This window comes from Rhizobium sp. 10PS4 (genome assembly GCF_032464805.1).
Lineage (GTDB): Bacteria > Pseudomonadota > Alphaproteobacteria > Rhizobiales > Rhizobiaceae > Rhizobium > Rhizobium laguerreae.
The window spans coordinates 1-111,811 of record NZ_JAWDIW010000011.1 but is presented as its reverse complement, the minus strand read 5'-3'; the positions used below and the strand labels follow the sequence as shown (position 1 = coordinate 111,811).

General features: G+C 61.5%; 110 protein-coding genes (1 of these 110 cut by a window edge). 37 read left to right on the top strand and 73 right to left on the bottom strand.

What is annotated here, in order from left to right; translation table 11 throughout:
- A protein-coding gene (locus RWJ89_RS21390) for a LacI family DNA-binding transcriptional regulator (protein WP_222062126.1) crosses the window boundary here: on the top strand, window positions 1–879 show its 3' portion. It extends 192 nt beyond the left edge of the window; only the last 879 of its 1,071 coding nucleotides appear in the window; its start codon lies beyond the left edge, outside the window; it ends in the stop codon at window positions 877–879.
- 86 nt (window positions 880–965) lie between these two features.
- Here RWJ89_RS21390 and RWJ89_RS21385 read toward each other — a convergent pair whose 3' ends face one another.
- Both RWJ89_RS21385 and RWJ89_RS21380 read right to left on the bottom strand, forming a co-directional pair.
- Window positions 966–1,397, bottom strand: a complete 432-nt coding sequence (locus tag RWJ89_RS21385; protein ID WP_025398252.1) for a type II toxin-antitoxin system VapC family toxin — start codon at window positions 1,395–1,397, stop codon at window positions 966–968.
- Window positions 1,394–1,648 carry a type II toxin-antitoxin system Phd/YefM family antitoxin gene (locus RWJ89_RS21380; protein WP_025398253.1) on the bottom strand — a complete coding sequence of 85 codons (255 nt, stop codon included), beginning with the start codon at window positions 1,646–1,648 and terminating at the stop codon, window positions 1,394–1,396. The genes RWJ89_RS21385 and RWJ89_RS21380 overlap by 4 nt, the downstream gene beginning before the upstream one ends.
- Before the next feature lie 269 nt (window positions 1,649–1,917).
- On the opposite strand from RWJ89_RS21380, the gene RWJ89_RS21375 reads away from it, so the two are divergent.
- From RWJ89_RS21375 to RWJ89_RS21345, 7 genes are all read left to right on the top strand, one after another.
- Complete coding sequence (locus RWJ89_RS21375) at window positions 1,918–2,358, top strand: acetyl-CoA carboxylase biotin carboxyl carrier protein (protein ID WP_221946580.1); 441 nt, start codon at window positions 1,918–1,920, stop codon at window positions 2,356–2,358.
- Window positions 2,358–3,743, top strand: coding sequence for an acetyl-CoA carboxylase biotin carboxylase subunit (gene accC / locus RWJ89_RS21370; RefSeq protein WP_316031403.1), 1,386 nt, complete (start codon window positions 2,358–2,360; stop codon window positions 3,741–3,743). Before RWJ89_RS21375 ends, accC begins: the two co-directional genes overlap by 1 nt.
- Complete coding sequence (locus RWJ89_RS21365) at window positions 3,740–4,174, top strand: acetyl-CoA carboxylase biotin carboxyl carrier protein (RefSeq protein WP_316031402.1); 435 nt, start codon at window positions 3,740–3,742, stop codon at window positions 4,172–4,174. The genes accC and RWJ89_RS21365 overlap by 4 nt, the downstream gene beginning before the upstream one ends.
- Window positions 4,171–4,878: a 5-oxoprolinase subunit PxpB gene (gene pxpB / locus RWJ89_RS21360; RefSeq protein ID WP_316031401.1), complete on the top strand. Its 708-nt coding sequence runs from the start codon at window positions 4,171–4,173 to the stop codon at window positions 4,876–4,878. The genes RWJ89_RS21365 and pxpB overlap by 4 nt, the downstream gene beginning before the upstream one ends.
- Window positions 4,875–5,870 (top strand): biotin-dependent carboxyltransferase family protein, encoded by a 996-nt coding sequence (locus RWJ89_RS21355; protein ID WP_316031400.1) that lies wholly within the window; start codon window positions 4,875–4,877, stop codon window positions 5,868–5,870. The genes pxpB and RWJ89_RS21355 overlap by 4 nt, the downstream gene beginning before the upstream one ends.
- Window positions 5,871–5,922: 52 nt before the next feature.
- Window positions 5,923–6,690: a 5-oxoprolinase subunit PxpA gene (locus RWJ89_RS21350; RefSeq protein ID WP_131664859.1), complete on the top strand. Its 768-nt coding sequence runs from the start codon at window positions 5,923–5,925 to the stop codon at window positions 6,688–6,690.
- 62 nt (window positions 6,691–6,752) lie between these two features.
- Window positions 6,753–7,955, top strand: coding sequence for a pyridoxal phosphate-dependent aminotransferase (locus tag RWJ89_RS21345; RefSeq protein WP_168282359.1), 1,203 nt, complete (start codon window positions 6,753–6,755; stop codon window positions 7,953–7,955).
- Window positions 7,956–7,968: 13 nt separating this feature from the next.
- On the opposite strand, the gene nac is transcribed toward RWJ89_RS21345, so the two are convergent.
- The gene (nac, locus tag RWJ89_RS21340; RefSeq protein WP_077980969.1) at window positions 7,969–8,874 is read right to left on the bottom strand and encodes a nitrogen assimilation transcriptional regulator NAC; all 906 of its coding nucleotides are present in this window, start codon (window positions 8,872–8,874) and stop codon (window positions 7,969–7,971) included.
- A 248-nt stretch (window positions 8,875–9,122) separates the two neighbouring features.
- Between nac and RWJ89_RS21335 the strand changes: the two genes are divergently transcribed.
- The 7 genes from RWJ89_RS21335 (at window position 9,123) to RWJ89_RS21305 (ending at window position 15,019) form a co-directional block, all read left to right on the top strand.
- Window positions 9,123–9,902, top strand: coding sequence for an SDR family oxidoreductase (locus RWJ89_RS21335; protein ID WP_221999830.1), 780 nt, complete (start codon window positions 9,123–9,125; stop codon window positions 9,900–9,902).
- Window positions 9,899–10,606 carry an amino acid ABC transporter permease gene (locus RWJ89_RS21330; protein ID WP_003538411.1) on the top strand — a complete coding sequence of 236 codons (708 nt, stop codon included), beginning with the start codon at window positions 9,899–9,901 and terminating at the stop codon, window positions 10,604–10,606. Before RWJ89_RS21335 ends, RWJ89_RS21330 begins: the two co-directional genes overlap by 4 nt.
- Entirely contained in the window at window positions 10,603–11,361 is a 759-nt protein-coding gene (locus RWJ89_RS21325; protein WP_020047824.1) for an amino acid ABC transporter permease, read from the top strand. Before RWJ89_RS21330 ends, RWJ89_RS21325 begins: the two co-directional genes overlap by 4 nt.
- Complete coding sequence (locus RWJ89_RS21320) at window positions 11,358–12,122, top strand: amino acid ABC transporter ATP-binding protein (protein ID WP_131664854.1); 765 nt, start codon at window positions 11,358–11,360, stop codon at window positions 12,120–12,122. Before RWJ89_RS21325 ends, RWJ89_RS21320 begins: the two co-directional genes overlap by 4 nt.
- A gap of 31 nt (window positions 12,123–12,153) precedes the next feature.
- Window positions 12,154–12,990, top strand: a complete 837-nt coding sequence (locus RWJ89_RS21315; RefSeq protein WP_020047826.1) for an ABC transporter substrate-binding protein — start codon at window positions 12,154–12,156, stop codon at window positions 12,988–12,990.
- A gap of 84 nt (window positions 12,991–13,074) precedes the next feature.
- A complete protein-coding gene (locus tag RWJ89_RS21310) occupies window positions 13,075–13,749 on the top strand; it encodes a 4-carboxy-4-hydroxy-2-oxoadipate aldolase/oxaloacetate decarboxylase (RefSeq protein ID WP_131664852.1) in 675 nt (224 codons plus the stop codon).
- 85 nt (window positions 13,750–13,834) lie between these two features.
- The gene (locus RWJ89_RS21305) at window positions 13,835–15,019 is read left to right on the top strand and encodes a hypothetical protein (RefSeq protein ID WP_316031399.1); all 1,185 of its coding nucleotides are present in this window, start codon (window positions 13,835–13,837) and stop codon (window positions 15,017–15,019) included.
- Window positions 15,020–15,034: 15 nt separating this feature from the next.
- On the opposite strand, the gene RWJ89_RS21300 is transcribed toward RWJ89_RS21305, so the two are convergent.
- The 8 genes from RWJ89_RS21300 to RWJ89_RS21265 are packed head-to-tail and all read right to left on the bottom strand — an operon-like array spanning window position 15,035 to window position 23,234.
- Entirely contained in the window at window positions 15,035–16,048 is a 1,014-nt protein-coding gene (locus tag RWJ89_RS21300; RefSeq protein WP_221985357.1) for a succinylglutamate desuccinylase/aspartoacylase family protein, read from the bottom strand.
- 31 nt (window positions 16,049–16,079) lie between these two features.
- Window positions 16,080–16,424, bottom strand: coding sequence for a RidA family protein (locus tag RWJ89_RS21295; protein WP_168259189.1), 345 nt, complete (start codon window positions 16,422–16,424; stop codon window positions 16,080–16,082).
- A gap of 36 nt (window positions 16,425–16,460) precedes the next feature.
- Window positions 16,461–17,771: an alanine racemase gene (locus RWJ89_RS21290; RefSeq protein ID WP_316031398.1), complete on the bottom strand. Its 1,311-nt coding sequence runs from the start codon at window positions 17,769–17,771 to the stop codon at window positions 16,461–16,463.
- Window positions 17,764–18,720 (bottom strand): amidohydrolase family protein, encoded by a 957-nt coding sequence (locus tag RWJ89_RS21285; protein ID WP_221972768.1) that lies wholly within the window; start codon window positions 18,718–18,720, stop codon window positions 17,764–17,766. The genes RWJ89_RS21290 and RWJ89_RS21285 overlap by 8 nt, the downstream gene beginning before the upstream one ends.
- Window positions 18,717–19,658 (bottom strand): ABC transporter permease, encoded by a 942-nt coding sequence (locus RWJ89_RS21280; protein ID WP_316031397.1) that lies wholly within the window; start codon window positions 19,656–19,658, stop codon window positions 18,717–18,719. Before RWJ89_RS21280 ends, RWJ89_RS21285 begins: the two co-directional genes overlap by 4 nt.
- Window positions 19,655–20,617 carry an ABC transporter permease gene (locus RWJ89_RS21275; RefSeq protein ID WP_316031396.1) on the bottom strand — a complete coding sequence of 321 codons (963 nt, stop codon included), beginning with the start codon at window positions 20,615–20,617 and terminating at the stop codon, window positions 19,655–19,657. Before RWJ89_RS21275 ends, RWJ89_RS21280 begins: the two co-directional genes overlap by 4 nt.
- Window positions 20,614–22,128 (bottom strand): sugar ABC transporter ATP-binding protein, encoded by a 1,515-nt coding sequence (locus RWJ89_RS21270; protein WP_316031395.1) that lies wholly within the window; start codon window positions 22,126–22,128, stop codon window positions 20,614–20,616. Before RWJ89_RS21270 ends, RWJ89_RS21275 begins: the two co-directional genes overlap by 4 nt.
- Window positions 22,129–22,163: 35 nt before the next feature.
- Window positions 22,164–23,234, bottom strand: coding sequence for an ABC transporter substrate-binding protein (locus RWJ89_RS21265; protein WP_131641945.1), 1,071 nt, complete (start codon window positions 23,232–23,234; stop codon window positions 22,164–22,166).
- Window positions 23,235–23,452: 218 nt separating this feature from the next.
- On the opposite strand from RWJ89_RS21265, the gene RWJ89_RS21260 reads away from it, so the two are divergent.
- Window positions 23,453–24,238: an IclR family transcriptional regulator gene (locus RWJ89_RS21260; RefSeq protein WP_316031394.1), complete on the top strand. Its 786-nt coding sequence runs from the start codon at window positions 23,453–23,455 to the stop codon at window positions 24,236–24,238.
- Between the two features lie 173 nt (window positions 24,239–24,411).
- On the opposite strand, the gene RWJ89_RS21255 is transcribed toward RWJ89_RS21260, so the two are convergent.
- From RWJ89_RS21255 to RWJ89_RS21235, 5 genes are all read right to left on the bottom strand, one after another.
- Window positions 24,412–25,320 carry a homocysteine S-methyltransferase family protein gene (locus RWJ89_RS21255; RefSeq protein ID WP_132612658.1) on the bottom strand — a complete coding sequence of 303 codons (909 nt, stop codon included), beginning with the start codon at window positions 25,318–25,320 and terminating at the stop codon, window positions 24,412–24,414.
- 75 nt (window positions 25,321–25,395) lie between these two features.
- Window positions 25,396–26,085, bottom strand: a complete 690-nt coding sequence (locus RWJ89_RS21250; protein ID WP_316031393.1) for an ABC transporter permease — start codon at window positions 26,083–26,085, stop codon at window positions 25,396–25,398.
- Window positions 26,086–26,097: 12 nt separating this feature from the next.
- Window positions 26,098–26,823, bottom strand: a complete 726-nt coding sequence (locus RWJ89_RS21245; protein ID WP_131664840.1) for an ABC transporter permease — start codon at window positions 26,821–26,823, stop codon at window positions 26,098–26,100.
- A 12-nt stretch (window positions 26,824–26,835) separates the two neighbouring features.
- The gene (locus RWJ89_RS21240) at window positions 26,836–27,609 is read right to left on the bottom strand and encodes a transporter substrate-binding domain-containing protein (RefSeq protein WP_131664839.1); all 774 of its coding nucleotides are present in this window, start codon (window positions 27,607–27,609) and stop codon (window positions 26,836–26,838) included.
- A 47-nt stretch (window positions 27,610–27,656) separates the two neighbouring features.
- Window positions 27,657–28,436 (bottom strand): ABC transporter ATP-binding protein, encoded by a 780-nt coding sequence (locus RWJ89_RS21235; protein ID WP_168282335.1) that lies wholly within the window; start codon window positions 28,434–28,436, stop codon window positions 27,657–27,659.
- Window positions 28,437–28,599: 163 nt separating this feature from the next.
- Here RWJ89_RS21235 and RWJ89_RS21230 point away from each other — a divergent pair, with 163 nt between their 5' ends.
- Window positions 28,600–29,064: an Lrp/AsnC family transcriptional regulator gene (locus RWJ89_RS21230; RefSeq protein ID WP_003555489.1), complete on the top strand. Its 465-nt coding sequence runs from the start codon at window positions 28,600–28,602 to the stop codon at window positions 29,062–29,064.
- Between the two features lie 148 nt (window positions 29,065–29,212).
- Here RWJ89_RS21230 and RWJ89_RS21225 read toward each other — a convergent pair whose 3' ends face one another.
- The 13 genes from RWJ89_RS21225 to RWJ89_RS21165 all read right to left on the bottom strand — a co-directional run bounded on the left by RWJ89_RS21225 (window position 29,213) and on the right by RWJ89_RS21165 (window position 43,669).
- Complete coding sequence (locus RWJ89_RS21225) at window positions 29,213–31,174, bottom strand: HAMP domain-containing methyl-accepting chemotaxis protein (protein ID WP_168282333.1); 1,962 nt, start codon at window positions 31,172–31,174, stop codon at window positions 29,213–29,215.
- Between the two features lie 496 nt (window positions 31,175–31,670).
- On the bottom strand, window positions 31,671–32,741 hold the full coding sequence (locus RWJ89_RS21220) for an LLM class flavin-dependent oxidoreductase (RefSeq protein WP_316031392.1): 1,071 nt from the start codon (window positions 32,739–32,741) through the stop codon (window positions 31,671–31,673).
- A 61-nt stretch (window positions 32,742–32,802) separates the two neighbouring features.
- Window positions 32,803–34,176, bottom strand: a complete 1,374-nt coding sequence (locus tag RWJ89_RS21215) for an LLM class flavin-dependent oxidoreductase (RefSeq protein WP_316031391.1) — start codon at window positions 34,174–34,176, stop codon at window positions 32,803–32,805.
- Between the two features lie 37 nt (window positions 34,177–34,213).
- On the bottom strand, window positions 34,214–34,963 hold the full coding sequence (locus RWJ89_RS21210; protein ID WP_221946560.1) for an ABC transporter ATP-binding protein: 750 nt from the start codon (window positions 34,961–34,963) through the stop codon (window positions 34,214–34,216).
- Window positions 34,939–35,829: an ABC transporter permease gene (locus RWJ89_RS21205; RefSeq protein ID WP_168282327.1), complete on the bottom strand. Its 891-nt coding sequence runs from the start codon at window positions 35,827–35,829 to the stop codon at window positions 34,939–34,941. Before RWJ89_RS21205 ends, RWJ89_RS21210 begins: the two co-directional genes overlap by 25 nt.
- Window positions 35,830–35,863: 34 nt before the next feature.
- Window positions 35,864–36,889 (bottom strand): ABC transporter substrate-binding protein, encoded by a 1,026-nt coding sequence (locus RWJ89_RS21200; RefSeq protein ID WP_168282325.1) that lies wholly within the window; start codon window positions 36,887–36,889, stop codon window positions 35,864–35,866.
- A 315-nt stretch (window positions 36,890–37,204) separates the two neighbouring features.
- A complete protein-coding gene (locus tag RWJ89_RS21195; RefSeq protein ID WP_168282323.1) occupies window positions 37,205–37,543 on the bottom strand; it encodes a hypothetical protein in 339 nt (112 codons plus the stop codon).
- Window positions 37,544–37,638: 95 nt separating this feature from the next.
- Entirely contained in the window at window positions 37,639–38,736 is a 1,098-nt protein-coding gene (locus tag RWJ89_RS21190) for an ABC transporter substrate-binding protein (RefSeq protein ID WP_168282321.1), read from the bottom strand.
- A 51-nt stretch (window positions 38,737–38,787) separates the two neighbouring features.
- Window positions 38,788–39,828 (bottom strand): ABC transporter permease, encoded by a 1,041-nt coding sequence (locus RWJ89_RS21185; protein ID WP_003538468.1) that lies wholly within the window; start codon window positions 39,826–39,828, stop codon window positions 38,788–38,790.
- An 18-nt stretch (window positions 39,829–39,846) separates the two neighbouring features.
- Window positions 39,847–41,343, bottom strand: a complete 1,497-nt coding sequence (locus RWJ89_RS21180; RefSeq protein WP_168282319.1) for a sugar ABC transporter ATP-binding protein — start codon at window positions 41,341–41,343, stop codon at window positions 39,847–39,849.
- 107 nt (window positions 41,344–41,450) lie between these two features.
- Window positions 41,451–42,344: an NAD(P)-dependent oxidoreductase gene (locus tag RWJ89_RS21175; protein ID WP_168282317.1), complete on the bottom strand. Its 894-nt coding sequence runs from the start codon at window positions 42,342–42,344 to the stop codon at window positions 41,451–41,453.
- Entirely contained in the window at window positions 42,334–42,891 is a 558-nt protein-coding gene (locus RWJ89_RS21170; RefSeq protein ID WP_316031390.1) for a gluconokinase, read from the bottom strand. The genes RWJ89_RS21175 and RWJ89_RS21170 overlap by 11 nt, the downstream gene beginning before the upstream one ends.
- 13 nt (window positions 42,892–42,904) lie before the next feature.
- A complete protein-coding gene (locus RWJ89_RS21165; protein ID WP_316031389.1) occupies window positions 42,905–43,669 on the bottom strand; it encodes an SDR family oxidoreductase in 765 nt (254 codons plus the stop codon).
- A 135-nt stretch (window positions 43,670–43,804) separates the two neighbouring features.
- On the opposite strand from RWJ89_RS21165, the gene RWJ89_RS21160 reads away from it, so the two are divergent.
- Together RWJ89_RS21160 and RWJ89_RS21155 are read left to right on the top strand one after the other, a co-directional pair.
- Window positions 43,805–44,746 carry a 2-hydroxyacid dehydrogenase gene (locus RWJ89_RS21160; RefSeq protein WP_221999813.1) on the top strand — a complete coding sequence of 314 codons (942 nt, stop codon included), beginning with the start codon at window positions 43,805–43,807 and terminating at the stop codon, window positions 44,744–44,746.
- 10 nt (window positions 44,747–44,756) lie between these two features.
- Window positions 44,757–45,788, top strand: a complete 1,032-nt coding sequence (locus tag RWJ89_RS21155; protein ID WP_221999812.1) for an L-idonate 5-dehydrogenase — start codon at window positions 44,757–44,759, stop codon at window positions 45,786–45,788.
- A gap of 108 nt (window positions 45,789–45,896) precedes the next feature.
- On the opposite strand, the gene RWJ89_RS21150 is transcribed toward RWJ89_RS21155, so the two are convergent.
- Window positions 45,897–46,973: a LacI family DNA-binding transcriptional regulator gene (locus RWJ89_RS21150; RefSeq protein WP_131641928.1), complete on the bottom strand. Its 1,077-nt coding sequence runs from the start codon at window positions 46,971–46,973 to the stop codon at window positions 45,897–45,899.
- Between the two features lie 225 nt (window positions 46,974–47,198).
- On the opposite strand from RWJ89_RS21150, the gene RWJ89_RS21145 reads away from it, so the two are divergent.
- Window positions 47,199–48,125 carry an SMP-30/gluconolactonase/LRE family protein gene (locus tag RWJ89_RS21145; protein WP_316031388.1) on the top strand — a complete coding sequence of 309 codons (927 nt, stop codon included), beginning with the start codon at window positions 47,199–47,201 and terminating at the stop codon, window positions 48,123–48,125.
- Window positions 48,126–48,189: 64 nt separating this feature from the next.
- Here the strand turns inward: RWJ89_RS21145 and RWJ89_RS21140 are convergent, their stop codons facing one another.
- Window positions 48,190–50,337, bottom strand: a complete 2,148-nt coding sequence (locus RWJ89_RS21140) for a vWA domain-containing protein (RefSeq protein ID WP_316031387.1) — start codon at window positions 50,335–50,337, stop codon at window positions 48,190–48,192.
- Entirely contained in the window at window positions 50,334–50,858 is a 525-nt protein-coding gene (locus tag RWJ89_RS21135; protein ID WP_132612683.1) for an RNA polymerase sigma factor, read from the bottom strand. The genes RWJ89_RS21140 and RWJ89_RS21135 overlap by 4 nt, the downstream gene beginning before the upstream one ends.
- 224 nt (window positions 50,859–51,082) lie before the next feature.
- Between RWJ89_RS21135 and RWJ89_RS21130 the strand changes: the two genes are divergently transcribed.
- Window positions 51,083–51,997, top strand: a complete 915-nt coding sequence (locus RWJ89_RS21130) for an alpha/beta hydrolase (RefSeq protein WP_316031386.1) — start codon at window positions 51,083–51,085, stop codon at window positions 51,995–51,997.
- Between the two features lie 3 nt (window positions 51,998–52,000).
- Here RWJ89_RS21130 and RWJ89_RS21125 read toward each other — a convergent pair whose 3' ends face one another.
- From RWJ89_RS21125 to RWJ89_RS21080, 10 genes are all read right to left on the bottom strand, one after another.
- Complete coding sequence (locus tag RWJ89_RS21125) at window positions 52,001–54,004, bottom strand: CocE/NonD family hydrolase (RefSeq protein WP_132612687.1); 2,004 nt, start codon at window positions 54,002–54,004, stop codon at window positions 52,001–52,003.
- 50 nt (window positions 54,005–54,054) lie between these two features.
- Window positions 54,055–55,686, bottom strand: a complete 1,632-nt coding sequence (locus RWJ89_RS21120; RefSeq protein ID WP_222062184.1) for an ABC transporter ATP-binding protein — start codon at window positions 55,684–55,686, stop codon at window positions 54,055–54,057.
- Window positions 55,679–56,506, bottom strand: coding sequence for an ABC transporter permease (locus tag RWJ89_RS21115; RefSeq protein WP_020047866.1), 828 nt, complete (start codon window positions 56,504–56,506; stop codon window positions 55,679–55,681). Before RWJ89_RS21115 ends, RWJ89_RS21120 begins: the two co-directional genes overlap by 8 nt.
- Complete coding sequence (locus RWJ89_RS21110) at window positions 56,503–57,510, bottom strand: ABC transporter permease (RefSeq protein WP_017958186.1); 1,008 nt, start codon at window positions 57,508–57,510, stop codon at window positions 56,503–56,505. The genes RWJ89_RS21115 and RWJ89_RS21110 overlap by 4 nt, the downstream gene beginning before the upstream one ends.
- 97 nt (window positions 57,511–57,607) lie before the next feature.
- A complete protein-coding gene (locus tag RWJ89_RS21105) occupies window positions 57,608–59,197 on the bottom strand; it encodes an ABC transporter substrate-binding protein (RefSeq protein ID WP_168282292.1) in 1,590 nt (529 codons plus the stop codon).
- A 118-nt stretch (window positions 59,198–59,315) separates the two neighbouring features.
- Window positions 59,316–60,098 (bottom strand): carnitinyl-CoA dehydratase, encoded by a 783-nt coding sequence (locus RWJ89_RS21100; RefSeq protein ID WP_131664821.1) that lies wholly within the window; start codon window positions 60,096–60,098, stop codon window positions 59,316–59,318.
- A gap of 6 nt (window positions 60,099–60,104) precedes the next feature.
- The gene (locus RWJ89_RS21095; RefSeq protein WP_025398304.1) at window positions 60,105–62,159 is read right to left on the bottom strand and encodes an acetate--CoA ligase family protein; all 2,055 of its coding nucleotides are present in this window, start codon (window positions 62,157–62,159) and stop codon (window positions 60,105–60,107) included.
- A gap of 4 nt (window positions 62,160–62,163) precedes the next feature.
- Window positions 62,164–63,333, bottom strand: a complete 1,170-nt coding sequence (locus tag RWJ89_RS21090; protein ID WP_025398305.1) for an acyl-CoA dehydrogenase family protein — start codon at window positions 63,331–63,333, stop codon at window positions 62,164–62,166.
- 10 nt (window positions 63,334–63,343) lie between these two features.
- A complete protein-coding gene (locus RWJ89_RS21085; protein WP_316031385.1) occupies window positions 63,344–64,834 on the bottom strand; it encodes a carnitine 3-dehydrogenase in 1,491 nt (496 codons plus the stop codon).
- Between the two features lie 7 nt (window positions 64,835–64,841).
- Window positions 64,842–65,744 carry a 3-keto-5-aminohexanoate cleavage protein gene (locus RWJ89_RS21080; RefSeq protein ID WP_168282285.1) on the bottom strand — a complete coding sequence of 301 codons (903 nt, stop codon included), beginning with the start codon at window positions 65,742–65,744 and terminating at the stop codon, window positions 64,842–64,844.
- Between the two features lie 40 nt (window positions 65,745–65,784).
- Here RWJ89_RS21080 and RWJ89_RS21075 point away from each other — a divergent pair, with 40 nt between their 5' ends.
- A complete protein-coding gene (locus tag RWJ89_RS21075; protein WP_316031449.1) occupies window positions 65,785–66,843 on the top strand; it encodes a GlxA family transcriptional regulator in 1,059 nt (352 codons plus the stop codon).
- On the opposite strand, the gene RWJ89_RS21070 is transcribed toward RWJ89_RS21075, so the two are convergent.
- Entirely contained in the window at window positions 66,818–67,693 is an 876-nt protein-coding gene (locus tag RWJ89_RS21070; RefSeq protein WP_316031384.1) for a LysR substrate-binding domain-containing protein, read from the bottom strand. The genes RWJ89_RS21075 and RWJ89_RS21070 overlap by 26 nt on opposite strands.
- Before the next feature lie 113 nt (window positions 67,694–67,806).
- Here RWJ89_RS21070 and RWJ89_RS21065 point away from each other — a divergent pair, with 113 nt between their 5' ends.
- Both RWJ89_RS21065 and fdhA read left to right on the top strand, forming a co-directional pair.
- On the top strand, window positions 67,807–68,712 hold the full coding sequence (locus RWJ89_RS21065) for a DMT family transporter (protein ID WP_026158411.1): 906 nt from the start codon (window positions 67,807–67,809) through the stop codon (window positions 68,710–68,712).
- 599 nt (window positions 68,713–69,311) lie between these two features.
- Window positions 69,312–70,502 carry a formaldehyde dehydrogenase, glutathione-independent gene (fdhA, locus tag RWJ89_RS21060; RefSeq protein ID WP_072642246.1) on the top strand — a complete coding sequence of 397 codons (1,191 nt, stop codon included), beginning with the start codon at window positions 69,312–69,314 and terminating at the stop codon, window positions 70,500–70,502.
- A gap of 131 nt (window positions 70,503–70,633) precedes the next feature.
- On the opposite strand, the gene RWJ89_RS21055 is transcribed toward fdhA, so the two are convergent.
- A complete protein-coding gene (locus tag RWJ89_RS21055) occupies window positions 70,634–71,440 on the bottom strand; it encodes a transporter substrate-binding domain-containing protein (RefSeq protein ID WP_017958175.1) in 807 nt (268 codons plus the stop codon).
- Between the two features lie 103 nt (window positions 71,441–71,543).
- Between RWJ89_RS21055 and RWJ89_RS21050 the strand changes: the two genes are divergently transcribed.
- Both RWJ89_RS21050 and RWJ89_RS21045 read left to right on the top strand, forming a co-directional pair.
- Entirely contained in the window at window positions 71,544–73,937 is a 2,394-nt protein-coding gene (locus tag RWJ89_RS21050; RefSeq protein ID WP_316031448.1) for a putative bifunctional diguanylate cyclase/phosphodiesterase, read from the top strand.
- Between the two features lie 81 nt (window positions 73,938–74,018).
- The gene (locus RWJ89_RS21045) at window positions 74,019–74,603 is read left to right on the top strand and encodes a cysteine hydrolase family protein (RefSeq protein ID WP_094088906.1); all 585 of its coding nucleotides are present in this window, start codon (window positions 74,019–74,021) and stop codon (window positions 74,601–74,603) included.
- A 92-nt stretch (window positions 74,604–74,695) separates the two neighbouring features.
- Here RWJ89_RS21045 and speB read toward each other — a convergent pair whose 3' ends face one another.
- Window positions 74,696–75,751, bottom strand: a complete 1,056-nt coding sequence (speB, locus tag RWJ89_RS21040) for an agmatinase (protein WP_131664817.1) — start codon at window positions 75,749–75,751, stop codon at window positions 74,696–74,698.
- A gap of 96 nt (window positions 75,752–75,847) precedes the next feature.
- On the opposite strand from speB, the gene RWJ89_RS21035 reads away from it, so the two are divergent.
- Window positions 75,848–77,011 carry an aminotransferase gene (locus RWJ89_RS21035; protein ID WP_316031383.1) on the top strand — a complete coding sequence of 388 codons (1,164 nt, stop codon included), beginning with the start codon at window positions 75,848–75,850 and terminating at the stop codon, window positions 77,009–77,011.
- Here the strand turns inward: RWJ89_RS21035 and RWJ89_RS21030 are convergent.
- The 4 genes from RWJ89_RS21030 to hutC form a co-directional block, all read right to left on the bottom strand.
- Window positions 76,988–77,527, bottom strand: a complete 540-nt coding sequence (locus RWJ89_RS21030) for a flavin reductase family protein (protein WP_131664815.1) — start codon at window positions 77,525–77,527, stop codon at window positions 76,988–76,990. The two genes, RWJ89_RS21035 and RWJ89_RS21030, sit on opposite strands and share 24 nt — an antisense overlap.
- Window positions 77,524–78,879 carry an LLM class flavin-dependent oxidoreductase gene (locus RWJ89_RS21025; protein ID WP_316031382.1) on the bottom strand — a complete coding sequence of 452 codons (1,356 nt, stop codon included), beginning with the start codon at window positions 78,877–78,879 and terminating at the stop codon, window positions 77,524–77,526. Before RWJ89_RS21025 ends, RWJ89_RS21030 begins: the two co-directional genes overlap by 4 nt.
- 113 nt (window positions 78,880–78,992) lie before the next feature.
- Window positions 78,993–79,925: a LysR family transcriptional regulator gene (locus tag RWJ89_RS21020; RefSeq protein ID WP_168282277.1), complete on the bottom strand. Its 933-nt coding sequence runs from the start codon at window positions 79,923–79,925 to the stop codon at window positions 78,993–78,995.
- Window positions 79,926–79,954: 29 nt separating this feature from the next.
- Window positions 79,955–80,662 (bottom strand): histidine utilization repressor, encoded by a 708-nt coding sequence (gene hutC, locus RWJ89_RS21015; RefSeq protein ID WP_017958167.1) that lies wholly within the window; start codon window positions 80,660–80,662, stop codon window positions 79,955–79,957.
- 226 nt (window positions 80,663–80,888) lie between these two features.
- On the opposite strand from hutC, the gene RWJ89_RS21010 reads away from it, so the two are divergent.
- The 4 genes from RWJ89_RS21010 to RWJ89_RS20995 all read left to right on the top strand — a co-directional run bounded on the left by RWJ89_RS21010 (window position 80,889) and on the right by RWJ89_RS20995 (window position 83,909).
- A complete protein-coding gene (locus RWJ89_RS21010) occupies window positions 80,889–81,716 on the top strand; it encodes a transporter substrate-binding domain-containing protein (protein WP_026158408.1) in 828 nt (275 codons plus the stop codon).
- 98 nt (window positions 81,717–81,814) lie between these two features.
- Window positions 81,815–82,456: an amino acid ABC transporter permease gene (locus tag RWJ89_RS21005; protein WP_131664811.1), complete on the top strand. Its 642-nt coding sequence runs from the start codon at window positions 81,815–81,817 to the stop codon at window positions 82,454–82,456.
- Complete coding sequence (locus RWJ89_RS21000; protein ID WP_065284647.1) at window positions 82,453–83,121, top strand: amino acid ABC transporter permease; 669 nt, start codon at window positions 82,453–82,455, stop codon at window positions 83,119–83,121. Before RWJ89_RS21005 ends, RWJ89_RS21000 begins: the two co-directional genes overlap by 4 nt.
- A complete protein-coding gene (locus RWJ89_RS20995) occupies window positions 83,118–83,909 on the top strand; it encodes an amino acid ABC transporter ATP-binding protein (RefSeq protein WP_131664810.1) in 792 nt (263 codons plus the stop codon). Before RWJ89_RS21000 ends, RWJ89_RS20995 begins: the two co-directional genes overlap by 4 nt.
- Window positions 83,910–83,960: 51 nt before the next feature.
- Here the strand turns inward: RWJ89_RS20995 and RWJ89_RS20990 are convergent, their stop codons facing one another.
- The 9 genes from RWJ89_RS20990 to RWJ89_RS20950 are packed head-to-tail and all read right to left on the bottom strand — an operon-like array spanning window position 83,961 to window position 92,525.
- Complete coding sequence (locus RWJ89_RS20990; RefSeq protein ID WP_131664809.1) at window positions 83,961–84,314, bottom strand: cupin domain-containing protein; 354 nt, start codon at window positions 84,312–84,314, stop codon at window positions 83,961–83,963.
- On the bottom strand, window positions 84,307–84,975 hold the full coding sequence (locus tag RWJ89_RS20985; RefSeq protein ID WP_077980813.1) for a cysteine hydrolase family protein: 669 nt from the start codon (window positions 84,973–84,975) through the stop codon (window positions 84,307–84,309). The genes RWJ89_RS20990 and RWJ89_RS20985 overlap by 8 nt, the downstream gene beginning before the upstream one ends.
- Window positions 84,975–86,525, bottom strand: a complete 1,551-nt coding sequence (locus tag RWJ89_RS20980) for an ABC transporter ATP-binding protein (protein ID WP_316029200.1) — start codon at window positions 86,523–86,525, stop codon at window positions 84,975–84,977. The genes RWJ89_RS20985 and RWJ89_RS20980 overlap by 1 nt, the downstream gene beginning before the upstream one ends.
- A gap of 1 nt (window position 86,526) precedes the next feature.
- Complete coding sequence (atzD, locus tag RWJ89_RS20975; RefSeq protein WP_316029201.1) at window positions 86,527–87,582, bottom strand: cyanuric acid amidohydrolase; 1,056 nt, start codon at window positions 87,580–87,582, stop codon at window positions 86,527–86,529.
- Window positions 87,582–88,283, bottom strand: coding sequence for a biuret amidohydrolase (gene biuH / locus RWJ89_RS20970; protein ID WP_020047895.1), 702 nt, complete (start codon window positions 88,281–88,283; stop codon window positions 87,582–87,584). The genes atzD and biuH overlap by 1 nt, the downstream gene beginning before the upstream one ends.
- Before the next feature lie 11 nt (window positions 88,284–88,294).
- Window positions 88,295–89,311 (bottom strand): formamidase, encoded by a 1,017-nt coding sequence (locus RWJ89_RS20965; protein ID WP_316031381.1) that lies wholly within the window; start codon window positions 89,309–89,311, stop codon window positions 88,295–88,297.
- A gap of 12 nt (window positions 89,312–89,323) precedes the next feature.
- The gene (locus RWJ89_RS20960; protein ID WP_316031380.1) at window positions 89,324–90,250 is read right to left on the bottom strand and encodes an ABC transporter permease; all 927 of its coding nucleotides are present in this window, start codon (window positions 90,248–90,250) and stop codon (window positions 89,324–89,326) included.
- A complete protein-coding gene (locus RWJ89_RS20955; RefSeq protein WP_316031379.1) occupies window positions 90,250–91,377 on the bottom strand; it encodes an ABC transporter permease in 1,128 nt (375 codons plus the stop codon). Before RWJ89_RS20955 ends, RWJ89_RS20960 begins: the two co-directional genes overlap by 1 nt.
- 20 nt (window positions 91,378–91,397) lie before the next feature.
- The gene (locus tag RWJ89_RS20950; protein WP_222062197.1) at window positions 91,398–92,525 is read right to left on the bottom strand and encodes a BMP family ABC transporter substrate-binding protein; all 1,128 of its coding nucleotides are present in this window, start codon (window positions 92,523–92,525) and stop codon (window positions 91,398–91,400) included.
- A 340-nt stretch (window positions 92,526–92,865) separates the two neighbouring features.
- Here RWJ89_RS20950 and RWJ89_RS20945 point away from each other — a divergent pair, with 340 nt between their 5' ends.
- Window positions 92,866–93,540 (top strand): GntR family transcriptional regulator, encoded by a 675-nt coding sequence (locus RWJ89_RS20945; RefSeq protein WP_316031378.1) that lies wholly within the window; start codon window positions 92,866–92,868, stop codon window positions 93,538–93,540.
- An 83-nt stretch (window positions 93,541–93,623) separates the two neighbouring features.
- On the opposite strand, the gene RWJ89_RS20940 is transcribed toward RWJ89_RS20945, so the two are convergent.
- The 5 genes from RWJ89_RS20940 to RWJ89_RS20920 form a co-directional block, all read right to left on the bottom strand.
- Window positions 93,624–94,421, bottom strand: coding sequence for an ABC transporter ATP-binding protein (locus RWJ89_RS20940; protein WP_316031377.1), 798 nt, complete (start codon window positions 94,419–94,421; stop codon window positions 93,624–93,626).
- An 11-nt stretch (window positions 94,422–94,432) separates the two neighbouring features.
- On the bottom strand, window positions 94,433–95,326 hold the full coding sequence (ntrB, locus tag RWJ89_RS20935; protein WP_316029204.1) for a nitrate ABC transporter permease: 894 nt from the start codon (window positions 95,324–95,326) through the stop codon (window positions 94,433–94,435).
- A gap of 55 nt (window positions 95,327–95,381) precedes the next feature.
- Window positions 95,382–96,695, bottom strand: coding sequence for a CmpA/NrtA family ABC transporter substrate-binding protein (locus RWJ89_RS20930; RefSeq protein WP_131664801.1), 1,314 nt, complete (start codon window positions 96,693–96,695; stop codon window positions 95,382–95,384).
- 481 nt (window positions 96,696–97,176) lie between these two features.
- A complete protein-coding gene (locus tag RWJ89_RS20925) occupies window positions 97,177–98,181 on the bottom strand; it encodes an inorganic phosphate transporter (protein ID WP_316031376.1) in 1,005 nt (334 codons plus the stop codon).
- A complete protein-coding gene (locus RWJ89_RS20920; RefSeq protein ID WP_131664799.1) occupies window positions 98,181–98,825 on the bottom strand; it encodes a DUF47 domain-containing protein in 645 nt (214 codons plus the stop codon). The genes RWJ89_RS20925 and RWJ89_RS20920 overlap by 1 nt, the downstream gene beginning before the upstream one ends.
- A 96-nt stretch (window positions 98,826–98,921) precedes the next feature.
- On the opposite strand from RWJ89_RS20920, the gene RWJ89_RS20915 reads away from it, so the two are divergent.
- Window positions 98,922–99,455: an NUDIX hydrolase gene (locus RWJ89_RS20915; protein ID WP_168282263.1), complete on the top strand. Its 534-nt coding sequence runs from the start codon at window positions 98,922–98,924 to the stop codon at window positions 99,453–99,455.
- A gap of 41 nt (window positions 99,456–99,496) precedes the next feature.
- On the opposite strand, the gene RWJ89_RS20910 is transcribed toward RWJ89_RS20915, so the two are convergent.
- The 10 genes from RWJ89_RS20910 to RWJ89_RS20865 all read right to left on the bottom strand — a co-directional run bounded on the left by RWJ89_RS20910 (window position 99,497) and on the right by RWJ89_RS20865 (window position 109,175).
- A complete protein-coding gene (locus RWJ89_RS20910; RefSeq protein ID WP_168282261.1) occupies window positions 99,497–100,408 on the bottom strand; it encodes an ABC transporter permease in 912 nt (303 codons plus the stop codon).
- Complete coding sequence (locus RWJ89_RS20905; protein ID WP_221946529.1) at window positions 100,405–101,505, bottom strand: ABC transporter permease; 1,101 nt, start codon at window positions 101,503–101,505, stop codon at window positions 100,405–100,407. Before RWJ89_RS20905 ends, RWJ89_RS20910 begins: the two co-directional genes overlap by 4 nt.
- The gene (locus RWJ89_RS20900; protein ID WP_131664795.1) at window positions 101,502–103,025 is read right to left on the bottom strand and encodes an ABC transporter ATP-binding protein; all 1,524 of its coding nucleotides are present in this window, start codon (window positions 103,023–103,025) and stop codon (window positions 101,502–101,504) included. The genes RWJ89_RS20905 and RWJ89_RS20900 overlap by 4 nt, the downstream gene beginning before the upstream one ends.
- Before the next feature lie 3 nt (window positions 103,026–103,028).
- On the bottom strand, window positions 103,029–104,126 hold the full coding sequence (locus tag RWJ89_RS20895) for a BMP family ABC transporter substrate-binding protein (RefSeq protein ID WP_017958144.1): 1,098 nt from the start codon (window positions 104,124–104,126) through the stop codon (window positions 103,029–103,031).
- A gap of 26 nt (window positions 104,127–104,152) precedes the next feature.
- Window positions 104,153–105,532 carry an amidohydrolase gene (locus RWJ89_RS20890; RefSeq protein WP_131664793.1) on the bottom strand — a complete coding sequence of 460 codons (1,380 nt, stop codon included), beginning with the start codon at window positions 105,530–105,532 and terminating at the stop codon, window positions 104,153–104,155.
- A gap of 1 nt (window position 105,533) precedes the next feature.
- Window positions 105,534–106,193 carry a glutathione S-transferase family protein gene (locus tag RWJ89_RS20885; RefSeq protein ID WP_131664792.1) on the bottom strand — a complete coding sequence of 220 codons (660 nt, stop codon included), beginning with the start codon at window positions 106,191–106,193 and terminating at the stop codon, window positions 105,534–105,536.
- The gene (locus RWJ89_RS20880) at window positions 106,190–107,038 is read right to left on the bottom strand and encodes an aromatic ring-hydroxylating oxygenase subunit alpha (RefSeq protein ID WP_131664791.1); all 849 of its coding nucleotides are present in this window, start codon (window positions 107,036–107,038) and stop codon (window positions 106,190–106,192) included. Before RWJ89_RS20880 ends, RWJ89_RS20885 begins: the two co-directional genes overlap by 4 nt.
- The gene (locus RWJ89_RS20875) at window positions 107,035–107,688 is read right to left on the bottom strand and encodes a Rieske 2Fe-2S domain-containing protein (RefSeq protein ID WP_168282257.1); all 654 of its coding nucleotides are present in this window, start codon (window positions 107,686–107,688) and stop codon (window positions 107,035–107,037) included. Before RWJ89_RS20875 ends, RWJ89_RS20880 begins: the two co-directional genes overlap by 4 nt.
- Before the next feature lie 155 nt (window positions 107,689–107,843).
- Entirely contained in the window at window positions 107,844–108,110 is a 267-nt protein-coding gene (locus RWJ89_RS20870; protein WP_131664789.1) for an acylphosphatase, read from the bottom strand.
- Window positions 108,111–108,281: 171 nt separating this feature from the next.
- On the bottom strand, window positions 108,282–109,175 hold the full coding sequence (locus RWJ89_RS20865) for a LysR family transcriptional regulator (RefSeq protein ID WP_131664788.1): 894 nt from the start codon (window positions 109,173–109,175) through the stop codon (window positions 108,282–108,284).
- Between the two features lie 114 nt (window positions 109,176–109,289).
- Between RWJ89_RS20865 and RWJ89_RS20860 the strand changes: the two genes are divergently transcribed.
- The 4 genes from RWJ89_RS20860 (at window position 109,290) to RWJ89_RS20845 (ending at window position 111,617) form a co-directional block, all read left to right on the top strand.
- Window positions 109,290–109,916 carry a DsbA family protein gene (locus RWJ89_RS20860; RefSeq protein ID WP_131664787.1) on the top strand — a complete coding sequence of 209 codons (627 nt, stop codon included), beginning with the start codon at window positions 109,290–109,292 and terminating at the stop codon, window positions 109,914–109,916.
- Window positions 109,917–110,019: 103 nt separating this feature from the next.
- On the top strand, window positions 110,020–110,922 hold the full coding sequence (locus tag RWJ89_RS20855) for an MBL fold metallo-hydrolase (RefSeq protein ID WP_316031447.1): 903 nt from the start codon (window positions 110,020–110,022) through the stop codon (window positions 110,920–110,922).
- Window positions 110,923–111,087: 165 nt separating this feature from the next.
- Complete coding sequence (locus RWJ89_RS20850; RefSeq protein ID WP_222062223.1) at window positions 111,088–111,330, top strand: type II toxin-antitoxin system ParD family antitoxin; 243 nt, start codon at window positions 111,088–111,090, stop codon at window positions 111,328–111,330.
- On the top strand, window positions 111,327–111,617 hold the full coding sequence (locus RWJ89_RS20845; protein ID WP_316031375.1) for a type II toxin-antitoxin system RelE/ParE family toxin: 291 nt from the start codon (window positions 111,327–111,329) through the stop codon (window positions 111,615–111,617). The genes RWJ89_RS20850 and RWJ89_RS20845 overlap by 4 nt, the downstream gene beginning before the upstream one ends.
- Window positions 111,618–111,811: the final 194 nt, after the last annotated feature.

Genomic DNA, 111,811 nt, shown 5'->3' with positions numbered 1-111,811 from the left:
CGCGGCCTCAGGGTCGGCAAGTCCAACATCATCATGATCATCCTGCCGGGATCGCTCTATTACGGCGCTTCCCAGATCATCCCGCAGGTGCTGCAGAGCATCAACAAATCGCTGATCCAGGGCGGTTACAACCTGATGATCGCCAACCTCGATCGCGACGAAATTTCAGAACGGCATATTCTCGACCTCGCCTTCGGCGGCAGCGTGCGCGGAGCCATCATCCTGTCGTCGAAGCTTCCGGAGGTCGACGGGCGCTCGCTGGCCAATTCCGGCCTGCCGATCGTGTCGATGCTGCTCGACATGAGTGATGCCGGCCTGCAGAGCGTGATTACCAACGACCGCGAAGCCGTGCGCGACGTCACGGCCGAACTGATCCGATTGGGTCATCGACAGTTCTTCTATCTTGCGGGGCCTGAAGGCAATTACCACGATGTCGAGCGTTATGGCGGCGTGCTCGAGGCGCTCGAGGCGGCAGGACTGTCAGAGGGTTCGGTGCGCCGCTCGGGCGGTCATCTCGATTATCAGCACGGCTTCGACATCGGCGTCCAGGCGGCAGACGATTTCGCCAAACTGACCGAAAAGCCAACGGCCGTCATCGCGACCAGCGACGACATGGCCATTTCATTTGTAAGCCGTATCCAGCGCACGGGCCTGAGCATCCCCGGTGATGTATCCGTCGTCTCCTTCGACGGTTCCCCCGTCTGCGAATTCTGCTCTCCACCGCTCTCGACGATCAAGCAGCCGGTGGAAGAGATGGGGCGCGCGGCGGTGGGTCTGTTGCTCGGCGCCATTGACCAGAGAGAGACTACGGCGGCGGTTCGCACCGTCATCCACAGCGAGCTTATTCTGCGGGAGAGCATCGGCCCCACGAAGAACTGACGATGAGGGAACAACCGGCTGCGCATCCCATGCATAAACGCTAACGTTGTCAATTTTGACACGCAACTTGCATCCGTCTAAGGCGGCTACATTGCTTGACCCTTCCAAGGATCGACAATGACGACACCGGTGCCGTCGAAATCTCTCACGTTTCGGGTGACCACTGTAAGATTGTGCACCAGTGCAGTGGCAGCAATCAACGCATCCGCCTCGTTGCGCCGGTCGGGAATATGCAGATGCGCGCAACGCGTTGCGATAGCATCATCGATCGGCAGTATCCGGCCGGCGAACTGCGGACGCACGTGATCATCAAGCCATGTACGCAGGCGTGAACCTTGCCGGGCATCGCGTCGTTGGACCGCAAGCACGCCCCGTTCCAATTCAAGAATGGTAATTGCAGAGAGATAGAAGTCAGAAGCGTTTGCCATCTGAATCCATGCCACGACTTCCGGATCAGCCTTCCCGTCACCGACCTTGCGCAGTTCGGAAATGACATTCGTATCCAGCAGATAGCTCAAGACAGGTCAACTTCGCGGGTTTTGATCTCGACCCGCGGTGGCATGAAATCGATTTCCGACAGGCCCGGCATGGAAAGCCCATCGACCAGGCTTTGGCGCCTGCCGGAAAGACGCTGAAATTCCTCATATGTCAGAAGGACGTGGGAAGGTTTGCCGCGGTCAGTGATGATGACTGGTCCTTTTCTGGCAGCTTTCTTCGCATTGCTGACGTCGTGATTGAGTTCACGGCTGGAAAGTGTCGTAATGGTCATGGCTGCCTCATGTAGGTATTTACCTACATATAGCACTGTTAGCCGTCAGAACAAGCATTGTCCCTTCATTGAATCCATTGCGGGGTTTCTGCCGCTTCCGGCTGCCGGTCGCTGACGTTCGGCGACATGTCCTATAAGGCGCCAATTGCACTCCATCAAAACTTCGTCTGACCCCATCAGTCGACGCGTCGTGCTACGAAAAATCACAACACCGAGCGACTTGAAACTTCGGGTCAGCGCGGTGGAAGTTTGAAATTCCGAGCACGCATATGGACCTCTCGAAGATCAAGACGCTGATCGACTTTGTCGGACGATCGCACATTACCGAGCTGACCGTGACGGAAAAAGACGTGACGGTTCGGATCTTCCGCACGTCGCCGGGTCGGAAGGCTGCTGCCGAGCGCGAGCAAGAGGCAGGATCGACGACAAGCTCTGCCCGGGATGCCGGCGCCGATACGCCTTTGAGGCCTGAGAAAACCTATGCGGTGAAGGCGCCGGTCTTCGGCGTTCTGCACCGGACCCCGGCGCCCGGGGAACCGCCATTCGTCGCGATCGGTGACGAGGTGGAAGAGGGGCAGACCCTTTTCATCGTCGAGGCAATGAAGGTCTTCAACACGATCGCCGCGCCGCGGGCAGGGCGCATTACACACCTCACCGAAACCGACGACGGCGAGGTCGAGACCGGCGACCTGCTGGCGGAGATTGGCTGATGCCGGAAACGCCCGAACAATCCGCGGCCGGCCGCTTCGACACCGTTCTGATCGCCAATCGCGGCGAGATCGCAGTCCGGATCCAGCGCGCCTGCCGCGAGCTCGGCCTGAAGACGGTCGCCATCTGCTCCGAGGCGGACAGGGAAGTGCCCTACGGCAGCACAGCCGACAACTTTCTCTGCATCGGCCCGTCGACTGCCGCCAAGAGCTACCTCAATCAGGATGCCATCCTTCTGGCGGCGCGTCTCGCCGGTGCGGGCGCCATCCACCCAGGTTACGGTTTTCTGTCGGAAAACGCCACCTTCGCCGACGCCGTCGAAAAGGCTGGCCTAGTCTTCATTGGTCCGACCGCGTCGTCGATTGCCATTATGGGCGACAAGATCTCGGCAAAACGCGCGATGATGGCCGCCGGCGTCCCCTGCGTTCCCGGTCCGGACACCGCGCTGCCCGATGACCCCGGCGCGATCGAGCGCATAGCGCTCGAAATCGGGTATCCCGTCATCATCAAGGCAGCCGGCGGTGGCGGCGGGCGCGGCATGCGCGTCGTGCCAAAGGCCGATGTGCTCCATGAAGCAATCGCGCTGACGCGGGAAGAGGCCCGCAAGGCTTTCGGTTCACCTTCGCTCTACATGGAGAAATTCTTAGAGCATCCGCGCCACATCGAGATCCAGGTTATTTGCGACGATCACGGCAATGCCGTGTGGCTGGGCCAGCGGGATTGCTCGATGCAGCGCCGCCATCAGAAAGTTGTGGAGGAGGCGCCGGCGCCTGGAATTGCGCCCGACATCATCCAGCCGGTCGGCCTGGCCTGCGTACAGGCCTGCCTCCAGATCGGCTACCGGGGCGTCGGAACCTTCGAATTCCTCTATGAGGACGATGCTTTCTATTTCATCGAGATGAACACCCGCCTTCAGGTCGAGCATCCCGTCACCGAGATGACGAGCGGCGTCGGTATCGTCCAGGCGCAGATAAGGGTGGCGCAGGGTTACGTTCTCGATCTCACCCAAAGCGATGTGACATGCGAGGGCCACTCCTTCGAATGCCGCATCAACGCCGAGGATCCGGAAACCTTCCTGCCGTCGGCGGGTGTCGTCACCCATCTGGCGTTGCCTGCGGGACCGGGCATCCGCGTCGATACGCATATTCATGCCGGCTACAAGGTCTCGCCCTATTACGATTCTCTGATCGCCAAGCTGATCGTCCATGCGCCGACGCGGGCCGAAGCGATGGCAAGAATGCGCGAGGCGCTTGCCGGCACTGAGGTCGAGGGGATTTCCACCAATATCCCCTTCCTGCGCGCCCTGTTCGAGGATGGCGCATTCGCGCGCGGCGAGACGGATATCCATTATCTTGAACAATGGCTGAAGCTGCGGAGGGCGGCATGAGCGCGATCGATTTCAGCGATCCGGCGACCGTCGCATTGCTCACCGAGGCGCTGACGGCCGCCGGTGTGGACGGTCTTGAAATCTCCCGGCCGGGCGGACAGCTTCGCATCGTCGTCGCTGGAAAAAACGGCGCCCGGATCAGCTCGACCGAAGCGACGCCTCCTGCTCCCGGTTTCGCTCCCGGCTTCGCATCCGCAATCGTGAAGGCGCCGATGGCCGGCCACTTCTGTGTCGAGCATCCCGCCTTCGCCACGCCGCAAGATCTGCCACGCTCCGTATCCGATGCGGATATCGTTGGCTTTGTCGGGGTAGGGCATATCCTGCTTCCCCTTCGCGCCGGCCGTTCCGGTGTTTTGACCAGGCTGCTCGCCGAGCCCGGCGCGCTGGTCGGCTTCGGCGATCCTCTGTTCGAAATCGAGCTCCCATCATGATCGCCACGACGAACAGACATGCATCGCAACGCGAAATCGTTCCGGCCACCAAAAGCCAGGCGCGGGTTTCCTCGATCGGCGCCAGATCCTTGCTGCTCGAGGCGCCAGGCGACTTCGATCTCGTCGCGCAGCGGCGGATCTGGGCTCTGTCCCAGACCGTGAAAGACTGGCCGGACCTTGCGGAAAACATTCCGGGCATGACCAATCTGCTGGTGATCTTCAAGGAGACGCCCGAGGATCCTGATGCGGTGGTCGCCCGGCTGCTGGAGGCATGGGAGAATGCCCGCAGCATCGATCTCAAGGGCAAGACCATCGAGATTCCCGTCCATTATGGCGGCGAATATGCGACGGATCTGCCGGCCCTTTGCGATCTCTCGGGCTTGAGCGATCGCGAAGTCGTCCGCATCCATCATGAAGCGACCTACCGTGTCTTCGCCTTGGGCAGCGCTCCCGGTTTCGGTTATCTGCATGGTCTCGATCCGCGCATCTACATGCCGCGAAAGACAGTGCCCTCGCTGAAGATGCCGAAGGGCTGCGTGACCATCGGCGGCATGCAGACCGGCGTCGCCATGCTCACAGGCCCCAACGGCTGGAACTCCATCGGCTTCGCGGCACTGCAGATGTTCGACCCCGCCTCATCGAACCCGGCCATGATGGCGCCGGGAGATACGGTGCGGTTCCTGCCAGCAGGGATTGAGCTATGATCGAGATCTTGGAAAGCGGTCCGTTCAATACGGCGCAGGATCTTGGCCGCCCCGGCTATCGCGACATCGGCGTATCGGCGAGCGGCGCGATGGATCCGCTTGCGGTCAGGATCGGCAACATTCTCGTCGGCAATGACGAAAGTGCCGCCGCGATAGAGGTGCAGACCTTCCCGTTCAGCCTGCGTTTCGAGCAGCGCGTGGTCTTTGCCGTGACCGGTGCCGACGGCAATCCTCATCTCGACGGATCGGAACTGCTTTCCTGGTGCGCCCATGTCGCGGAGCCCGGACAGGTTCTCGAACTGAAACAGCCGCCGCGGTTGGCGCGCTCCTATATTTCGCTCGGAGGCGGGCTGGATATCCCCGTTGTCATGGGTTCACGAAGTACGTCGCTCCGCGGCGGTTTCGGGGGCAATGCCGGCCGGCCTCTGGCGAAGGGCGATCGAATCGCGGTCGGCGAGGATACCGAGATCGCCATGCTGCCGGCCTCTGGGCTCGCCGTCGTCGAACCATCCGTCGCGCTGCGCGATGTCTTCCCGGCGGCGGTCGACGGCACGCTGCCGATCCGCGCCCTACCGGCCGGCGAGCACGATCTTTTCGCAGGCGATGGCGAAGCTTTCTGGAGCCAGACCTGGAGGATTTCCTCCCGAAGCGACCGGACCGGCTACCGGCTGTCAGGCGAGCCGATCAAGCCGACGGCGTCCATCGAGATGCGCTCCCACGGCGTCGTGCCCGGCGTGATCCAGGTTCCGCCCGGCGGCGAGCCGATCGTGCAGATGAGCGATGCCAACACTGCCGGCGGATATCCGAAGATCGCCGGCGTGATCGAATGCGACCTCTGGCGGCTCGGGCAAGCCCGCATCGGCACCCGCCTGAAATTCGTTCGCTCGACGCATGCGGAGGCGCGCAGGGTGGAACAGGCTGTCGCCCGCTATGTCGAGGACGTCAGGCAAACATCCCGGATGGTCAAGCGCGCCCTGAAGGCGATGGCCTGATACGGGCGGCATGCGTGAAACAAGAGATACCGGCCTTCAAAAGGAGGAGCTGATGAAGATCGATCTGAATTCCGACATGGGCGAAGGATTTGGTCCCTACCGGCTGTGCGACGACGAAGCGATGATGAAACTCGTCTCGTCGGCCAACATCGCCTGCGGTTTCCATGGCGGCGACCCCGAGATAATGGGGCGCATGGTCCGGCTTGCGAAGCTGAACGCTGTCGGCATCGGAGCGCATCCTGGCCTGCCCGATCGGCTGGGCTTCGGCCGGCGCGAAATAGCGTTTCCAGCAGATGCGCTTCGCCAGCAGATGCTTTATCAGCTGGGGGCCCTGATGGCGATCGCCAAAGCCGAGGGTGTCACTGTCTCCCATATCAGCTTCCACGCGGCCATGGGCAATATGGTCAATCGTGATCCTGTGCTGGCCGACCTGATGATGGATGCGATCACCACGGTCGATGCCGGTCTCGTCGTCTTCGTCACTTCAGGCAGCGAGATCCAGCAGGCAGCCAGACGCGCGCGTTTGAAGACCCTGGCGCTTTTCCTTGCCGACCGGGCCTATGATGCCGAGGGCAGACTTGTCGCGCGCGGGCTCGCCGGCGCCGTCATCAAGGACGAAGCCTCGGTGCGTGCACGCGTACGGCAATTCCTGCTCGAAGGAACCGTCGAGACGGTCGACGGAGCGGCGATCGCGATGCCGGCCCGCTCCATTCTCGTCCATAGCGACACACCCGGCGCCTTGGAGCTTGCCGGCATCGTGCGCGGCGAGATCGAAGCCACGGGTGCTGCGCTCGCGCCTGCCGCCGAACTCGCCGACTGACGCAATCCCGATCGCCTGCGGGCGGTCTCCCCGTTCCCATCTCTCATCGAAGGACCATCTTGATGTCCGCCATATCAGACCGCCTGAAAAACGTCTCCATATCCGCATCCGCCGCCATGACCCAGCGCGCCAGGGAACTGGCCGCCAACGGGATCAAGGTCGTCAGCCTCTCGTCCGGCGAACCGGATTTCCCCACCCCGGCGCACGCGATCGAGGCGGCTCACGCGGCAGCTCTTGCGGGCGATACGAAATATCCTCCGATGGACGGTACGCCGGCACTGAAGGCCGCCATCATCAGAAAGTTCAAACGGGACAATAATCTCGACTATGATGCCAGCCAGATCGTCGTCTCGGGCGGCGGCAAGCAGGTGATCTTCAATGCCATGCTGGCAACCTGCAATCCCGGCGACGAGGTCGTCATCCCCACGCCCTCCTGGGTCAGCTATGCGGATATCGTCAAGTTCGCCGGCGGTGTCCCGGTCGCCGTCCCCTGCCACGAGCAGACCGGCTTCAAGCTGCGTCCCGAGGATCTGGAGGCGGCGATCACGCCGCGCACCAAGTGGCTCTTCCTGAATTTCCCGAACAATCCGACCGGAGCCGCCTGCTCTCGGGCGGAGATGGCTGCGATCGCCGAGGTTATGCTGCGTCATCCCGATGTCTGGATCATGACCGACGATATCTACGAACACCTGGTCTATGACGACTTCCAGTTCTGCACGATCGCCGAAGTCGAGCCCAGGCTCTATGAGCGCGTCCTGACGATGAATGGCGTCTCCAAGGCTTACGCGATGACAGGCTGGCGGCTCGGCTTCTGCGCCGGGCCGAAAGAGCTGATCTCCGCCGTCAGCAACGTCAACGGCCAGAATGGCGGCGGCATCGCGACGCTGACTCAGGCTGCGGCGACCGCGGCGCTCGACGGGTCTCAGGATCTCTTGAAGGAGCGCGCCGCAATCTACAAGGAAAGACGCGATTTCGTCCTCGACAGATTGTCGGAAGTGGAAGGGTTGCGCTGCCATCGGCCCGAAGGCGCCTTCTACCTCTATCCCAACATTTCCGGGCTGATCGGCAAGACCAGCAAGGGCGGGCGAAAGATCGGGACCGATGTCGATTTTGTCATGGCGCTCGTTGACGAACATCATGTCGCGACCGTGCAAGGGGCGGCTTACGGAATGAGCCCCTTCTTTCGCATTTCCTACGCCACGAGCATCGAGAAACTCGGCGAAGGCTGCGCGCGCATAGCTCAATTCTGCAGGGATATGTGCTGATCGACAACGCGTTTCAGCCTTTCAGCCCCGCCGTCAGCTCGAGAAGGATGTCTCGGACGGCGAGGGCCGGCTCTGTTAGAGGATTCTGGTCGGAAACGCACAGCGACAGGGTTTCTTCGATTCGCGGCGAGACGAGCCGGCAGATCAGCGGCTCGCTCGATTCCGATACGATACGGTCGGCGATGGCTTTCGGCATGATCGTCGCGCCGAGGCCGCTGCCCACGGCGCGGGCCAGCGTGCGGACAATTTCGACTTCCGCCACGACTTTCAAATTGGTGCGGGTGCGCGTGAAGGCGGTGTCGACCGCGCGGCGAACGAAATTATAGGCCGGCGGCAACAGCAGCGGTATCCCGTCGAGAGTATTGACCGAAACGGGTTTCGCATCCGCCTCGATCGCAAAGTCACGATGCGCAACAAGGAAAAACTCTTCGCTCAGGATCGGCTCGAACCGGACACCCTTGATCGGTCCGGTTCCATGGAGAAGCGCCATCTCCAGCCGGCCGTTCATGATCATCTGGCTATAGGTTTGGCCGACGCTTTCGGTCAGGTGCAGCAGAATACCGGGATGCCGTTTGCGGGTCTCCGCCAGGAGGTCGACCGACAGCGTGGCCGCACTGCTGAAGGGCACGAGACCGACGGACACACGCCCGGCAAGCGAATTGCCGGCTGCGGAGGCATCCGCTTGCGCCTGCTCCATCTGCCGAAGAATAATCTGCGCATGGCGGTACACTGCGTGTCCCGCATCGGTCATGCTGACGCCCTGCTGGCTGCGGATCAGCAGCTTGTGGCCGAAATGCTCCTCCAGTGCGGCAAGCTGCTGGCTGAGCGCCGGCTGGGCGATATGCAAAAGGTCCGCCGCTCGCGTGATGCTGCCGCTGTCGACGATCACGATGAAAGATTTGAGGCGTCTGATGTCCATGAGGATCGGGGTACCGTTCTGATGTGCGCGGCTTACATGTTTGCAGACACGCAGTGCTTTTGCAACGCGACGCCGTCACTGCTTTCCTCAGGCCCGGACGCCGCAAGCTGATGCCCGGCATCAGCTCTTTCTCTTCTTCAGCAGCCTGCGCCGGCTCCATAACCGTTGCTTATTGCTCCAGAGATAATCGGTCTTAGGCAAGGGGTTTAAGCTTCGCTACTGTCTCGATCAACAACAAGGGAACGACAATGCCATTCTCCGACTACAAGACCGCACTGGTGACCGGCGCATCCTCCGGTATCGGCGCAGCCGTGGTGGAGCGGTTCCGCCGGGAGAACATCGAGGTCCATGCCGTTGCCCGCAGCGCCGAAGCGTTGCAGCAGCTGGCCGCGCGGACGGGCTGCGTCGCCCACGTCATCGATGTGACCGACCGTCAGGCCATGGCCGAGCTCACCCGTCGTGTGGAGTTCGATATTCTCGTCAACAATGCCGGCGTCGACCGGCCGAAGAAATTCCTGGAAGCCGACGAGGGCGATATCGATCTCATCGTCGACGTCAATCTCCGGGCGGTCCTGCATATCTGCCGCATGGTCGTGCCCGGCATGGTGGCGCGGGACCGCGGGCATGTCATCAACATCTCGTCGATCGCCGGCGCCTACAATTTCGGCGGCAACTCATCCTATCACGCCACCAAGGCCGGGGTGAGCATGCTGTCCAACCAGCTGCGCATCGACGCTTTCGGCAAGCGGGTACGGGTCACGGAAATCTGCCCCGGTCGGGTCGCCACTGACATTTTCAATCACGTCCATGGCGATGACCCCAGCATTAGGGAACGGTTCATCGACGGCTTCGAACTGCCACAGGCGGCCGATATCGCCGACGCGATTGCCTTCGCCATAGCAGCCCCCGTCGCCGTCAACATCGGACATATGGAGATTACGCCGACGCTGCAGGTCATGGGCGGCCTGCAGACGGCAAAGCCCCAGCCTGCGGCGAAGACGGATCAATCCGGGGAGCCAAAGCCGTGAGCGGTTTCGACCTTTCGGCAATCCTCGGAAATCCGGAATATACCGCCATGCTGCTGCATGGCATCGAGATGACATTCATCATCTATGCCGGCTCGTGGTCTATGGCGATGGCGCTGGCACTTCTGCTGCTGGCTTTGCGTTTGTCGCCCTTTCGCTTCGGCGATCCGTTAGTTGCCGCTTACGTCTCCTACCACCGGAACGTCCCCACCCTGGTTCAGCTGATGCTGTGGTACTTTGGGATTTTCACCCTGATGCCGAGCGGAGTAGCCGAATGGCTGGCAGTCCACAATGCCGAAGCCATCTTCGCGGTGATCGGGCTCGGGCTTTGCCAGGCGGCCTATTTCAGCGAAGACCTTCGGTCGGGCGTGCGCTCGGTCAGCCCCGGCCAAATGCAGGCAGCCCGCGCGCTTGGCCACGGCTATGTCTCGGCGATGCGTTTCGTCATCATGCCGCAAGGCGTGCGCAACGCGCTGCCGCCGCTCATCAATCACAGCGTTTCCCTGTTCAAGAACAGCAGTCTCGCCGTCGTCATCGGAGCCTCGGAATTGACGCATGCCGTCAAGGAGATCGAAAACCTCAGCTTCCGGACCTTCGAGATCTACCTGATCGGCACGGTTCTCTACCTCTTCTTCTCGCTCGTGATCATGAGCATCGGCGCCTATCTGTCGATGCGCGCCGATCCTGCCAGGAGTGCGCGCGCATGATCCACGATATGATCGCCATCGTCCGAGACTACTGGCTGCTGCTGCTGATCGGCCAATATCCGAACGGGCCGCTTGGCGGGCTCGCCAACACGCTGATCCTTTCTGCACTCAGCATCGCTCTCGCCTTTCCGGTCAGCATCCTCTTCGCGTTGGCGCGGCTCTCCAGGTCGCCGCTGCTGCGCTGGCCGGTCACGGCACTCGTCTATTTCACCAGGGGCGTGCCGCTCTTGATGCTCATCCTGTGGAGCTATTTCCTCGTTCCGCTGCTGACCGGCGCCGATGTGCCTAGCTTCGTCACGATGCTGACGACACTCGTGGTCTATCAGAGCGCGTTCCTGAGCGAAGTCGTGCGTGCCGGCATCGTCGCGCTTGGACCGGGTCAGATGGACGCGGGGCGTGCGCTTGGTCACGGTTATTTAGGTGCGATGCGCTTCATCATCCTGCCGCAGGCACTCTACAACATGATCCCGAGCATCATCTCCACCTTCGTCTCGACGATCAAGGACACGACGCTCGGCTACGTGATCAACGTGCCGGACCTGACCTTTGCCGCAAGCCAGGTCAACAACCAGCTCCTGACGCAGCCTTTCCAGGTCTTCCTCATCCTGGCGATCGTCTACTTCGCCATCTGCTGGACGCTCACCTACTTCGCAAATCGCCTCGAGCGGAGCATCACGCGGCGGCGTGCGGGACTTTCCAACCTTCCTGCCGCCGCCTTGGTCGCGCCATCGAAAATCATATCGGAGCAGCTATGACCATGTCAGTTTCAGCACAGGAATTGCAGACGATCCGGCTTTCGCAAGTCTGCAAGAGCTACGGCGACTATCCGGTCCTGAAGGACATCGATGCGCAGGTGACACGCGGCGAAGTCGTGGTCATCTGCGGGCCGTCCGGTTCGGGAAAATCGACGCTGATCCGCACGATCAATCGCCTCGAGGAGATCAACAGCGGATCGATCACGCTCGACGGGCAAAACATTCACGCCGCCATGCGGGCAAAGGAACTCAATGCGCTGCGCAGCAGGATCGGCTTCGTATTTCAGAACTTCAACCTGTTTCCGCATCTTTCGGTGGTCGAAAACGTCTCGATGTCGCCGATCCGGGTGAAAGGCGTGGCGCCTGATGTTGCCGAGGACAAGGCCCTCAAGCTTCTCGATCGGGTCGGTCTTGCCGACAAGGCGCGGGCCTATCCCGGTCAACTCTCGGGCGGCCAGCAGCAGCGGGTGGCAATCGCCCGCGCCCTTGCCATGGAACCGCCGGTGATGCTGTTCGACGAACCGACCAGCGCGCTCGATCCCGAAATGGTCGGTGAAGTGCTGGCCGTCATGAAGAGCCTGGCGTCGGAAGGCATGACCATGCTCTGCGTCACCCACGAAATGGGTTTCGCGCGCGACGTCGCCGATCGGATCTGGTTCATCGATGCCGGCCAGATCCTCGAAATGGCGACCCCCGAGGAATTCTTCAACAATCCAAGCCATCCCCGGGCGCAGCGTTTCCTCGCTGATCTCAGGCATTGATACCAACCACCAAAAACAAAGGAGAACAGCAATGAACTGGAAATGCCTAACTCTCACCGCCGCATTTGCCGGCATGGCGGCCGCCTTGCCCGCACAAGCCGATCAGCTCGACAACATCATGTCGGCGAAAACCCTGCGCTGCGCGACTTTCGCCGACGTTCCTCCCTTCGCTTCACCCGATCTGAAGACCCGCGAAATGGCCGGTTTCGACGTCGATCTCTGCGGCGCCATCGCCAAGGAACTGGGCGTCAAGGCTGAGATCAAGCCGGTTTCGGTCGAGGCGCGCGTGCCCGAGGTCAAGCTCGGCCGCGTCGACATCACCGTTGCCAACCTCGCCTATACTCTGAGCCGCGCCGAGCAGATCCAGTTCAGCGATCCCTACTATCTCGCCAAGGAAATGCTGATCGTGCCGGCCGACGATGCCGGCAAGACGAAGGCCGATTACGCAGGCCAGCGCATCGCTTCGACCAAGGGTTCGACCTCCGAGATGTCGATCAAGCTCAACAAGTCCGACCCACTGACCTTCCAGGATACCGCCTCGGCCTATCTCGCCGTCCAGCAGGGCAAGGCGCGCGGCATGGTGGCCAACACCATGACGACGACCAAGTTCGTCAATGAATCGAAGAGCAAGGGCAAGGCAATGCGGATGATCGAGGAGCCGATGCTGTATCAGCCGATCGGCATCGGCATGGCCAAGGATCAGCCGGCGCTGACCGCCAAGATCAACGAGATCCTTCGCAAGCTCGACACATCGGGCGAGATCAACAAGATCTGGGACAAGTGGCTCGGCCCGGATACCGAATACAAGATGACGCGCACCGACAAGGTCGTATCGCTCTCGGAGCTGAAGTTCGACCCGATCCCTTAAGACCTCGGCGTCGTCCGATGACGATATCCAAACGAAATCAGACGGCGGGACATGCCCGCCGTCAGCCAAAAATGGGAGGCATCCATGATCCATATTAAAGATATTGCCGAACGGCCAAGCAAAGCCGATATCGACGCCGTTTCCAAATTTTCGCCAGCGACGATCCACGAGGCTCAAGGGCGCCGCGGAGCCCTTTCCTCCCGCCTCAAGCCCGTCGACTACCGCATGAAACTGTGCGGTCCGGCCTTTACGGTGAAGTGCGCGCCGCGTGACAACATCATGCTGCAGCTTGCCATCAACTACGCAAAGCCGGGCGATATCATCGTCGTATCGGCGGGCGAATACGAAGAGGCCGGATCCTTCGGCGATGTACTTGCCAATGCCTGCCTGGCAAAGGGCATCGGCGGTCTCGTGACCGACACCGGCGTGCGCGACACGCTGCAACTGAGGGAGCTTGGCTTCCCGGTCTTCTCGCTCAGCGTCTGCATCAAGGGGACGGTGAAGGAAACCATTGCGGCGGTGAACGACACGATCATCGTCGGCGGCGAAATCATCCATCCCGGCGACATCATCGCCGGTGATGCCGACGGCCTGGTGGTCGTGCGTCGCCAGGAAGCGCAGGAAGTCGCCAGGCTGTCACAGACCCGCGAAGATGCCGAGGCCGGTTATATCGCGGCATATAAGCAGGGCAAATCGGTCATCGAGGTCAGCAATCTCGAACCGGTGCTGAAAGCCAAGGGCCTCGTCGCCGACATCTGAGATGGCCGCCCGCGCCGAAAGATCAGTCTGGACACTATTATGGACACATGTTCTATAAAATGGACAGATTCAGCGGGAGCACGCCATGCATCTTTCCATGTGGACTTACCCCTGGGATATCCAGGACCAGGGGCTCGACCCCTTTGCCGTCGAGCTTCGCGGCCGTGCGGGCCTGACGACGGTCAGTCTGGCGACCTCCTATCACGCCGGCCGGTTCCTGCAGCCGCGCAGCCCGCGACAGAAGGCCTATTTCCCCGAAGACGGGACCGTCTACTTCCGGCCGGACGCAAGCTTGTGGCAGGACAAAGTGATCCGGCCGCTGATGGCTGGGAATGTCACTGAGCGCGGCGACATGCTGGAAGCGCTCGTCAAGGGACGCGAGGCGACGGGTCTCAAAGTCTCCTGCTGGACGGTCTGCCTACACAATACCCGTCTCGGCATGCTGCATCCCGATCACGTGACGCGGAACGCCTTCGGCAATCCCAACTATTACAATCTTTGCCCCTCCAGCCCGGCGGCGCGGGACTACGCCGTTACCCTTGTTCGCGACATCACGACGAACTACCGGCCCGATATGGTGGAGCTCGAGAGCCCGAACTTCATGGGATTCGCGCATGAATACCATCACGAGAAGGACGGCGTCGGCCTGAACGCCGAAGACGATTTCCTGCTGTCGCTCTGCTTCTGCGACCATTGCACGGCACGCGCCGAAAAGGCCGGCGTGCCGGTCGAAGGTGCACGCCGGTCGGTCGCGCGCTTCATCGCCGAACTCTGCGAACGCGCTGTCCCGGAACGACAATTCCCGGACTTCCCGGCAGCCGGCACCGATGCCTTTCGAGGCCATCCCGATCTTCATGCCTATCTCAACTGGCGCAGCGAACCAGTGACCAGCCTGATCGGCGAGATCAAGGCGGCCGCCGATCCGGCAACACGCATCGTGCTCATCGACTTGAAGGACGGCTGGCTCGGCGGCGTCGATCTGACAGCGGTCGGCAAGCTCTGCGACGGCGCGATCCTCTGCTGTTACGACATGGAACCGGATGCCGTCGGCGATGTCATCCGGACCGGCCGGGCGGCAATCGGACCGGGAAAGTTTCTGGGCATTGGTCTGCGCGTTTTCTATCCCGAAGTCAGCGGGCCGGCGGTGCTCGCCGCACGCGCCAAGGCTGCCGTCGACGCCGGCGCTGACGGCGTGAACTTCTACAATTACGGCCTGATACCGGCAAAGCGCCTCGACTGGGTCAAGGCAGCGGTCGACGCAATCATTTGAGCGGATCAGCGCTCCTCAGGATGCGATGGGTTCGGCGATCTGGATCAGGCAGTCGCCGGCCTGGCTGTCGCAATGCAGTCTGTGGGAAATGACAATACCGCTCTCGGCAAAGCGCAGTTCTTCCTCCGGCTGCTCCAAGCGTTCCAAGTCATGATACCATCCGGCAAGGTCACCGGCGGAAACGGTAGCGCCGAGGGCAACGGCCGGCTCGAACCAGCCTCTGCGGTTCGCATAGATGCCCTGGCTGTGCCGGGATAGCGACAGCAGCTGTAACGGTCCGGGCTCGGCGAGCGGCACGCGCGACAGGACCGGACGCTCGACGATGCCGAGTGTCACCAGCAGCCGGTCGATCGCCGCCGCCGTGAAGGCCATTGTCTCAGGCGTCACGGTGCCGCCACCGCCGAACTCGCCGGAAAGACCGACGATTCCGGCCCTTGCCGCAGCACCCATCGATGTCGGTGCGGTCGGCCCGTTATCGGCGATGAAGGCATGCGCCGAACCCATCGCGCGCATCAGCGAAACCGACCGTTCGAAGCGGGCGGCATCGGCCTGCCGCTCGATCAGCGTGCAGGGCAGGTGGGCCATGGAGGTGCCGCCCGAATGCAGATCGAGCACGACATCATGGCACGGAAAGAGTTCCTGTTCGAGGAAATGCGCCATCCGCGCCGTCGGCGAGCCGCTGGGATCACCGGGAAACGCCCGATTGAGATTGCCGCCGTCGAAGGGCGAGCAGCGCTTGGCCGCCATCACCGCCGGCAGGTTCGCCATCGGCAGGATGGTGACGGCGCCGCGAATTTCGGCGACATCAAGCAGCCGCATTAGCCGGCCGAGCTGGAGTTCGCCCTCATACTCGTCGCCATGATTGCCAGCCATCAGCAGCAAAGACGGCCCCTCGCCATTCTTCAGTCGAAGGATCGGAATACGGATCTGATAATAGGGCGAACGGTCGATCGAATAGGGAATGGCGAGGTGGCCGGCCTGCCGGCCCTCGCGCGAAAAGTCGATCGGATTGACGAGGCCGCTGTGCATGATGTCTCCAGTGCGGTCAGTTGCTATGCCGTCAAAGGGCGGCGACCGCGGTCATTTCTACGCGCAGGTCAGGATCGGCCAGGCGTGCCTCGACACAGGCGCGAGCCGGCGGGTTTTCAACGTCGATCCAGTCATCATAGACGCTGTTCATCGCATCGAAATCGACGATCGCCGGCAGGAAGACGTTGACGGCGATGAGGCGCGAGCGATCGATACCGGCTTCTTGCAAAAGGGCGTCGATCTTGCCGAGCACGTCGCGGGTCTGCTCCTCGATATCAGCCTTGCGATTTTCCGCGACCTGGCCGGCAATATAGACGAGACCGCCGTAGCTGACGGCTTGGCTCATACGCGAACCTTTCTGATAACGCTGGATCATGGCGGGTTTTCCTTTTCTTGCTTTTGGAGGGAGAGTTCAGCCGAAGCTGGTCAGATAGGCCGCGGTCACCGAATGATCCGGGTCGAGGCCGTAGAGGATGGCATGCCGGTCAAGGCAGGTGCAGGGATGCGAGATGCCGTACTCGATGACGTCGCCGACCATGACGTCGCTGCCGTCGGCAAGGGCCACGAAGGCGTGCTGATCGTTGAGGCGAAACACTTCGGCGCCTTCGAGCTCGGCAAAATAGGCCCCATTGCGATAGAGCGCCAGCGGCCGCGGCAGGCCCTGGTCCATCGCCACGTCGCGCATGCCCATGCCTGAGATCGCCAGCCGTAGCTCCGGCCGGGAGAGGACCTCGGCCCAAACCCGCAGCGCCGGACGGAAACCTGCGGCCGCTGAGATCGTCTCACCGCCGATGCGGAAACCACCGCGTGCATCGAGGCCGGCAAGGCCGCGCTGGTAGATGCCGTGATCGTGGAAGAAGATCGCGCCACTGCGCAGCACCATCCGGCAGGCGGGATCGCCCGCGACGGCGGCTGCAAGCCTGGCAATCACAAGGTCGAAAAAAACCGAGCCGCCTGATGTGACGAGGAGCGGCCGCTCCTTGCCTATGCGGGCGCGCACCTTCGGCAGGAAATCTGATGTCACCGCCATCAGCGCCTCGATCCGAAGCATCGTCTCTTCCCCATCGGCGGTCGCGGCCGCACCCTCATAGGCGGCGATGCCGGTCAGCCGCAGGGTCGGCGTCTCCACGGCAAGGATCGCCTCGAGAATGGCCTCGGCGGCGTCCATGCTGCGGGCACCGGCGCGGCCGGCGCCGAACTCCACCAGCAGGCCGAGGGGCGGCAGATCTGTGTGCTCCTGCCAGACGGAGCGAAGAGCCTCGACCAGCGCGGTCGAATCCACGAAGATATGGAGTTCCGCATCGGGATAGCGATCAAGCAGGGCCGCGAGCCGGCGAGCTGCGGCGGCCCCGCCGATCTCGTTGGCGAGAATCAGCCGGCGTTGTCCCGCCTTGAGCAGGACGGCGGCCTGGCGGATGTCGGCGACCGTCGTGCCCCAGGCGCCTGCCGCCAGAAGTGCCTCCGCCAGCGCCGTCGACATCGGTGTCTTGGCATGTGGGGCGATTTCGGCGCCGTGGCTCTTCACATAGGCCATCATCAGTTCGACATTGCCGGAGAAAGCCTGCCGGTCGAGCGAGATCAGCGGCAGGGCCATCCTGCCGTCATAGGGTTTCCATCCCTGCTTGCCGATTGCATCAAGCGGAAGCGGCGGATTGCCTGGCGGAAAGCCGCGCACCCGATCGTCGATCAGCACGTTTTCCGTCGCGCTATGAAGGTCAGACATGGCAGCCACTCCTGATCTCGGCCGGATCGGCGATACCGAGGCGATAGGTGTCGTTGGCGCTGGCAAAGAACAGAGCGCGCTGCTCGTCGTAAGAGAGCTGCGAGGCGACCGTGCGGAAAACCTGGTAGACCTCATCGAAAGAGGCATGCAGGCCCGCAACCGGAAAGTCGCTCGCGAACATGGCGCGCGCCGGACCGAAACAATCGAGGCAATGCTCGATCACCGGCCGCAGGCTTTCGAGCGTCCACTTATTGTCATAGGCGACCAGGTCGGAGATCTTCAGTCGCGTGTTCTGCTCATTGCCAAGCGCCCGCAGACCACGACGCCAGAGCGCCATGCCGTCCTCCGTCCGATCCGCCGGGCTGCCGCCGTGGTTGAGCACAAAAAGCGTTTCCGGAAAAGCGCGCACCAGTTCGAGCGCCTCGCTCATCTGCCAGGGATAGAGCATCAGATCGAAGACCAATCCGAGCCGCGTGGCCTCGGCAAGCCCCGCCCGCCAGGCGGGATCGGCCATACGGTTCGGGCGCGGCGCAAAACTCTTCGCCGCGTCCGGATGCCAGCTCAGAATATCACGGATGCCGACGACATTCGGGTTCGCCGCCTCCGCCTCGAGCAGGCGCATGGCGTCCGGCCCGTCGAGGGGCACGCGCGCGATATAACGATGCGCCACACCGGAGCTGCGGTCGAGGCCATCCAGCCAGCGGCTCTCTTCCAGCGGATGCGCATCGGACCAGCCGGCCTCCACATGCACGGTTGCAATCACGTTCTGGCGGGCAGCACCGGCGCGATAATCGTCGATGCCATAGTCGCGCAGAATCGGTGCGAGGCTTCCGAAAACCATCTCCTCGCCGGATGCGCGCGCCTTCTGCAGCCAGGGATGGCGTTCTAGGCTTAGGTCCCAGAGGTGGTGATGCGGGTCGATCACAGGCCCGTCGTAGCGCTCCGTCATCGGCGCGCCTCGCGGCCGGAAACGAGCAGAAGGGCAAGGATCAAGGTGCCGAACATGATCGAGCGCCAGCCGGGCGAGGCATTGACGACAGTAATCAGCGCCGTCGTCGTGACGAGCAGGATTGCCCCGGGAATGGTTCCGGCATAGGTGCCGCGGCCGCCGAGGATGGAGGTGCCGCCGAGCACGACGGCGGCGATCGAGGTCAGCAGATAGGGATCGCCGATGCCGACATAACCTTGCCGGTTCATGCCGAGCACGAGAATGCCGGCGAGCCCTGCGAAAAAACCCGACAGAGAGTGGACGATCAGCGTGTTGCGCGTGACGCTGACGCCGGAAAGCCGGGCTGCCAGAGGGTTTGCCCCAAGCGCCAGGAAACGCGCGCCGATCGGCATGCGGTGGACGAGCAGCAGGACGATAATCGAGACGACGAGCCACAGAATGATGCCTGAGGGAATGCCGAGCGGCCGCGCCTGCCCGAGCAGAATGACCGCGGGATTGCTGACGGTGACCGCGCTGCCGCCGGCGACGATGACGAGCAGCCCCTGCAGGAAGGTCGCCATCGCAAGTGTCATGATGATCGGCGGCACGCGAAGATAGGCGGCCCCGGCGCCGTTCAGCAGGCCGATGCCGGTGGCGATGGCAAGGGCCGCCGCAATGCCGGCGAGGCCGGTCGGGTCCCAGGCGGGCGAGATCAGCGGCAGCAGGATCGCCGTGACTGTTATGACCGCACCGACGGAAAGATCGATGCCGCCGATCAGGATGACGAGCGTCTGGCCGGCGGCGGCAATGCCGATCACCGCGGCGAGTTCGAGCAGGTAGCGCAGGTGGCCATAGGCGCCGAAACCACGCAGCGAGACGCTGGCGACGATCCAGACGAGCGCGACCAGAAGGAAGGTCAGCAGCGGCGGATTGCGGAACGCGGACCTGATCATGTTCATCGCCTTGCTCTCCAAGTCCCAAGAAGTTCCGGCACGGCGACCGCGCCGACGATGATCAGGCCTTGCGCGACATATTGCGCGACCGGCGGAAAACCCAGGAAGAACATGACGTTGATCATCACCGAGAGCAGCAGGCTGCCGCAGATCGCGCCGCGCATCGTGCCCTTGCCGCCGAGGAAGCCCACGCCGCCGAGCACGGCGGCGGCGATCGAGTTCAGCGTGAAGGGCGTGCCGATAACAGGATCACCCGAGCCGGTCTGCGCGGCGACGAAGAGACCGGTCAGGGCGGCGAGAAGGCCGGACAGGGCGAAGGCGACAACCTTCACCCGTTCGACCGGGACACCGGAGCGGAACGCGCCGACCGGATTGTCGCCGGCTGCGTAGATGCCGAGGCCGAGCGGCGTTGCCAGAAAGATCTTCCAGAGCGCCAGGATCACGACGAGCAGCAGGAAGGCGACGGGCGTGTGGCCGGCCAGCACCGTCGACAGCCAATCGGGAATGAACCCGCCCGGCCGCGGCAGCAGGATGAGCGCGACCCCGCCGATGATGAAGGAGCCGGCGAGCGTAACGATGATTGCGGGAAGCCTCAGATATGTGACGATGGCGCCCATGGCGGCGCCGATCGAAAGACCAGTAATCGAGACAGCAAGAATGCCGCCTGGTACGCCGAGCGCCCCACCCATCGTCGTCGCGGCGATCACCGCTCCAAGACTGACGAGCGGGCCGATCGCCAACGTGATGCCGCCGTTCAGCATGAGCAGCGCCTGCGCCATGGTGACGAGCGCGAGCGGGAACCAGTTCTGCGTGAATTTGGAGAAGCCGCCGATCGAAAGAATGCCGGGAAAGAGCAGCGCATAGAGGATGAGAAAGGCAGCGACAACCAGATAGAGGCCGGCAAGGCCGCGGTTGCGGCGGAGCTGGATCGAGCCATAGAGCCGGGATGACGAACTTGTGCTCATGCCGCCTCTCCCTGCGTCGTGGTGGTGATGCCCATGGCCGCGCCGACGATCGCTCCTTCGCTGATTGCATCTTGCGACAGCACCGCCGCGACACACCCCTCGCGCAGAACCACGACGCGGTCGCAGAGATGCACGAGCTCCGGCGTATCGGAACTGGCCAGAATGACGAGCCGCCCCTCGTCGGCGAAGGCGCGGAGCATGAGATAGATTTCCCGCTTGGTCTCGATGTCGACGCCGCGCGTCGGATCGTTGAGGAGCAGAACGGAGGGATCGAGCGGCAGCCATTTGGCGAGCGCCACCTTCTGCTGATTACCGCCGGAAAGCGCCTGCACCGGGCGGGCCGTGTCGCCCTTGATCGTCAGCCGGCGCGCGAGATCGGCGACCAGCCCGTTTTCCGCCGGCCGGTCGCGCAGCCCCTGGCGCGCGACCCGTCCAAGCGAGGGCAGGATGAGGTTGGAGGCGATGGAATGCGGCAGCACCAGTCCCTCATGCTTGCGGTCGGCCGGGACATAGACGATGCCGGCGGCATTCGCCTCGCTGACATCAGCGGGCAGGGCGGGCTTGCCGGATACCTCCGCCCGATCGGCCGAGGCCGGAATCGCGCCGTAGAGACCGAGCAGCAAGTCTTCCTGCCCTTGTCCCACCAGCCCGCCGATACCGACAATCTCGCCGGCGCGGGCGGAGAAGCTGACGTCACGCACCATGCCGGCGGAAAAACCTTCGACGCTGACGCGCATCGGGCCGGGTGCTGCGGCCGGGCGCGGCGGGAACAGGTCGCCGGTCTCGCGGCCGACCATCAGGCGCACCAGGCCCTCGCCGTCGATGCCGGATAGCGATTGGTCGGCGGTGACCAGGCCATCCTTCAGCACCGTGACATGCGAACACAGCGCCTGCACCTCGTTGAGGCGGTGGGAAATATAGAGAAGTGCCGTGCCGCGATCCCTGAGCGTCCCGATCAGGCGGGCAAGGATGCCGGCTTCGTGCGCGGAGAGCGATGAGGTCGGCTCGTCCAGGATCAGCACACGCGGCTTGCGGAACAGCGCCTTGGCGATCTCCACCATCTGGCGTCGGCCGAGCGCGAAGTCGGCGACCGGCATGTCGAGCGGCTCGGTGAGTCCCACCATATCGCAGACGTCTAACACGCCGCGATGGAGCGCTCTGTAATCGATGAGGCCGAACCGGCGCGGAAATGCGCCGAGCCCGATGTTTTCGGCAATCGAGAGACTGGCCGTCAGGCTCAGCTCCTGCTGAACGACGGCAATACCCGCCGCGCGCGCAGCCGCCGGGCTGAAGCGTTCGACCGGCTTGCCGTCGACGAGGATGGAACCGCCGTCCGGCTGCAGAGCGCCGGACAGGAGGTTGATAAGCGTGGACTTGCCGGCGCCGTTTTCGCCGAGCAGGGCGTGAACCCTGCCCGGCAGAAGGGCGATATCGACGCCCTTCAACACGGGATTGCCGAAAAATCCTCTGAACACCTGCCGGGCTTCCAGCAAGGGTCTTTCTTCCGTCATGACGGTTTTCCTCAACCCCGGATTACTTGGGCGGATTACTTGGCAAGCAGCTTGTCGAAGAGCGCCTTGTCGTAGTCCGAGTAGATATAGCCGTCAGCCGGGAACTTGTCGGCCCGTGCGAGGTAGCTGCCGATCGTGCTGTCGTCGATGACGGGCAGCGGCACCTTGACGAAGGCCGGAACGTCCTTGCCTTCCAGCGCCTGCACGGCGGTGTAAACGGAAAGCGCGCCGAGCCAGTTGGGCTGCATGGTCGCCCAGCCCTTCAGTCCCTTCTCCTTCCAGAGCTCCAGGAACTGCCTTGCGTTTTCGCCTGTTGTCGGCACCTGGTCGCGGCCCTGGCGCTCGAAGGCAAGGACGGAGCCGGCCGATAGCGCGCCGCCGAGCGACAGCACGCCGTCGATTTCGGGATTGGCAAAGAGCAGGCTGGTCATCGCTTCCTGTGCTGGCGCGACGTTATATTCCGTGTTCGTCTCGGTGATCACCTGGAGACCGGGATTGGCGTCAAGGACCGGCTGGGCGCCCTTGCGGCGGTCATCGCTCACCGAAATGCCGGCCGGACCGTTCATGATGATGATCTTGCCCTTGCCGCCGAGCTGGCTGACCATCCACTTGGCAGCGGTCGCGCCCCATTCGTTGGAATCGGTGTTGATCTTCGCCGTCACCTTGTCGGTATTGACCAGACTGTCGAAATTCACGACGGCGATGCCCTTGTCGCAGGCATCTGATATGACGCGGTCGAGCGCATTGGAGGAACCGGCGATCACGACGATGGCGTCGACATTGGCGTCGATCATCGACTGGATATGCTGGATCTGCGTCTGGGCGTTGCCCTGTGCGTCCGTGATCATCAGGTCCTTCACAAGGCCTGCCTTCTTCAGCTCCTCCACTTCAGCCGTGATGGTGCCTTCGGTCTGCTTCATCCAGGTCGGCACCGAATAGATGTTTGCCCAGCCGATCGTATAGGGCGCCTTCCTGTCACCCTTGATGCAATTGGCGGCGGCCGAGGCCGTACCTGCCGAAAAGACGAGCAGTGCCGCAGCGGCGGCAGCACCCGCAAGAAGCCGGCGGCGCAGCGAAGCAGAAATGCCGTTTTCAAGATTCCTCATGTCGATCCCCTTTTTTTGTGTGCGGCAGCGTTGACCGCTTGCCATCAATGTCCAATATAGCGTACATATGATCTATATATTGGACGAAGTGATCTTATGCCGATTTTTCCACCTCGCAAGAGGGGTCGGAAAATTTCATTCGCAACGAATGACGGACCGATTGACAGATGCGGCAGCCGGCTTGAAAAGCTTGGCCGGACAAAGAAGGATCGATAGCAATGGATGCAGTGCAGGACGAAGCAGCCGGCAAACGCGCCCGAGGGCTCGACCGTGCCTTCGAAATCCTCGATTTCCTGCGCCAGAAACGGCAGGCCCTGAAGCCGAATGAAATCGCCGCGCAGATCGGCGCGCCGCGCTCATCGGTTTACGAGCTCGTCAACCTGCTGCTGCAGCACGGCATCCTGGAATTCACCGGCGGCGAGGGGCGTGTCTATCTCGGCCGCAAGCTGTATTTCCTCGGCGCAGCCTATGAGAACCATTTCGATTTCACCCGCGAATGCGAGGCGACGCTGGAACAGCTTGCCGACGAGACGCGGGAGACGGCGCAGTTCTGCATGCTGGATGGAAACAGATACACGGTTGTCCGCATGCGCGAAGGCGCGCGCCCCTTCCGCATTTCGACGGATGTCGGGCAGTCGGTGCCGATCCCGTGGACGGCGTCGGGCCGCCTGCTCGTCGCGCATCTGTCGGATCAGGAAATCCTGAACTTCATTCCGCCGCAGGATTTCCGCCTGCCGAACGGCGAATGGCTCGAGCCACAAACCTTCATCGCCGAGGTCCGCCAGGCCGAGCGTGAAGGTTTCTTCACCTTCAACAGCATCGTCGACAGCTTCACCCACTGTTTTGCCGTACCTGTGCGGGGCGAGGAAGGCCATGCAGCCGCAACGCTCTGCCTCGTCACGCCGCGCGACGATGGCATCGCCAACCGGGACCGCTACCTCGATTGCCTGAAGAAGGCCGCCGCCGGCCTGGAGCATGCCCCGGCCCGACCGAAACGGGGCTGAGCACCCCTGCATCTCTCAGAAATCGGATTGATAGCGCCGAAGCAGATCGAGTTTCTTCTTGAGCTCCAGAAGACGGCGCCGAGGGCAGATGAAGCGCTGGCGCGGTCACTTCACCAAGAGGATCAATAAGCCCGAAAGCCGCAATTCTCGGCAGCAGCCTCACTCTCGGCTATTCAGCGCAATAGCGTCTTCCTCAGGCGATGGATATGGGCCGTGCCGATGCCGCAGCAGCCGCCGATGATCGTTGCGCCGGCTTCAACCCAGGAACAGGCATAACGCGAATAGGCATCGCCATTCAAATCATCACGTGTGTCGTGCAGGCCTTCATTGGCAGCTGCCTCGCCCGTTTCCCCTTCGAAGGCATTGGCATAGACCCCGACTTCGATAGGAGCATCCATCTTTCGGAAGACTTGCGCCGCGGTTTCCACCGCTGTCTGCATCACCTCGGGCTTGCTGCAGTTGAACAGGAAGGCTTCCGCGCCCGATGATACCGCCCAGGATGCCGCGTCCTCCACGCTTTCGCCGGAACGAAGCTTCGGCTCGCCGCCCTTGATCGCGGCTTCGTCATCCGCCAAGGTGAAGGAAATCCAAAGCGGCTTGCCCGACGCCGCTACCGCCTTGCGGACAGCCTCGCCTTCGGCGATCAGGCTCAGCGTCTCGCCGAGCCATATATCGACAAAGGGCGCGAGGTTTTCGACAAGCACTGCGAGATAGTCCTGCACCCGCAAAGGTTCGAAATTCTGCGGCTCGTAGGAGCCGAAGATCGGCGGCAGCGAACCCGCGACCAGCGCCTTCCTGTCGGTAGCGGCATCGGCGGCGTCGCGCGCCAAGCGACCGGCAAGACGGATCAGCGCCGGTCCCTCCGTCCAAAAGCGTTCTTCGCCGATGTGAAAAGGCACGAGCGCATAGCTGTTCGTCGTAATGATCTGGGCGCCGGCGGCGATGAATTCCTGGTGTACCTCTCGCACGATGTCAGGCGAATTCATCAGCGCCAGCGCCGACCATTCGGGTTGCTTCAGTTCGGCGCCCAGCCGCAGAAGTTCGCGGCTCATACCGCCGTCGAGAATTCGCGTGGTGCTCATGAGGTAATCTCCATTCAGGCTGTCGCGCCGTCCCCGGCTGCGGGCTTTCAAAACAAAGTAGCGGGATTCATCGACCTAGCGGCGAACCGGCACCTGCGCTTCGAGACTTCGGAAGACGTGGGCGATCACCGCGGTCAAGGCGAGATAGAAGAGGGTGACGACCAGCAGCGGTTCATAGACGAGCAGCGTGTCCTGCCGAACCTGGTTTGCCACGGCGTAGAGATCCATCACCGTCACGGTAAAGGCGAGCGGCGTCGCCTTGAGCTGCATGACGATTTCTCCCGCAATCGTCGGCAGGGCGATGCGAATGGCGCGCGGCAGCCAGATGCGGCGGATCAGCATCCAGGGTGAGAGGCCGAAAGCCCGGCCCGCTTCGAGCTCGCCCTTGGGAACAGCAAGCAGCGCGCCACGCAACACCTCGGCCTCATAGGCTGCGTAGTTCAGGGTAAAGCTGACGGCGGCGAAGAAGAAGCCCTCGCGCAGGACCGGCCAGAACAGGCTCTGGCGGATGCCGGGGACCATGGGCAGCAGTGAGCCCACCCCGTAGTAGAGAAGCCATAGCTGTATCAGCAGCGGCGTGCCGCGAAAGAAGGTGCAGTAGCTCCGCGCCAGGATCCGGGTCAGTCTACCGCCGCTGACCCGCGCGAATGCCAGGCCTATGGCGATGACGAAGCCGAACACCACGGAGATCACCAGCAGGCAAACGGTCTGCCAGGCGCCGGTCAGAAGCAGCGGCCAATAGGAAGAGATCCAGGTGAAATTCATGGGGCGCTTTCTTCAGGCAAGACGCGGCTGCCCCCGCCGTACCCGTCCCTCGATCAGTTTGAAGACAACGTTGGAAACAAGCGTAATGGCGAGATAGAGAAGGGCCGAAGCAAGGAAAAAGACGAAGTAATGCTTGGTGCTTGCCCCGGCAAGACGGGTGGCGAGCGCCAGTTCCTGGTAGCCGACGACCGCGACCAGCGCGCTGTCCTTAGTGACCGACATCCACAGATTGGCAAGACCCGGCAGCGCGTTCGGCAAAAGCGCCGGCAGCAAGACGCGGCGGAACCTCAGCACCGGCCCCATGCCGAAGGCCTTGGCAGCCTCGATCTGGCCGGCGGGAATGGCGAGGATCGCGCCGCGCAGCACCTCTGTCATGTAGGCGCCTTGGACGAAACCCAGCACGGCGACGGCCGCGACGAAGCCGTTCACATTGACCGGCGGCAGCTCCAACGCGGCGAGCAGCCGGTTGAGGCCATCGGTGCCGGCATAATAGAGCCCGACGATCAGGATCAGCTCGGGAACGGCGCGGATCAGCGTGGTATAGAGATCGAGCAGCAGGCGCAGCATGCGGTTGCCCGAAAGCTTTCCCAGCGCGCCGCCCGTGCCGAGCACCAGGCCGATCGCGAAGGCGCAAGCCGAGATGGCGACCGTTGAGACCGCACCTGCCAAAAGAACGCCACCCCATCCCGGAGGATAGGGAGACAGCAGGTCCAGAATACCTTGTTGCGTGGTCGCCATCGTTCCGGCTGCTTACTTTGCGCCGTAGATGTCGAAATCGAAGTATTTCTTGTTGATGGCGTCATACTGGCCACTGGCACGGACGGCAGCGATCGCCGTGTTCAGCTTGACCTTCAGCTCAGCGTCTTCCTTGCGCAGGCCGCCCGAAACGCCGGCGCCGAGAATCTCCTTGTCGTCGGCAACGTCGCCCATCTTGGCGCAGCAATCCTTGCCGCCATCGCTTTTCAGGAAAGCGTCAAGCGCCAGTGAATCGCCGAAGACATAGTCGATACGGCCGGATGCGAGGTCCTGAAAAGCCTCGTCGAGCGTCTGGTAGGTCTTTTCCTCCGCAGCCTCGGCAAAGTACTTCTTGTAATATTCCGACTGGATCGTCGACACCTGGATGCCGATGGTCTTGCCTTTCACGTCCTCGGCGGTAGCACCGGGTTTCTGGTCCTTGGGACCGATCAAGGTGCTCGGCGTGTTGTAATATTTGTCGGTGAAGTCGATCACCTTCGAGCGTTCCGCGGTGTTCGACATCGACGACCAGATTACGTCGAATTTCTTGCTCTGGAGAGCCGGAATGAGACCATCCCAGGAAATATCGACGATCGAGCATTTCTCCTTCATCTCTTCGCATACGGCATTCATCAGGTCGATTTCCCATCCCTGCCATTGGCCCGAGGCGTCCTTGGCGAAGAAGGGCGGATAGGATTCGTTCATGACGCCGAAGCGGACTTCAGCCTGTGCGGTGACGGCGGAAAGCACGAGTGCCGCGCCGGCGAAAAGCGTGGGGAGCAATTTCATTCGCAGGATTCTCCTGGTTTGTGTTGTCGATGAGAGCTCGAAGTGCATCAGTGGGCGCTGAGGCCGGTGAACTCCCGGCAGCGGGCGCTGACGGGCGCGCCGAATATCTGCTCTGGTGGGCCTTCCTCCTCGATCCGTCCCTGATGCAGGAAGAGAACACGGCTTGAGAGGTCGCGTGCGAAGCGCATTTCATGTGTGACGATCAGCATGGTCCGGCCTTCTTCCGCCAGATCGCGGATGACCTTCAGCACCTCGCCGACCAGCTCCGGATCAAGCGCTGATGTCGGCTCGTCGAACAGCATGACGGCAGGGTCGACGCAGAGGGCTCTCGCAATCGCCGCGCGCTGTTGTTGACCGCCGGAGAGGAAGGCGGGATAGGCATGGCGCTTGTCGAAAAGCCCGACCTTGTGGAGCAGGGCCTCGGCCTTTTCGATGGCCTCGCGCCGCGAAATGCCCATGACATGCACCGGCGCCTCGATAACGTTTTCCAGCACGGTCCGATGAGCCCAGAGATTGAAACTCTGGAAGACCATCCCCAGTCCGGTCCGTATCCGTTCGATCTGCCGCCAGCTGCGCGGCTGCAGCCGGCCGCCCCGCCCCATCTTCAGCGCGATCTCCTCGCCGTTCACGGCAATCCGGCCACGATCCGGCGTTTCCAGGAAATTGATGCATCTGAGAAAAGTGCTCTTGCCGGAGCCCGACGAGCCGATGATCGAAATCACATCGGACTTCTCGGCCTGCGCCGAGATACCCTTGAGAACCTCTTGCGAGCCGAAGCTTTTATGGAGATCTTCGACGCGAAGAGCAGGAAAGGGTTGATCCGACATGCATGGTTCCGGTTGAACTGATTTTGCGAAGGATAATGATAAAATAACGCGGTTTTTTCGCGCAGTTTTCATCTATTCTGCATATATTATGCAAAATAATCGTTCTCATGCGGCAAGTACGGCAGAATGCGCGAATTGCTGCGGCGAGAACTAGGATTGGACAATGGAACAGCTCGATCGTTTTGACCGTGACATTCTCGATATCGTTCAGCGCGACTGCCAGCTGAAAGCCGAAACCATTGCCGAACGGATCGGACTGTCGGTATCGGCCGTGCAGAGGCGGTTGAAGCGGCTGCGCGAGGAAGGGATTATCAAGGCGGAGGTAGCCGTCGTCGACCGCAAGGCGACGGGCACAGCGATGGTGTTCATCGTCGGAATGGAGATCGAGCGGGACAATTACGACGCGCTGGCGAAGTTTCGCCTCTGGGCGGAGAAGCAGGATCACATACAGCAGGTCTATTACGTCACAGGTGCGGTCGATCTGATCGCGATCGTCACCGCCCGCGACGTCGAGCATTATGACGATATCGCGGCCCTGATCATGGCTGACAATCCGCAGATCCGTCGCATGCACACGAATGTCGTGCTGCGGGACGTCAAGCTCGGCCTGTTCGTGCCCCTGGACTAGAGCATGATGTCGAAAAGTGTGAGCGGTTTTCGGACAACATCATGCTCACCCTCTTTGATCCGAAAATGCGAAGGGCAGCAAACGCTGCCCTTCGCAAAATTATGCCGCTTTGGCGTTCCAGCATAGGCTGGCGGGAAATCAGGGCGACTTAAAACTCTTCCCAATCGCCGGCCAATGCTGCATTCCCGTTCGTCTGGAACGACTTACCCACCTTGGCAATCATCTGGCGCGCAGGCGAGGGCGCCGGTTGAGCACGGGGCGCCGCGACAGCGGGCTGCGCTACACGCTTCGGAGCCACCGCTCCGCCAATGTTGAACTGGCCCAGAAGCTGGAACAGCGCGTCGGCTTCCTTGGCGAGGTTGTGGGCGGCCGCTGTGGCTTCTTCCACCATGGCGGCGTTCTGTTGTGTGCCCTGATCCATCCTGTTGACGGCGGTATTGATTTCTTTTAGCCCCGTCGCCTGCTCTTTCGAAGCGCCGACGATGGCCCCCACATTGCCGTCGACCTGGTGCACCTGCTCGGCAATCTCCTTCAGCGCCTTTCCGGTCTCGCCAACCAGGGCCACACCGCTTTTGACGTGGCCGTTCGAAGCGTTGATGAGTTCCTTGATCTCTTTTGCCGCCTTGGCGGAACGTTGCGCCAATTCACGCACTTCCTGAGCCACAACAGCAAAGCCCTTGCCTGCCTCACCGGCACGGGCGGCTTCGACGCCGGCATTGAGCGCCAGCAGATTAGTCTGGAACGCGATTTCATCGATGACGCCGATGATGCTGCCGATTTCGGTGGCGGAGGATTCGATCTTGCCCATGGCATCGACCGCATCCCGAACGACGCTGCCCGAGCGCTCGGCACTATCCTTCGTCTTGCGAACGAGTTGGCCGGCTTCCTGAGCCTTGTTGCTCGAGTCGGCAACGGTGGTCGTAATCTCTTCCAGGGCAGCGGCGGTTTCCTCGACCGAGGCTGCCTGCTGTTCGGTCCGCTTGGCGAGATCGTCCGAGGCAGAGCGGATTTCCTGTGCACCGGCGGCGATGGCACTGGCGTTCTGAGCAACCTTCTGCATGGCGGCGCGGAGCTTTTCGACCGCAGAATTGAAGTCGGCTCTGAGCTTTTCCAGAGACGGAATGAACGGAGTGCCAATCTGCTGTGTAAGGTCGCCATCAGCCAGTGCCTGCAGCGCATCGCCAAGCTGGCCGACAGCCTTGTCCGTCTGCTCGGCAAGGGTGCGGCGCTCATCGGCATCCTGCTCGAGCCGATGCCGCTCCGATACGGCTCTCTTCGCTTCCGCGTCAGCTTCCCGCTCCGCCTTTGCCGAAATCGCATCGCGCAGCCCGGCCACTGCCCGTGCGAGCTTGCCGATCTCATCGCCGCGCGCTTCGAGGCGACGATCGCCATCAAGATTGCCGTCGGCCATGGCTTTCAGCGAAAGCTGAAGTTTTGCCAACGGGCCGACGATCGTGCGTGCGGTCACAGCGGCGGCAACCAGTGAAAGAACAGCCGCAATGCCAAGCGCGGTCAGGGCCAATGGCTTGAAGCCGCCTGCCGTGCTGCGAACCTCGCCGCCGATCGATTTGTTCAGCGCTTCCTGATAGTCGATGAATTTGTTGATGGCGCCAAGCCAGGCAACGAAAGCCGGCCGCGCCTGTTCGAGCAGGATCTTGCGGGCGGCCTCGCCGTCGCCCTTCTCCTGCAGCGCAATGATCTGCGCGACCAATGGATTGGTCTTCGCCTGGATGTCTGCAATCTCGCTGAGGATGGTCTTTTCCTGTTCCGTCGCACCAGCCGGAGATGCAACCATATCCGCCATGCGCTTTTCATTCTCGGCGTAGGAGGCCGCCAGCTTCTCGATCAATGCCTCGGCCGTCTTTCGTTCATCGGGAGAGGTCACCAGAGTGACGTCGCGGATGGCGATCGCCCGATCATGCACGCTGCCGCGATAGTTGATGGCAAACCGCTGCTTCACGCTGTTGACGTCGTTGATGGTTCCAAGTTTATCGTTGATCTGCGCAACTTCTTCCGTCGAATAGATGGTCAAGCCGACCATCAGCAAGAGGAGAACGCTGAAGCCAAGCGCCAAGCGCGCCACGACCCCGAAATTCATGATATTCTTCATATGCACTCTCCCCCGCGGTGAGGTTTGTTGGAAGGATGTCTCGGCAGCCAGGATTGCTTGCATATGTCGTTCGAAGGCAGAGCCTCGGTGTCTCCGAGTGCATCCGATGGGCACCCCTGTGCCCGGAATCACGCTAGAGATACGGGACATCCGTCAAAGCAATAAAAGCCGATTTCATGCGAAATTCGGGTGCCTGGCCCACCATCATGGCGGAGGTGACGGTCCTTAAGAACGTCGCCCGATACCTAAAAAATTAGAGTAATATATTTTAGAGAGTGTAAACGGAGCCGACGGAGCAAGCTATTGCGCTCTATCTGGATAGCATTTGCGCTTTTCGGATGGACGATTGGACGAGGGCTCTTCCGATGGTTGCGAAATCTCTTACCTCGCCCAAACAACGAGGTTCCGCGGTTTGCCCGCGACATGCGCGACGCTCTGAATGGTCTCGCCAATCAGCATGAATTGCAGGCGGTACCGGAGCGCCGCTGCTCCGGTTTCAGCCGCGCAGCAGCGGAAGAAGCTGATCGCCCTGCCGTTTGATTTCGGAGAGATAGGGCGTGTCGGACAGCACGAAGTGGGTGACGCCGAGATCCTGGTATTTGCGCAGCGAGCGGGCGACGTCCTCCGCCGAGCCGACCAGCCAGGTGGTGCCGGCGCCGCCGCCGCCGAACTTGCCCGGCGCGGTATAGAGGTTGTCGTCGAGGACGTCGCCACGCTCATGCAAATCGAGCAGCCGCTGCTGGCCGACGGCCAGCGCCCGCTGGTGATCGTGCCAGCCGCTGCCCTTGCTTCTGGCCATCTCGGCGACCTTCGCCTCGGCGTCGGTCCAGGCCTGTTCGGTGGTGTCCCTGACCAGCGTCGTTATCCGCAGGCCGAATTCCAGCGGTGGGAGGTCGCGGTCCAGTTCCCGGCACAACGCCTTCAGCCGCGCGATCCGTTCGCGGACACCCTCAAGCGGCTCGCCCCAGAAGAGCTGGACATCGGCCTCGGTGGCGGCCACCCGCTCGGCCGCCTCCGAAGCGCCGCCAAAATAGAACTTGGGGTGCCGACGGTCGCCGCGGACCTGGATGCGCGGCACCACGGTGGATTCAGCGACCCGGAAGTTCTCGCCCGCGGATGTGACGTTTTCTTCGGTCCACAATCTGCGGACCAGCCGCATAAACTCCTTGGTCCTGGCATAGCGGTGTGCCTGATCGCCCTCGCTGTCGCCGTAGGCGGGTAAGTTGTCCTTGCCCGATACGACGTTGATCCGCACGCGGCCGCCGGTCAGATGGTCCAGCGTCGCCGCCGCGGAAGCGAAATTCGCCGGTCGCCAATAGCCGGGACGGATCGCAATGAGCGCTTCGAAGGTAGTCGTCCGGGCGGCGAGCGAGGCCGCGACGGTGAACGTGTCGGGGCGGCCCCAACCGGTGCCGATGAGCGCGCCCTTCCAGCCATATTCCTCCAGCGCCAATGCGTGGCTGGTCAGCGTGTCCAGGCTGTTGTGGTTCTCGACGGCGGAATCGCCGCGATGGCCGGCTTTGACGTCGTTGGGAATATACCAGAGAAATTCGGAATTATTGCTCATGCGATGCTGCGGTTCTGTGTGTGATTGGAACAAGACGAGGGGAGGAAAGCCCCTCAAGAGATCATACGGCCACCTGCACCTGCTGCTGCCCCGCCTGAACCACAAAGCCATTCGGCGGGCGTTGGAGGCCCAGGTTCTCCCGCAGTGTCGTGCCTTCGTATTCGTGCCGGAACAGGCCGCGTTTGCGCAGGATCGGCACGACCTGATCGACAAAATCGGTCAAGGCGGTGGGCAGGATCGGCGGCATGATGTTGAAGGCGTCGGCAGCACCGTTTTCGAACCAGCTCTGCATCGCATCAGCGATCTGCTCGGGTGTTCCCACAACCGTCCGATGGCCACGGGCGGTGGCGACCGCCAGATAAAACTGGCGCAGCGTCAGATTGTTGCGCGATACCAGATCGGAGACCAGCTTGAGGCGGCTTTTGTTGAGTTCGGTATTTTCGGGCAGGGGAGGGGCGGGATCATCCAGCGAGTAGCCGGAAAGGTCGATGCCCTTGTAGTGGCGGGCAAGGATATTCCAGGCGATGGAGGGATGGACCAGCGATTGGATATGGTCGTAATTCGCCTGGGCTTCCGCTTCCGTCCCGCCGAGAACCGGGAATATGCCGGGACTGATCAGCTGTTCGTCCGGCCGGCGCCCGTAGCGGGCGAGCCGCCCTTTGACGTCGGAATAGAATTCCTGCGCATCCTCGAAGGTCTGGTTGGCGGTAAAGATCATCTCGGCCGTGCGGGCGGCAAGTTCACGCCCCGGTTCCGATGCGCCAGCCTGCACGATGACAGGATAGCCCTGAACCGGACGGCCGACGTTGAGCGGACCGGCCACCGAGAAGAACTTGCCCTTGTGATCGACGAGATGCACCTTGTCGGGATCGAGATAGACCCCGCTTTCCTTGTCGCGGATAAAGGCGTCGTCCTCGTAGGAATCCCACAGGCCCTTCACCAGGTCGACGAATTCCTCGGCCCGCTCATAACGATCGGCATGGGCGGGATGGCCTGCGATTGAAAAATTCTTCGAAACATCCGCACCTGTCGTGACGACGTTCCATGCCGCACGGCCCTTGGAGATATAGTCGAGCGAGGCGAACCTGCGGGCGAGAAGGTAGGGGTCCTCGTAGGTCGTCGATGCCGTGGCGACGAAGCCGATATGGTTGGTTACCTGCGAGAGGGCGGCCCAAAGGGTCAGGGGTTCGAAATGCGCGCCCTGGGCGGTGCGGCGAAGCGCCTCCAGATCCTTGGCGCGGTCCCATCCCGCCGGGCTGTCGGCGACGAAGACGAGATCGAATTTGCCGCGTTCGGCGGTCTGCGCGAGCTCGCGGTAGTGATCGATATTAAGGCCGGCATCGGCCTGCGCATCCGGATGGCGCCAGGCGGCGATATGATGGCCGGTCGCCATGATGAACGCGCCAAGCCGCATTTGCCGTTTCGATGTGCTCATTGGCTTATCTCCAGATCAAATTGGACGGTTGCTGATGTCAGGCGGCCTTGCGGCCTGGGAGCTCGACCCCGAGCCGGCCGAGGAGATGGGTGCGGAATTGCGCAAAGCGCGGATCGCCGTGATCACGCGGCGTCGGCAGATCGATCTTGAGATCCTCGATGAGGCGGCCCTCGTCGAGGACCAGTATGCGGTCGGCCAGCGAAATCGCCTCATCGACGTCGTGGGTGACGAGCAGCACGGCAGGACGATGTCTTGCACACAACTCCCGCAGCAGATCGTGCATTTTCAGCCGGGTCAGCGCATCAAGCGCGCCGAACGGCTCATCGGCGAGAAGCAGGGCCGGTTCGCGCACCAGCGAACGGGCAAGCGCGACCCTCTGCTGCTCGCCACCCGAAAGCTGGTTCGGCCACGCCGTTTCACGGCCTGCAAGTCCTACCTCCGCCAAAGCCTTCCGTCCGGCTTCCTGGCCGGAGGCGCCGGTCAAGCCGAGCGTGACGTTCTGGATGACGGTGCGCCATGGCAGCAGGCGGGCGTCCTGGAAAACCACCGAAAGGCTCTCCGGTGTCTCGAGGGTGCCGGCTCCCTCGACACCGTGATCGAGACCGGCAAGAGCCCTGAGGAACGTGCTTTTGCCGGAGCCGCTGCGGCCGAGCAGGGCGACGAACTCGCCTTCCTCGATATCGAGATCGACGCCGTCGAGGATCGTCTTCGTTGCAAACCGCCGTGCGAGGTCTCGCACGCGGACGGCTTTGCTTGCGGGCTTCAGTTTGCCAGGGTGCGGCGCCATGAGAGGGCCCTCCGTTCAAGCAGGCGGACGAGACCATCCGAGACGAGACCCAGCAGCACGTAGACCACCAGGCCGACGAGAATGACGTCGGTCTGCCCGTAATTTCGGGCAAGATCGATCATGTAACCGAGCCCGCTGGTGGCGTTGATCTGCTCGACCACGACGAGAGAAACCCAGCAGAGGGTGACGGCAAACCGCAGACCCAGAAGGAAACCCGGCAAGGCGCCCGGCAGCACCACCTGAAGGATGAAGTCCTTCTGGCTCATCCGTAGGGTTTCGGCCAGTTCGACGTAACGGCTGTCGATGCTGCGGAGCGCATTGTGGGTGTGGATGTAGATCGGCACGATCACGGCAAGCGCGATGGTCGTAACCTTCATGCTCTCGCCGATGCCGAACCACAGGATCAGCAAGGGGATCAGAGCCAGCGTCGGTATCGCGCGCTTGATCTGGACCGGCCCGTCGATCAGGGCTTCGCCGATCCGGGAAAGGCCGGCGATCACCGCCAGGATCGTGCCGATCAGCAATCCGATGCTGAGGCCGAGCAGGGCGCGTGTCGCCGACGTCACGAAATTGTCCTGCAGGCGACCCTGCTCTATCAGCCTTACGAAAGCCTCGGCCACCGTCCACGGCGCCGACAGGATACGCGGGTCGATCCATCCGAGCGCCGAGCCGACGACCCAGGTCAAGACGAGCAATACCGGCCCGATCTGCAACCCGAAAGGGATCGCGGGTCCGGGACCCAGCCTGCGCCGGGCGCGGGGGCCAGTGGAGCCAGCCGGTTTTACGAGGCGAGAACCTGCCCGCACAATTCTACCGCCGGACGACCGCGACAGTTTCGCCTCATCTGCATCCCAAGTGGTTGCCATGCTTCAGATCTCCTCTCCGAAGGGGTGTCGAACGTTACTGGCTCTTGGCCAAAGCCGCGGCGCCGAGCTTTTCGAAACGATTGTCGAAAATCTGCTCCACATTGAGGGGTTTGTAGCCGAGCTCGTCTGCCAGCAGGTCGATGGTCTCCTGGTGGCGCTTCTTCACTTCGCTCCAATCGCTGGGAACGACCTGTTCGCCTGTCAGCTTGACGAGATATTCCCCGTCCTCCTGGCTCAACCCCTGCTGACCGACGTAATATTCCTTGATCCAGAGGTCCGGGTTGCGGTTCACCCATTCGGTCGCGCGTGCCCACAGGCCGACATATTCGGCGAGCGCTGCCGCCTTGGCGGGATCGTCCAGAACCCATTGCGGCGCATAAAGATGGCTCGGATCATCCCGCAGGCCATGTTCCACGAGGGTCGCGCCATCGGGTCCGTATTGGGTGATGTAGCGCCTGATGTAGACGCCGCCGAGCGGCGCGATGTCGACCTGCTTGCTCGCCAATGCCTTCGGGTAGACGTCGCTGGTGCTCGGCAGTTCCACCAGAGTGACGTCGCCGCTCTTCAGGCCTGCGGCATGGAGGGCACGCAGAACGAGCGTGCCCTGGGCCTGCCCCGGGCTGAAGGCGATGCGTTTGCCGCGGAAATCCGCCAGCGTCTTGACGGTCGCGCCTGGCGCGATGCCGAAGCGGTAGATCGGATTGGCGATCGGGTCACGGCGTTCGCGATAGGCGATGTTGCGGACGGGCAGGTTGTTCCAGTTGGCGAAGATGGAGGGGATCTCGGCCACCGATCCGACATCGAGTGCATGGGCGCGGAAAGCTTCCGACGTCTGCGGCCCGCCGCTGATATTGGCCCATTTGACCTCGAAACTGAGCTCCTTGCCGAGGCCGGACACTTCGAGCGCTTTCTGAGTGACCGGATCGCCGATCGTCAGCACCGTGCCTGCCGGCACTTTGGAAAGCAGGGGAGCCTCTGCCTGGGCTGCAGCCGGACCATGAATGGCACTGAGACCAAGCAGACTGAACAGCGCAATTTTGAATGTCTTTGCCAATGTCATCCGTCGATCTTCCCGTTTCGGATTGTTGTTTGCAGGAGCGATGCACGGTAAGATGGAACATAATCGACTAAATCGATAGACTATTTAGTTTAATGAAAGTGGCGCTGAGGGAAAATTGTCCTCAAAAGTCGGGCAACCGAAACGATCGCATCCGTTGCGTCCGAGGATGCTCGGCGCACCAGACGTGAAAAAGCGCCCGGGAGGCTCGTCCGCGGGCGCTTTCCGGGTCTTTGTTCAAACCCTTACTTTTGTTTAAGTCGGGCAGCGGACCGGAGCAGTCGCCCAAGCCGTCGCGGACGTCGGGATCGACTGATGTCAGGCGCTATCCGGCGCGTATTGGTTGGCCGCGAATACGTGATGATGCACCTTACCGGTAAAGAGCTGCAGGAGTTCGCCGGTGACCTCGCGGCTCTGCGACCGCACATCGGAGAGAAGTGCTGCCTTCACCGCGTCCATATCGGGATAACGAATGGCGAGCGCCATGGCATAAACAGGGGCGCCTTCGTCGCGCTCCATCCCGTCCAGCACCCGGATTTCCTCGGCGCCCGGAAATTTCGTCCAGAGAGGGACGAGCCGTTGCCGCACGAATTCGCGGAATTCCGCTTCTTTACCCGGATGGATTTCGCCTTCAAACAAAGCATAACGAATGATCATAGGTTCTCTTTTCCAAAACTCGCCGGAGCTGGATCGATGGTGGCGGGCTGTCGTAGGATCAGGGCGTATCGGTCGATACGCCCTGATTGGGAGGGCTATTTGCCCCAGATTTTGTTGTATTGATCGCGATAGCCGTTGTCCGGATCGAAGCTGTTCTTCGGCCCACCGTCAAACTCGACGTTCTCACTGGTCACCACATGGAGGGGCGACACATAGCCCGACCACGGAGCACCCGCAAAGGCGCGGTTCAGTTCATCGACGAGCTGCCAGCCCTGGAGGTTGAGCGGCTCGGCGACCGTGACGGCCTGGAACTGTTTGGCGCGGATACGCTGATAGGCGCTCTCCGAACCGTCACCGGCTGCAACGTTCACCGGTTTTCCATCGCCTGCAATGCCGGCCGAGGCGAGCGAAGGTCCCATGAAGTCGTAATAGAGGTCGTTGATCGCCAGCGAATGCGTCCACTTCGCGCCATACTTCTGCAGAAGCGATGTGGTGAGCTGCGGCATGCGCTGGGAGGTTTCGGCGATCGGCGTGTCGACATATTCGAGCACCGTACCGCCGAGATCCTCGATCTCCTTCTTCATGCGATCGGCCTTGGCAATCGCGATCGCATAGGTGGAGTCGGTGAAGATGATGACGCCCGGCTTGCCGGCGGCATCGGCGAAGGCCCAATCCGCCGCAGACTTCGACACTTCCATCGCGTCCGTGGTCACGTTTGCGAAGACGCCGACTTCGGGAACCGGACCGACCGCCGAGGCAGCGTGCCAGGAAACCATCGGAATGCCGGCAGCCTTGGCCGCTTCCATCGCCGGCTTTTGTTCGACTGCGTCAAAGCCGTTGATGATGATGCCATCCGGCTTCAGCGCCATGGCCTGGCCGAACGCCGCGGTCCGGCCGCCGATCGAACCGGCGCCGTCAAGTGCCTTCACCGTCCAGCCGAGCGCGCCTGCCGCTTCCTGAACGCCATTGACCACGCCGAGGATGCCGCCGTTTTTCATATCACCGGCAAGAATGACGATGTTCTTTCCGGCAGCGCCCTTGGGGCCGCTCGTCGGGCCATCCCAGGCGCTCACCTTGGAAGCATACTTTTCGACTATGGCTTTGGCGTCGGCCATCGAATCGGCCAATGCCGGCATGCTGAGCATAACGGCGACGGTTGCGACCGTTGCCTGCAATAACGTTCTGCGCTTCATGTTCACTCCTCCATTTTGTTTGTTGTGAAATGCCGGGATGAGCCGGCATCCTCATTTGGATGCGGGTGTGATCCTCCTCACAGCTCCGCGCTTGCGCTGGGCGTAGCCTGCTATGCCGATGGCAATCAGCAGCGTCACGCCGTTGAACAGCGGTTCGACGAAGAACGACCCGCCGAATTGCTGAATTCCTGAAATTCCGACCGCCAGGATGATGACGCCGATCAAGGTACCCCAGACGTTCACCCGGCCCGGCTTGATCGTCGTCGATCCGAGGAACGCGCCGACAAGCGCCGGCAGGAGATATTCGAGGCCGACGCTCGCCTGGCCGATGCGCAGCTTCGAGGCGAGAAGGACCCCGGTCAGAGCCGCAAGCAGCCCCGAGGTGACGAATGCGCCGATCACGAATTTGCGGACCGGAATGCCATTGAGTGCCGCCGCCTTCGGATTGGCGCCGATGGCGTAGAGATAGCGGCCGATCGGCAGGTATTCGAGCACGATCCACATGCAGATGGCGATCAGGAGCACGTAGAAGCCGGTGATTGGCAGGCCAAACAGCATGGTGCCGTTCAGCGCATAGAAACCATCAGGCAGGACGCCGACCACCTGCCGGCCGCCGGTGTGCCAGAGGGCGAGCGCGTATAGGACCGTTCCGGTGCCGAGCGTTGCGATGAAGCTGTCGATCTTCGCGACCTCGACCAGCAGGCCGTTGATGAAGCCCGTGAGGATGCCGAGCGCGAGCACGATGACGACCGCGACCGGCCAGGGCAGGCCGTAGGCCGTCTGCAGGCTGATGGCGAGAATGTGCCAGAGCACGATGCCATAGCCGACGGTCAGATCGATGCGACCCGATGCCATCGGGATCATCGCAGCCAGCGATAGAAGCGCGATGATAGCCTTGTCGGACACGATCGAGCGGACGTTCAACACGGTCGGGAAAGTATCGGGCAGAAGGATCGAGAAGATCACGATCAGGCCGACGGTCAGGATCACCAGTCCATAAACCGGGATCAGACGTCCGATCTTCTGTCCCGTGGACAGGCCGGCCATTTCGCTCTTGGTCGGCTCCAGCGCCGTGGATTCAATGGATTGCATGGCTGTTCTCCCGATGGCTTAAGCGGCTTCCGATGCGGAGGCGGCCGTGATGACCGCCTCCGTCGTCAGAGCGCTTCCAGTCAGTTCGCTGACGATTTTCCCGCGCGAGAAAACCAGCGCGCGGTGGCAGATATGGGCGATTTCCTCGAAGTCGGTCGACACCACGACAACCGCGAGGCCGGCCTCGAGCGCCTGGGTGATCAGACGGTAGATCTCCGCACGCGCTCCGATATCGACGCCGGCGGTCGGATCTTCTGCGACCAGCAGCTTGCGGCCGGTCGCCAGCCAACGGCCGACGACGACTTTTTGCTGATTGCCGCCCGACAAGGCCTCCACCGGCAGATCCGGGTCGTTCGGCCGCAGGCCGACGGAATGACCGATCTTATGGGCAAGATCAGCTTCGCCGCGCGGCGACAGGAAGGACAAGAGCCCACGTCCGACGGCGCCCGGATTGAGGTAGGTATTTTCCCGAATGGAAAGTGAGAGCGCCACGGACTCCTCCGTCCGGTCACGGGCAATCAAGCCGATGCCCGACGCCATTGCCCCTCGTGGGCTGGAAAGGTCGGGGGCCTCGTCATGCAGCAGAACCGAGCCGTGGAAGGGCTCGCAACCGAACAGGGCGCGGCCGATCCGTTCCTGACCGGCGCCACGCAATCCAGCCAGGCCCAGAAGCTCGCCCTCGCGGATATCGAACGATATTGCGCCTGTGCCGGCGCAAACGAGATCGCGAACTTTGACGATCGCCTTGCCGGGCGTAATCACCGTCTTGGAAAAGAGGCTGTCGCCGCTGCGGCCGATGATCATTGTCACCAGCTCGTCGGGGGTGGTCTCGCTGACGGGTTTCTGTCCCACCATGCATCCGTCGCGCAGAACGGCGACCCGATCGGCAATCCGGAAAATCTCGTCCAGCCTGTGGGAGACGTAGATCATCCCGACGCCGCGATCCTTTAAGGGGCGGATCGCATTGAACAGCCGGTCGACTTCATCGGCGGGAAGGCTCGCCGTCGGCTCGTCTAGCACCAGAACGTCGGCTTCGACGGCAAGCGCACGGGCAATGGCGACAAGCGATTTCTCGGTACGCGACAGCGCCGAGACCCGCGTGGTGGGATCAAAGTCGCAACCGACCAATTTCAAGGCTTCCTTGGCACGCGCCTGCGTCCTGTTCCAATCGATCAGGCCGCGACGCATCGAGAAGCCCTGCGACAGGCCCATGTTCTCGCCGACCGTCATCCACTCGATCAAACCGAGATCCTGGTGGATGAAGGCAACCGGCTGCCGCTCGTTCGGCTTGGGGGGACGATGATGGTAGCTCTGACCGCGAAAAAGGATGTCGCCGGTATCGGGCTTGTAGATGCCGGCAAGCGTCTTGATGAGCGTCGATTTGCCGGCGCCGTTTTCCCCCAGCAGCGCGAGGATTTCCCCCTCACGCAGATCGATCGAGACGTCGCGTAGCGCTTGCGTGCCGCCGAAGCTCTTGGTGATCGACTGGAACTCCAGCAGTCTCTTGGCTTCCACTGTGGCTCCTCCCAAAGCTGCGGCTGTCATTGGCTGTATGTTATCGATAACATTTATGGATGGTCAAGCGGAAAGATGACGATCTCGAATTTCCCGGGAAATTGACGTCAGCCGGGCTGAAATCCGTCGAGAAGACGCATCATCTCGGCGGAGTCCTTCGGCCCGAGGCCGGCAGCGCAGAGCAGGCGATGAATTTCGACCACGGAGCCGGTCATCGGCAACGGCGTCTTGGTTTTCAGCGCGAAGGCCTGAAGCGAATCCAGGTCCTTCAACATGTTGTCGATTCTGCCTGTCGGCGAGAAATCCCGGGCAGCGAATTTTGCCATGAATTCCTGCATTATCCGGTTGTCTGCCCTGCCGCCGGCAAGGGCTGCCGGAATGGCGGCCGGATCGACACCGCCGGCTTCAGCGAGCTTGACCGCCTCGGCGACGGCCTGAAACAGCACGGCGCAAAATAGCTGATTGATCAGCTTCGTCGTCTGCCCGGCGCCGGATGCACCCATCAGCGTGTAATTGGCGGCAAGATGCCGCATCACCACGCGCGCCCGTTCGAAATCCTCAACGCTGCCGCCGGCCATGATTGTCAGGCGTCCGCTCAGCGCACCCGGCACGCCGCCGGAGAGCGGGCAATCCACCCATGCCATGCCCGTTTCCCGACGGAGCCGCGTCGCCATGTCAGCCGTCTCGGCCGGGTCGATCGAGGACATGTCGATCAGCACCTTGTCGGCATTTGCAGCCGCCGCAACGCCCTTTTCACCGAAGACGACAGCGCGGACAATATTTGCGTGATTGAGGCTGAGCACACAAAACGCCGACCGTGAGACCGCTTCCTCCACAGAGCCGGCAGCGCGTGCGCCCTTGGCCTCCAAAGCCGCGACTTTTTCGGTATCCAGGTCGAAGACGGAAACCTTATGCCCGGTTTCGATCAATCGGGTGACGATCGCCGTTCCCATGATGCCGGCACCGATGACGGCGACATCTGCTCTGTAATCATCCTGCATGATATTCTCCTCCCTTGACGGCCATGCCGCTCAGTCCCTTGCAAGCCAGTGCCACAATATCATCCAAGGCATTATCGATCGCCACCGTCACAACACCAGCTTCACCGGTCGGCGGCTCCAGTGTCTGCAACTGGCTGTCGAGCAAAGTCGCGGGCATGAAATGGCCCTGACGGGCCTGCATCCGCGACAGCAGCAGATCGCGGGGCCCTTCCAGGAAAACAAAGGCGAGATGCCCGTCCGCCGCCTGCCTCAACCTGTCCCGATAGCTTCTCTTCAGCGCCGAACAGGAAATCACCAGCCCTTGCGATGCTTCTTGCACGGTCCTTATTTCCTCGCCGATCCGGTCGAGCCAGGGCAGGCGGTCGTCGTCAGCAAGCGGTATGCCCTGCGCCATCTTCTCGACATTTCCGGCAGGATGGAGTTGGTCACCTTCCAGAAACGGCATGCCGTTTTCAGCGGCGATACGCTCTCCAACCGAGGATTTGCCGCAACCGCTGACGCCCATGACGACGACGGCCAGAGGCGGTGCCTTTTTCACGAAATCCATGGTCTCATCTCTATCAGAGGCAGGTCGTGATGCCGCCGTCGACATAAAGCGTGTGCCCGTTGATGAAGGACGAGCCGCGGCCCGACAGGAAAACGGCAGCGCCCACCAGCTCCTCGACATTGCCCCAGCGTCCGGCCGGCGTTCGCTTCTCGAGCCAGGACGAGAACTCGGGATTGTCGACAAGCGCCTGGTTGAGCGGCGTCTTGAAATAGCCCGGCGCAATCGCGTTGATCTGCAGGCCGTACTTGGCCCAGTCGGCGCACATGCCGCGGGTCAGATTGCGCAGCGCGCCCTTGGTCGCGGTGTAGGGAGCAATGCCGGGGCGCGCCAGTTCGCTTTGAACGGAGGCGATATTGATGATCTTGCCCTGTCCGCGGGCGATCATGGGTTTGGCCGCTGCCTGGCCGACATAGAACACGCTCGAAATATTGGTGGTCAGCAGCAGCTCCCATTTGTCCGCCGGAAAATCTTCCAACGGCGTGCGAAACTGCATACCGGCATTGTTGATCAGGATGTCGAGCGGCCCGATATCGGCTTCGATTGCGTCGATACCCGCTTTGGCAGCGTCCTTGCTGGTCACGTCGAAGATCGCCGCATGGGCAGACAGGCCTTGATCCTTCAGGCTCTCGACCGCGCGGTTGACGCTTTCGGGCGTGCGGCCGTTGATGATGACTTCGGCGCCATACTTCGCCAGGCCTTCGGCCAGCGCATAGCCGATCCCCTGGCTCGAGCCGGTGATCAGGGCACGCCGTCCGGTAAGATCGAACAAGTTCTTCATGCAAATAGCTCCTCCGGTTTCGCCGCGGGTGACGGCTTCAACTGCCGCTGACGGTGAAACTCGCTTGACATCCCTTTTCCGAATTATATGTTATCGATAACATAATCAACTGTCAAAATGCGGGATGGAAACGGAATGCCTGAGGTAGAAATCTTGATGGCCGGAGCTTATCCGGAATGGGACATGGTGGATTTGGAGGCGACCTACCGCGTCCATCGCCTCTGGGAAGCGGCAGACCGGCAGGAGCTGATTTCCAGGGTCGGCAAGGATATCCGCGCCATAGCCACCCGCGGCGAACTCGGAGCGTCCGCAGAGTTGATGGCGCAATTGCCGAATCTGGAAATCGTCTCCTGTTATGGCGTCGGCACCGACGCCATTGACCTATCCTATGCCCGCGCCAACAGCATTCGCGTGACGAATACCCCTGACGTGCTCACCGAAGATGTCGCCGATATCGCCATTGGACTGCTGCTTGCCACGGCGAGGCAGGTCCCTCAAGCCGATGTTTTCGTCCGCTCCGGCCAGTGGGGCAATGCCGCCATGCCGCTGGTGACGCGCGTCTCGGGCAAGAAGGTGGGGATCGCCGGCATGGGGCGGATCGGCAAGGCAATCGGCAGAAGGGCGGCCGCATTCGGCTGCGACATCTCCTATTTCGCCCGCCATGATCACCAGGATGTTGCCTACACCTACGAGCCCGATCTGGTCGCGCTTGCCGCTTGGGCCGATTTTCTGATCGTCATCGTCCCCGGCGGGGAGGCGACCATAAAGATCATCAATGCGGAGGTGCTTGAAGCGCTCGGTCCGAACGGCATCTTGATCAACGTGTCGCGCGGGACGACCGTCGACGAAGAGGCGCTGATCGCAGCCCTTCGAGACCGCACCATCCAGGCGGCCGGCCTTGATGTCTTCCTGAACGAACCCAAGATCGATGCACGTTTCCTGACCCTCCAAAACGTCGTGTTGCAGCCCCATCACGGCTCTGGCACTGTCGAGACCCGCAAGGCCATGGGCCAACTGGTCAGAGACAATCTCGCTGCACATTTTGCAGGTAGCCCGCTTCCAACTCCCGTCGTGTGAGGGTCCCGATATGAAAGCCATCGTCATTCATGCCGCCAAGGATCTCAGGATCGAAGAGCGCGAGCCGGAGGTTGCGGGCGCCGGGCAGGTGGAGATTGCCATCGAAGCCGGCGGCATCTGCGGTTCAGACTTGCATTATTACAATCATGGCGGTTTCGGCACCGTTCGCCTGCGCGAGCCGATGATCCTCGGCCATGAGATCGCCGGCACGGTCAAGGCGCTGGGCTCCGGCGTCGCCGATCTTGCCGTCGGAGACCGGGTTGCGGTTTCCCCGAGCCGGCCGTGCAACCATTGCCAATATTGCCTGAAAGGACAGCAAAACCACTGCCTCAACATGCGGTTTTACGGCAGCGCCATGCCGATGCCGCATATTCAGGGCGGTTTTCGCCAGCGGCTGGTGGCGGAGCGTTGGCAGTGCCACAAGGTTACAGACGGCATTTCCATCCATGAGGCAGCCTTTGCCGAACCCTTTGCGGTGACGCTGCATGCGGCAAACCGCGCCGGGTCGCTGCTGGGCAAACGGGTGCTGGTCACCGGCTGCGGCCCCATTGGGATGTTGGCGATCGTTGCGGCGCGCGTTCTCGGCGCCCGTGAGATCGTCGCGACCGACGTAACCGACAGCGTCCTGGCCATTGCCCGCACCAGCGGCGCCGACCGAACGATCAATGTTGCCATGCATGCTTCCGACCTTGCAGCTTACAGCGCCGACAAGGGATATTTCGACGTCATGTTCGAAGCGTCGGGCAATGAGCGGGCGGTACGCGCCGGCCTGGAGACGCTTAAGCCGCGCGCCGTTCTCGTGCAGCTCGGCCTCGGCGGCGATGTTTCCATTCCGCAGAACATGATCGTTGCGAAGGAAATCGAGATGCGTGGGACATTCCGTTTTCACGAGGAATTTGCGCTCGCCGTCGAACTGATCAACGCGCGTCGCGTCGATCTGAAGCCGCTGCTGACGGGTGTCTTTGGGATCGAAGAGGCCGTCGCCGCCTTCGAATTGGCAGGCGATCGCAGCAAGTCCATGAAAGTCCAGATCGCTTTTTGATCTCCTGCATAATCCCTTAAATCGGAATTGGCTTAAGGATAAAATTGTACAACAATTCAAAGTGTTAAAGCGCCGCGCATATGAAAAAGACGCGCGGCGCTGCAGTACTTAAGCGGTCGGCGCGCCGTTGCGATCCGTGCTTTCGCGCAAGACAACCTTGTAGCCTGTTAATGTGATCTCATCGCCGGTCGCCTCGCCGGTATGGAGGGCATCCAGAAGGCGGGCGGCCGCCTGGCGGCCGATGCCATAACAGTCCACATTGATGGTGGTAATGCGTGGATGACAGATGGACGAGATCTCATAATCGCCGAAACCGGCAATGGCGATGTCCCTTGGAACCTTCATTCCCCGGCGCGTGCATTCCATGATGGCGCCGAAGGCGGAAAGATCGGAGACGCAAAGAACCACTTCCGTGTCCGGCCAGCGCTCCAGCAGGCTGACGATCGCCTGGCCGCCCTGTTCCATGGTGATGGGCGGCACGCCGAAGGAAATCATCCGTCCTGGTCCGAGGCCCAGTTCTTCGACAGTCTTCTGGAAACCGGTGCGCCGCTGGCTGCCGCGCGTATCGCGCGCCGTCGTTCCGCCGATATAGCCGAACTTCCGATATCCCTGACTGGCAAGTGTCCGCACCAGCAGGGCCATCGCCTCGCTGTTGGAAAAACCGACAACCTGATTGATCGGATCCTCCGGAAGCTCCCACGTCTCGACAACAGGAATGTCGGCTTGCGCGAGCATGCGCCGTGCGCGCGGCGTGTGCGAACCACCGGTCAGGATGATGCCTTCCGGGCGGCGGCGCAGCATCGCCTCGATCAGTTCTTCTTCTTTCTCCGTCGAATAGTCGGTATAGCCGAGGAGGAGCTGAAGCCCGGTCTTTTCAAGTGCATCAGTCATGCCCCGCGCAGTGTCGGAAAAATTCGAATTGTTGATCGAGGGCACCAGGGCGGCGATGAAGCCGCTTCGCCTTGACGAAAGACTGCCGGCAGACAGGTCGAGCACATAGCCGAGTGCGTCGACGGCCTCCATGATGCGCTTCCGAGTCTCCTCGGAAACGCTCGCATCCTGGCGAAAGGCACGCGAAACGGTCATGGCGGAAACGCCGACATATTTGGCGACCTCCGCCATCGTCAGCTTTTGAGCATCTCCCGGCTTGAGACGTTTGTCTTTCGGCTCATCCTCGTTTTTCACTGGTCTCCGCTTTCACAAGGCTTCCTGATTGGATAATTCAAGACACGATAAAGTTATCGCTATCATCCTACAATTTATATTATTACAAGAATACACCATTCCAATGTCGAGAAACCACGATTACCTGGGAATTTTCGCAGAGGCTGGCAGATCGGCATCTGTACGAAGTCGTTAAAACGCGGCAAGATGATATCGATAACAATTTTTGTGAAGTGGAGGAGCATCTTGTTCGGGCAAATTGACGGGACGGGGCTTGAGGTTCTCGACCCTCGCTTTGAAAGCTGCTTCGTCGGTCACGCTCGCGTCGAGCGTCTTTGGACGGGCGGGCGCTGGCTGGAGGGGCCGGCCTGGTTTGCCGCCGGGCGGTATCTGGTTTTCTCGGATATCCCCAACGACCGCATGATGCGTTATGACGATACCAGCGGGCACACATCGGTATTCCGCTCGCCCAGCAACAACTCGAATGGCAACACTGTCGACAATCAGGGCCGGCTCGTCACCTGCGAGCATCTGACGCGCCGTGTAACGCGCACGGAATTCGACGGCAGGATCACCGTTCTGGCCGATCGAATTGCAGGCAAACGGCTCAATTCCCCAAACGACGTCACCGTCAAGTCCGATGGGACCATCTGGTTCACCGACCCGAGCTACGGCATCCTCCATGACTACGAGGGCGATTATGGCGACGCGGAAATCGGCGGATGCCATGTATACCGGCATGATCCGGCAACAGGCACAACCGATCAGGTGACCTCCGATTTCGTCAAGCCGAACGGACTGGCCTTTTCCCCGGATGAGACGGTGCTCTATGTTGCCGATACCGGGGCAACGCACCTGCCCGGCGGTCCGCGTCATATCAGAAAGCTCGCGGTCTCGAATGAGGGAAGGTTGAGCGATCTCGGCGTTTTCGCAGAATGTACCTCAGGCCTGTTCGATGGTTTTCGCGTCGATCGGAAAGGCCAGATATGGACGAGCGCCGGCGATGGTGTGCACGCCTATGATCCGGATGGCACTTTGATCGGCAAGATCCATATTCCCGAGGGCGTCTCCAACGTCACTTTCGGCGGAGAGAAATTAAACCGTCTCTTCATCACCGCGAGCACGTCTCTCTACGCTGTTTATCTCACCGCCAACGGGGCGAGACCGGGATGATCACCAAACAAGAGGCCGTCCTTTTGGGACGGCCTCTTGTTTGGTCAGTTTTGTGCCTCTTGTCTCATCGTTGACTGAGGCCGTCCGCCAGCCGAACGAGGCCAAGAAAATCCGACCTGTAGCCGAAGGCGTCAGTGCCTCGCGATGCCGCGGCGAGATCGGCAATCGCCTGGTAGGAATAGGTGTCGACAGCCGCGACATGGCTGAGTTTCTGACCAAAGGCAGCGACGGCCACCGAGAAGCGGACATCCTGCGGCGCGGCATCGACGGTGGCGACCGCGTTGCCATCGTTGACAGGCGTGGTGATGAGGGCGCTTTTGTCCTCGCCCGGCCGCTTGTAGCGCATCTTGACGAAGGCAAGCTCGCCTTGATAGGCGCTGTCGGAGGTCTTGGGCGGCACCTGATCGGCGGCGCCATAACGCAGGTCGTCATTCATCACCGCGGGGCTTCCCTTGGGCGTAATCTCGTAAATCGCCGTGACGCTGTGGCCGGAGCCGATATCGCCGGCATCGACGCGGTCATTGTTGAAATCCTCGCGGTTCAGCGCCCTGGTCTCGTAGCCGATCAAGCGGTACTCGGCGATCCGTTCCGGGTTGAACTCGACCTGGAACTTGACGTCGCTCGCGATCGGAAACAGCGTCGATCCGGCCTCTTCGACCAGCGTCTTTTGCGCCTCGGCCAAGGTGTCGATATAGGCGGCGCTGCCGTTGCCGTTCTGCGCCAGCGTCTGCATCAGAGAATCGTTGAGATTGCCCCGCCCGAAACCGAGAACAGTGAGGAAGATACCGTCCTTGCGTCTTTCCTCGATGATGCGCTTCAAATCCTCATCGCTCGACGGGCCGACATTGAAGTCGCCATCGGTCGCCAGCATCACCCGGTTGACGCCGTCCTTGACAAAGGCCTGTTTGGCAAGGTCATAGGCCGCCTCGATGCCTTCTGCGCCGCCGGTCGAACCTCCGGGCTCCAGCCTGTCGATCGCCGACAGGATCTTCGATTTCTCCGCCACGCGTGTCGGCTGGAGCACCGTGCCGGCATTGCCGGCATAGGTGACGATCGAGACGGTATCGTCGGGTTTCAGCCTGTTGACCAGCAGCCGGAAGGCGCTCTTCAGCAGCGGCAGCTTGTCCGGCTCGTCCATCGAGCCCGACACGTCGATCAGGAAGATCAGATTGGCGTGCGGCGTGGTCGCCGGCGCGATGTCATAGCCCTTGATCGCCACATGCATCAATTCCGTGTCGTGGTTCCACGGGGTCGGCATGACAGTCACCGTCGCCTTGAACGCCTGGTCGGCATTGTCAGGGCCTGGCCAGTCATAGGGGAAATAATTGATCATCTCCTCGACCCGAACCGATTGCGGATCGGGCATCGCCCCGCCCGTCAATGACCGGCGGACGAAGGCATAGGACGCGCTGTCGACATCGGCGGCGAAGGTCGAGACCGGATCCGTCGCGACGCTCTTGATCGGATTGGCCGCAGCATTGGCAAACCGCTCGCGGTTGGGATCGAGCTGAATCTGCACACGCCCCTCCGCAGGCGGCACAGGCGAGGGAGCAACGGCGGCCATCGGTTCGGCCAACTGCTGCTGGGGAACGATGCCGGGAGCGGCAGGCACGGAGCGTTTGGCCCCTCCGAGTGCAGCGGCAGAACCTTCCGATTTATTCAGGAGAGTGGATATCTCGTCGGCGCTGAAATCAGGGAGCTGCGACGCAGCCGATTTCGCGGCGGCTTGCTGTTCCTTGTCCCGCAAAGCTGGCGCGCTGTCAGCAGCGGGTTGTTCGGCAAGTCCGCTCGTTTCGGGGGGTGCCGGCCGAAGCTGAGGCACAACCGTAATGGGTTTCGCAGACTGGCGCGCCGCTTCGCCGATCGGTTTCGGCGCATTATTCTTCGAAAGGTTGCCGGCGATCTCGGTCTGGTCGGTGATCGGCAATCCGTTGCGGGTCAGTTCGATCGCGAGATAACCGGCGGCGGGGATGACGAGCAGTGTCGCAAGGGCTGAACCGGCGAGGAATTTCTTGTTCATGGCAGGGCTCCATATCCAGTTGATGATGGAGCTTTGACGCCAGCCTTTCGCATTTCCTTGGGCAGCCGGCGCATCATTTTCTGCGGTGTCGAAGGCCTGCATCGCGGCAGCAAGCGCACGCGCGCGCGCCTCCGGCGTCGCGGCCGGCGGTGTCAGGCGGGAGAGCTTTTCGAGTTCCTTGTCCACGGTCATACCTCTTCCTTGCCGAGCACGGCCTTCAGCCTCTTGCGCGCCTCATGAACCTGCCAGGACACAGTCGCTTCCGAGCAGCCCATGACATCGGCAGCACCCGAATGGCTGAGACCTTCGCCGTAAACGAGCAGCACGGCGTCGCATTGTCTTTCCGGCAAGGCGCGCACGGCGGCCCATAATTCGCTCGATAGCTCGTCGTCATTTCCATCAGGCGCATCCTGCTGCGGTTCGGCGGCGTAAGCGCGGAATGTCTGCTCCTCTCGTGCAAGCTTGCGTCTATGGTCGCGGGCAGCGTTCAGCGTCAGTGTATAGAGCCATGTCCTGAAGCGGCTGGCGCCGCGAAAGCTGCGGATCGCCGCGCCGAGCTTGACGCAGACCTCCTGGGCGATGTCGTCGGCGTCGGTGGAACTGCCCGACCACCGCCACGCCGTTGCATGGACGAATTCATAATGGCGCGAGACCAGTTGCCCGAAGGCCTCCCGGTCGCCGCCCTGCGCTCGTTCTATGAGCTCTGCGTCCAATTCCGCACCTACCCCATGCTATCCAGCAAGATGCTATTTCGAGATTGAGACGTTTCTCGGATGACTTTCCTTGGGTCGGCGATGAAAAAATTATTGCGAATTTTGAAAGCCGCGACATCCATGGGTCGCGGCCAGACAGATCGTCCGCGTCACAGAGGCGCATGATGAGGACAGAGTCGGCCAGGGACATGATCTGTCATGTCCCAAATCGCGAAAGGACCTCCATGTCCGTTCAACCGCCTGTCCCCACCGAAAGGGGCATCCTGCAGTTTCTGGCGATTTGCGATTCCTTCTATCCGCCAGACGCCGTTCAAGCATCGATCGAACAGCAGCGACATTGGTACGACGCTCTCTGCGCGCGTTTCGACCGCCCGCTGCCCCCGGAGATGATCTTTGCGGACGGCATGCTCCAGCGCATACCGATCCGCCGCTACCGTCCACGGAAAATCAGCACACGCACCATTCTGCTCTATCTTCATGGCGGCGGCTTTGTTGTCGGTTCGCTCGAGAGCCATCATGCCATCTGCGCCGAGATCGCCGATTTTGCCGGCGCGGAACTTGTTTCGGTCGATTACCGGCTGGCCCCTGAATATCGCTGGCCGGCCCAGACGGATGACGGCTTTACCGTGTCGAAACATCTGCTTTCCGCCAACAGCAAGGTCGTGCTGATCGGCGACAGCGCCGGGGCCAATCTGGCGGCGGGCCTTGCATTGCGCGCGCGCGACGAGGGCCTGTCCGGAGTCGTCGGCCAAGTTCTGATCTATCCGGCGCTTGGCGGTGACCTTGCCGCAGGCTCTTACGTCGAAATGGCCGCGGCGCCGGGCGGCCTGACGACGGCGGATGTCGCCTATTATCGCGAAATCCTGCAGGCGCCGGCAGGCAATGAGATCGCCGAGCCGCTGCAGGCAGCTTCGCTTGCCGGGCTGCCGCCGGCCTTCATCACGGTCGCGCATTTCGATCCGCTCCGGGACGACGGCCGGCAATATGCCGCCCGGCTCACCGCGGAGGGCGTCGAAGTCTGGTTCAGGGAGGAGCCGCAGATGGTGCATGCCTGGCTGCGCGCTCGCCACATGAGCGAAGGCGCCCGCGACGGCTTCCGCGCCGTCTGCGAGGCCATAAGGCGTTTTGCTGCGGCCTGATGGTCACATCAGGTCGCGCGCAATCCGCTTTTCCGCAAAGACCTTTTCGAAGATCTGCACGTCATCCTCGAAGGCGGTGACGACAGCGCTGATGACCCAATCGGTGCCGGTGCAGGCAATACGCGCGGTCGCGACAGTCCGCACGAACCAGCCGGGGCGGCGCATGTCGCAGGTCCAGGTCGAGGTCCCGGTCATCGACTGGGGATTATCGGGTGAAATCGACCAGACTTCTTCGCGCAATTGCCGGGTCGAGAGACCTGTCTCAGGGTGTTCGGTGAGCCCGGTATCCTCGTGGATGTGATAGTCCGTTCGGGCGGCTGAGAGATCGCGGGCGACCTGCCGCTTCGTTACGGCGCCCGCATGCTCGATGTATTTCGGCAAGGGATCGGGATTGGCCGGCTCCTTGATTTCGATCCGCCGGTGCTCGCCGAGCATCGGCAGCCCCAGGCCGAGTGCGGCGATATCGATGTCGATGCCGTCGTCATCAGGCGGCGGCAGGATCATCGGCCAATATGCGGTGGACAACGAAAGGCGGATGCGATGGCCCTTGCGGAAGCGATAACCGCAGGCATCGAGCACGAGCCGGATCGGCACCGTCTCGCCCGGTGTCAGCGGCTTGGGATCGGCATTGCCGTCGCGGTGGGTAAGATTGATAACGCCGAAGGCGACACGCGTTGCCGTGCCATCGGGATGGACATCGACGAGCCGGGCGCAGAGATTTCCGCCCGCCGCCCGAGACCGCAGCGCAAGCGTGAGCACCGGCCGGCCGAGATAGTCGTGATCCCTCGCAAGCGGCATCGTATCGAAGACCAGCGAGCCGGCATCGTCCGAGCGTTGATCGATCGCCATTTCCGCATCGGGTTTCAGCGTGAAATATTCACCCGATGCGGTCCCGGTGTCGAGCGGAGAGCGGAGATAGACGGGATGTTCGGGCGCGTGCGGAATCGGCATGCCTTCCGTCAGCTTGCCGAACTGCTCGACATAGAAGCACTGCATCCGCGGCGGCGACCAGACGTCCTTGGCGACCCAGAAACCCGGATCGCTGTCGCGTCGCGGGGCAGGGCGGATGGCATCGAGAATATAGGCGCGGACCTGCGGCAGCTTGTCGATCCCATTGTCCTCGCCCCGCAGCCATCTGTTCCACCAGGCAATTGCCTCGCCATGAAAATCGGTGCGCGGCTTCGGCCAGGCGAAATGCGGATATTTGTGGACCCAGGGGCCGATCAGCGCCTTCGCCTTGTCGCCCAGTCCTTCGACCGCCATCAGAGGAGTATTGCGGTAGCCGTCAGCCCAGCCGGCGATGACCAGCGTCGGGATTTCCACGCTCGAAAAATCCTCCGAGATCGATCCGTGACGCCAGAAATCGTCGCGCCGCTGGTGGGCCAGCCACTCCTCCATGAAGAAGGGTTCGCCTGCCAGGCGTTCCAGCCACATTTCCTTCCAGCGTTCGCCGACGAGTGAAGGGTCGGGCGGCCGCGACTGGTAGCCGAGCATCGTCGCCGCCCATGAGAGCTGGGCGGAGAGATGGCAGCCGTTCTTGTAGTGGATGTCGTCATTGTAGCGGTCGACGGTCGAGGCGATCGAGATGACCGCCTTCAGCGCCGGCGGGCGCAATGCTGCGACCTGCAGGCTGTTGAAGCCGCCCCAGGAGATGCCCATCATGCCGACCGCGCCATTCGACCATGGCTGCGCGGCAATCCAGGCGATCAACTCGCAGGCATTGGCAAGCTCGCTTTCGGTATATTCGCCGTCGATGACCCCGTCGGATTCTCCGGATCCGCGGATATCGACACGCACGCCGGCAATGCCTGATGCCGCGAATACCGGATAGGTCGACTCGTCCCGGAGACTGGTTCCGTCCCGCTTGCGATAGGGCAGGAATTCGAAAACGGCGGGAACGGGATCTTCGCTCGCGCCATCCGGCATCCAGATGCGCGCGGCAAGCCGCGTCCCATCCTTCAGCGTAATCCATTCATTCTCGATGGTGATGAAGCCGCGCGAGGTCATGCTCATTCCTTGACGCACATTGCATGAGACGAGGGGTCTGCCTCGTCAGGTCAGTTACCGGCGCTCTCCATGCGACGCGTGGCAAGCACCCGTTCCAGCCAGCCGATTTCCATTTCCGGCACGGATTTCAACAGCAGATCGGTGTAATCGTCAAAGGGCGGCGACAGCGCCGTCGATTTCGGACCGAACCGCACCAACTTGCCGCGATGCATCACCGCCACGCTGTCGGCGATTGCCCGGACGATTGCGATGTCGTGGGTAATGAAGACGTAGGACAGCTGCTCTTCTTCTTGCAGGCGCAGCAGCAGTTTGAGGATACCTTCCGCCACCAGTGGATCGAGCGCCGAGGTCGGCTCGTCGCAGAGGATGAGCTCGGGCTTGGCAGCAAGCGCTCTCGCGATCGCCACGCGTTGCTTCTGGCCGCCGGATAGTTCGGCCGGGTAGCGATCGACGAAGCCCTTACCCATCTCGATCTGATCGAGCAGTTCCTTCACCCGGGCGGTCTTCTCAGCACCTCTCAGGCCATAATAGAAGGTCAGCGGGCGGCCGATGATGTCGCGGACCGTCTGGCGCGGGTTCATCGCCGTATCGGCCATCTGGTAAATCAACTGGATGCGCCTCAGGTCGTCGTTCGGCCGGCTCTTGAGATCCGGCATCAGCGGCTTGCCATCAAAGACGATACGCCCGCTGCTCGGCGGCAACATGCCGGTGATGACGCGTGCCAAGGTGGATTTTCCGGAACCGGATTCGCCGACGACCGCGAGCGTCTGCCCCTTCGGCACGTGCAGCGTGATATCATGCAGCACTCTGAAACCGTTGGAATATTCGGCACTGATATTTTCCACACTGAGAAGTGCTGCAGACTGGTCGGCCGCTTCCTCGCGATAGGCCTGCCTGACATTGACGAGAGCGCGGGTATAATCCTCCCGCGGCGCCTCGATGATCTGCTGGACACTGCCATATTCTACCTGCTTACCATAACGCAGGACCATGATGTCGTCCGAAATCTGGGCGACGACGGCCAGGTCATGAGTGATGTAGAGAGCGGCGGTGTGCGTTTCCTCGATGGCATGCTTGATCGCCGCCAGCACGTCGATCTGCGTGGTGACGTCGAGCGCCGTCGTCGGCTCGTCGAAGACGATGAGTTCGGGATTGGAGCAGAGCGCCATCGCGGTCATCGCCCGCTGCAGCTGGCCGCCGGAGACCTGGTGGGGAAAGCGCTCGCCGAAGGTTTCGGGATTGGGCAGGCCGAGAACCCCGAACAGATAAAGCGCCCGTTTGCGCGCCTCCTCCTTGCTCATCAAGCCATGCTTGACCGACGCTTCGATCACTTGATCGCCGAGCCTGTGCGCCGGATTGAAGGCGGCCGCCGCCGACTGCGCGACATAGCAGACCCGTGCGCCGCGAATTTTCCGGATGCCGTTCTTGCCAAGCGCCAGGAGATCGGTGCCGTCGAGCCGCACCTCGCCGCCGGTGATTTCGGCGCCGCCCCGGCCATAGGCAAGTGCCGACAGGCCGATCGTCGACTTGCCGGCGCCCGATTCCCCGATCAGGCCGAGGACCTTGCCCTTTTGCAGGTCGAAGGAAACGCCGTCGACGATCGTCACTCGCTTCGGCGATTCACCCGGCGGATAGCTGGTTGCTTCGATCTTCAGATTGCGAACGGAAAGAAGCTCAGGCATCGCCGCGCCCTCCCTTGAGGCTGGATGTGCGTTTCAGGAGCCAGTCGACGACGAGGTTGACGCAGACGGCAAGTGTCGCGATCGCGGTACCCGGCACCAGCGCTGCCGAGATACCGAAGATGATGCCGTCCTTGTTGTCCTTGACCATGCCCCCCCAATCGGCCGCGGGCGGCTGAATGCCGAGGCCGAGGAAGGAAAGCGTCGAGAGGAACAGGATCGAGAAGGCGAAGCGCAGGCCGAATTCGGCAAGCAGCGGCGACAGCGTGTTCGGCAGGATTTCGCGGAAGATGATCCAGAGCTTGCCTTCGCCGCGCAGCGTCGCAGCCTCGACGAACTCCATCACCGCGACATCAAGCGCCACGGCACGGCCGAGACGATAGACGCGGGTGGAATCGAGGATCGCCATGACAAGGATCAGCACGACGATGTTTTGCGGCAGCACCGCCAATACCACCAGTGCGAAGATCAGCGTCGGGATCGACATCATCAAATCGTTGAAGCGTGAGAGGACAGTGTCGACCACGCCGCGCGAGACGGCGGCGGTGAAGCTCAGGATGATGCCGAGCGAGAAGGAGATGACGGTGGCGGCGGACGCGACCACCAGCGTCGTGCGTGCGCCGTAGATCAGCCGCGAGAAGATGTCGCGGCCGAGATTGTCGAGACCGAAGATATATTGATCATCCGGCATCTGCCAGACGTCGCCGACGACCTGCGTCTCGCCATAAGGAGCGATCCATGGTGCGAAGATTGCGAAGATGAAGGCGATGACGATACCGGCCATGCCGATCCAGGCGGTGATGGGAATATCTCTTAATCTCATCGCGGATGCCTCAGCCTGGGATTGGCGATAATCGCGAGAATATCGGCCGTCATATTGAGGAAGATGTAGACAGCCGCGAAGATCAGGCCGCAGGCCTGCACGACAGGCATGTCGCGCACGGTGACCGCATCGACCATGTACTGCCCCATGCCGGGATAGACGAAGACCACTTCGACAACGACGACGCCGACCACGAGATAGGCAAGTGTCAATGCGATGACGTTGATGATCGGCGCAAGCGCATTGGGGGCGGCATGCTTGACGATCGAGCGGAAGGCACTGAGTCCCTTCAGCTCTGCGGTCTCCATATAGGCCGACGACATGACGGAGAGGATTGCGGCCCGCGTCATGCGCATCATATGCGCGAGTACGACGAGCACGAGGGTCGCCGTCGGCAGCGCGATTGCCTTCAACCGCTCGACGAAACCCATGCTGTCATAGACCGTCGCCGGAAAGGTGGCCACGCCGAACTTGACCGCGAAGAACAGGATCAGCAGGTAGCCGACAAAGAATTCCGGCAGCGATATCGCCGCAAGTGAGATGACGTTGATGATCTTATCCGGCAGACGGTTGCGGAAATGCACCGACAGCATGCCGAGCCCGACGGCGAGCGGTACTGATATCACGGCCGCGAAACCCGCCAGGAAGAGCGAATTGCCAAGGCGCTTGCCGATCTGTTCGCTCACCGAATTCTTGCTGGCCCAGGAGGTGCCGAAGTCACCCTGGACGGCGTTGCCGAGCCATTCGACGTAACGCGTGATGATCGGGCGGTTCAGCCCGAGGTCCTCTCGAATATTGGCAACGGCCTGCGGTGTCGCCGACTGGCCGAGATAGGTGGTCGCAAAATCGCCGGGCAGGGCTTCCAGACCGCCGAAGATCACGATGGAGACGGCAAAGAGCAGGACGATGCTGAGCAAGAAGCGCTCAAGGATAAGGGCAAGCAGCGGAAAACGCTGCCGAAACCCGAGGCCGGGCAAGATATTGCTTGGGGCAGGATTGGTCATGGCGAGGACCTCGCGCTAAAACGTCGGGAGGACCGCGGGTTTTCATCCCACGGTCCAGGCTTCGTTGGAGATCGGAGGGGCAAACGCCCCCATGCCCTCAGGCGTCCAGCCAGACGCGGGTCGCGACGTAACCGTTCGACATGTCGTTGCCGATGTCATGGACATAACCCTTCACCTGCTTGGTGGAGGCGTTCACGAAATCGTTAAACATCGGCAGGATTACCCCACCTTCGTCACGCACCGTCATCGCCATGGTGCGATACATGTCCTTGCGCTTGGCTTCATCAAGTTCGGAGCGGGCCTCCAGCAGCAGCTTGTCGAAGTCAGGACGCTTGAACTTGGTGTCGTTCCAGTCCGCCGTCGAGAGATAGGCGGTGGAATACATCTGGTCCTGGGTCGGACGGCCACCCCAGTAGGAGGTCGAGAAGGGTTGGACGTTCCAGACATTGGTCCAGTAGCCGTCGCCCGGTTCGCGCTTGACCTCAATCTCGATGCCAGCCTTCTTGCAGCTCTCCTGGTAGAGGACGGCTGCATCGACACCGCCAGGGAAGGCGACCTCGGAGGTGCGCAGAAGCACCGAACCGCTATGGCCCGACTTCTTGTAGTGGAACGCGGCCTTGTCGGGATCGTAAACGCGCTGCTCGATGCCCTCGGGAAACAGCGCATAGGTGCTGTTGATCGGGAAGTCGTTGCCGACCTTGCCGTAACCGCCGAGGATCTTCTCCACCATGGTCTCGCGGTCCATGGCGTATTTGAGGGCGAGGCGCAGGTCGTTGTTGTCGAACGGCGCCTTGTCGCAATGCATGATGAAGACGTAGTGGCCGCGGCCGGCGGTCGAGAGAATCTCGACGTTCGGGGCGCGCTTCAGCAGATTGACGGTCTTCGGGTCGACGCGGTTGATGTAGTGCACCTGGCCGGACGACAGGGCCGCGATGCGGGCGGTGGCATCATTCATGCCGATGATCTCGATCGAATCGACATAACCGCGGTCGGTGCGCCAGTCGTCCTTGTTCTTTTCGAAGGTGGCGCGGACGCCGGGCTCGAAGCTCGTCATCTTATAGGGGCCGGTGCCGATCGAGGCGAGAGGATCGTCGGCGCCGCCGTTCGGCTGGATGACCAGATGGTAGTCGGACAGCAGCAGCGGCATGTCGGCATTGCCTTCGCTGAGCGTCAGCACGAGATTGCCGCCGTCGGCCTTGATCTCCTTGATCGAGCCGAGAACACCGAGCGCGCCGGATTCCGACTTCGCATCGGTGTGACGTTTCAGCGTCGCAACGACGTCGTCGATCGTCAGTTCCTTGCCATCGTGGAACTTGACGCCCTTGCGGATCTTGAAGGTCCAGGTGACAGCATCCTTCGAGGGCTCCCAGGATTCGGCGAGTGAGGGCACGGCGGCACCCGTCAGCGGATCGGATTCGACCAGCATGTCGCCCCAGCAGCGGCCGATGCAGAACATGACCTGCGACAGGAACTTCGCCGGGTCCTTCGAATCGGTGGCTGCACCGCCTTCAAGGCCGAGCTTCAGGTGGCCGCCGCGCTTCGGTTCGGCGGCTTCGGCACTTTCGGTGAAGAGCTTGTCGGCGACGGCAAGTGTGATGCCGGCCGCCATGGCGCGTCCCATGAATTCGCGGCGGCTGAGCCCGCCGGCGGTGACACGGCTTGCGAGATATTTGGTGTAGTCGTTCATTCCCCAGTTCCTTCTTTATGGTGCGTTGACAGAACTTCCGGGCTGGTCCGCAGGCGGTTTCCTCTCCCCCTCCGGTGCCCGCATCATGCGGGAAAACAGTGCGGTTGCTGCCGCCTGGTTATTTTCCTTTCCAAATAGGGCTTCGCTTCTCGGCGAAAGCCCGTGCGCCTTCCAATTGGTCCTCGCTCGAATAGAGCCTGTCGACCGTCGCAAACTGCCGCTTGGTGATCTTGTTCATGGCAGTCTGGAACGTCGAACCCTCCGCCTCGCGGACGATTTCCTTGATGGCCGCATAAACGAGCGTCGGACCGCTCGCGAGCAGCCGGGCAAGCTCCCAGGCTCTTTCCATCAGCCGATCGGCCGATAGGATCTCGTTGACGAAACCCCAGCGATGCGCCTCCTGAACGTCGAGCCAGCGTCCCGTCAAAAGCATGTCCATGGCGATGTGATAGGGTATGCGTTTCGGCAGCTTGATCGAGGCCGCATCGGCAACCGTGCCCGAGCGGATTTCCGGCAGGGCGAAACTCGCATGCTCGGCGGCGATGATCAGGTCGGTCGACAGCGCGATCTCCAGTCCACCGCCGCAACAGATACCGTTCACCGCACAAATGACCGGCTTGTTGAGGTCGCGCAGTTCCTGCAGCCCGCCGAAGCCGCCCACACCGTAATCTCCGTCGACCGCATCGCCTGATGCCGCCGCCTTGAGATCCCATCCGGCACAGAAAAACTTCTCGCCGGCGCCTGTAACGATGGCGACGCGCAGCGCCGGATCGTCGCGGAAATCTTGGAAGATCAAGCCCAGGGCACGGCTGGTCGCAAGGTCGATGGCATTCGCCTTCGGCCGGTCGATGACGACTTCGAGCACTCCGTCGTCAAGTCGTGTGCGAATGGGATCGCTCAACCTATGCTACCTCCTCCGCCGTATCAGAGCATCGACTGCAATAACGCCATGCCCTTCGGGAAGAACCATCAATGGATTAATGTCCAGTTCCTCCAGGCATGCCGCGTTCTTTACGACATAATCTGCCGCTGCTGAGACAGCGCCGACAGCGGCCTCGAGATCGCCTCTCGGCCGACCACGATAGCCATAGATCAATTTCGCCAGCTTGAGACGTGAAATCGCTGCGTGGATGTCGGTTTTCGTCGCCGGAAGGGGCAAGATGATGGAATCGTCAAGCAATTCAACGAAGATTCCGCCCGCTCCAAGCGTGAGCGACAATCCGAAGACAGGGTCGCGGATGGCGCCGACAATGAGCTCGGCGACCGGCGGATCGATCATCCTCTCGACCAGAAAACCGGCATTCGGCGGCATGGCCGCCGCCGCATTAGACACAGCTTCAACATCCTCCAGGTTGAGCGCGACGGCCCCGGCCTCGGTCTTGTGGGCAATGCCGAGCGCTTTCAGCACGACGGGAAAACCGAGCCGCTCGGCCTGCTCAGCCGCTTGCCCGGGAGAGGAGGCCAACAGCCCCTTTGGAACCGGAAGGCCGAAGGCGGCAAGCTCAGCCTTGGCATCGGCCTCCGTCAGCGTCTCGATCTCGCCATCGATAGAGGACACATCGAGCAGCGGCAGGGGAGGCGGGCGATCCCACGCCTGGCCGATACCGGCGGCGACTTCCGCAGCCGTGATGGTTTCGTCGATGCCGCAGAAGGCAATGATGCCATTTGCCATCAGCCGATCGGCGATCGGCTCCGGCATGTTTTCCGGAAGGGTTGCCAGAAGGCCGGCCAGCGCACCGGTTGCGACAGCAGCCGCAATCACCGCGTCTGCCGTCATCGCCCATTCGGACGCATCGCAGCGGTCACTGCGGGGGAAGTCGAGGACAACGAGATTGAGGGCATAGCCGCCGTCGAACATGGCGCTGAAGGCTTCGGTCTGGCGTGCGAGATCACCCCAGACGAAGGTGTGGTAATCGAGCGGATTGGAAAGCGTCACCATCTCGCCGAGGAGCCGCCGCAGCTGGGGCAATTGTTGCGGCTGCAGCGCCGGGAATTCCACATTGCGACCGACGGCGGCATCCGCCATCAGCGATGCCTCGCCCCCGGAACAGCTCATCGACGAGATCGCATGGCTGGCGAGCGGTCCGGCGACATGCAGCAGCTTCAGGGTTTCCAAGAGCCCCGGCAAGTTCTGGACACGGCCGATGCCGAGGCGGGTGAGCACGGCATCGGCGACGGCATCGCTGCCGGCAAGCGAGGCGGTATGCGACACCGCCGCGCGTTTTGCCTGTTCGGACCTGCCGACCTTCAGCACGACCACTGGCTTCCTCGACCGCCGGGCAAGGGCGGCCAGGCGTTCGAGCGCCGAGAGATCCCCGAAGCCCTCGACATGAAGGCCGAGCGCCGTGACGCGCGGATCGTCGATCAATGCGCAGGCGACATCGGCAAGCGATGTCTGCGCCTGATTGCCTGCGGTGACCACATAGGCGATCGGCAGGCCGCGGGTCTGCATGGTCAGGTTGATGGCGATATTGGAGGACTGCGTGAGGATCGCGACGCCACGTTCGATACGCTGCATCCCATGCTGATCAGGCCACAGCAGCGCGCCGTCGAGACCGTTGATGAAGCCGTAGCAATTCGGCCCGAGGATCGGCATGTCGCCGGCAGCCGCCAAAAGGGCCTGCTGCAGTTCGGCGCCGTCGCCGAGTTCACTCGTCGCCTCGCTGAAGCCCGATGCATAACAGACCGCCCCGCTGGCACCGGCCTCAGCGAGGCTGCGGATGATTTCGACGGTCAGCGTCCTGTTGACGCCGACGAAGGCGGCGTCCGGCGCCGAAGGCAGGTCGGAGACGGAGCGATAGCAAGGCCGCCCGAGAACCTCGTCAAGCTTCGGATGGACTGGCCAGATCTCGCCGGCAAAACCCATACGGTCGCACTGCTCAATCACCCTACGCGCCTCGCGGCCGCCGAAGACGGCGATCGTTTGCGGTCTGAGCAGGCGGTCGAGCGAGCGAGGCGTCATCGGCTCATGCTCCCAAGGGTCTAAGCAGGTCGCGGCTGATGATATGCCGCTGGATTTCAGAGGTGCCGTCCCAGATGCGCTCGACGCGCGCGTCGCGCCAGAAGCGGGCGAGCGGCAGGTCGTCCATCAGTCCCATGCCGCCAAAGATCTGGATCGCTTCGTCAGTCACGCGGGCCAGCATTTCCGACGCGTAGAGCTTAGCCGAGGCGATCTGCCGGTCTGCGGGGCGGCCGGCATCGACCTGCCAGGCGGCGGCAAGGGTCAGCCAGTCGGCCGCGTCGATCTCGGTGATCATGTCGGCGAGCTTGAACGACACGCCCTGATTGGCGCCGATCGGCTTGCCGAACTGCTTGCGCTCGGCGGCATAGGGCAGAGCCAGGTCGAAGACGCGCCGCGCCCGGCCGACGCAGGTAGCGGCAACTGTCAACCGCGTGCCGTAGAGCCATTGGTTGGCGATGTCGAAGCCGCGGTGCACTTCGCCCAGCACCTGGCTTGCGGGAATGCGGCAATCTTCGAAGCTGAGGGTGCAGTTATGGTAGCCGCGATGCGAAACGGAATCGTAGCCTTTGAGGATTTCGAAGCCCGGCGTGCCGCGATCCACGAAGAAGGCGGTGATCTTCTTCTTGATGCCCTTCGGTGTCTCCTCCTCGCCCGTCGCGGCAAAGACGATGACGAAATCGGCGACATCGGCATGCGAAATGAAATGTTTCGTGCCGTTCAGCACGAAGTCGCTGCCGGCGCTGCCGTCGCGGCGGGCGGCGCATTTCATGCCGCGCATATCCGAACCGGCGTCCGGCTCGGTAATCGCAAGCGCATCGATCTTCTCACCCCGCACCGCAGGCAGGAGATAGCGCTCGCGCTGCTCACCCTCGCATGCCATGAGGATGCCGGAGGGCCGACCGAAGAAAACGGTCAGTCCCAGGGAGCCGCGTCCGAGCTCCCGCTCGACCAGCGTGAAGGTGACATGGTCGAGGCCGGCGCCGCCGACCTCTTCCGGAAAATTGCAGGCATAGAAGCCGAGATCGATGCATTTGCGCCGGATCTCGTCTCCAAGCTCCGGCGGGACGATACCGCTGCGCTCGACCTCGTTCTCATGTGGATAGATCTCGGTTTCCACGAAGGCGCGGACCGTCTCGACGATCATTTCCTGTTCTTCGCTCAGTCCGAAATCCATGCCGATCCTCCTACCGCTTCTGGCCGACGTGACGACCGACGCCTTCAGGCGCGACCAAATTCGCATGCGCTTCGACAATCGCCTTGACCTTGTCGAGAATGACGGCCGGCGCCGGTATGGCCTTGCCGGCCTTGCTGTCGACATGCAGCAACATGTGCTCGGCGGTTGCGAGAACCTCGCCCGCCCCCGTGTCATACAGGGTGTGGAAGACATGCAGCCGCTTCTCGTCGACACCAAGGATCTGGCAGGTCGAATGGATAGTCTGGCCAAGCTTCGCCTCGCCGAGATGGCGGATGTGGGTTTCCACCGTGTAATAGCTCCGCCCTGTCTCGACATACGCAAGATCAACGCCGATGAGGCGCAGCAATGCATCTGAGGTATCCCCGAAAACCTGCAGGTAGCGGTGCTCGGTCATATGGCCGTTATAGTCGACCCAGGCGGGACCGACCTTCGTCTCGACGAGCCTCAGCGGCTTCGACGGGTCGAAAGATGTGGTCGCGCCGCCGCCTTGCGCCCAGAGCGATTGCTCGAAGTCCTTCAACAGCTTGCCGGCGCCCCAGCCCTTGCCGCCATCGCCGCCCTTGAGAGCCTGCAGGATGCCGACGAGGTTTTCGTCGCGGATACGTTCGAGCTCGCGGATTGACAGGCCGGCCGCCTGTTCATCGGATTGCCGGCCGATCTTTTCGATCAGCGCATCATCGAGATCGACGACATCGGTGAGCTTGGTCCAGGGCCAGGCGAGGCATGGACCGAACTGGGCGAGGAAGTGGCGCATGCCGGCCTCGCCGCCGGCAATGCGGTAGGTCTGGAACAGGCCCATCTGCGCCCAGCGCAGACCGAAAGAGTAGCGGATGACGTCATCAAGCGTCTCGACGGTGCAGATATCGTCGTGGATCAGCCACAGGGCCTCGCGCCACAGCGCTTCGAGCAGCCGGTCGCCGACGAAGGCCTCGATCTCCTTGGCGATGTGGACGCCCTTCATGCCGATCGGCGCCAGTCTTTCCATCGCCGCCTGGATGGTCGCCGCCGAGGTCTTTTCGCCGCCAACGATTTCGACGAGCGGCAAGAGATAGACGGGATTATAGGGATGGGCGACGAAGAGGCGCTCGGGATGCTTCATGTCGCGCTGCAGATCGGTCGGCAGCAGGCCTGAGGTGGAAGAGCCGATCAGGGCGTCCGGGCGCGCCACAGCATCGATCTCAGTCAGCACCCCGCGCTTGAGGTCGAGCCTTTCCGGCACGCTTTCCTGAATCCAGTCGGCGCCGGCGACGGCTTCCTCCAGCGTCGTGCAGAAGGTCAGCCTGCCGCGCAGCGGCAGGGGTGCACCTGTCAGCATGGCATAGGCTTTTTCGGCATTGGCGATGACTTCGCCGACGATGCGGCTCGCCTCCGGATGCGGATCGAACACATCAACGTCGATGCCGGCCAGCAGGAAACGCGCGATCCATCCGCCGCCGATGACGCCGCCGCCGATACAAGCTGCCTTGTTGATCCCTGTCATGCCGTCCTCAGCGCTTCGTCAGTTTGAGTTTCTTGCGAACGTCTTCCGGACCGATGATCCGCGCACCCATGCCCTCGACCACCTGCACGGCCTTTTCGACGAGTTCAGCATTGGTGGCGAGCTGGCCCTTGCCGACGAAGAGGTTGTCCTCCAGGCCGACGCGCACGTTTCCGCCGGCGAGAACTGCCGCCGCCGGATAGGCCATGGCGTTGCGGCCGATCGAAAAGGCCGAGAAGGTCCAGCTCTCAGGCACGTTGTTGACCATCGCCATGAAAGTGTTGAGATCGTCGGGCGCGCCCCATGGAATGCCCATGCAGAGCTGGATCAGGACCGGGTCTTCGATCAGGCCTTCCTCGGCAAGCTGCTTGGCAAACCAGAGATGGCCGGTGTCGAAGGCCTCGATCTCGGGGCGGACGCCGAGATCCGTCATCTTCTTCGCCATCGCCCGCAGCATGGCCGGCGTGTTGGTCATGACATAGTCGCCGAGGTTGAAATTCATCGTGCCGCAGTCGAGCGTGCAGATCTCAGGCAGGCATTCGGCGACATGGCTGACGCGCTCGGTGGCGCCCGCCATATCCGTTCCGTTTGGATTGAGGGGAAGGGGCTTTTCGACATCCCCGAAGATCAGGTCCCCGCCCATGCCCGCAGTGAGATTGAGGACGACGTCGACATCGGCCGAGCGGATGCGGTCGGTGACTTCCCTGTAGAGATCGTTACGGCGGCTGGCGGCACCCGTTTCCGGATTGCGGACGTGGCAGTGAACGACTGCAGCACCAGCCTTTGCCGCGTCGATAGCGGAATCGGCAATCTGCTTGGGAGTAATCGGCACGTGGTTGGATCTGGAAACCGTGTCGCCGGCGCCGGTAACGGCGCAGGTGATGAAGACATCGCGGTTCATCGCAAGAGGCATGTTTTTGTTCTCCCTCGTCTTGTGCCCATTACGCGACAGGATGGACGGCGATGCGTTGCAATTTCGGAAGCAATCGATACATTATCGGAACTCAAGGGAGGTGATCTTGCTGCAGCGATCGACGGAACGGCTCGATATCGACCTTCTCGTCCTGCCGGATGCGAACCTGATCCTGATTGCCTCGGTTATCGAGCCGTTGCGCGGCGCCAACCGCATTTCCGGCAGCGAACTCTATCGCTGGAGGCTGCTCACGCCGGACGGAGCACCGGTCCTGACCACCAGCAACATTGCCGTGCCCGCCCAGGGCGCTTTCAAGGCGACGACCGAGGATGCGCCGCTGTTTGTGCTGGCCAGTTACAACTGGCGGCGCAGCGCGACCCCGGCGCTGAAGATGCAGCTCTCCCAGGCTGCCCGCTATCGCACGGTGATTGCCGGCATCGAGTCCGGCACATGGCTGCTGGCCGAAGCCAGCCTGCTCGACGGGTTGCAGGCCACCGTCCACTGGGAAGACTATGAGGATTTTGCGCTGACCTATCCTGAGGTACAGGCCGTCAAGGATCGCTTCGTCATCGACGGCAAGCGCCTGACGACCTCGGGTTCGCTTCCGACCGTCGACCTGATGCTGGAGGTGATCCGGCAACGGCAAGGCTATTCGCTGGCGCTCGAGGTCAGCCGGCTATTCCGTTACGAGCAGCCGTCCTTCCATACCGATGAGCCTCTTTCCGCAGCCTCGGCCGGACTGCGCATGCACGATCCCCGTGTTGCGCAAGCGGTGCGACTAATGGAGGAGCATATCGAGCAGCCTCTGATTCTCACGCGGCTCGCCCGCAGGGTGGGCATCAGCGCCCGGCATCTGCAGGATCTCTTCCAGCAGAGTATCGGCGCGCCGCCGCATGTGCATTATCTCGCGCTGCGCTTGAATGCGGCCCGCCGCAAGGTGATCGAGACGACGGCCTCCTTCGCCGACATCGCGGCGGCGACCGGCTTCAACTCGGCCTCAGCCTTTGCGAGAAGCTATAGGGCGAATTTTTCGGAGAGCCCGTCCGAGACCCGCCGCCGCTTGCGCCGCCGCATCACGTCATCGCAGGTGATGGGATAGGCTGGAACGCGTCCCGTATCATTTCAGCTAGTTCCCGGACGGCTTCGCTGGAACGATAGGTGCTTCGGCGCAGCACGACCTTGGAGGAATCGACCGGCGGGAAACCATCTTCGGCGGTGAGTTCCCGGCAGCCGGGCGGGATGTTGCTGCGGGAAAGCGTGGTGACGGCAAGACCGGCGATGACGGCATTCTTCAACCCCGAGCCCGTATCGGCGATAAAGGCGATCCGGTAGTTGCGGCCGGTCTGCTCCAGCGACCGGAGCGCAAAATCGCGGCACCAGGTGGAATTGCGATAGATCGCAATCGGCAGGGGATCGATATCGTGCAGCCGATGGACCATCGATGTGACCCAGACCGTGGGATCAATGCAGATGACCTCGCCTTTGGTCTCGTCGCTCCAGTCAAAAACGACGGCCAGATCGAGCTCGTCCCGCTCGAGGGCGGCCAGGTTGCGGACCGTGTAGTCGCAGGACACAGTGACCTCGACGGCCGGGTGGCGGACGGCGAAAGCCGCAAGGGCCGCCGGCAGCACCGTCTGGCTGTATTCCTCGGGAATTCCGATGCGTACCGGTCCATCCAGCGGCTTGCTGCGAATCGTCGCAGCCGCCTCGTTCAAGAGGTCGATGATCCTGCGGGCGTAGGGCACGAGTTGGATGCCCGGGCGCGTGAGCAGCACGCCGCGGGCGCCGCGATCGAAAAGCGTTTCGCCGATCGTCTGCTCGAGCCTCTTAATCTGGGTGCTGACGGCCGACTGCGTCCGCCCTATGCGCTGCGCGGCGGCGGAGAAATTGGATGTCTCGGCAACGACCAGGAAGGTTCTCAGCAGGTCGCTCTCAATCGGCTCGTGCATCGGAATAGCCATAGAAAAAATCGATGGTAGTCATCTCTACTATTCGTTTGTCCGATGTCAATTCCTGGTGCAAAAAGGAGCCGCGTTCGACTTCCTTCTTTGAGAATATCTGCGTGACCATTGAAAATCCGGCCAGACGCCTCGCAGGCAGCGAGCACGAGAAGGGTGTGCTTCTCATCATTGCCGCGACGCTTGCCTGGAGCGCGAGCGGCGTCTATTCGCGGCTCCTGACGACCGACGTATGGACGGCGATCGCCTGGCGGTCGTTGTTCGGCGGCCTGTTTCTGCTGATCCCCTGCTTTTTCCTCGAAGGGGGCATGTCACGGCAGCAATGGCGATCCGTCTTCCATCCGTCCGGTCTTGCTATGATCGCATGCCAGACCTTCAGTCAGGTATGCTTCATCGGGGCGCTCTACATGACCACCGTCGCCAATGTGACGATGATCTATGCGACCGCGCCTTTCATCGCAGCGTTGCTCGGCTGGGTCATCCTCCGGGAGAGGGTCTCCAGGCGGACGCTGATTGCAGGCGGCATCTCGCTCCTCGGCGTTGCGGTCATCGTCGCCTCGTCGATCGGCGGCGGTACCGGTTGGGGCGACCTGCTGGCGCTCGGCATGACGGCGTCCTTCGCGCTCGTCATCATCATTCCGCGCGTCAGTCCTGATGTGCCGAGCCTGCCGCCGACCGTGGTCAGCGCCTTCCTGACGCTGGTTATCTTTGCTCCGTTCGGTTCGGTCGGCTCGCTCGACCTCCACAACTGGATCGTCCTTGCTGCTTTCGGCGCGACCAATTTCTCTCTCGCGCTGGTGCTCTTCCTTGCCGGAGCGAAGCGAATGCCGCCGGCGGAGGCGGCGCTGATCGGCACGATGGAAATCGTGCTCACACCCTTCTGGGTCTGGTTGTTGTTTTCCGAGCAGCCGCCCGTTGCCACCTTTTTCGGCGGTGCGATCATCCTTGGCGCCGTGCTCTGGCACACAGCCATCGACGTCAACCGCAGCCGCCGGCCGCATCGCGCGTAAACCTCTCATCCTCAACGCAGGCCGCAATCAAATCTTCCCGGGCGATCTGGAAAACCGCCGCATTCGCGGGATCAATTATTTCCCCTGCGCAGCGAGCTATTGCGACTTTGCCGACTGTCGTCTTTGGGTCGCGCCCATGTCGTTTTTTTGATCGCTGTTTTGCGTCAAGCGTGGTTTGTTTGGGGTGTTCAAGGCGCTACCTCGCAAACTGGCGAAATGGACCATTGGGAAGCCGGCCTGACGCGCCGGCCTCCCCGCAGCGGTAGAAGAACTGACATCCTCAAGGAAATCGCCGGACAGACATCCGGAAAGATATCGAGATGGATCGAAAGGAGATTCTGGAGCCGGAAACCAGCTCTTGTCACAACAAATCGACGGATTGCAGGCAGACGATCACGAGCGGAACGAAGGGCGAAAGCCATGGCGTTTGCTCCTCTTCTCCATTCAATCTGTCCCTTTTGCCAAATCCAAATATCGCCCGGTGCGGCGGTATCCTCGTATTGTGAACACCGGGCTGCAGAGGAGGCAGGCCGGAGGGAAGGTTGCCATCGACTGCATCGGTTGCAGATCGAGGCATTCAAACAAAGTGGGAGGAATCCATGAGCAAAAATAGAGGCGTCGTCTATCTCCGGCCGGGCAAGGTCGAAGTCCGCGACATCGACGATCCGAAGCTGGAAGCGCCCGACGGCCGCCGCATCGAACACGGCGTCATCCTGAAGGTGATCTCGACCAATATCTGCGGCTCCGATCAGCACATGGTCCGCGGCCGCACGACAGCGATGCCGGGCCTGGTCCTCGGTCATGAAATCACTGGCGAGATCATCGAGAAAGGCATCGACGTCGAGATGCTCGACATCGGCGATATCGTCTCGGTGCCCTTCAATGTCGCCTGCGGCCGTTGCCGCTGCTGCAAGTCTCAGGATACCGGTGTCTGCCTGACGGTAAACCCGGCCCGCGCCGGCGGCGCTTACGGTTATGTCGACATGGGCGGCTGGATCGGCGGACAGGCACGCTACGTCACCATTCCCTACGCAGATTTCAACCTGCTGAAAATCCCTGATCGGGACAAGGCGATGGCGAAGATCCGCGATCTCACCATGCTCTCCGACATTCTGCCCACCGGCTTCCATGGCGCAGTGCGTGCAGGCGTTGGGGTCGGCTCGACCGTCTATGTCGCCGGCGCCGGCCCGGTCGGCCTTGCGGCTGCGGCTTCAGCTCGCATTCTCGGCGCTGCAGTCGTGATGATCGGTGATTTCAACAAGGACCGCCTGGCGCATGCGGCGAAGGTTGGTTTCGAACCGATCGACCTGTCGAAGAGCGACCGTCTTGGCGATATGATCGCGCAGGTCGTCGGCAGCAACGAAGTGGACAGCGCCATCGATGCGGTCGGCTTCGAGGCACGCGGCCACTCGGGCGGGGAACAGCCGGCGATCGTGCTCAATCAGATGATGGAGATTACCCGTGCCGCAGGTTCGATCGGTATTCCCGGCCTCTACGTTACCGAGGATCCGGGCGCCGTCGATAACGCCGCCAAACATGGCAATCTTTCGCTTCGTTTCGGCCTCGGATGGGCCAAGGCACAGTCCTTCCACACCGGCCAGACTCCGGTGATCAAATATAATCGTCAGCTCATGCAGGCGATCCTCCACGACCGACTGCCAATTGCCGATATCGTCAACGCCAAGGTCATCCCGCTCGACGATGCCGCCAATGGATATGAGAGCTTCGACCAGGGAGCGGCGACGAAATATGTCCTCGATCCGCACGGCGAGGTGGCGAAAGCCGCATAGCGATGCGACCTAGAGCAATTCCAGCAAAAGTGCGCAGCGGTTTTGCGTCCGGGGTTGCGTAACACAGGACTTGATAGGGATGGCCGGGCGAAAACCCGGCCATCCCGCGTTGTCGAAAATTGGCCGGCGAACTACTGGATGCTGAACGGGAAATATTTTGCATTGATCATATCGTAGGTCCCGTCCGCCTTGATGCTCTTCAGCGCTTCGTTCAGGCGCGTCAGACGCTCCTTGTCATCCAGGCGGAGCGCGATCCCGGCACCTTCGCCGAAGTATATGACGTCGACCAGATCCGGCCCTTTGAACTCGCAGCAGGTTCCCGCCTTCGTGTTGGCGATCCAGTCGTAGATGGCAAGTTTGTCCTCCAGGATGATATCGACGCTGCCGTCCGATAAGCCCTTGTACAATTCAGGCGAAGACCGGAAGACCTTCTTTTTCATCTTCGGATAGACATGGTTGGCGTAGGATTCCTGCGCCGTCGACGACGTCACCCCGAGGATCTTGCCGCTGAGGCCAGCGGGGCTGACATCGCTGATCGGCGAATCCTTCCGAGCGATGAACACGGAAGGGCTGTTGTAGTATTTCTCCGAGAAGGCAACCTTTTGACGCCGCTCAAGGCTCATCGACATGGATGAGATGATCGCGTCGTATTTTTCCGCAACGAGATTGGGAATTATGTCGTCCCACTTCTCGATGATGAATTGGCATTCGAACTTGCCGACCTCGCAGAGGGCGTTAGCGATATCGATATCGAATCCCTGAAGCTTGTTATTTGCATCGAGATAGTTGAAGGGTGGAAACGCACCTTCGACGGCAACTCTCATGGGAGTGCGATCTTGCGCGGCCACCTCGAGCGGCGAGGTCGCAGCCAGTAGGATACCCATCCCGCCCGCCATCAGCGCTCCGCGCAGTATAGTCTGAATGGATATGCGCAACATCGTCGGGAACTCCTTGGGCGTATTCAATCTCGCCCATAGTGCGCCGCAGCCTTTAATTCTACGTGAACGCTTCTTTGTTAGCGTCGACGAATGCGCCCATGTCGTGGTGTTCAGGGGTCTACGCTTGCACATCGTTCTTCCTTCCAGCTCCAACACGTTTCAGCAATCCTGGATCGCTTCGGGAAGAATTCTGTTTCTGATTGCCGTCAGCGGGCTTGGAGCGATCGGACTCGTCGTGCTATCGGCGCTCTGGGCAGGAACCGAGAGCGACGCTGCCGCCCTTGATCGACAGCGCCAGCTTGTGAATGCCCGCCTGCGGGAACAGGTCGATCAAGTCGCACATGTTATCGGGCAGTTCGGCAATGGTTACCTCGCACGTGTTTATCCTGCCGCCCTGGCGACCGAAGGCTCCTCCAGCCTCGATGCCGTTTTGACGGCGGCAGCCGGGAGTGCGATCAGCCAGACGGCGATGTCTGCCTTCGGCTACGATCAGGCCTTTGTCGTCGATGGCAAGGCTCAACTGCTCATGCTGGCGGACGCTCAAACGGAGAAGCGATACCGCTGGATGAAGCCTCTCTTTTTGCCTCTCCTTAAGGATGCCCGTCTTGGGGTCAGGCGAAGCACGGCTTTGAACGAACGAACGCCGTCCTCAATGGAAGCCCGCCTTGCAAGCGCCGCCCGTTCCAACCGTGCTTTGGCCAACCTGATGCGGCTGGAGGGCCGGCCGACGATCGTGGGCGCCGTCGCCATTAACGAGGTTGCCGGGGGACAGCAGCAGCCGATGCGGCAATTCCTGATCGTCGTGCGATTTATCGATGGTGCGGCGTTGGATGAATTGAGCCGGGAACAGGGCCTTAACGGCGCCCGCTTCGCGCGCACGGCCGATGCAGACGAAAACGAGGTTGCGTTCCAGATCGACGCCACGGCAAACGGCGAACCGATCGGCTTCATCGTATGGCGGCCCGATCTTCCAGGTTCGAGGGTGATCGGCCGATTGATGCCGGCGCTTTCAGTTGCCGCCTTGGTGATCGCGATCCTGTTCTCGGTCTTGCTGGTGCGCCTGCGAAGCAGTCTCGGCGAGTTGAGGAAAAGCGAGCTGCATGCACGGCAGCTTGCCCTGCATGATGTGCTGACCGATCTTCCCAACCGCGCTTTGTTTGCGATGAGGTTCGACGAGTGCCTGGCCGAGACGCAGAATTCGACCGAGCGCTCGGCAGTGGCACTTCTCGACCTCGACCGCTTCAAAGCCGTGAACGACACATTCGGCCACGCCGCCGGCGATGAACTCATCAGGATGGCCGCGGAGCGGATCCGCTCCTTGCTTCGTCCGGGCGACACGCTGGCCCGGCTTGGAGGCGACGAATTCGCCCTGCTTCTCCGGGACATCAAAGATCATGACCACGTGTTGCCGGCAATATGCGAAGCGATCGTTGCCGAACTTGGCAAGCCCTTCCCGCTTTTAAGGGGCGAGGCGGTCGCGCGCGTCGGCGGCTCCATCGGCGTGACCGTCGTGCCGGACGCCGGGCGGAATGCCGATGACATCATGCGCTACGCCGACGTCGCGCTGTACGAGGCAAAGATGGGCGGCAGAGGCCAGTGGCGTCTTTATTCACCGTCCATGGACGGCGGCAGGAATGCGCGCGACATTCTCAAGAACGAATTGCGCGAAGTTCTGGCCAAAGGCACCGCCTCAGACGCTGACGGTCCGCAATCCGATCCGATTGTAAACGGGCCGGGCTTCGGATCGCTCGAGGTCTATTACCAAACGGTCTATCGCGCTGAGGCAGGATACGCGGCGTCGGGCGCGGAGGCACTCGTGCGCTGGCGTCACAGTCAGCGCGGACTGTTGACGCCTGCCAGCTTCATCCCTGTCGCCGAGGAGGGCGGGCTCATCGACGCTCTCGGTTTCTGGGTCCTGCGCGAAGCCTGCAGAGCCGCCTGCGAATGGCCGGAAGACACGTTCGTTGCGGTCAACGTGTCTCCTGCGCAGCTGAGAAGGCCACATTTCGCCGAGGAAGTCTTCGCCGTTCTTGAGGAGAGCGGCCTGCAGCCGTCCCGGCTCGAGCTCGAGCTTACCGAATCCTCGCTCATCGAGGATAATTCGGACGTTTATACGGTGCTGAAGTCACTGCGCAGTCGGGGTGTTCAGGTTTCGCTGGATGATTTCGGAACCGGCTATTCATGCCTCAGCCACCTGGTGCGTTTCGATATCGACCGCATCAAGATCGATCGTTCATTCGTCTCGCAGCTCGGCACGAAAGCAAACGGGGCGGCAATCATCGGCGCCATCGTCGCGCTCAGCCGCAATCTCGGTATCTCGACGACGGCTGAAGGGGTCGAAACCGAATATCAACGCGACTTTCTGGCCGCCCTTGGCTGCACCGACCTCCAAGGCTACTTCTTCTCCAAACCGGTTCCTCTGCACGAACTTGACTGCTTCCGGAAAGCTGGGAGCACCGCCGGATTGTTGACGATTGCTCCAGGCGCCGTCGCGTAAGGGACTTCTGATCTTCCGCTGGTCAGGGGAACTTTCGCCCCGTGCGACAGTTGACGCCCCGAAGAGCGGATGGAGGATCTGATGGGCGAGGTCGGCGAGTGGCGGCACCTTTGCGTCGACGTGCAGCGGATGTTTGCCGAAGACACACCGTGGCACGTCCCCTGGATGGCGCGGGTCTCCCCCCAGATCGAAGAGTTGGCCGGGCGGCACCCGTCGCGAACGATATTTACTCGCTTCCTGCCACCCGAGCGTGCGGACGACATGCCGGGGAAATGGCGGGACTATTACCGGAAATGGTGGATGATGACGGGCGAGCATCTTCCGCGCGACTTGATCGATCTGGCTTCATCGCTGGCGGCGTTGGTTCCGCCGGCAAGGTATTTCGACAAACGCACCTACTCCCCTTGGATCGATGGTCGCCTTCACACGCTCCTTCAGTCGGAACGGGTCGATACGCTGGTTATCTCAGGCGGTGAAACGGATGTTTGCGTGCTTGCCACGACGCTCGGCGCGATCGATCTCGGCTATCGTGTCATCGTGCTGAAGGATGCCGTCTGCAGCGGCGCCGACGATACGCATGACGCGTCACTGGAACTTCTGCACGATCGGTTTTCCGTGCAGCTCGAACTCATCGAGACCGAAGAATTTTTGAGGGGCGTTGGTTAAAGCATGTCGCGCAAAACTGTGCGGCGGTTTTGCGCGAACGACATGGTCTTGGCCCATCCGGCCAATTGCCAGAGATGACCGAGAGGTCGGTCTCAGCGTTTGCCGATCGACGGACTGAACACCATGAGGCTCAGGATCTCAAAGAGCACCTGTGCTGCGGCGTGCGCCGTGTTGGTCGTTGCGTCATATTGCGGGGCAACTTCGACGACGTCACCGCCCACTAAGTTGATCCCTTTCAGCCCGCGTATCAGCTCAAGGACTTCACGTGTAGTCAATCCACCGACCTCGGGCGTGCCCGTGCCGGGCGCAAAGCTCGGATCGAGGCTGTCGACGTCGAAGGAAAGATAGGTCGGGCCGTCGCCGACGACGGATTTTGCTTTGGCAATGACGGCCGCAATCCCCATTCCGTTGATATCCTCTGCGTGGATCACGGTCATTCCCGACGCATAGGAGAATTCCCACAAATATTCCGCCGAACCACGGATGCCAATCTGGATCGTCCTTGTCGGATCGAGCACGCCGTCCAGCACCGCATTGCGGAACGGCCCGCCATGATGAAACTTCGTCTGATCGAAGGCGCCGCTTGTATCGCAATGGGCATCGATATGAATGAGGCCGACCGGCTGCTGCCGACCGATGGCCTTCAAAATCGGATGGCTGATGGAATGATCGCCGCCGACGGAAAGCGGGGCAACGCCGGCATCGACGATCTGGCCGATGCGTTTTTCGATGTCGTCGTGGCTGAGCTCCAGCCGGTAACGGCTTTGGAACGCTACGTCACCGATATCGGCGACCCGAAGATCGAAGACCGGCGCCGTGGCGAGGACGTGATTATAAGGGCCGATCCTTTCGATGGCGCGAAGCGCTCTCGGTCCGAAACGCGAGCCCGGACGATTGGTGACGCCAAGATCCATGGGGACCCCGGTGATTGCAACCTGGAGATTGCCGAAGTCAGGATCATCGGCAGCGACCTGCATGTAAGGGGCGCTGAGGAAGGTCGGTATTCCGGCATAGGGCGCCAGTCTCGTACCGTTCTTGGAGATAATCTTCTCCGCCACTTTGCGAAACTTTTCGTCGAATATCTCGCCGCCATTGGCGTCTGCAAATTCTGTGCGCAGCTGTTCGAGCCGCGTTTTGTCCCACACCATGCGCATGCGTCTCCGCTTCAGCTCTATATCACTCGACAAAGAGGTTGAGAAAGCAATTGGTATCGTTGTAGCAATCGGTGTCAAAGAGAAATCGATATGATCGCTGCAAAACCCAATTCGCTTGTTGCCCGCCTTTCCGCCCCGCCCATTCCTTCCGTCGTCGCCTGGAGCCGCGAATACAAAGGAGAAAAAGGGCCGCTCATCGATCTGTCGCAAGCTGTGCCTGGTTATCCCGCGCATCCGGAGATGCTGCGGCTTCTTGCCGAGGCGGCCGGGCAGCAGGCCATGACGGGATACGGGCCGATCGAGGGCGAATCTTTCTTGCGCAAGGCCTACGCGGCTCATCTTGCCGAGCTTTACGGCGCCGACCTTTCCGCCGGCAATATCCACATTACCGCCGGCTGCAATCAGGCGTTCATGTGTACGGCGATCGCGCTTGCGGGCGCGGGCGATACGGTGGCGCTGACCAATCCCTTCTATTTCAATTACGACACGACGCTGTCGATGCTTGGGATCGGGCGCCGATTGGTCGATTGTGACCCGGCCGCAGGATTTCTTCCCGGTCCGGCTTCGGCCGAGGCAGCCCTTGCAGCGGGCGCGAAGATGCTTGCCGTCGTGACACCCAATAATCCCACCGGAGCCGTGTATCCGCCGAGCCTGCTTCATGAGTTTTTTGTTCTCTGCAGGAAATATGGCGCCTGGCTGGTTATCGATGAAACCTATCGCGATTTCCTTGGCGAAGGATATGGGCGGCCGCACTCTCTTCTGTCCGAGCCGGATTGGGAGGAGACGCTCGTCCTTCTCTACAGCTTCTCGAAATCCTTCTGCATTCCCGGTCATCGACTGGGTGCAATCACGGCAGGGCCCAAACTCGTCGCCGAGATCGCCAAGGTGATGGACAATATGCAGATCTGCGCACCGCGTTCGCCTCAGATCGCCGTTGCATCGGCGATCCCGGCGCTCGCCGATTGGCGGGCTGGCAACCGGCTCGAGATCGCCCGCCGGGCGGATGCGTTGAAGTTGGTCTTTTCCGGGCTGCCGGATTGGGAGATCGGAGCGATCGGCGCCTATTTTGCGTTTGTCCGCCATACCTACGCCGATCGATCGTCTTCAGAGGTTGCCGAAAAACTCGCCAAGGAATCCGGCGTCGTCTGTTTGCCCGGCGCTTATTTCGGCGAAGGCCAGGAGCGTTACCTCAGACTTGCCTTTGCCAATGCGGATGTCGCCTCGATAGGGCTATTGTCCGAGCGCCTTCGTTAGGTCGCTGCGATCAACCTCCGCCGGAATTTCATGAAAGCCGCCGCGCCAGTAAAGCAGCGGCCCTATGTCCTGCCGGATTTCGATCGCGCAGACATGTCCGACCAAAATGGCGTGGGAATGATAGTGGAATGCGGTTTCGAGTTTGCAGTCCAGCACCGTCAGGGCGTTTTCAAGGGCGGCCGCGCCGGTCTTGAGGCGATACCATCCCGCATTGCCGTAGCGTTCGGCGCCCTTTCGCCCATCAAGGCCGGCAAAGGATTGCGCCACCTGCTGCTGGTCGGCGGCGAGCACGTTAACGCAGAAGCAGCCGTACCGCTGCAACGCCGGCCATGAGGAAGATGCTCGGTTGACGCTGACGATGACGGACGGCAACTCCGCCGAAAGCGAGGAGACCGACGTTGCCGTGAAGCCGGTGCGGTGTTGCCCGTCGCCGACCGTGATCACGCTGACGGCACCCGCCAGATGACGCATCGAAAGCTTGAAGTCCGCTTCGCTGATCAAAGCCTCGGCACTCATCGGGCTGACTCTTTCGTTTTGGCAAAACGGTTTGCCGGCATTGAAAGACCCAGGTTTTCGCGCAAGGTCTTGCCCTCATATTCCTCGCGGAACAGCCCGCGACGTCGAAGCTCGGGCAGGACCAGCCGCACGAAGTCGTCGAGGCTGGAGGGCAAGGTCGGGAACATCAGGATGAAGCCGTCGGCGGCGCGTGTCTCGAACCATTCCTCCATGAAGTCGGCAATCTGGGCCGGCGTCCCCGTCATGCCATTTCCGGTATGCTTCTCGGCATAGTGCCGGATAAGTTCGCCGACGGTGCGGCCGCTTCTGACGAAATCGACCAGCTCGTCGAACAAGGCGCGTGATCCCTTCGGCGCCGCCGGCAGCCGATCCATGGGGAAGGGCTTGTCGAGAGCGACATCGCGCAGGTCCGCTTCCAGAAATTCGGAGAGCATCAGCCGGCCGACATCCGGATGCATCTTGTCGATCAGATAGTCCACCTTCGCCTTTGCCTCGGCTTCGGTTTCACCGACGTTGATGACGATGCCCGGCATGATTTTCAGGTCGTCGGGATCGCGCCCATGGGCGGGCATCCGGCGTTTGACGTTTTCGTAAAAGGCCCGGTTCCGGTCGATATTCGATGCGAGGCTGAAGACGATCTCGGCCGTGCGCGCCGCCATGTCCATTCCGGGTTCCGAACCGCCCGCCTGGGCAATGACCGGGCGGCCCTGGGGCGTCCGCGCGATGTTGAGCGGCCCGCGAACCTGGAAGTGCTTGCCCTTGTGATTGAGCGTGTGGTGCTTGTCCTTGTCATAGTAGACACCGTTTTCACGGTCGAGAAGCAGTGCGCCTTCCTCGAAGCTGTCCCAGAGGCCGAACACGACATCGACGAATTCGTTGCCGCGCTCGTAACGCAGTGCATGCGGGTCGAGCCCCTCGCGATTGAAGTTGTAGCCGGTTTCGTCGTGATCGGAGGTGACGACGTTCCAGCAGACGCGCCCCTTGCTCAAATGGTCGATCGAAGCGAACAGGCGCGCGACATTGTATGGCTCGTAGTAACTCGTCGACACCGTCGCCACGAGGCCGACATCGTTGGTGGTGACTGCCAGAGCCGAAAGCAGCGAGAGCGGTTCGAAACGGTTCATCTTGGTCGGAATGCGGGCAAGCGCCTTCGGATCGCCGACGGCGGCGGCAGGAGAATCCGCCATGAACATGAAATCGAACTTGGCCGCTTCGGATCGTTTGGCGACATCGAGCAGATGAGCGAAGTCGTTGGCGCCATTGACGTCGCTTGCCGGATGCAGCCAGGACGCAGGATGAAAGCCGAACGTATAGACGAAAGTCCCGAGTTTCATCTTGTCAGTTCGCGCCATCGAGCTCTCCTGCTATGTCGGCCACGCCGCCAACGGTGGAGGGCGACTGCGCAAATTATCGCCAGGCGCAAATTTTCATCAATATCGCTCAGCTGGGTTCCGTTTTAGTTTTTCTAAAGTATCGGCGCGGACGCCAGGGCCTGCTGACGGGAAACAGCAATGAGCCAATCGCGGAATTCGCGCCCGTGGGGCTTCTGCAAGGCCGCCCGATCCCAGGCGAGAAAATAGCTTTCGCGCAGTGCGATGCGCAGGTCGACGGGAATGACGAGCGTTTGCGCATCGAGCTCATCTGATATCATCGACATCTGCGCGAGAACGACGCCGCGCTTGTTGACAGCCGCGTCAATAGCGCTGCTCGACAGGGTGAAGGAAAGGCCTGGCGTTGACGCGTCGAAGGAGACACCGGCCTTGGCGGCAAACTCCGCCCAGCTCGGGTAAGGCGTGAAGTGCCGTTCCCACTCGACATGGAGGAGGGGCTTTTTGAAGAGATCGCAAGCCGCATGCGCGCGATCCTGCATCAGCGCCGGCGAACAGGCAGGCACCACCCAATCGCGAAACAGTTCGGTATAATGTTCGTGCTGCAGCACGTCCGACCCGTAGCTCACGCGGAAATCGATATCGTCGAAGCCGATGCGGGGCTCTCTGTCGCGTCCGATGATCCTCACCTGCACGTCGGGATGAAGCGCTTGCCAGTCGAAGATGCGCCTGCCGATCCATTTGTTGACGACGGAGGAAAGCGCACTGAGAACCAATGCTGTCTCATTGCGGGCCTTTTCCAGCAGTTGCCCGGCGAGGGCGAATTGCTCAAATCCCTTCGATATCTCCTGGTGGTAGAGCCGGCCCCAGGCAGTCAGCTCGACGGTTCGTCCGCTACGTTCCAGAAGCGAAACGCCAAGGAAGCTTTCGATTTTGTGAACCTGCTGGCTGATTGCTCCCGGCGATACGTTGAGTTCCAGTGCCGCGGCCGTCACGCCGCCGCAGCGCCCCACCGCCTCGAAGGCCTGCAAGCCCTTCAGCGGGATCGTCTTGAAGCGCTCATGGGTCACTTGCGGAGCCTCTCGTGATTTGCGCCAACTCAATTTGCCGTCGGGTGAAACGTCCCTGCGAACTGGAAGCGATCGCCTGGATGGGTAATCTCGACATATGTCACCGTGCGCCCGTTCTGCCAGGTCTGGCGGATCAGGCTAAGGCAAGCCTCGCCCCTCTCCGTCTGCAGGATCCGGGCCGTCACGGTATCGGCCGAGACGGCACGAATGACATGTTTGGCCTTGGACCAGGGCACCTGCTCAAGCAGCCATTTGCCGGGCGGGATCGAGGCGAAGCTCTCTTCTCTCGCCCGTGGCACGGCATCGAGCATGATGATTCGCCGCTCGATGGCATTCGGTCTGCCGTCGACGATATGCAGGCATTGAAGTCTAAGGACTTCTGCATCGGCAGGCTCCGACAGCTGCTGCGCCTCCGCCTCTCCAAGGCGCTCGACCGTGCGGGCGAGGATTTCGAAGCGGTGTTCGTGCCCGGCCAGTTCTGCTTCGGTGCTGATATCCTGAATATCCATCACGGTGCGGTCGATCTGGGGCGATGCGACAAACGAACCGGTCTTGCGCCGCCTCACGATCATGCCGCGTTCGGCCAGCGCCGACAGCGCCTTGCTGACCGTCATGCGCGAACACCGATATTCGGCCACCAGCTCGTGCTCGACGGGAATGCGGTCGCCGGGCCGCCAATCACCGCTGATGATCTTCGTCTCGATATCCGTGAAAATACGCTGGTAAATCGACACCAAGTCCGCACCTCATCCGGCGTCAGCGATCACAAATGCGGAACAGCACGCCAGCGAGATCGACGCCATCCGGCACAAATTTTGCGTTCCTCGTCTTTTACATTGACACTCTAGGCCAGCCTATATCTATTTGTATAGTCAAAAGCGGAGCATAGAAATCCGTGCCGAGGAAAATCGAAGTCGGGAACAAAACTCCCCCGCCGGGGGAATAAAAATTGGAGAGATGATCATGAAGGCACATTCACTGCTGAAGGGTCTGGTCGGCGCTGCGTTCCTGCTCGGAGCAGCCGTTTCCGCCCATGCAGCCGACACGCTGGCAGCCGTCAAGGCAGCCGGCACCCTCAAGGTTGGCACCGAAACGGCTTTCGCACCGTTCGACTATATCGACGCCGGTGAACACACAGGCCTGAACGTCGACCTCTTTGCCGAGATCGGCAAGGAACTCGGCGTCAAGATCGAGTGGGTGGCGCTTCCCTGGGACGGTGTCTTCCCGGCGCTCGAGGCCGGCAAGTTCGATGTCGTCGCAGGCCCTGCGACAATCACCAAGAAGCGCTTGGAGCGCTATCGCTTCACGCCGCCGATCGCCGAAGCGACGATTGCCATTCTGAAGAAGGCCGGCGATACGACCATCAGCAAGCCGGAAGATATTGCCGGCAAGAAGATCGGCGTCGGCAAGGCAACTGCTCAGCTCGACCAGTTGAAGGAATTCTCCGACACGCTGCCGACCAAGGTCGATGTGCGCGAATATCCGGCCTTTACCGAATCCTATGCCGATCTCGCAGCCGGGCGCATTGCCGGCGTTGCCAACTCGCTGCCGAATATCGCCTTCGTCGCCAGCCAGCGAAAGGGCACATTCGAAGTCGTCCAGCCGCCATTCGGCAAGAAGTCCTATTTCGGCTTCATCGGTCTCAAGGATGCCGATCACGCCCCACTGATGGATGCGATTGATGCCGCAATGCTCAAGATCAAGGCAGATGGACGCATGGCTGAGCTGCAGAAGAAGTGGTTCGGTGCATCTTTTGATACGCCTGATGCTGTCAAGGACCCGGCATTCTGATTAGCTGCCGGTGAAACGAACGCGCCCCGCCAGTGGTCGGGGCGCAATCTGCCGTGGCATCAGAGTTCACGGCCGCAGCGCCCAGGCAAACACCGCCCATGCCCATCAAGCTTTTCGAACTGCTTCTGCAAGCCGCGATCTACACGGTGACGATCAGCGTGGTTTCTATCCTGATCGGCTTTGCGATCGCCATCATTGTTTCCGCCATGCTGCTTTCGCGGCAACGGCTCTTCGCGCTGCAGGCGCGGATTTTCATCAGTTTCTTTCGTGGCGTGCCGCTGCTGGTGCAACTGCTGCTGATCTATAACCTGCTGCCGGCGATCGGCATCAACGTGCCGAGCATCGTTGCGGCCATCATTGGTCTTTCGCTGTGTACTGCGGCCTATCAGGCTGAAAATCTGCGCGGCGGATTTTCCAGTGTTCCGACGGGCCTTGTCGAATCTGCCGAAATGGTCGGCATGACACCCGTTCAGATCTTCCGCCGCATCAAGGCGCCGATCGCCCTGCGCCTGACCTTTCCGGCGCTCGTCAACGAAGCGATCCTTATCCTGAAGGCGTCTTCGCTGGTCTCGGTCGTCGGGGTCATCGAGTTGACGCGCATGGCCCAGGACCTTGCCGGCAGCACCTTCCTGCCGCTCGAGATTTTCGCTTCCGCCGGGCTGATCTATCTCGTCATCAATTGGATCGTTGCCCTTGCGGGCGGCCTGATCGAACGCTCCCTGCCAGGAGTGCCGCGATGACCTTCGACATCAATGTGATCTTCAGCAACTTGCCGGAAATCCTCAGCGGTGCATGGGTCACCATCGTCATCTGGATCATCACCACCCCGGCCGCTGCCGTGCTCGGCTTCCTTGTCGCCGTTGCCAGACGATTTGGCGGGGTGATCCTGGACAAGGCGTTCGGCATTGTCATCGCGGTGCTCCGCGGCACGCCGTTCCTGATTCAGATATTCCTCGTCTACTACGGCGGGCCATTCGTCGGATTATCGCTCGATCCGATCCCGGCAGGCGTCATCGGCCTTTCCATCTACGGCGCGGCTTATTTCAGTGAGATATTCCGCTCGGGCTTTGCTGCGGTCCCGAAGGGACATATCGAAGCCGGGATATGCGTTGGCCTGACACAAGGACAGATCATCCGACGCATATTGCTGCCGGAGATGACCATGCTGGTGTTGCCGCCGTCGATCAACATGACGATCATCCTGATGAAGGAGACGGCCGTGCTGTCCATCATTACCGTGCCGGAGTTGACGGCGACACTGAGCGCCATCGGCTCGCAGCAATATGCTTTCGTCGAGGCGCTCTTTGTGCTCGCGCTGTTCTATTGGGCCTTGGTCGAAATCACCGGTTGGCTCGGTCATCTCGCCGAAACGAAACTCACCAGATTCAGGTTTTTCAACATATGAGCGTTCCTGCAATCGCAGTCAAAAATCTCGTCAAGACGTTCGGCGGCTCCACCGTGCTGCACGGCATCGACCTCGATATCGTTCAGGGGCAGGTTTCCTGTGTCATTGGCCCGTCGGGTTCCGGCAAGAGTACGCTGCTGCGCTGTATGGCCTTTCTCGAGGAATCGACCAAAGGGACGATTACAGTCAATGGCGAGGTGCTTGGCTTTGCGGAAAACGCCAAGGGCGTCCGTGAGCGGGTGCCGGCGGCGGTGAACCGGCGGATCCGATCACAGATCGGCATGGTTTTTCAGCAGTTCAATCTCTGGCCGCATATGACGGCGCTCGGCAATGTCAGCGAGGCGCTGAAGACGGTTCACAAGATGAGCCGCAAGGATGCGGAAGAGCGGGCAATGGCCCAGCTCGTCAAGGTCGGCCTTGAGGGCAGGGCAGGGCACTATCCGTCGCAGCTTTCGGGAGGGCAACAGCAGCGCGTTGCCATCGCCCGGGCGCTTGCCCTCAACCCAAAGATCATGCTCTTTGACGAGCCGACCTCGTCACTCGATCCAGAGCTGACCGGCGAAGTGCTGAACGTCATGCGCGATCTCGCCGCCGAGGGCATGACGATGGTCGTCGTCTCCCACGAGATCGGATTTGCCGCAACGGTCGGCCAGCAGATCGTCTTTCTCGATCACGGCAAGGTGCTGTTCACCGGTCCGCCGCAGGACGTCTTCAAGCGACCGAGAAACCCCCGGCTCGAGCAATTCCTGGATACCTATATCGATCGCGGAGCCTCGATGCTGCTGTGACGTTCATGTTCTTGTGGATCGTCGGGCCGATCTCCAAGGCGGGTGCCGGGTTCAGGCAATCTCCTCTTCGAGTATTTTCACGGGCCGGTCCCACTGGATGAGCACGATACAGCCGGTCTCGCTCCAGACCGAGTGTTCGCTGCCCGGCGCGTTGACGATGTAACTGCCGCTGGCGTAATCGCCCGTCTCGTCGGATTGAACGCCATCGAGCACCAGGATGGTCTCGAGCCCCTCGTGGCGATGGCGGGGAACAGAGGCGCCGGGCTCATATTTCAACAGCGCCACGCCTGGCTGATCGCCTTCGAAGGGGCGGATCCAGTGAATGGTGACAGCATCGCGGAAAGGGCCGAATTCCAGCTCCTTCCAGCCGCCTGACGTCAGGCGTTCGCGGGTCGTTTCAGGCATGGGCGATGCTTTCCAGAATGTCGTCGACATGGGCGGTCCAGCCGACGATCGCGCCCTGGGCACGGATCATGGCAATGGCTGCGGCTTTGAATTCGGGGAAATAGCTTTCCGTTGCCTCCTCGGCGAGAAGACATTCATAGCCGCGGTCGTTTGCTTCGCGCATCGTCGTTTGCACGCAGACTTCGGTGGTGACACCGGCAAAGACGAGCTGCTTGATGCCCTTCTGCTGCAGCACGGTGCCGAGCTCGGTCGCATAGAAGGCGCCCTTGCCGGGTTTTTCGATGACGACCTCGCCCTTCACGGGAGCCAGTTCCGGAAGAATTGCCGTGCCGGGTTCGCCCGAGATCAGGATGCGGCCCATCGGGCCCTCGTCGCCGATCCTGAGCGAAGGATTGCCGCGGTCGCGTTTGGCCGGCGGCAAGTCGGAGAGATCAGGCCGGTGGCACTCCATCGTATGGATCACAGGCAGGCCGGCATTGCGGAAGCCCTGGATCAGGCGTTTGACATCGGGCACGATCCTGGTGATGCGGCTGACATCATTGCCGAGGCTGGCACCGAAGCCGCCCGGCTCGGCGAAATCGCGCTGCATGTCGATGACGATGAGGGCGAGCTCATCGTGCTTCACCGGAAAGGCGAAGGGTTCTGCCTTGATCCCCATCATCAATGATGCCCCGCCATGTGGGCGCCGATCACGCCGATATCGGCCGAGCGCGCCGGTGTCTCGTAAACCAGCCTGCCTTCCGAAATGACCATGATGCGGTCGGACATCTCGAGCAGTTCGTCGAGGTCTTCGGAAAGCAGCAGCACGGCGGCACCTAAATTGCGTGCTTTCATGATGCGGGCGCGGATTTCGGCAACGGCCGAGAAATCGAGGCCGAAACAAGGGTTCGAGACGATCAGCAGATCGACCTCGCCCGTCAGTTCGCGGGCGAGCACCGCCCGCTGCACGTTACCGCCCGAAAGCGCTGCGATCGGTGAGGAGGAAGAGGCCGTCTTGACCTTGAAGTCGGAGATCAGCGCCGAGGCACGCTTCTTCATGCTGCCCTTGTTCAGCCAGATCGCGTCCTTGCCGTCCAGCTTCAAGTCGAAGGTGCGGAACGCAAGGTTCTCGCTCACGGTCATCTTGGGTGCGCAGGCATTCTGCAACGGCTCTTCGGGGATGAAACGCACCTTGTTCTTGCGGGTTTCCCCACGGGTGGCGCCGTAAGTCTCGCCATTGACCATGACCTCGCCGCTATCGGTCGGGCGCTGGCCGGCCAGGATTTCCGTCAGCTCCTTCTGGCCGTTACCCGATATGCCGGCGATGCCGACGATCTCGCCGGCGCGGACCGTAAGCGTATCAATCTCGATCGTCTTCAGGCCGGAGCGATCCGGAGCTTTCACCTGGCTTACAGTGAGCACGGATTTGGCCGCTTCCGCCACCGGCAGACGGCTGTCGAGCTCGGCGAGCTTGACGTCGCCGATCATCATCGCCGCCATCTCGGCGGTGGAGAGCTCGCCGACCTTGCCGGTGCCGACCAGCTTGCCGCGCCGCAGGATCGAGACGGCATCAGCGAACTTCGTCACCTCGTGGAACTTGTGGGAAATCATCAGCACGGTGAGCTCGCCGCGCTCGGTCATCCCGCGCACGATGCCGAGCATCTCACCGGCTTCGGCCGGCGTCAGCACCGAGGTCGGCTCGTCGAGCACCAGGAAGGAGCGGCCGAGATAGAGCTGCTTGACGATTTCGAGCTTCTGCTTTTCGCCGGCCGCAAGCTCGCTCACCGGCCTGTCGAGCGGGATCTTGAACGGCATGCGCTCCATGAAACCCGCCAGATCCTTGCGTTCCCTGGCCCAGTTGATCACCGCGGGTACTTCGGTGCGGCTGATGACCAGGTTTTCCGCGCCGGTCAGAGAGGGAACCAGTGTGAAATGCTGGTAGACCATGCCGAGCCCATAGGCCGCGGCATCCTTGGGTGAGGCGACCGCCACCTCGCGGCCATCGACCGACAGCGAGCCTGACGTGGCGTGATAGAAGCCCATGATGCATTTGACGAGCGTCGACTTGCCAGCGCCGTTTTCGCCGAGAAGCGCGTGAAAAGAGCCGGCCGGAACGGCGATCGAAACGTTGTCGAGCGCGGTGAACGAGCCGAAGCGCATGGCCATGCCGAGCGTATCGATGCCGACGGCCTTGCCGGCTTGCGGAAGGGGCGTGTCGCGGACTGTGCTCACTTCATTGCTCCTTTTCGACGATGATGGCGACGGGACCGCCGCCGGGCGGACCCTGGTGTTCGGCGCCGCCGGACACATAGAGATCGGTAATGCCGAAGATGCCGGCGAGAACGCCGCCGACGAAGGCACGGGCATGGCGGGTGCCTGCAATATCCGAGTCATCGAGCATCGTGTGGCGCCTGCCGCCGATCCTGCCGGACGGGTCCGGCTCGGCCTTGGCGAGAACCGCCGCCAGCCGGCTGTTTTCCGGCAGGCGTTCGCGGGCTTTCCTGACGGAATGCGCGTCGATCGCATCCCGCATGACCGCGTGGTCGATCGACAGCGGACCGGACCATTTTGCGCTCATGCCGAGGACGATGATTTCGTGATCGGTGAGTTCGACCCCGGACGAGGTTGAGGCGCAGCGGGAAAAGAGATCGAAACGTGTGCAGATGTCGGCATCGTTGATCGATGTCGCATCTATCTCGCCGAGTGCCACGGCGACGCCGAGAGCCGAAGCGCCGCGCGAGAGGCCCATGGATTTCAGCGTGTCGTGGGTTGCGACCTTCCTGCCTGCTGCCTCGGCCTCGGCAATCCGGCGCGAGGTGAGCAGCGGACACTTGATCTGCACGAAATGGGCATCGGCGGGATCATCGATGCCGGCATCCCTCATCGCGGACTTCACGCCTTCGGCAACGAGCAGGATCTGTTCCCGGCGCCCGAGATGTTCGGGGGGCAGCGCGGGGGTACGCGACACACCAATGGCAAGCGCCCGTTCGCCCGAGGTTTCTACGGTTTCACGCGCAAAAACCGTCCAATGCGGCGAGAGCGCACCCTCGGTGCCGCCGGACATGATGATCGAGACGCCGTCGACGCCATATCTACTGAACAATGTCTCGAAGCTGCGGGTGGCATAACCGCGGGTAAAATCATTGACGCAGCCGTTGCCTTCCGTCTTGCCGAGAACGGCGACGATGTTGTTCGCCTGAAGGCCGTTGGCAAAGAGCGCCTCGACGCCGGAAACGTCATCGGGGCCGTCGGCTGGCACGCGAAAGACATGGGCACGCAATGACGGCATCAGGGTAGCGCCTCGACTAGAGCCGCGGAATTGGAGACTGAGCCGAAGACGCCGCCCTGCATCTTCACCATCTTGATGGCGGCGAGGTGGTTTCCGTAGTCGGTCGCACCACAGCAGTCTTCCAGCAGCAGGCACTCGTAGCCGCGGTCGTTTGCCTCGCGCATCGTCGTCGAGACGCAGACATCGGTGGTGATTCCGGTGAGGATAATGTTCTCGATGCGCTTCTGGTTGAGGATGAGTTCCAGGTCGGTGGCGCAGAACGAACCCTTGCCGGGCTTGTCGATGATCGTCTCGCCTTCGATCGGGTAGAGTTCGGGAATGATGTCCCAGCCGGGTTCGCCCCGCGTCAGGATACGGCCGCAGGGGCCGGGATCGCCGATGCCGGCGCCGATGCGCTGCGAGCGCCAGCGTTTGTTGGCCGGCAGATCGGCGAGGTCGGGACGATGGCCCTCGCGGGTGTGGATGATGTGGTAGCCCTTGGCCCGCATGGCGGCCAAAACACGTTTGATCGGTTCGATCGGCGCCTGCACCAGCGACAGGTCATAGCCCATATGGTCGACATAGCCGCCCTTGCCGCAGAAATCCGTCTGCATGTCGATGATGATGAGGGCGGTGTTATCAGGCCGCAGAGCGCCGTTATAGGGCCAGGGATACGGATCGGCGTCGATAAAATGCCCGTTGGTTTCGGCCATCGCGTCCATCATTCTCTCTCCTATTCGGCGGCTGGTTTGAGGGGTTCGCCGTAGCGGCGCATCGGCTTGTCAAATCCGCAGGACGTGCCGTCCTTGACCTTTACCTCGTCTTCCCATGGCAGGTGGTATTTGCCGGCGACAAGGTCGTGCATGTAGGTGTAGGGCGCATCCTGGGCGCCGCCGGCGACAGCGACATAGCCGCGATGGCCGAACTGGTAGATATTGTTCTCCACCCCCCAGCCGAGCCGGGCCTCGCGCACCAGGTCAGGGCGCACCTCGGCGGTGATGATCTCGTTGACGCGGCCGGAGGTGCCGTGGGCGATGATCGTGCCGTCGAAATTGCAGATCATGCCTTCGCCCATGGAATCGAACGTGCCGTCCGAGCCGCACATGCAAACGTTGGCCGTGACCATCAGATTGCAGAAGGCGTTGGCCTGGTTGGTGAAGCGCCAGGCGTCGCGGATGGGCGCCGTGTAGCCGGCCGTGCGGATCATGATTTCGGCGCCCTTATAGGCGCATTCGCGCGCCATCTCCGGGAACATGCCGTCATGGCAGATGATCAGCGCGAGCTTGGCGCCCCCGGGGCCTTCGATGACAGGGATGCCAAGGTCGCCGGGCTCCCAGGGCTCGACGGGGATCCAGGGATGCATCTTGCGGTAATAGAGCTTCAACTCGCCCTGGTCGTCGATGACGATGCCGGAATTATAGGGCATGCCGCCGGGATTGAGCTCCATGATCGAGAAGCAGCCCCAGATCCGGTTGTCCCTGCAGGCCTGCTTGAAAGCCGCGACCTCCGGCCCGTCGAGCGTGCACATGATCTCCGGATTGATGTCCATGGAAAGGCCGTGCAGCGCGTATTCGGGAAAGACGACGAGGTCCATGCCCGGCTGGTTGCGCCGCGCCTTGGCCACCAGATCGACGATCACCTGCGTCTGTTTTGCCAAATCCGCTTTGGTGACGGTCACCGGCAGCTGGAGCTGAACGAGGCCGATACCGACGCCATGTTCGGATTTGTTGAGACCACCAAGTCCGTTCATCGGAAGGCTCCGTTATTTCGTGAGCGACAGCGCGCCCGGCGCACCGGCGAGCGAGCGGGTGGGCGAGGAGGTGGCAATCAGGATGACGAGGGTGAGCACGTAAGGCGCGGCATAAAAAAGGTAGTAGCCTTGTGTGACGCCGACCGATTGCAGCGCCGGGCCGAGCGCGCCGGTACCGCCGAAAAGCAGGGCGGCGAGGAAACAGCCGATCGGGTTCCAGCGAGCGAAGATGACGAGGGCCACGGCCATCAGGCCCTGGCCCGACGAAATGCCTTCATTCCACGAGCCCGGATAATAGAGCGAGAGATAGGCGCCGCCGATTGCCGCCAGCGAACCGCCCACTGCCGTCGCCAGCAGGCGAACCCGGTCCGGGTGGATGCCCATGGCCCGGGCCGCGTCGGTGCTGTCGCCGACTACGCGCAGGATCAGGCCGATGCGGGTGTTCTTGAAGGCCCAGAACAGGAAGAGGGCAAGTGCCGCGCCGATGAAAAACAGTACGTTTATATTGAGTGCCGCCTGGACCTGCGGCGTGCTCGACCAGCCGCCGAGCGGGATCGAGGGCAGTTTCGGCGCCACCGGCTGGATGAAGGATTTGCCGAGGAAAAACGCCATGCCGAGACCGAACTGCATCATGGCGATGCCGATGGCGATGTCGTTGACCTTCGGGAACTTGCAGATCCAGCCGTGGATGAGGCCGAAGATCGCGCCCGCCACCATTGCGGCCAGCACGCCGAGGGTCGGCGAGCTGGTCATGACAGCCACCGCATAGGCCGTCATGGCGCCGAAGACGAGCGTGCCTTCCAGGCCGAGATTGATGCGGCCGGAGCGTTCGGTGATCGTCTCGCCGAGGCTGACGAAGATGAAGGGGGTGGAAACGCGGATGGCGCCTGCGAAGATCGCCAGCGGCACGCCCCAGATGCCGATGCCTGTCTCTTCCATCAGAGGCTCCTTTTCCAGAGGTCGGGATTGAAGATCTTGAAGCGGCCGTAGAAGGTCTCGCAGAACAGAATGACGATGAAGAGCGTGCCCTGCAGCACCAGAACCGTCGCATCCGGCATGCCCATGCGCCGCTGGATGAGGCCGCCCGAGGCGTCGATGCCGCCGAGCAGGATCGCCACCGGAATGATGGCCAGCGGATTGTGCCTGGCGAGGAAGGCGACGAGGATGCCGGTATAACCGTAGCCGGCGGCAAGCGAGGCGTTGGCACTTCCCTGCACCGCCGCCACTTCGATCATGCCCGCCAGGCCGGCAAAGCTGCCGGCAAGCGCGGTAAATCCCACGATCAGCTTGCCGACCGGCAGTCCCTGGATCTGGGCCGCGCGCACGTTGCCGCCAGCGATGCGGGCGGCAAAACCGTAGCTCGTCGCCTCGATCACGATCCAGGAGACCATGCAGGCGAGGATACCGATGACAAGGCCCCAATGCACGTCCATGCCGGGAATATTGCCGAGCATATATTCCGCCGGCAGCGGCCTGGTCGACGGCTTGTTGAGGCTTGCCGGATCGCGGAGCAGCCCTTCGACGAACTGGTTCATCAGGGCAATGGCGATATAGGATAGCAGCAGCGACGAGATAGTTTCGTTGACGCCGCGATAGTGGCGCAGGAAGCCGGCAAGGCCGATCCAGATGCCGCCGACCACCATGGCAGCGATCGCCATCAGAATGAGCGTGAGGAAGACGGGCGCGGTGCCGGCGAGCGGCAGAGCCATGGCTGCGGCGGCAACGCCGCCCAGCACGACCGCTCCTTCCCCGCCGATGATGACGAGGCCGAGACGGGCAGGCAGGGCGACGCAGAGTGCCGTCAGGAGAAGGGGTGCGGCACGACTTAAGCTGTTCTGCACCGAAAACCAGCTGCCGAAGCCGCCGGTGTACATCAGTTGGAAGAGGGTGGCCGGCGACTTGCCGACCGCCAGGATGAAGAGGGAGAAGAGCGCAAGACCGATCAGTATGGCCGCGAGGCCGATGACGACAGGCTCGGCCCGCCGCGCGATCCATTCGAGGACGGGGCGCAGGGAAGCCGGTTTTTCCGTGATGGCTATGGCGGGATCATTGGCCTCGATGGTCATGGCGCTTCTCCCTTCGCGGTTTACGCCGTGGACCCGACGACGCCCTCGACCAGATAATTCATGCTTTCGAGCTCGATCGCGTCTTCGGCGTAACTCTTGTCGGCAGCCACGACGGTGTCGCCCTTGTTGTCCTTCAACGGTCCCTTGAAGACCGAGAAGCCGCCCTTCATCATGTCGGCCTGGGTGGCTTCGAAGGCCTTGCGGCCCTCGGCGGACACACCGGGGCCGAGCGCACTCATCTTCACGAAGCCGTCCTTCAGGCCGCCACGCACGAAGTTGCCGAGCTTGTCGCCGGCCTGCGCCTTCTTGACGAAGTCGCCGTAGACGTTGCCCCAGGCCCATTCGGCGCCGGTGAGGTATTTTTCGGGAGCAAGCGGGCTCTGGTTGGCGTGATAGCCGCAGACGAAGGCGCCGCGGCCGGCAGCCGTCTCGACGACCACTTTGGGGCTGTCGACGTGGCAGGTGATGACGTCGGCGCCCTGGTCGACCAGCGCATTGGTGGCTTCGGCCTCCTTGACGGCGAGCGACCATTCGCCGGTGAAGATCACCTGGCAGGTGATACCAGGATCGACCGTGCGCGCGCCAAGCAAAAAGGCGTTGATATTCTGCAGAACCTGCGGGATCGGTTTGGCGGCGACGAAGCCGATCTTCTTGCTCTTCGTCGCATGGCCGGCGGCAATGCCGTTCAGATACTGGCCCTGGAAGATATAGCCGAAATAGGAGCCCGTATTGGCCGGGTTCTTGCCTTCCTGCCAGAGGCCGCCGCAGTGGCGGAACTGGATGTCGGGATGTTTGGCGGCCACGGCCAGCATGTGTGGGTCGAAGTAGCCGAAGGAGGTCGGAAAGAGCAGGGTCGCGCCATCCAGGTTGATCATGGATTCCATCGTCTTCTGGACGTCGACGGTCTCCGGCACGTTCTCTTCTTCGACCAGCGTCACACCAGGCATCGCCTTGATGACGGCCGCACCTTCGGCATGCGCCTGATTGTAGCCGTAGTCGTCCTTGGGGCCGACATAGATGAAGCCGACGGTCAGCGCGGTTTGGGCTGCGGCGGAGGAGGCGATCAGGCCCGGCATGGCGCCGGCAAGCGCACCGGCAGCGGAAGCCTGGAGGAAATTGCGGCGGTTCATGGAAAGGAGTTTGGTCATCGGAAATGCTCCTTGCGGCGCTGGGCCGGTTGTGAACGGGTACAGAAAAGTGCATGCAATGTATGTGCCAGAAATTAATCTATTGTTTTTTATAGTTTATCCGTTACCGCAAGATTTGCGCGTTGCAAAGTGCATACAGATTGATCGAATTCTTGCGTAAAAAGTAATCAATAGATATTTCTTGTTCATTGTGACTGCGTAGTTGGCACAAAGTCGAGTTACCCGAGGTATCTCGGGCATCGGAAAGCGAAAATTTAACAATATCTTCGCCGCCCGATTTGACTTATCCAGTCTCGAACGTCATCTGTATGCAGAGTGTTGATGTGAGCAGATTCGTATCGTGAAGCAGCCCAGGCGCAGAGAAGTGATCCGTACCGGAACCACCGTCGAACAGATGGTGCGGTCGATTGCCGACATGATCGTTACGGGTGAACTCCTGCCGGGCGCGAAGCTGGACGAGGTGTCGCTTGCGGCTCGTTTCGACGTTTCGCGTACGCCGGTGCGCGAGGCTCTGCGTGAGCTGGGTGCCATGGGATTGATTGCGCGCGAGCCGAACCGCAGTGCCGTCGTGACCAATGTCACCGAGGCTTATCTGCATTCGATGTTCGAGGCGATGGCGGAGCTCGAAGCGATCTGCGCCAGGCTCTCGGCCGAGCGTATGACGGTCGATGAACGGCGCGCGCTGGAGCTGGAGCATCGGGGATCGGTGAGGCTCGTGCATGCCGGCGCGGAAGAAGAATATTCGGCGCACAATACCGAATTTCATACCCGGCTTTATCGCGGAGCGCATAATGATCATGTCTTCGAGATGGTGACTCAGACACGGGCGCGGCTTGCGCCTTTTCGGCGGGCGCAGTTCCGCCTGCCCGGGCGTCTGGCCAAATCCTATGAGGAGCACGGCCGGATCGTCACCGCGATCATGCGCGCGGACGCCACCGCCGCAGGGCAGGCGGCATATTCCCATGTGGAAATTGTCAGCGATGCCAGCGCGGTCTTTGCAACGCCCAGGGAGTAAAGAGGGCGCGACGCCTGAAATCAGGCGCCGCTACGAAGGCGAGAAGACCACGACCGGCAAACGCCGAGGTTATGTCCCGGTCTCTACTCCGCCGCTTCGATGAAGCGGTGGCGTTCGTAGAGGAACTTCAGTACGGCTTCACGGCATTTGAGATATGTCCGGTCGGAGGCGAGTTCGATGCGATTGCGGGGACGGGGCATGGTCACATCGAGCACTTCGCCGATGCGGGCCGCCGGGCCGTTGGTCATCATCACGATGCGATCGGACAGCAGCACCGCCTCATCGACATCATGGGTGATCATCACCATCGTGTTGCCAAGCCGGGCGTGGATTTCCATCACGGCGTCCTGAAGATGGGCGCGGGTCAGCGCATCGAGCGCGCCGAAGGGTTCGTCGAGCAGCAGGATCTTCGGTTCCATTGCAAGCGCGCGGGCGATACCGACGCGCTGCTTCATGCCGCCTGAAATTTCCGAAGGCCGCTTATCCCTCGCATGCGCCATCTGCACGAGGTCGAGGTTGGCCATCACCCACTCATGCCGCTCGGCCTTGGTCTTCGTTCGGTTGAAGAGTTTGGAGACGGCGAGATTGACGTTCTCGTAGACCGTCAGCCAGGGCAGCAGCGAGTGGTTCTGGAAGACGACGGCGCGCTCCGGACCGGGCCCGTTGACCTCACGGTTTTCAAGCAGCACGGCGCCTGCCGAAACCGGCGTCAGGCCGGCGATGAGGTTGAGCAGGGTGGACTTGCCGCAGCCCGAATGGCCGATGATCGAGACGAATTCGCCCGCGGAAATCGTCAGGTTGATGTCCTTCAGGACCTCGGCGCGCGCGCCGCCCCGATCGAAATGTTTGTCGATATGGTCGAGCTTCAGATAGGCGATCATAGGTGCGCTCCTCAGTTGGCCATGGCGCCGCGGGTGATGAGTTTGCCGAGTGCTGCCACCAGCTTGTCGAGGGCGAAGCCGACGATGCCGATATAGGCGAGCGCGACGATGATGTCCGGAAGGCGCGACGAGTTCCATGCGTCCCAGATGAAGAAGCCGATACCGACGCCGCCCGTCAGCATTTCAGCCGCGACGATGGCGAGCCAGGAGAGGCCGACGCCGATCCTGAGGCCTGTGAAGATGTAAGGCGCTGCCGAAGGCAGCATGATCTTCCAGAAAAACTCGAACTGGTTGAGGCGCAGCACCTCGGCGACATTGCGGTAATCCTGCGGGATATTGCGGACGCCGACGGCGGTGTTGATAATCACCGGCCAGATCGACGTGATGAAGATCACGAAGATCGCCGAGGGGTTGGAATCCTGAAAGGCTGCGAGCGACAGCGGCAGCCAGGCGAGCGGCGGAACCGTACGCAGCACCTGGAAGATCGGATCGAGGCCACGCATCGCCCAGACCGACTGGCCGATGACCGCACCGATGATGACGCCGGTGACTGCGGCAAGCCCAAAGCCATAGAGAACGCGCTGCAGCGAAATGAGCACGCGCCAGCCGAGCCCGATATCCTGGGAGCCGTAGTTGAAAAACGGATAGGCGATCAGGTCATAGCTATCCTGCCAGACCCGATGCGGCGAGGGCAAAGACGCATCCGCCGACGAACAGAGCACCTGCCAGACGAGCAGGATGAGTGCCAGCACGACGACTGGCGGAACGACATTACGAAGTGCGGTCAGTGCCGCTCGACGAAAATCGATCCGCGATCCGTGCTTGCCGGAAAATGGCAGAACCTTTGCCGCCAGCTTGGCAGAGGCGGCCGTGGAGGGACTTTCTTTATTTGCCAGGGCGGACATCAACGTGCTCCTCACGTGAGTGAAAGGCCGGCGCGCCGTCGCGCGCCGGAGCGGGTCAGGAGACAGCCTTGATCGAAAGGCTGTCGAGATAGGCGGAGGGATTTTCAGGGTCGAAGACCTTGCCGTCGAAGAAAGTCTCCTTGCCGCGAGAAGACGATGCGGGAATATCGGCCGCCGCGACGCCGAGATCCTTGGCGGCCTCGCGCCAGATGTCTTCGCGGTTCACCTGGTTGACCAGCGCCTTGATGTCGGTACTCGCCGGCAGATTTCCCCAGCGGATGTTTTCCGTCATGAACCAGGTATCGTGGCTCTTGAACGGATAGGAGGCGCCGTCTTTCCAGAACTTCATATAGAGGTCGGTGGCCTTGACATCGCGGCCATTGCCATAATTGATGTCGCCCTTGAGGCGGCCGAGCACGTCCTTCGTCGGAACGTTGAACCATTGGCGCTTGCCGAGAATGTCAGCCATCTCCGCCTTGTTGTCCATGCTTTCGCACCACTGCTGCGCCTCCATGACGGCCATCAGTAGGGCCTTGGCAGCATTGGGATTCTTTTCGATCCAGTCGGCGCGCAGTCCGAGCGCCTTTTCAGGATGGCCCTTCCAAAGCTCGCCGGTGGTGGCTGCGGTAAAGCCGATGCCCTGGTTGACGAGCTGCTCGTTCCACGGTTCGCCCACACAGAAGACGTCCATGTTGCCGACCTTCATGTTGGCAACCATCTGCGGCGGCGGCACGACGATGGTCGAAACATCCTTGTTCGGATCGATGCCGCCGGCGGCGAGCCAGTAGCGGATCCAGAGGTCATGGGTGCCGCCCGGGAAGGTCATGGCGGCCTTGATCTCCTTGCCCTCCGCCTTCTTTTTCTCGAATGCCGCCTTCAGCTTGGAGGAATCCAGCTGCACGCCGGTCTCGGCATATTCCTTGGCGACGGAAATACCCTGGCTGTCGAGGTTGAGCCGGGCGAGGATAGCCATCGGCACCGGCTTATTGTTCTGCGTCACCTTGCCGGTGTGCATGAGATAGGGGAGCGGCGACAGGATATGGGCACCGTCGATGCCGTTTGCTGCGCCGCCGAGCACGAGATTGTCGCGGGTCGCACCCCAGGATGCCTGCTTGGCCACATCCGTTTCCGGAAGGCCATGCTTGTCGAAAAAGCCTTTTTCCTTGGCGATGATGAGCGGTGCGGAATCGGTGAGAGCGATAAAGCCGAGCTTGGCACCTTTCACCTCAGGGCCAGCTCCGGCTGCGAAGGCGCCGGACGGAAAGGCAGCCTTGACGGCGCCGATGAGGGCAGCCGCTGCGGTCGTCTTGAGCATGCCGCGGCGGGTAAGGCCGCTTGTCGAAATCCCCGTCTGCAAATTCTTAGTCATGCGCAGGTTCCCTCTGCTGGCTGAATTTGGACACAAAAAAACGCCGCCGGAAATTGCGTCCAGGGGATGGGAGAATCCCGGAGCAAAAACCTTGCGACGTCGGTGTCTGTTGTAGGCGCTTATGCCGCGCCTATCTGCGCCGGTCGCCATTGACCGATGCTTCTCAGAACTTGCAAGCAGCGTGCCAATTTCAAGAAGAGACGGTAACGGCATGAAGCAAAAGGAGAAATGCGAAGAATTAACGAATGCCTATTTCTTAGGCTTTGTTATTTTCTGCTTCTGTTTTGTGCGATTGCTAACGTAATCGCAGCCATAGGAGCGCTCTATTTGTGCAGTGCACGCAATATGGAAGTCGCGATCACGCAGACCGCAGAGCGGATTCTGCCCGCCTTATTCGTCGGTATCGCCACCGGGGAAGCTCAAGAGGGGCAGGTCAATGCGTGGCGATTGGCGTAGCGATTGGCCTCGCCATCCCCTCATTTCATTGCAGCAAGGATACGAGGCAGTAGAACGTTGCGGATATTGCTGCAGCCGCCGGCATCGTGACGATCCAGGCTATCACTATGTTGCCGGCCAATCCCCAGCGCACGGCTGAGACACGACGAGCCGCGCCCACTCCGACGATTGCTCCGGTGATGGTATGCGTCGTCGAAACGGGAATACCGAGCCACGTCGCTCCAAAGAGTGTCAACGCACCGCCCGTTTCCGCGCAGAAACCTTGCATGGGGTTGAGCCGGGTGATCTTCGACCCCATGGTATGAACGATCCGCCATCCGCCAAAGAGCGTCCCGAGAGCCATTGCCGACTGGCAGGTAATGACCACCCAGAAAGGCACGTAAAAGGTCGGGCCAAGATATCCCTGACTGAATAGCAGCACCGCGATGATGCCCATCGTCTTCTGCGCATCGTTTCCGCCGTGGCCAAGCGAATAAAGCGAAGCGGACACGAACTGCATGATGCGAAATGTGCGATCCACCGCAAACGGTGTTTGCCGGACGAATAACCAGGAGACGGCGAGCACCAGCACCAGGGCAAGTAGAAAGCCGATGGCCGGGGAAAGGAAAATGGCACCGACGGTTTTTAGAAGGCCGTTCCAGACGATCGAGTTGAAGCCCACCTTTGCCAGACCGGCCCCCACCAGCCCACCGACAAGCGCATGCGACGAGCTCGACGGAATCCCGAAAATCCAGGTGATGATATTCCAGATGATCGCGCCCATGAGTGCTGCGAAGATCACTTGTGGCGAAACGATCGCAGGATCGATGATGCCGGTCCCGAGTGTTTCGGCGACATGCAGGCCGAAGAACAGGAATGCGATGAAATTGAAGAACGCCGCCCAGGCGACGGCATATTGTGGCCGCAGGACGCGGGTGGAGACGATCGTGGCGATCGAATTGGCCGCGTCATGCAGACCATTGAGAAAGTCGAAGAACAGGGCGATAACGACCAGGCCGACCAGCAGCGGCAGAGCGAGGGAGGCATCCATCAGACGTTCTCGATGAGAATGCCGCTGATTTCATTGGCGACATCCTCGAAGCGGTCGACAACTTTTTCTAGCTCTCCGTAGATTTCGCTTCCGATCATGTAGGCCATCGCATTGCCGCTGGCGCCATGACGCAAGAACAGATCCTTCAAACCCTGGTCGTACAGCTCATCGGAACGTCCCTCCACTCGGGTGACTTCCTCCGCGATGGCCGTGAGACGCTGCGCATTGGCTCCCAATCTGTCGAGGAGAGGTATCGCTTCCGCGACAAGGTTTGCCGCCTTGACGATTTCGCTGCCCATCTGCTGCATGAGCGGTTCGAAGCTCGATTGCTCGAACAAACGGATCGTCTTGACTGCCTTGTGCATCATATCGATCGCATCATCCATCGACTGAATGAGGTCCTTGATGTCACCCCGGTCGAAGGGCGTGATGAAGCTTCGTCGAACGGCAAGAAGAACCTCACGCGTGACATCGTCCGCCTCGTTTTCCAATGTGACGATACGTTCGCAGTTTTTCTCAACCTCATTGCCCTTCAGGAGTTGATCGAGGGCGTGCGCGGCGGCAACGACGGTCTTCGAGTGCTTGGAAAACATCTCAAAGAATCTGTCTTCCCGTGGCATCAGCTTGCGAAAAATGCTCATCATGCCTGCGAACCTTCCTCGTGCGGCCGATTGTCATAAATCTGTCATAAACACGCCCAGGCAATTGAAGCAACAAGCAAATTCGGTAATTCATTAGTTATGACGCCGAGCAAAAAAAGCAGGAAGCCTCGACCGGACAAGTCCCAGCCGCTGCTGCGGCAGCTCGCTGCCGTTCCTGAAACGCTGTTCGCCGGTGCATTCCGTCAACAATACGGCGCAATTTGCTTCCGCCACGGCAATGCCGGATCCGAGGTCGAAATCCTGGTGATCACATCGCGCGAGAGTGGGCGCTGGGTCATCCCGAAAGGGTGGCCGATGAAAGGGAAAAAACCTTTCGAAGCAGCAGCAATCGAGGCCTGGGAGGAGGCAGGCGTGCGCGGTTTGGTGAAGAAGAAGCCGGTCGGCCGCTATACTTATTTGAAAGAACTCGACAATGGCGATGTGGCGCCCTGTATCGTCGACATGTTTCAGATTGAAGTCACGGACATCAGCGGCGATTTCAAGGAGCGGGGTCAGCGTATTCTCGAATGGGTGAGCCCCGATGAAGCGGCAAGACGCGTTCGGGAGATCGAACTCAAGTCGCTGCTCGTCCAATTTGAGGCGCACGGCCGCAGGAAACGCGATCGCGGCTGACCACGGGCTTCTTCGCCGACGCGTTACAGCGCCGCGCGTCTTTATCGCTCGAATGGTTCGCCGAGCGAAGCGACGCCGTTCAGTTTGAGCAGGCGGCGGTCAGCGGAGATGATGCCGAGCACGATGATCGTGACAAGATATGGCAGGCTCGAGAGCAGCTGCGAGGGAACGTCCAGTCCGGTTGCCTGAGCTGCCAGCCCCATCAGCGAGACCGCGCCGAAGAGGCAGGCGCCGAGGAAGATACGGCCGGTGAGCCAGGTCCCGAAGACGACGAGGGCAATCGCGATCCAGCCGCGCCCGGCGATCATTCCGTCGGCCCAGAGTGGTGTATAGACCACCGACGCATAGGCGCCGGCGAAGCCGGCCATCGCGCCGCCGAAGGCGATGGCGAGGACGCGGACTGATATCACCGAATAGCCGATGGCGTGAGCGGCCTTGGGATTCTCGCCGACGGCACGGACGATAAGACCAAGCTTGCTATAGGCAAATATCGCCCACAAAGCGAGGGTCGTGGCAAGTGAGATCCACACGACGATGTCCTGGACGAAAAGGCCGCCGACAACCGGCAGTTCCGAAAGCCCGGGAAGGGCAAGCTTGGGGAGTCCCCTGACCGTGAGGCTTTCATAGGTCTTGCCGAAAAGCGCAGAAAGGCCCTGGCCAAGGATGCCGATGGCGAGGCCCGCCGCCACCTGGTTTGCCCGGAAACCCAGCGTGACAAAGGCAAAGAGCAGGGAAAGGACAGCACTGCCGAGCCCGGCGACGACGAAGCCCAGGAGATGCCCGCCGCCCTGATAGACGACGATGAAGCCGAGCACGGCACCGAGAGCCATCAATCCCTCGACCCCGAGGTTGAGGACGCCGGCGCGCTCGGCTACCAGCTCGCCGAGGGCTGCCAGAAGAAACGGTGTCGCAGCCGCCAGCATGCCGGCAAGAATGAACTCGATGGCGTTCATAAGGGGCTCCGGTGAGCGGCGCGGCGCCATTCAAGGCGATAGCGCACGAAGGCGACGGCGATCAGGTAGGCGAGCAGCAGACTGCCCTGGAAGACGCGGACAGCGGCGATCGGCAGATTGGCCGAGACCATGGCATTGTCGCCGCCGATATAGATGACCGCCATGACCAGCGCCGAGACCACGATGCCGATCGGATGCAGGCCGCCGAGATAGGCGACGATGATGGCCGCATAGCCATAACCGCTCGCGACCGAACGCTGCAGCTGGCCGAGCGGACCGGCGACTTCGGCAGCCCCCGCAAGACCGGCTGCAAAACCGCCGATCAGCAGCGAAAGCCAGATCGCCCAACCTTCCTTAAAGCCGGCATAGCCGGCAGCCCGCGGCGCCAGACCGCCGACCTGCAGCTTGTAACCGATGAAGCTCCTCTGCATGAAGACCCAGGCCGCGACCGACAAAGCCAGCGTGATGAGGAATGAGACATTGACGCGGGTACCGGCAATCAGGGTCGGCACCATCGCATCGTACTGGAACATCACCGACTGGGGGAAGTTGAAGCCATTCGGATCTTTCCAGGGGCCGAGCAGCAGATAGTTCAGCAACTGCGCCGCCACGAGGCTCAGCATCAAAGAAACGAGGATCTCGTTGGCATTGAGGCGTACGCGCCAGAAGGCGGTGAGAGAAGCCCAGAGAGCGCCGCCGATGGCGCCGAGCAGCAGCATTGCCGGCCAGATCCACTGGCCCGTCGCTTGCGGAAACCAGACCGGAATGGCCGAGGCGAAGATCGCACCGAGAATGAACTGGCCTTCGGCGCCGATGTTGAAGACCTTGGCGCGAAAGCCGATCGCCAGTCCTTGGGCGATGAGAAGGAGCGGACCTGCCTTCAAAAGCACTTCCGAAAATGACGCCCAGGAAAGGAAGGGCTCGAAAAGCATCGCATAGACGACCGCGACAGGATCGCGGCCCATCAAAACGTAAAGGCCGAGATTAAGTGCGATCGCTCCCCCGAGCGCTATGACAGGTGCGCACAGGGCCGCGGCAAGCGAAGCGCGCTCCCGGCGGACCAGGGTGGGAACGAAAGCAAGGGACAAAGCGCTCATATATGGACTTTCTCGGGCGAGGCTTGAGCCCCGATCATGTATCGGCCGATCTCCTCGGGCTTCGTGTCCCGCGTTGCGAGCGGCGGGCTGAGCCGGCCGTGATGCAGCACCTGGATGGAATCGCAGAGCTCGAACAGTTCTTCCAGTTCCTCGGAAATGACGAGGATCGCCATGCCCTGATTGCGCAATGCGACCACACGGCTGCGGATGGCGGACGCGGCGCCGATATCGACGCCCCAGGTCGGTTGCGCCAGGAAAAGCAATTTGGGAGACAGCATGATTTCGCGACCAACGATGAACTTCTGCAGATTACCGCCCGACAGGGTGCCGGCTTCCGCATCCGGGCCGGGTGTGCGCACATCATACTGACGGATGCAATCATCGGTGAACGCCGTCGCCCGCGCCCTGTCGATGAGACCACGCCGCAAAAGCTTGAGCGGATGGGCCGTCAGCAGGCTGTTGAGGACGAGCGACATTTCGGGCACGGCGCCGCGTCCGAGCCGGTCTTCCGGAACGAAGGCAAATCCGAGCGTCCGCCGTGCGGCGGCATCGAGCCTGCCGACATCCATCCCCATCATGAAGATCCGGTCGCGCTGGTCGCGCCCCAGCACCGTCTCGCCTGAAATCAACGCGGCAAGCTCGCTTTGACCATTGCCCGAAATTCCGGCGATCCCGAGGATTTCGCCGGCACGCACCTCGAGGCTGATGCCGGAGAGCGACACAGCAAAGGGATCGTCGGGCTGATAGTCCAAACCGATGATCTCCAGCCGCTTTTCCCCACCAGACAGCGGCAGCGCCGCCATCGGCGCCGGCATGTCATGGCCGATCATCATGCGGGCAAGGTCATGGGCATCATGTTGACGCGGGTCGACATCCCCGGTCACGCGTCCGCCGCGCAGGATCGTCGCCCGGTCGCAGATCGCCCGGATTTCTTCGAGCTTGTGGGAGATCAACAGGATGGAAACGCCGCCGTCGCGCAGGCGACGCAGCGTGTCGAAGAGCCTCTCCACCAGTTGCGGCGGCAGGACCGAGGTGGGCTCGTCGAGGATCAGCAACTTCGGATTGGTCATCAGGCTTCGGATGATCTCCACCCGCTGCCGTTCGCCGACGGACAGCGCATGCACATGGGCAAGCGGGTCGACTTCGAGACCGAATTCCCGTCCAAGCGTCCGAATACGTTCCTTGAGCTCAGCCTTGCGGCCCGGCACGACCAGCCGAATATTCTCCAGAACGGTCAGGGTCTCAAACAGCGAGAAATGCTGGAAGACCATGCCGATGCCATTGCGCCTCGCCTCGGCGGGGGAGGCGAGGCGCAACGGATTTCCTTCCCAGATGACCTCTCCGCCGTCCGGTTGCTCGACGCCGTAGATCAGCTTCATCAGCGTCGATTTTCCCGCCCCGTTCTCCCCGAGGATCGCATGAATCGATTGCGGCGCCACGTCCAGATCGATGGCCTGATTGGCATGGATCTGGCCGTAACTTTTCGAAATGCCGCGCAGCGACAGGAGCGGGGTGGTCATGACTTATTTCGGCAACGGCGTGGACACGCCCTTGACGTGCCAGTTCATGGCGATGATCTCGGGGTCGGCCATGGTCGCACCCGATGCGACAGCTTCGCTGCCGTCGGCCTTGGCGATCGGCCCGGTGAAGGGCGAGAAGCTGCCGTCGGCGATCTTTACCTCGATCTCCTTGATCTTGGTCATCACGTCAGCCGGAATATCAGGATTCCAGTCGACCACCTCGACGACCTTGTCGGCAACGCCGAGGAACGCATTGGCGCCCTTGAACGTGCCGGCGAGATGGGCATCGACCGAAGCCTTGAAGAACGGCGACCAGTCCGTCGCGATGCAGCCGAGATAGGTTTTCGGTGCATATTTCTTCATCGAGGAATTGAGATTGAAGGCGTAGACGCCGGCTTCCTCACAGGCCGAGATGACGGACGGCGTGTCCTGGGCGTTGGAGAAGATCACGTCGCACTTCTGCGCGATCAGGGCCTTTGCGGCTTCCTGCTCCTTGGCCGGATCGAACCATGAGTTCACCCAGACCACCGAGACCTCGATATCGGGCTTGACGGCTTGGGCGCCGAGCGTAAAGGCGTTGATCGAGGTAATGAGCTCGGGGATGGCAAAGGCCGAGACAGAGCCGAGCTTGCCGGTCTTGGAAAGTGCTGCCGCAGCCATGCCGAGCAGGTAGGTACCCTGAAAATACTTGGCGGCGAAGGGCGAGAAGTTCGGAGCGACCTGGAAGCCGGAGGCGTGCAGAACGGTGACGCTCGGATCGCGGCGGGCGATCTGCAAGGCGCCGTTCTGATAGCCGAAAGAGCCGGCGACCAGGAACTTGTTTCCGTCGGCGACGGTCTTGTTCATGATGCGGTCGGCGTCCGGGCCTTCCGCAATATTCTCAAGCACGGTGACCTTCACCTTGTCGCCGTAAGCGGCCTTGATCGGCTCGAGACCGGCGGCAAGTGCGTGCCCCCAGCCAACGTCGCCGACCGGCGAGGGGATTACCAGCGTGATGCCGAGTGGCTCGTCGGCGGCGAAAGCAAGCCGGCTGCCGAGCGCGCCGGCGAGGCCGGTAGCGGCAGCCGCCGTCATCAGATTTCTGCGGGTCAGTTTGGTCATGTTCTCAGTTCCCTCTTTTGGTTTTTTTAAAATTCCACGGTGGAGAGTGCGGCCTCGGCATCGGCAGCCAGCTTGGCTTCGTCGAGCCCGGGAAATTCGCCCTTCTGCCAGACGATGCGGCCATTGATCATGGTCATGTCAGTCGCCATGCCGATGCCGACGCGGGTAATCAGGCTCAGCGGATCGTGGCGCGTGCCGACATAATCCATGCGCCGAGTGTCGATCGCAAACAGGTCGGCGGCCATGCCCGGCGCCAGCCGGCCGATATCGCGCCGGCCGAGCAGGCTGGCCCCCCCTGACGTGCCGTAGCCGAGAAAGTCGACCGGCGGCGGCACGGGATGGGCACGGCTGGAGGAGACGAGGCATTGTAGCATGTAGGCGGAATGCAGGCAGTGCATCAGGTTGGAATTGTCGTTAGAGGCAGCGCCGTCGCAGCCGAGGCCGATGCGCAGGCCGAAGGCGGCCATGGCGGGAATGTCGGTAACCTCAGCGCCGACCAGATAGACCGGTTCTGGGCAATGCGCGACACCGGTGCCGCTCGCGGCCATCTTCCTGAGTTCGTCGTGGTTGAGCTCCCAGCAATGGGCATAGAAGGTATCAGGCCCGGCAAAGCCGAGTTCGTCCAGATAGTCGACCGTGCGCATGCCGTGGCGCGCCTGAATGACCGGGCTTTCGCCTTCGCCGACATGGGTGTGCATCATGACGCCGCGATCGCGCGCCAGCGCCACCGATTCCACGAAAGTTTCGCGGTAGCAATTCACCGGCTGGCAGGGTGCCACCACGACCTGGCGCATGCTGAAGGGGCTGGTATCGTGATAGGTGTCGATCAGCCGGACGCAGTCGGCGATGAATTCGTCGGTCGTTTCCAGCATCTCGTCGGGAATGGTCGAGCCTTCCGACTTCGGCAGGGTGTTGCCGCCGCGGCCGGCATGGAAGCGCATGCCGAGCAGACCGGCTGCTTCGAACTGGCGGTCGATCAACCGCTTTCCGGCGTGCCGCGGGAAATTATATTGGTGATCCAAGGCCGTGGTGCAGCCGTGCTTGATCATCTCGGCCATCGCCGTGACCGAGGAGTGGTAAAAGCACTCCCCGTTGAGCTGCGAAAAGATCGGGTAGATGCGGTCCAGCCACTCGATCACCGAGAGCTTCGTCCAGTCGAGATCGGCGCGGTTGCGCACGAAGCACTGGAAGAAGTGATGATGGGTGTTGACGAGGCCCGGATAGACAAACCAGCCGGCAGCATCCTGCACGGTGGTGCCGGCAGGCAGTGCGTCCGCCCCCAGATTTTCGCCGATCGCCACAATCGCCGGACCGTTGGTCAGGAGATCGACATTGCGGTGGACGACCGGCCCCTTGCCCTCGTCGACGATCACGGCTGCGCAGTTCTTCAGGAGATAACCAGCCATCTCACGCCTCGCCCGATTCGATCTGAGGTTCGGGCTTCAATTCGTGCAGCCGGTGAATGCCTGGCATCTCGATAAATTTGTCGAGGGCGCGCAGCGCGCGGGACCAGAGCCGGATCGCAGGATAAGCATCCAGCGTGACGCCCCCATCGGGCGCCAGCGCCACATAGGGAAAGCAGGCGATGTCGGCAATTGTCGGCCGGTCGGCAGCGAGGAAACGCATGCCGCGAAGACCCTGCTCGACAAGCCCGGCTTCAAGCTCGCGAAGCGCGGCGATGCCCTGCGCCTGCAGCACGCCGATATCGCCCGGCCGCAGCAGCATTTCATGGAGCCGCGCTGCCCCGAGGCTGGCCGTCAGCCGACCGGAGAACGACAGCCATTGCTGCACCCGCGCCGCTTCCTCGGCCGTACCGTTGTCGAGCCATTCGGGTGCTGCCTTGGTGGCGAGATAAACGAGGATCGCCGACGATTCCGTCAGGATCAGGTCGCCATCCTCCAGGATCGGAATGGAGCCTGCCGGGTTGAGCGCAAGCAGCTCGGGGCCGCGATGCTCGGCGCCGGGATGGAAATCCACCGGGCGCAGGTCAAGTTTCACGCCGGTCAACGCCGCCATCAGGCGCACCTTGTAGCAACTGGGCGAGAGAATATAGTCGTAGAGTTTCATTGCGCCACCAGCTGTGCGCCGTAGGTATAGTGGTGACGCTTCAGCCAGCGCCGGTAAGCGATCGATGTCAGATCGGCACGCGTCGGGATTTCCATGCCGGGGTCGAGCGGCAGCAGCCGCGGGATCTGGTTTTCGAGGATCGAACGGTCCTGCAGGAAGATCGTCTGCTGGAAATGAATGAGGTCGGTCATCGCGGTCTCGTCGTCGAAGAGCGCCATCCACGGCCAGACGTCGCAGAGGTCTTCGGCCAGCGGCTGCACGAAGAGCGTGATGACATCCCATTCGCTCGGGCGCGGCGGGCAGGTCTTGTAAAGCACGGAGCAGGTGGGCGCCGGCACGCGGTACATGTATTCCGTCGTGATCCCGCCGCTTGCCGACTTGGCGGCCTGCGGCTGATAGAATTTCACCTGCGTTGCCCAGACCTCGTCTTCTTCCTCGCGGATCTCGACCTTGTAGTTCTGGACCTCGGTGTGCGGCTCCGCGCCGAGAATATCGGTGTGGACGAAGGGGAAATGGGCGACATCGAGGAAGTTCTCGACGGCGCGCAGCGGCGAGCAGCGCACGCGCACCACGCCGACATCGACGAAGCGGCGGCCGGGCTGGTCGGCCTCGGGAATGGGGAAAAGTTCCTTCTTCTTCGGCTCGCCGAGGGAGGACCAGACATGACCGTAACGGACGCGCACCGGCAGAACACGCCCATCGCCGCCCGTCACCTTCGCATTGCCATCGGCATCGCGCGCCACGTCGATCGGCTCGCCCATCAGCGCCGTCTTACGGCCGGCGCTGTCGAGCTGGCTGAAAAGCCCAACCGGATACCATTCATCGATCATCGCCTGCATGGTCATTGCGCGATCTCCTTTTTCTGAAGATCCTCGGCCCGACGCCGCAGGCTTTCGGCGGCCCGTGAAGCGCCGATGCCCGCAGGAAGGCCGGCATCCCCCTTCAGCAGCACGTGGATCAGCGTCTGCCCGTCTTCTTGGGCGGATAATAGCAGACAGATGGTCCCGGTGGGTGCGTCGATCTCGACAAGACCGTCAGGGCTCGCCTTGCCGCCTGCCGCCGCCTCGATCGCGGCGATGCCGGCGAACGCCGTCAGCGAGCGCAAGGGAATGAGGCCCTCGAGCCTCGGCGGCTTCGATACAGGCGTACCCACGGCCACCCAGATCACGCTGTCCACTTCCTCGACATCATGGGTGGCGACGCGGATGGTTTCCGGTGGCGTCAGCCCCGGATGGGCGGGGATGCGCAGACAGTTTCCGGCCTGGCCATAGCTCCAGCCGTGATAGATGCAGGAAAGCGCCTCGCCGCGGACGAAACCGTGAGACAGGCGCATGCCGCGATGCGGACAGCGATCCGCCGATGCCGATATGCGTCCGGAAGCGCTGCGCCACAGGGCAATCGATCCGGCTGCCGTCCATGCCGGTATGACGGTTCCGGCCGGCAAATCCCGGGAAAGCGCGACTGGCGTCCAAAAGCCCGTCGTATCGGAAGGCATGACTAGAATTCCCACACAAAACCAAATGCTTGCCGATCAAGTCCCGCATCGGCGCCGAGGCAATTCCGCCGCAACCTTATTAGGTTTGCATAATTATTTCGCATTGGCAACATTGAGTAAATAATATGCACGGATGAAATACGCGAGAGCCCGGACTAGGTCCTTTCGCCGCTGATCGCCGTTCGATCTATCCTCTCGACCCACACGTCGATAGGCCCGAGAGAGCATCCCATCTCCATCATGTCGATCAGTTCTTCCGGCCCGGCAACCTCAAGTTCGATCCGCTGGGAACTCGTATGAGATATGGTGTGCGAGAGCCCAAGCTTGGCAGCGTGGCGCCGGATCCAGGGAACGAAGGAGGCAGCCCCCAGATCACCGACAATCGTCATCCGCTCCAGCAGGTAGCTTGTATCTTGTCCCATGCTCGCCCTTGTTTTCCTACACCAAAGCGCTTGAATGAACTTCGGGAAGGGGTCGCCGTCAAGGCGAGAATATGGCGTCGGAATTTCCTTTGCAAATCCCTGCGGCAACATACCAATTCCCCGCCACCGTATGGCTGCTTTGGAGCAACTCAGGCTGCGTGATGGCGCAGCCTAGTCGCGCGAGCGACTGCCCGTAAGCATCGCGACAAAAGCCGTGACCTTGGGCGGACGAAACCGAGCTGCCGGATAGACGACATAAATTCCGCCGGCAGGCAGGCTCCAGTCCGGCAACAATCTTATCAGTCGGCCAGCCTCTATATGTTCTCCAGCCAGAAAATCCGGCAGGACGGATATGCCTGCCCCCGCAAGCGTGGCCGCGAGAACCGCGGGTGTCGAATTGCTCATGAGGCTTTGTTGCATCCGCACGGTCCGCTGGTCGAAATCGCCCTGGACAAACCTCCAGACCACCGGCTCCTTGAGGGCCAGGTTGGCGATAAACGGCTGGCCCGCAGCATCCTCTGGGCTGTTCAACCTGAGCGTGGCGAAGAAGCTGGGGGACGCCACAAGCAACTGCCGGAACGAACCGATCCGTCTCGCTTGATGACTGGAGTCATCGAGCCAACCAACGCGGATCGACAGGTCGATCTGATTGGCGAGCAGTTCCATCCTCGTATCGGCGAGCAGAAGCTCGACCCTGCAAGCGGGATACTTCCGGATAAAGGCCGCAGCAATGGGAGCGATCGTGCTCGCACCATAATCATTGGGCGCAGCAATGCGTAGCATGCCTGTCGGCTCGGCATTTGCGCGGGTGATTTCATCGACAGCGTCCCCGGCTTCGCGGAAGATCATGACGCAGCGCGCGTAGAGAAGCTTGCCGGCCTCAGTCGGCTCGACGCGTCGTGTTGTCCGGAGCAGCAAGCTAGTTTTCAACTCAGCTTCCAGCCGCGCAACCTGCTGGCTGACGACCGTCTTTGTGATCGCGAGGCGCTCGGCAGCTTTCGTGAACGAGCCGGTATCGACGACGGCTGCAAAATAGGCCAGCCGATTGAGGTTGACAGCCTCCATAGCCTTCTTCCATTTGATTGTAAGTTTTTGACAAACATTCTGTCACATTTAACAATATTTATCACTCAGTAGAAGTGCACTATCTGTCGTCCATCGCTTCAAGGATGGTCCGATATGCATCTTACCTATCTCTACGATCCGCTTTGCGGCTGGTGCTATGGTGCGGCGCCCGTGCTCGACAAATTGGCCATGCTCGACAATCTCACCGTCGAGCTTGCGCCCAGCGGGCTTTTCGCGGGCGAAAGCGCCCGTCCGCTGGATGAACGCTTTGCAGCCTATGCCTGGCACAATGACCAGCGGATCAACCGGCTCACGGGGCAGGTCTTCAGCTATCGCGATCAGGTTCTCGGGGGCGCAGATGGTATGTTCGACTCAGCCCCTGCGACGCTTGGGATCATAGCCGTCGGGGTGACGCAACTCGACAGGGAAAGCGATGCCCTAAAGGCACTTCAAAGCGCTCGCTACGTTGACGGCCGCGACACCTCGGAGATCGCTGTCGTGGTCGACGTTCTCGATCAGGCCGGGTTTCCCGATGCCGCCGCTCGTGTCCGGGCTCCGGACGAGGCCCTGCTCGACGCCTACCGCAACAGGATCGGGAAGTCCCGCCAACTCATGGCTGCATTCCGGATGGATGGTGTCCCCGCGCTTTTGGTCAGCGACGGCAACAAGCACCGCGTGCTGCGCAGCGATGCCTTGTTCGGCGGCTTTGACCGACTTGCTGCCGAGCTTCAGGCGGCGTGATCATTCATTTTCAGCAGACCGTTCCATGAACTACCGACAACGCCTGCCGGGGGCAACACTCACGGCAGCAGAAAATCGAAACTGGCGATCATCGGAGACAACCATGTATTCAAGGAGAGAAATCATGAAAACCACCCTCGCAGCCGGCGCCGCTGCCGTTTTTGCGCCTGCCGGTCTCGGCAACGCAGCCGGGTCAAAGCTGGCCTGGAAGCACTTCCCCGCCGGTCAGAATGGCTTCTTTCGCGCTCCGGTGCTGCTGACCGGCCCCAGCGAAGCGTTGCTGATCGATGGTGGGTTCAGCTATCCCGACGGCCGTGCGCTGGCGGAAGCCATCAAGGCCACGGGCAAGACGCTGACCGCGATTTATGTCAGCCAGTCCGATCCGGACTATTACTTCAGCCTGAAGCCGATCCTCGAAGCCTTTCCCGGCACAAAAGTGCTGGCAGCTTCCGATACGATTGCAGCGATCAAGGGCAACGTCGAGAAAAAGCTTGCCGTTTGGGGGCCGCAGCTCAAGGAGAACGGCCCGCAGACCCTTGCAGACATCGTCATGCCGGAAGCCTTCGACGCTCCAAGCCTCACAGTTGATAGCGAAACCGTCGAGATTGTTGCGGCCGAGGCAGGGTTAAGCAATCGCCGGTACCTGTTCGTGCCGTCGCTGAACGCTGTTTTCGGAGGCGTCATGATTTTCTCCGGCGTCCACGTGTGGACGGCCGACACCCAGGCATCGGAGCAGCGTGCCGCTTGGGTGGCCACCCTCGACAAGATCAGCGCCCGCACGCCAACGATCGTCGTTCCTGGCCACATAATGCCGGAAGCGGCAACCGATCTGTCCGCCGTCGAGCACACGAAGAGCTATCTGCTCGCTTTCGAGGAAGAACTCGCCAAGGCAGCCGATTCCGCCGCGCTGAAGGCCGCCATGGAAGCCCGCTTCCCCGGTCTTGGCATGGGCGTTGCGCTCGACATAGGCTCCAAAGTTGCCAAGGGAGAAATGAAGTGGGGCTGAACGGCCGATCTTCAAACTGATCCGAAGGGCCTGGGAGGGCCCTTCACCTCCAGGAAGGCCGCAAAAGTGGTGATGCAGTCGTCAGGTCCGCATCTCATCAAGGCGTTCGAGTCTTTGACAAACTTTGCCAAAATCGGTTATATTGCCTTCAAATGGAGGTTATCAATGGCCACGATGAACGTATCTCTTCCAGGCCCGATGAAGGATTGGGTGGAGGCCCAGGCCAAGACCGGGCGATACTCGAATGCTAGCGACTACGTGCGCGACCTGATCCGACGCGACCAAACGCGAAACGACAAGATCGCCGCCATGCAAAGCTTCGTCGAGGCCGGGCTCCGAAGCGGTGTCGGCCTCCGATCAAAGGATGAACTCTTTGCTGAGGCGATGGCTCGTACCAGCAAGTCATGAGTTTTAAGCTTTCTGCCGAAGCGGAAGAGGACATTATCGCGATCGCCGAGCAAGGTGTGCGTCTGTTCGGGGCAGGCCAAGCAAAGCGATACCACGATGAACTTTTCGCATTATTTGATCTGATAGCTGCCAATCCACGCATCGCGCGCGAACGGGAGATTGATCCGCCCGTTAGAATTCATCCCTTCAAAGCACATCTAATCGTCTATCGGATCGAAGATGATGAGACAATTTTTGTAATACGAATTCGCCACGCGCATGAAGATTGGGCAAGTGATTCAATTTAGCGCACCTCGGATGGAGCTGTGGGATTTGGTGTGTCTCAAGTTCGAATGGGTTCATGGGAGGGGCAAGACCCGATCCCGAAGAGAAGCAAGGCCGTGAATGACATCAGATGCGGTGTAAATGGAAGCTCGACAGCGCTTGACTTCAACACGCCGAAATAGAGAAGTTCCATAATTCAGCTTATGCCATTTTACAC

Excerpts from the sequence above, each read along its gene's own strand:
- RWJ89_RS21380 (WP_025398253.1), bottom strand. The coding sequence starts at position 1,648 with ATGACCATTACGACACTTTCCAGCCGTGAACTCAATCACGACGTCAGC.
- RWJ89_RS21375 (WP_221946580.1), top strand. The coding sequence starts at position 1,918 with ATGGACCTCTCGAAGATCAAGACGCTGATCGACTTTGTCGGACGATCG.
- accC (WP_316031403.1), top strand. The coding sequence starts at position 2,358 with ATGCCGGAAACGCCCGAACAATCCGCGGCCGGCCGCTTCGACACCGTT.
- RWJ89_RS21365 (WP_316031402.1), top strand. The coding sequence starts at position 3,740 with ATGAGCGCGATCGATTTCAGCGATCCGGCGACCGTCGCATTGCTCACC.
- pxpB (WP_316031401.1), top strand. The coding sequence starts at position 4,171 with ATGATCGCCACGACGAACAGACATGCATCGCAACGCGAAATCGTTCCG.
- RWJ89_RS21355 (WP_316031400.1), top strand. The coding sequence starts at position 4,875 with ATGATCGAGATCTTGGAAAGCGGTCCGTTCAATACGGCGCAGGATCTT.
- RWJ89_RS21350 (WP_131664859.1), top strand. The coding sequence starts at position 5,923 with ATGAAGATCGATCTGAATTCCGACATGGGCGAAGGATTTGGTCCCTAC.
- RWJ89_RS21345 (WP_168282359.1), top strand. The coding sequence starts at position 6,753 with ATGTCCGCCATATCAGACCGCCTGAAAAACGTCTCCATATCCGCATCC.
- nac (WP_077980969.1), bottom strand. The coding sequence starts at position 8,874 with ATGGACATCAGACGCCTCAAATCTTTCATCGTGATCGTCGACAGCGGC.
- RWJ89_RS21335 (WP_221999830.1), top strand. The coding sequence starts at position 9,123 with ATGCCATTCTCCGACTACAAGACCGCACTGGTGACCGGCGCATCCTCC.
- RWJ89_RS21325 (WP_020047824.1), top strand. The coding sequence starts at position 10,603 with ATGATCCACGATATGATCGCCATCGTCCGAGACTACTGGCTGCTGCTG.
- RWJ89_RS21320 (WP_131664854.1), top strand. The coding sequence starts at position 11,358 with ATGACCATGTCAGTTTCAGCACAGGAATTGCAGACGATCCGGCTTTCG.
- RWJ89_RS21315 (WP_020047826.1), top strand. The coding sequence starts at position 12,154 with ATGAACTGGAAATGCCTAACTCTCACCGCCGCATTTGCCGGCATGGCG.
- RWJ89_RS21310 (WP_131664852.1), top strand. The coding sequence starts at position 13,075 with ATGATCCATATTAAAGATATTGCCGAACGGCCAAGCAAAGCCGATATC.
- RWJ89_RS21305 (WP_316031399.1), top strand. The coding sequence starts at position 13,835 with ATGCATCTTTCCATGTGGACTTACCCCTGGGATATCCAGGACCAGGGG.
- RWJ89_RS21300 (WP_221985357.1), bottom strand. The coding sequence starts at position 16,048 with ATGCACAGCGGCCTCGTCAATCCGATCGACTTTTCGCGCGAGGGCCGG.
- RWJ89_RS21295 (WP_168259189.1), bottom strand. The coding sequence starts at position 16,424 with ATGATCCAGCGTTATCAGAAAGGTTCGCGTATGAGCCAAGCCGTCAGC.
- RWJ89_RS21290 (WP_316031398.1), bottom strand. The coding sequence starts at position 17,771 with ATGTCTGACCTTCATAGCGCGACGGAAAACGTGCTGATCGACGATCGG.
- RWJ89_RS21285 (WP_221972768.1), bottom strand. The coding sequence starts at position 18,720 with ATGACGGAGCGCTACGACGGGCCTGTGATCGACCCGCATCACCACCTC.
- RWJ89_RS21280 (WP_316031397.1), bottom strand. The coding sequence starts at position 19,658 with ATGAACATGATCAGGTCCGCGTTCCGCAATCCGCCGCTGCTGACCTTC.
- RWJ89_RS21275 (WP_316031396.1), bottom strand. The coding sequence starts at position 20,617 with ATGAGCACAAGTTCGTCATCCCGGCTCTATGGCTCGATCCAGCTCCGC.
- RWJ89_RS21270 (WP_316031395.1), bottom strand. The coding sequence starts at position 22,128 with ATGACGGAAGAAAGACCCTTGCTGGAAGCCCGGCAGGTGTTCAGAGGA.
- RWJ89_RS21265 (WP_131641945.1), bottom strand. The coding sequence starts at position 23,234 with ATGAGGAATCTTGAAAACGGCATTTCTGCTTCGCTGCGCCGCCGGCTT.
- RWJ89_RS21260 (WP_316031394.1), top strand. The coding sequence starts at position 23,453 with ATGGATGCAGTGCAGGACGAAGCAGCCGGCAAACGCGCCCGAGGGCTC.
- RWJ89_RS21255 (WP_132612658.1), bottom strand. The coding sequence starts at position 25,320 with ATGAGCACCACGCGAATTCTCGACGGCGGTATGAGCCGCGAACTTCTG.
- RWJ89_RS21250 (WP_316031393.1), bottom strand. The coding sequence starts at position 26,085 with ATGAATTTCACCTGGATCTCTTCCTATTGGCCGCTGCTTCTGACCGGC.
- RWJ89_RS21245 (WP_131664840.1), bottom strand. The coding sequence starts at position 26,823 with ATGGCGACCACGCAACAAGGTATTCTGGACCTGCTGTCTCCCTATCCT.
- RWJ89_RS21240 (WP_131664839.1), bottom strand. The coding sequence starts at position 27,609 with ATGAAATTGCTCCCCACGCTTTTCGCCGGCGCGGCACTCGTGCTTTCC.
- RWJ89_RS21235 (WP_168282335.1), bottom strand. The coding sequence starts at position 28,436 with ATGTCGGATCAACCCTTTCCTGCTCTTCGCGTCGAAGATCTCCATAAA.
- RWJ89_RS21230 (WP_003555489.1), top strand. The coding sequence starts at position 28,600 with ATGGAACAGCTCGATCGTTTTGACCGTGACATTCTCGATATCGTTCAG.
- RWJ89_RS21225 (WP_168282333.1), bottom strand. The coding sequence starts at position 31,174 with ATGAAGAATATCATGAATTTCGGGGTCGTGGCGCGCTTGGCGCTTGGC.
- RWJ89_RS21220 (WP_316031392.1), bottom strand. The coding sequence starts at position 32,741 with ATGAGCAATAATTCCGAATTTCTCTGGTATATTCCCAACGACGTCAAA.
- RWJ89_RS21215 (WP_316031391.1), bottom strand. The coding sequence starts at position 34,176 with ATGAGCACATCGAAACGGCAAATGCGGCTTGGCGCGTTCATCATGGCG.
- RWJ89_RS21210 (WP_221946560.1), bottom strand. The coding sequence starts at position 34,963 with ATGGCGCCGCACCCTGGCAAACTGAAGCCCGCAAGCAAAGCCGTCCGC.
- RWJ89_RS21205 (WP_168282327.1), bottom strand. The coding sequence starts at position 35,829 with ATGGCAACCACTTGGGATGCAGATGAGGCGAAACTGTCGCGGTCGTCC.
- RWJ89_RS21200 (WP_168282325.1), bottom strand. The coding sequence starts at position 36,889 with ATGACATTGGCAAAGACATTCAAAATTGCGCTGTTCAGTCTGCTTGGT.
- RWJ89_RS21195 (WP_168282323.1), bottom strand. The coding sequence starts at position 37,543 with ATGATCATTCGTTATGCTTTGTTTGAAGGCGAAATCCATCCGGGTAAA.
- RWJ89_RS21190 (WP_168282321.1), bottom strand. The coding sequence starts at position 38,736 with ATGAAGCGCAGAACGTTATTGCAGGCAACGGTCGCAACCGTCGCCGTT.
- RWJ89_RS21185 (WP_003538468.1), bottom strand. The coding sequence starts at position 39,828 with ATGCAATCCATTGAATCCACGGCGCTGGAGCCGACCAAGAGCGAAATG.
- RWJ89_RS21175 (WP_168282317.1), bottom strand. The coding sequence starts at position 42,344 with ATGCAGGATGATTACAGAGCAGATGTCGCCGTCATCGGTGCCGGCATC.
- RWJ89_RS21170 (WP_316031390.1), bottom strand. The coding sequence starts at position 42,891 with ATGGATTTCGTGAAAAAGGCACCGCCTCTGGCCGTCGTCGTCATGGGC.
- RWJ89_RS21165 (WP_316031389.1), bottom strand. The coding sequence starts at position 43,669 with ATGAAGAACTTGTTCGATCTTACCGGACGGCGTGCCCTGATCACCGGC.
- RWJ89_RS21160 (WP_221999813.1), top strand. The coding sequence starts at position 43,805 with ATGCCTGAGGTAGAAATCTTGATGGCCGGAGCTTATCCGGAATGGGAC.
- RWJ89_RS21155 (WP_221999812.1), top strand. The coding sequence starts at position 44,757 with ATGAAAGCCATCGTCATTCATGCCGCCAAGGATCTCAGGATCGAAGAG.
- RWJ89_RS21140 (WP_316031387.1), bottom strand. The coding sequence starts at position 50,337 with ATGACCGTGGACAAGGAACTCGAAAAGCTCTCCCGCCTGACACCGCCG.
- RWJ89_RS21130 (WP_316031386.1), top strand. The coding sequence starts at position 51,083 with ATGTCCGTTCAACCGCCTGTCCCCACCGAAAGGGGCATCCTGCAGTTT.
- RWJ89_RS21125 (WP_132612687.1), bottom strand. The coding sequence starts at position 54,004 with ATGACCTCGCGCGGCTTCATCACCATCGAGAATGAATGGATTACGCTG.
- RWJ89_RS21120 (WP_222062184.1), bottom strand. The coding sequence starts at position 55,686 with ATGCCTGAGCTTCTTTCCGTTCGCAATCTGAAGATCGAAGCAACCAGC.
- RWJ89_RS21115 (WP_020047866.1), bottom strand. The coding sequence starts at position 56,506 with ATGAGATTAAGAGATATTCCCATCACCGCCTGGATCGGCATGGCCGGT.
- RWJ89_RS21110 (WP_017958186.1), bottom strand. The coding sequence starts at position 57,510 with ATGACCAATCCTGCCCCAAGCAATATCTTGCCCGGCCTCGGGTTTCGG.
- RWJ89_RS21105 (WP_168282292.1), bottom strand. The coding sequence starts at position 59,197 with ATGAACGACTACACCAAATATCTCGCAAGCCGTGTCACCGCCGGCGGG.
- RWJ89_RS21095 (WP_025398304.1), bottom strand. The coding sequence starts at position 62,159 with ATGACGCCTCGCTCGCTCGACCGCCTGCTCAGACCGCAAACGATCGCC.
- RWJ89_RS21090 (WP_025398305.1), bottom strand. The coding sequence starts at position 63,333 with ATGGATTTCGGACTGAGCGAAGAACAGGAAATGATCGTCGAGACGGTC.
- RWJ89_RS21085 (WP_316031385.1), bottom strand. The coding sequence starts at position 64,834 with ATGACAGGGATCAACAAGGCAGCTTGTATCGGCGGCGGCGTCATCGGC.
- RWJ89_RS21080 (WP_168282285.1), bottom strand. The coding sequence starts at position 65,744 with ATGCCTCTTGCGATGAACCGCGATGTCTTCATCACCTGCGCCGTTACC.
- RWJ89_RS21075 (WP_316031449.1), top strand. The coding sequence starts at position 65,785 with ATGGACGGCGATGCGTTGCAATTTCGGAAGCAATCGATACATTATCGG.
- RWJ89_RS21070 (WP_316031384.1), bottom strand. The coding sequence starts at position 67,693 with ATGCACGAGCCGATTGAGAGCGACCTGCTGAGAACCTTCCTGGTCGTT.
- fdhA (WP_072642246.1), top strand. The coding sequence starts at position 69,312 with ATGAGCAAAAATAGAGGCGTCGTCTATCTCCGGCCGGGCAAGGTCGAA.
- RWJ89_RS21055 (WP_017958175.1), bottom strand. The coding sequence starts at position 71,440 with ATGTTGCGCATATCCATTCAGACTATACTGCGCGGAGCGCTGATGGCG.
- RWJ89_RS21045 (WP_094088906.1), top strand. The coding sequence starts at position 74,019 with ATGGGCGAGGTCGGCGAGTGGCGGCACCTTTGCGTCGACGTGCAGCGG.
- speB (WP_131664817.1), bottom strand. The coding sequence starts at position 75,751 with ATGGTGTGGGACAAAACGCGGCTCGAACAGCTGCGCACAGAATTTGCA.
- RWJ89_RS21035 (WP_316031383.1), top strand. The coding sequence starts at position 75,848 with ATGATCGCTGCAAAACCCAATTCGCTTGTTGCCCGCCTTTCCGCCCCG.
- RWJ89_RS21030 (WP_131664815.1), bottom strand. The coding sequence starts at position 77,527 with ATGAGTGCCGAGGCTTTGATCAGCGAAGCGGACTTCAAGCTTTCGATG.
- RWJ89_RS21025 (WP_316031382.1), bottom strand. The coding sequence starts at position 78,879 with ATGGCGCGAACTGACAAGATGAAACTCGGGACTTTCGTCTATACGTTC.
- RWJ89_RS21010 (WP_026158408.1), top strand. The coding sequence starts at position 80,889 with ATGAAGGCACATTCACTGCTGAAGGGTCTGGTCGGCGCTGCGTTCCTG.
- RWJ89_RS21005 (WP_131664811.1), top strand. The coding sequence starts at position 81,815 with ATGCCCATCAAGCTTTTCGAACTGCTTCTGCAAGCCGCGATCTACACG.
- RWJ89_RS21000 (WP_065284647.1), top strand. The coding sequence starts at position 82,453 with ATGACCTTCGACATCAATGTGATCTTCAGCAACTTGCCGGAAATCCTC.
- RWJ89_RS20995 (WP_131664810.1), top strand. The coding sequence starts at position 83,118 with ATGAGCGTTCCTGCAATCGCAGTCAAAAATCTCGTCAAGACGTTCGGC.
- RWJ89_RS20990 (WP_131664809.1), bottom strand. The coding sequence starts at position 84,314 with ATGCCTGAAACGACCCGCGAACGCCTGACGTCAGGCGGCTGGAAGGAG.
- RWJ89_RS20985 (WP_077980813.1), bottom strand. The coding sequence starts at position 84,975 with ATGATGGGGATCAAGGCAGAACCCTTCGCCTTTCCGGTGAAGCACGAT.
- atzD (WP_316029201.1), bottom strand. The coding sequence starts at position 87,582 with ATGCCGTCATTGCGTGCCCATGTCTTTCGCGTGCCAGCCGACGGCCCC.
- biuH (WP_020047895.1), bottom strand. The coding sequence starts at position 88,283 with ATGGACGCGATGGCCGAAACCAACGGGCATTTTATCGACGCCGATCCG.
- RWJ89_RS20965 (WP_316031381.1), bottom strand. The coding sequence starts at position 89,311 with ATGAACGGACTTGGTGGTCTCAACAAATCCGAACATGGCGTCGGTATC.
- RWJ89_RS20960 (WP_316031380.1), bottom strand. The coding sequence starts at position 90,250 with ATGGAAGAGACAGGCATCGGCATCTGGGGCGTGCCGCTGGCGATCTTC.
- RWJ89_RS20955 (WP_316031379.1), bottom strand. The coding sequence starts at position 91,377 with ATGACCATCGAGGCCAATGATCCCGCCATAGCCATCACGGAAAAACCG.
- RWJ89_RS20950 (WP_222062197.1), bottom strand. The coding sequence starts at position 92,525 with ATGACCAAACTCCTTTCCATGAACCGCCGCAATTTCCTCCAGGCTTCC.
- RWJ89_RS20940 (WP_316031377.1), bottom strand. The coding sequence starts at position 94,421 with ATGATCGCCTATCTGAAGCTCGACCATATCGACAAACATTTCGATCGG.
- ntrB (WP_316029204.1), bottom strand. The coding sequence starts at position 95,326 with ATGTCCGCCCTGGCAAATAAAGAAAGTCCCTCCACGGCCGCCTCTGCC.
- RWJ89_RS20930 (WP_131664801.1), bottom strand. The coding sequence starts at position 96,695 with ATGACTAAGAATTTGCAGACGGGGATTTCGACAAGCGGCCTTACCCGC.
- RWJ89_RS20925 (WP_316031376.1), bottom strand. The coding sequence starts at position 98,181 with ATGGATGCCTCCCTCGCTCTGCCGCTGCTGGTCGGCCTGGTCGTTATC.
- RWJ89_RS20920 (WP_131664799.1), bottom strand. The coding sequence starts at position 98,825 with ATGATGAGCATTTTTCGCAAGCTGATGCCACGGGAAGACAGATTCTTT.
- RWJ89_RS20915 (WP_168282263.1), top strand. The coding sequence starts at position 98,922 with ATGACGCCGAGCAAAAAAAGCAGGAAGCCTCGACCGGACAAGTCCCAG.
- RWJ89_RS20910 (WP_168282261.1), bottom strand. The coding sequence starts at position 100,408 with ATGAACGCCATCGAGTTCATTCTTGCCGGCATGCTGGCGGCTGCGACA.
- RWJ89_RS20905 (WP_221946529.1), bottom strand. The coding sequence starts at position 101,505 with ATGAGCGCTTTGTCCCTTGCTTTCGTTCCCACCCTGGTCCGCCGGGAG.
- RWJ89_RS20900 (WP_131664795.1), bottom strand. The coding sequence starts at position 103,025 with ATGACCACCCCGCTCCTGTCGCTGCGCGGCATTTCGAAAAGTTACGGC.
- RWJ89_RS20895 (WP_017958144.1), bottom strand. The coding sequence starts at position 104,126 with ATGACCAAACTGACCCGCAGAAATCTGATGACGGCGGCTGCCGCTACC.
- RWJ89_RS20890 (WP_131664793.1), bottom strand. The coding sequence starts at position 105,532 with ATGGCTGGTTATCTCCTGAAGAACTGCGCAGCCGTGATCGTCGACGAG.
- RWJ89_RS20885 (WP_131664792.1), bottom strand. The coding sequence starts at position 106,193 with ATGAAACTCTACGACTATATTCTCTCGCCCAGTTGCTACAAGGTGCGC.
- RWJ89_RS20880 (WP_131664791.1), bottom strand. The coding sequence starts at position 107,038 with ATGACCATGCAGGCGATGATCGATGAATGGTATCCGGTTGGGCTTTTC.
- RWJ89_RS20875 (WP_168282257.1), bottom strand. The coding sequence starts at position 107,688 with ATGCCTTCCGATACGACGGGCTTTTGGACGCCAGTCGCGCTTTCCCGG.
- RWJ89_RS20870 (WP_131664789.1), bottom strand. The coding sequence starts at position 108,110 with ATGGGACAAGATACAAGCTACCTGCTGGAGCGGATGACGATTGTCGGT.
- RWJ89_RS20865 (WP_131664788.1), bottom strand. The coding sequence starts at position 109,175 with ATGGAGGCTGTCAACCTCAATCGGCTGGCCTATTTTGCAGCCGTCGTC.
- RWJ89_RS20860 (WP_131664787.1), top strand. The coding sequence starts at position 109,290 with ATGCATCTTACCTATCTCTACGATCCGCTTTGCGGCTGGTGCTATGGT.
- RWJ89_RS20855 (WP_316031447.1), top strand. The coding sequence starts at position 110,020 with ATGTATTCAAGGAGAGAAATCATGAAAACCACCCTCGCAGCCGGCGCC.
- RWJ89_RS20850 (WP_222062223.1), top strand. The coding sequence starts at position 111,088 with ATGGCCACGATGAACGTATCTCTTCCAGGCCCGATGAAGGATTGGGTG.
- RWJ89_RS20845 (WP_316031375.1), top strand. The coding sequence starts at position 111,327 with ATGAGTTTTAAGCTTTCTGCCGAAGCGGAAGAGGACATTATCGCGATC.